Source organism: Desulfosporosinus metallidurans, assembly GCF_001936615.1.
GTDB classification, from domain to species: domain Bacteria; phylum Bacillota; class Desulfitobacteriia; order Desulfitobacteriales; family Desulfitobacteriaceae; genus Desulfosporosinus; species Desulfosporosinus metallidurans.
Genome location: NZ_MLBF01000002.1, coordinates 115,344 through 230,686 on the forward strand (window position 1 = coordinate 115,344; position 115,343 = coordinate 230,686).

A 115,343-nucleotide genomic window follows, 5' to 3' on the forward strand; every position below is an offset into this window, starting at 1 on the left:
CACACTACCCTGCTCATGAGAAATACTCGGAATTGAATATCGTTCGTCTTCATCTTCTTTAAGGGGCTCATCCTCAAGGAAAATCATTGACTCACCCAAAACACCCTCGTCCCCTGTGCGTTCAATATAATGAGCCGTTACGAAGGGCAACCATAACAAATCATCAGAGAATTTGGTTCGAATCCCTTTTCCTTTACCAGCGTGCCACCAATGCTGCACATCCCCTTCTAAAAACTGATGTCCGCAATGTAGAATAATTTGTTCACGAGTGACCTGGGGAGTCGTATAGACAAGGGCCATCACGTCTTGAAGTTGATCCCTAAAACCAAACGCTCCTCCTGACTGATAAAACGCTGAACGGGCCCATAGGCGACAGACAACCGTCTGATAGAGCAGCCAGCGGTTGAGAAGTATATTCATCGAAAGATCAGGCGTGTCAACCTGGATGTTTCCCAGCAATTTATCCCAATACAGCTTAACTTCTTCAAAAACTTCGTTTAACTTTCCGGGCTGACCATAAGCCGATACAATTTGCTCAGCCTCTGCTTGGTTTACTGTTTCGCCGAGTAAGAAAGTAAGGGTCTTCATCTCACCGGGAGATACGGAAACTATGAGTTGCAATGCAGAACAAGGATCAAGCCCTGCCCCAATTGTTCCTGAAAAATGGTCCAGTTTTAACCCCATGGGATCTTCCAAACTTCCGTTCCTTCCAATAAATTCAGAACGATCCCCAGTATAACTTGTCACCTCTGCACCAAAAGCAGCTAAAAACCCAATCCTCCCAGCAAAATCATCTTGATACGTATTGCGAGCAAAAAAAATGTTTTGTTCTTCATTATATTCTGTCACTAGATACGGAGCTGTCTGCTCGCGTGCCACGCCCATCACCCATTCAACATAATAGACTGCACTTAAACGTTGAACATGATTCGTCGTGTTGGTAATCATTAATTCTACAACCTTGACCGACTCCTTTACGGGTACAAAGAGACGCAAAGTTTGCTTAAGTCCATGACTACAATGTTCAAACGTCGAATACCCTTGGCCATGACGGATAGTGTATAAACCCTTTTCGCGTTTAGGACTAACCGTGACAGACCATGCTTCACCAGTTTTTTCATCACGTAAGAAAAGAGCTTCCCCTGTAGGATCGATAATTGGATCATTTGACCATGGGGTAAGCTTGTTCTCCCTACTATTAAGAGACCAAGTATAACCAGCACCCACTTCAGACACTTGAAAACCGAACTTGGAATTGGCTATTACGTTAATCCAGGGTAGGGGAGTATTCATGCCTTCCTGCAGTTGGATGATATATTCGGTGCCATCTTCGCTAAATCCACCGTATCCATTAGCAAACAACAGCTGACCAATTGCTGGATCTGACGCCTCTGAACGAAACTCACTGATTTTTTCCTGAACAATTTGGCTGGGTCGGTCTTGGGCCTTTTCTTGGCTATCTGTCTCATAACGCTCAACATCTGCGAAAATGACCTTTCCTTTTTTGCGAACTTGAACGGAACACGATCCTCCTTCTCCACTAAACGTTATCCGAGCCACGGCACAGAGAAGTGTGACATCCTCCGGATGAACATGGCCTTTTTGAAGCAGAAAGACACCACCAGATTGATTCAATAGATCGCGAGCATGCCCCATTGATATGAAATCACGGAGAGTATCCTGGAAAGCCTGAACATAGCCGCTCTCATCTTCATTGAGTATGATTAGATCAGCATACAACCCTTTTAGCCTCCAGTATTCATGGATCGTTAAGAGTCTTCGCACCAAATCCAAATTTTCCGCATCTTTCACTCGAACAAGGACGATTGGAAGATCTCCTGAAATTGCATAAGGCCAGAGAGAAGACTGCCCTTTGCGATTATGCTTAATACATTCCTCTACATCTCTTCGGCAAGGACTAAGAAAAAGCAAATGGCCTCCAAGACTTAAACTCTCGTTTGCCTGAGCTGCCGTCAAATTCAAATGCCTAAGCTCCATATTACTTTGTGTCCATGCCAGCTCAAAAGCCCTATTGACAGAGAGCGGATCCCGGTATTTTTCCGCCATGCTGATGATCTCTTCACGACTGTCAGCATATCCCATAGAGAAGGAAACCCGAACGGTTTGCCCAGGGTAGATTCTCACCCTCTGTCGCAAGCTCATCATTGGATCCAACACGGCTCCAACGGTATTAGACAAGGGATGATTCGCATCTAAGGCTTGCGGCTTAGCAAGGCTTCTCCCTCGCCCAATAAAACGTGCACGATCTGTCTCATATTGAAGGGATCCCACTTTTTCCCCTTCCGTTGCCACCGTATGCATAAGCCACAACCGAGCCTGATTTTCACTTCGTGGTCTTCGTGACGCCAATAACGACCCATATGCAAATTCAGTTTGAATAAAGAGATTGCCAAACGCTGGATGTGCCAAATCTTCACTTGGCCTGGCCAAAACCACTTCAAAATAACTGGTAACTTCAACTGTTCGGTCATGCTTACTGTGATTTGTTAAGGAAATACGTCGCATCTCTGCTTGGTCTTCAGGAGATACGACAACTTCAGTACGAGTTGTTATGTTGCCATCCTTGCGAGAGAACTCTACTCTGTCCGGTGCAAAAATCACCTTATAGTCCTCGCCAGAATCTCGACATGGTTGATGGGTTGCAGACCATACGTCCCCAGAATTCAAGTTTTGAATATAAAAGTACATACCCCATGCATCCCGCGTTACGTCTTCTCGCCAACGGGAAAGGCTAATCTCTCGAAATCGGCTAAACCCCGCACCAGCATTCGTCATCATGACAGAATACTGTCCATTGGAAATACAGTGTGTGATTGGAATAGAACTCTTTGCCGTGCCCATCAAAATCACCTGATTATTTTCTAGATCGGCAACCTTAGAATTCCGTTCTGTCACAACTTGTTCCCCTTCTGGGTGAGGAATAACAGGGGTAGACATCGGCAGTCGTTCTTGTAACAGAAGCTCTGTTGCTTGGATTAAGGCTTCACTGTGCAAACGATGTTGCATCCGATTGTCGCATAACACATTATTAAGGGCTAATAAACTCATTCCTTGATGATGAGCCATAAAACTCTGGATCAACATGAAGGGGCGTCCAGCAGGAATACGTTCAGGGGTAAAGTCGGCCGCTTCATATAACCCATAACGTCCTCCGAAACCCCTTTGTTCCATTGCAAAAAGATTTAATAATGCCTCACGCGGAGAAACCATTAAGGCCAAGAAACTCGCATAGGGCGCTATGACAAGATCCTGAATTAAACCCCGCTTAAGACCTAAGCCTGGAACTCCGAAGGCCTTATACTGATAATTTAGTTGGGGATCGAAAGCATAAAATCCTGACTCAGATATACCCCAGGGTGCGTTGTGTTCTTGACCATACTTCCTTTGCACCTCCACTACAGAACGATAAGTTTCATCGAGAAGTGTCCCCTCATAATTTCGCATTACCAATAGAGGCATTAAAAATTCGAACATCGTTCCACTCCAAGAGACTAAACTTCGTTTTCCTTTAGTCAAGGTCAAAGAACGCCCTAGCTTGAACCAATGACTGTGGGGCACATCCCCTTTGGCTATGGCAATAAAGCTTGCCTGACGGGCCTCCGAAGCCAGCAAGTCATAATAAGACTTATCCAGCATACTCTCTCCGACACGGTACCCAATAGAAAAGAGTTGACGGGATTCGTCAAAGAGCGGTCTGAACTCTGTAGCCAAGACCATTCCTTCAAGCCGCTGTTGTAACTCCACTGACCTATGAATATTATCCTGAATTTCTTTTAAAGCTCTGCTAATCCCCTCTCTCATCTCGGGAGGTAAACTCCCTTCCTGAAGTACATCTGTATAGCTTTTAGCGAGTTCATTCAAACTGCTTTGAAAGACCTGAGCGTTCAGGAACGTATGAGTTTCTGAGTGTTCAGAATCCATTACCCATGGGTAGACATCTCCCATTTCTTGACGAAAAGATTGAATCATCGTATCCAAACGGCGCGCCCAATACATGTCCTCTTTAGTTAATTCGTGTTTTAGAAACTCATCTGGCCATGATGCCAATAGATTCATCCAGCTCTGTAATGTCCACGTTTCAGCTGAACCAAGTACATGTTCAAGAGCCTGATCAAATTCATTAAGCTCCTCATAAGTATCCTGACCAACCGCTTCAATCAATAAGTTGCAAGTGTCCCTAAGACCACGCGCAAATTGCAGATCAATCAGAGGTTTGTCTAAGATCTCGGCAAGTCCTGATTTTAACGTCATCAAATAAAGCACAAAATTACCGCTATCAACGGTAGACACGTAACGGGGTTCTAAAGGCACCAGACTCTGGGTATCGTACCAATTATACAAATGCCCTTTCCAATGTCCTAGACTATCAAGCGTTTCCAACGTGTGCTCAATTCGCTCATACATCGTTGATAACGAAATGTACCCAAAATCCCGTGCTGACAAATTTGCTAGTAAAGCCAGTCCTATGTTTGTGGGCGACGTCCGATGGGCCACGCCATTAGGTGGATCGATTTGTACATTATCTGGAGGAAGCCAGTGATCCTCGTTGCAGACAAACTCTTCAAAGAACGCCCAAATTTTTCGGGCAAAGCGTCGTAATGCAAGTTGATCTGAAAACGAGAGTGCTTCTTTTTTATGCTGAATGGGCAAACTTACGCGATAAGCAACCCAAAGTGAAGCGACCCACACCATCCCCAACGGAACAAATCGCCCTAACTTCGTTGGAAAAGAAGAGCTAATGGTCAAAACTGCTATCATGACAAAAAGGATCACTGACCACATTGTACTAAGCATCGTTTTCAAACTGACATCTAAGCGTTTCTCGGTATCTGCGGCAGTTTCCCATTCTAATAAATGTCGATGAGAAACAAACTGGCGATAGACGCTTCGCATGATCGCATCGAGCATTATTAAGGCCTGGAACGGTAGGAAAATAAACTGAAGCGCAAACTGAGTAACTAAGGTAGATAGGTCTTGACCAATATCTCCCTGTTCCCCGCCTTCGGCCAAGAGACTATTGATCATATTTAAAGCCATCGGCCAAATCAAACTCACGGAGATTAATCCAACCCATACCAAGGGTTCTCCGGAAAGGACCGTAAACGCTAGAATGAGAAGGAGTAACTGGGCGGGAGCTTCTAAACTTCTTCTTAAGTTATCAAAGATCTTCCACCGTGAAACAAAAGGAATAGGCTTAAATAACCAAGGTAAAAGCTGCCAATCTCCCCGGACCCAGCGGTGTTGTCTGCGCATATAAGCGAGGTAACTGGCAGGATAACCATCGACCAACTCTACATCCGTTACGAGTCCAGCTCTGGCGTATAATCCCTCGATCAAATCATGGCTGAGAATGGTGTTTTCAGGAAAGGCGTTATGGGTTACCTGATGAAAGACATTGACATCGTAAATCCCCTTACCAGTAAAAATTCCTTCGCCAAACAAATCTTGATAAACGTCGGATACTGCCGTTGTATACGGATCAACTCCAACTCTACCAGAAAAAATTCGGGCAAATTTGGTCGCTCCAGCGCTCAAAATTGAGACTCCAACGCGCGGTTGAAGGATCCCGTAGCCCTGCACCACCCTCCCTCCATCCTCACTCAAGCGTGGCGCATGGAGAGGGTGAGCAAGTGTTCCGATTAGCTTTCTGGCCGTACCCTGTGGCAGCTGGGTGTCTGCATCAAGTGTTATGACATAACGAAAGGTTGGAAGAATGGATAAATCGCCAATTTGAACATCATAGCTTGTCGCCCCATCCTGACGTAAGAGACAGTTAAACTCTGCAAGTTTTCCCCGCTTTCTCTCCCATCCCATCCAGACGCCTTCAGGAGCATTATAAATTCGTCTGCGATTAAAGAAATAAAACCTACTTTGGCCATACTTGTGGTTGAGACTCTCGATCGCAGCGCTTGCCGCTGTAATAATCTCCTCATCGCCTTCAACAACTTCTGAAGAGGCATCAGCAAAATCACCCAATAATGCAAAATGCAAATTTTTATCTCGATTGGCAAGATGATATACTTCAATTTGCCCGACAAGTTCCTTAACCCTGTCCACACTCGTTAAAAGAGTGGGCACTGCAACCATCGTCCGTAATTCTTCCGGAATCCCTTCCCTCAACTCTAATTTAGGTAGAAAAGTTGGGTAGAAAACTTTCGATACCACCCAATTAACAAAGGGAATTATCAAACTACTTGCCCAAACGATTAGACCAAAAAATAAAACAATATGGATTAACGAAAGTGAATTCGCTTTAAGAACATACGCTAAAATCAAAAAACATAGACTTCCTGTTCCGATGAGCAAACTACCAAAATAATAGAATACTGGCTTTTCACGTATGGAGCGATGAATCCTATACGCCATGTTCCGAGATGGGGCAAAATCTTGTTTCATTTCTCGTTCAAGTGAATCTCGTCCTGCCCCAATCAAATCATAACCCACATGAGACGATACTGACTCCCCATTTTCATGTGCCTTTTCTGCTCTCGATAACACTTTTCGAGCTACGACTAACTCTGAAACTTTAAAATATCTAGCGATCTTTTCCACCTGATGACGATAAGCGTCTCGTGATTCAAAGTCCATTTCGAGATAGACACGATTTGGATCCTTATTAAATAAACGTTCAACTAAACTTACTTCCTCAAAAAAACGGGGCCAATCCTCAGCTTTGATGAAATGAATGCTTAAAATAGCATGACCCATAGACACTTGATACATAGATTGGTGTTGGCGCTCAAGTTTGGCTAATTCTTCGATCGTTGTGTCTTGTTTTGCGACAACACGGTCGACCCAGTGTAAAAGAGGTGCAACGTCTGCTCCAAGGTCACGAAGGCGTTTGAGGATCTGTTCCGCATAAGCAGAGGAATATTCTCCTTGAGAAGTGAGTGTCTTTAGAATATCTTCCCATTTTTCTGGCCCATACTCTGATTTTAACAAGGGTAAGACCCAATTATCGGCCGCTTCTCTTTCGGCTTGGGTAAACAAAATTTGTTCTGCTATCCTTCGTATGTTTTCCAAAAGGATAATCCGCAACATGATTGGGATCGCCCATAGTTCCCCACTCGACAAGGGCACTTGTACCTGATAAGCATTAATAAACGCTTTGAGAGTATCGCTTTGCAATTGACTATCCGTATGTTCGATGAGTTCAACTAATAACCCGTAAATCCTTGGGTATCCTTGAAAATCTCCATTAGAGTTTCGTGGTAATTGACGTTCAAATTTTAGAGGAAGACTTTTTTCAATCTCCTCTCTTAAATCTTTGAGACTATAAAAATTGTCTAATAACCATTCCGTAGCTGGGACAATATCTTGAGTTCGTGTTGCATAGTCTGTTATTTCACGGTAAGCCTGCTTTAAGAACTTCATATTTTGCTTTACTCTTGGTAATAAGGTTCTCATTGGGTAGCTAGTTCCTTGGTTGGCATTAAATCGAGCAATTTCTTCAGCATGATTAAGCAAATCTTCCCCATTCAAGACAATATCTTTATATGGTTTATCCTTCGTTATTGACCGTGTGTAAAACTTCATTCTTCGTCTCCGTCTATTTTTTTACATCCATTTAAGCATTATTCCCATTTCCCCCCACTTCATTCATCATAAAGAAACACCCTAGCCATTCATCTTGGCTAGGGTGTTTCAAAGTTCATCCAAAACGTTCATTAAATTCATCTAAGGTTAAGAGCACTTGCCGTGGCTTACTCCCTTCATATGCTCCAACAACCCCTTGTTCTTCAAGCATATCCATTAAGCGTGCCGCTCGGGCATATCCTAACTTTAACCGCCGTTGCAGGAAGGATACCGAGGCCATCCCCGTCCTAATAAAAAGTTGTCCTGCTTCAATAAACAAGGCGTCATCCGGTCCGTTACTTTCTTCGTTTTTAAGAGTTGTTTCGGCAAAAAGCCTCTCTGGATCAAGATACTCCGGTTTACCCAGTTGTTTCCAATGCGTAATGACCCGTTGTACTTCTTCATCCGTAACCAAACAACCTTGTACACGCAGTGCTTTATTCACGCCCAAGGGGGAATAAAGCATGTCTCCACGTCCAAGGAGTTTTTCTGCGCCTGTTGCATCGAGAATGGTGCGGGAGTCGATTTGAGACGAAACTGCGAAAGAAATTCGACTGGGTATGTTCGCCTTGATTACTCCAGTAATCACATCAACCGACGGGCGTTGCGTAGCAATCACCAAGTGAATCCCCGCAGCCCGAGCCATTTGGGCTAAGCGACATATGGCTTCTTCCACTTCCCCAGCTGCAACCATCATCAGGTCGGCCAGCTCATCAATGATCACGACAATGAAGGACAAGGCTGGTGTCATTCTCGCTGTTTCATCGGCTTTCAATTTATTATAACGCTCGATATCTCGAACCCCTGCAGCAGCAAAGAGTTCATACCGATTTTCCATTTCTTTGACGATCCATTTCAGAGCACTCGCTGCTTTCTTCGGGTCGACCACAACCGGAGCCAATAAGTGCGGGATGCCGTTATACTGATTGAGTTCCACCATCTTAGGATCGACAAGAAGAAACTTCACTTCATCTGGAGTCGCATTATAAAGAATAGAATTAATAATCGTCGTAATGCAGACACTTTTTCCCGACCCAGTAGCCCCTGCCACAAGAAGATGGGGCATTCTTATCAAATCCGCAATGATGGGTTGATCCGCAATATCTTTCCCCAAGGCAACCTTGAGCTTGGAAGGGTATTGTCCGAAGCTAGCTGTTTCGAGCACTTCGCGAAATGGTACAGATCGTGCCTGCTTATTCGGAACTTCAATCCCGATGGCTGCTTTTCCAGGAATCGGAGCTTCAATACGCACATCCCGAGCAGCAAGTCCTAGTGCAATATCATCCGATAGATTAACAATCTTGCTAATCTTAACTCCTGGAGCTGGGGCTAGCTCATATCGGGTAATGACTGGGCCTCTAGTTACGCGAATGACTTTGGCTTTTACTCCAAAATCCAGCAGCACTTTCTCCAGCAATTTTGACGTTTCCGTATCCTGAATAATGACTCGTTGTGGCATTGGATCCAATAAATTATAATCAGGAACCTTCCAATGATCTACTTTTTCAACGACAAGTTTAACCAACGGAGCCACTTGACCCGCATAATTTAAGGGTAACTCTGAGGCAGCAGCCATAGGAGCTACAAACTCGTGCTTAGTGTGATATGTGCACTCCGTATTCAACAGCTCATCCAAGGATTCAACTTTGGTTTCCTGACCACTTTCCTCTATCCTACCTGTTACGATTTCTGGCAATACTATAGATTTCTTCTCTGTTTCAAGCTCACTGATTGAAACAGAACTCTCAATGGCTAGAGCGATCTTCTCGACTTCATCGATTGTTCGACTACCAGCCCCCAAATCTCCTATAACATCCAGCGTTTCCAAGTCTTGAGGTATTTTGTCTTCCTTAAATTGGGCCAAGAACTCTTCTTGATCCTTTTGAGACTCGAAAATCGGAGAAAATATTGGCTTTCTAATAGGGATTTCAGGTATTACTGGTATATCCTTTGGAATATTGCTCCCTTGCCAAGAGCTCCCTCGGTCAAGTCCTTCCTCATGGTCTACTCCCTCGAAATAATCTTCAAGTCCGTTTAAAGTCGTCATTTTGCGGGGAGTCTTAGGAAAAATCGACTGACCAGTCCCAAAATATGAAGGAAAATCTCTCCCGACTTCCTCCATTTCTTCTGCCATTTGGTTATCTGCATCCTTCATTTCCACCCATTCGGGAGAAGAGAAATAGCGGTTAAATCCCTGTAAATTCACAAGTTTCCCAGGTGGTAGAGATATACCATGAGAGTCAAAGTCAGTTTTAAATTCTGATTCTCTCAATTGGTCAGAATTCTGTTGATTTGACTTCATCTTGCGGCGATTTCCAGACACCTTTGAGAGTCGCGCTGATGAAAATAATGCTGATCGTTTGGACGCTGATGTCGATGAATAAATCCAAAGAAGGAAAGCTATTACCAAACAAAAAATTAGCCCTAACCAGGCCAAACTTCTTCCCATAACCGCAGTAAACAAGGTATAGACCCGCTTTCCCATAAAAAACCCCAAACCACCTAATAGCCCTATCATAGAAAACAATAATAAAACTATGCTGAATAACTTAAGCCAAAGAGAGCCTGGATCTTTTTTCCTTTTTGACAAACCTTTCACCTCTCACTTCATATCCATTATGGTAGATGAGCTAGGAGAATGTCAAAAGGTTTTTTTTGAATCCAAGGAATTTGAATTTTAGTAGCTCAACAACACGCCTGCTTGATTTGGTAAAGGGTGAAATATTTCCTGAGATATTTCTCCATTTTCATTTAAAAACACGTTGCCGGTGTAGAGGAAATCTCCTTTTGTCCAATATCGCAGGTCTAAAAATTCAACGATACATTCTTCAGCATCAGATGAGTGGGCAATCACATGATAGTAAGGCGTGAATTGACTAAATATCTCAGCTAAATTTCCTTCTAGGGCATTGGAAACAGAAGGGTTATTTCTATCGATTTTTGGTAAAACGCGACAGATCGTCGGTGTTTGATTACGAATAATGCCAAAACGCACAAGTCCCCCTTGGTAGAGGATAAAGTTCCACGCAAAAGGATGATACATAGCTGGGAGCACTTTGACTTGATCCCTTTCCCCTAAATGATAGATTTCTTTTAAACGTTCTCTTGTTTTTATTCTCCCTAGGTGACGGTATCCAAGGTATAAGGCACTGATTAGTAAAGCACTCAGCGATGATGCTTGCGCTAAGTTCGGAGTTCTCAGCGAAAGCATAAAAGACACTAAGAATGAGCTTAAAACGACGGGGTCAGTAAGCATAATCATATCTACAGTAATTTTCTTACGTGAAAAAGGCCATAAAAGCTCTGCTCCAAACGAATTTAAAATGTCCATTATGCCATGAGACATTGTACCAATCAGAGTCCAAAAGAAAACGGTCGTCCATGTGGTCGTTGGAAAGACAGCATAAAGTGCAGTACTCAGTCCAATAGCCATACCGGATAGAGCAATCAAAGAATGGCTGGCTCCCCGATGTTTTAATAAATAATTAAAGCGACCTTTGACATGAGCTATGATATCTAGATCAGGGAGCATTGCACCTAATGTGCAGCCCAAAAATACAGGATCATTCAGTTGCATAGTATGACCCGAGAGGGTACTTAAAGCAATTCCGATTAAGCCATGGGTTATCGGATCCATTTTTCGACCCACCTCCATTAACTATGAAATGAATTGTTAGCGTTAAACAATTCTCATTATACCATAAAGCTATAAGAAGAAACTAATGTCTTTTTATGTCCACACTTTCCAATTTTAGTTATCCAATATCTTTCTATATTGCTGTCATTAGTGTATAAAAGCAAAACCTGCAGTATGGAACTGTAGGTTTTTGGCTTTTATACTTAGGAGATTAACGTTTACCCTTTGCTGGAATGTGCAGCTACTTTTATAGAATTATTGACATCGTGAATCTCCGGGATATATTGAATCATTTTTTCAGCAAATTCACGATCTTCTTCTGAATACACTTCACCTGTCAGAAAAGCAATTCCATCTTGAACAAAAGCACGAATTTGTCCAGAATTTAAACGATGTTGGCCAAGTTTAGCGACTAACTGTTCCGTTAACCACAAATCGTCTCCTTGTGAGCGGTGACGGGTAAATACTTCGCTGACCACCGCTTTTACACCTGGTACCTGATAAGCTGTTTCTACAGCCCATTCCATTGTTTCCTGGTTGTCAACCAGTCCAGTTAGGGTAATCAGGCCATTTCGAGCCTCCGTTTTAATCTCGTGAGCATTAACCCACGGGGATGCGACCAATGCGTTTTCCACACGATTGACTAACGTTGCGTCATCCACAGCCTTTTCCAAAAACTGAATCTCACTTCGAATTTCTTTAACTCCACGGACTTGGGATGCTAAGCGTTTCGCTAACCGTTCCGTATTTTGAGTCTCAACGTGCCCAAGTAATGTTGCAATTCCACGGCTTACTCGACAACCCAAGTGCGTAATATCCTCGTAGTTAGACCCCTGAAAACGTTCATTAATACCTTGTTCAACGTCTTTATCCTTAATATTCCCGTCATTAGCCACTGTTAAGGAATTATCCAATTCTCGAACCCCGTCAATTCGACCTACCCGACTACCGAAGAAATCCTTTTCTACCAGACTGTCAACCGTTCCCCAAAGTATGGCTTTGTCCCCTTTAACCTCCACATGAAGTCCTTGGCCACTTTCCCCGAAATGTGTATGAATAAGGTTCTTGATATCCCGGAGGACATCTTGTTCGGAACGTGAATTATGCATAAATCTCCCTCCACAATGAAAAACTGTAATAATTTTCTCACTCTAGAGGGTATTTTATCCCAACACTTCTTCTTTTAATCCCGAGGAATTAGTTTTATCTGCGATCGAAAATTTTGTTATGTTAGCTGCAACCTGTTCCAAGCGATGTAATTGTTCTCTGAGCCCTAAAACGATTAAGAGATCTCCCTGCCAAATCTCTTCTTCTGCACCCGGATTACTAATAACCTGGTTATTGCGCAAAATGGCAAGAATCATTGCACCAGTCTGCTGTTTAATACCGCTCGTTGACAACGTCTTTCCAACTAGGCAGGATCCATCATCGACCCTCAGTTCGACCATTTCCATCTCAATATTGTGATCATGAATCACGGTCTCTAGATACTCCACACTAATCGGTTTCAAAATGGACATTGCCATTCTCCATCCTCCGAGAACAGCAGGAGAGATAACTTTGTCCGCACCAGCGCGTAATAACTTTTTCTCAGACTCCAGCTTATCCATCCGAGCAACCACTTGAATGCCTGGATTAAGCCCTTTAGCTGTTAATGTTACAAACACATTTAAGGAATCCTCCGGCAAAGCAGTGATAAGCCCTTTAGCTTTATCTATACCAGCTTTTTTAAGCGTTTCATCTTGTGTCGCATCACTGTGAATAACTAAGAACCCCTCTTCAATCAATTCAGTTATGAGGTCTTCCTGTTGCTCAATTACAACAAATGTCGCTCCTTCTTTGCGAAGCCGATTAAGAACTTGTCTGCCTACACGTCCTGCTCCGCAAACTATAATATGTTCTTTAAGTTGCTCAATCTTTTTATTCATCTTTCTTCTCCCATATACACCGGCCAACTGACCCTCGACCAGAAAAGCCATCATAAGTCCAGCAAAATAGAGCATTACCCCGACTCCGCCCATCATTAAAAAGACAAGGAACGTATGCCCAGCTTCAGTGTGTACTTCAATATCCCCATAACCCACTGTCGTAATCGTTTGCACAGTTAGATAAAAGGCTTGCGCGAAACTGAAGTGTTCTGTTAGCATTATGCCAGCTGTACCAAGAATCAGGGTTACGAGTAAGGCCAAAAAGGCAAGACCCATACGTTTGTCCAAGAAATCAGCCCTTTCGCTCAGGTGTGGTTTTTGAAATAAATTAATTCAAGTATTTAAGTATCTATATATTTCTGCAACTTACGAACCCCTTCAAGCGGAACGTCCATTTGACCCAGTTGTATCGGTCCAAAAGGCCCATGAAAGTCGCTACCTCCAGTGGCCAAAATCGCGAATTTGTCTGCGATTTCCGAGTAGTAGGAAATTAGCGTTGTTTGTCGTTCCCAATAACCATAGTACACTTCAAGCCCAATCGGTCGATAAGCCAATAAATCAAAAACCATCTTCGGATCATATTGAAGACCTGGATGGGCTACAACCGGAAGCCCGCCGCAAGCAAAAATTAGATCCACTGCGTCTTGAAACGTATGTTTTAGATAGGGTAAATACGCAACCCCGCCTGGCCGAAAATAAGCTGCAATGTCTCGCCAGCTTTTCTGACTGTACCCACTGTTCTGATGATAGATGGCCCTCATAATATGTCCCTTACTAACTGCTCCTTGAGCACCAACTTCCCGCTTGACATCTTGCCAGTCCAAAGAAAGACCCCCATTCTTTAGACATTCAACCATTTCAAAGGCCAAAGCGGTCCTCTGTTCGCGTAGTTCTCTCAAACGAGCTTGTAAGACAGGGTTATTAACATCCTTGAAATACCCTAGGAGATGAACCTCCTGACCTTGAAAACTGGTAAGTAACTCCACACCCGGAATAATTTTAATATTTAAAGGTTTCGCGAGACTTTCAGCCTCAACTATTCCTTGAGTACTCTCATGATCAGTAATCGCTAAAATTCGCACGTTTCTGGCATGGGCAAGGTTTACAACCTCCTCAACCGAAAGCGAACCATCCGATTCTTGAGTATGAACATGTAGATCAACTCTCAAGAACACCCCCCCCATCTACTTTTATAACACGAGTATTCTGGCTTTTCCTCGAAAATCCTGCAAACATCTTTCTATATCCCATTTTTCTAACTTCCTTAAAAAATATCCATTGACACATTTTATTTTTTCAGATATAATTTAATTCGTTGCTGAAATTCTTAGGGGATTAGTTTAATGGTAGAACAGCGGTCTCCAAAACCGCTGATGCGGGTTCGACTCCTGCATCCCCTGCCAGCTTTAACTTTATTATTTTTCCCATTTTGGTGTCTGGACAGATTTAATAAATTATACATGAGAAAGCGTGCGTGAATTAATTCACGCTTTTTTTGCTTTCTAACTCTAATTCTCAAGTCAGCCGCTTGCCTGTCCTAGGATCTTATCCATTTAAACTATACCGTGTTTTTCCATATTCCTCGATTTCATGTTTCTTCGCTTCGTAGCCATTACGTCCCATTAAGGCGTAAGTTCCATTTTTTCCTTCTTCAACTCCCGGTTGATCGAAAGCATTAATGTTCAATAACTCACCCATGTAGGCCGTCTCCCACTCCAGCAAAAGGAGTAATTGTCCTACACTATACGCATCCAAACGGGGAAGTAGAATTTTCTGATGTTGCCGCCCAGCAAGGGTAAGGGCGTATTCAGTTGCTTTTTGTTCCGCCCATAACAACTCGTCTAAGGTCTTTCCACCTAAAAATCGAATGTCCTCGGGCAATTTCATATCTATTGGTATCTCTTGGGTTTCCTTAAACTTCTCAACAACTACAAATGTGATGACCTTATCATCAGGACCCTCCGCATATAACTGAACTTGGGAATGTTGATCCGTTACTCCTAGAGCTTTAACGGGTGTCTGTCCAACATGAACCACTCGCCCCTGTCGATCGTAACGTTTCCCTAAACTTTCCGCCCACAACTGGGCATACCAATCTGCCATTGTTTTTAAACCGTCGGCATAGGGCATGAACACGGAGATGTTCTTACCTTTTTGCCACGACAAAAGTGCCAATGCTGCTCGTAATTGGGCCGGGTTGGAGAAGACACCCTGTGTCTCTCTAATCCATTGATCCATTTCTAATGCACCTTCAAGAAGCCGATGAACGTCAATCCCGCATATGGCAGCCGCCAGCAATCCTACAGGGGTCAGTTCTGAGAAGCGCCCACCAATTCCTGCAGGAATTACAAACCTCTGATATCCTTCAGTGAGTGCAATTGGCAGGAGATTTCCTTTTTCTTTATCTGTGGTCACAACAATATGTTCTGCATAACTATCTCCGCATACCCGACGTAAGGTGTCTCGAACAATTAAAAACTGAGCCATTGTTTCAGAGGTGTTGCCCGATTTTGAAATTACATTAAATAGCGTTTTGCTTGGATCAAGCATCTGCAACAACTCACTAAACCGCACTGGATCTATATTGTCCATGACATAAAAGCGGGGGCGATGACCACGCTTCTCAGGAGGAAGTTCATTATAATAGTAATGATTTAGTGCTTGGTGAACAGCCAGAGGTCCGAGCGCAGATCCACCAATTCCCAAAACCACGAAGTTATCGAATTTAGAAGAGACAGCATTAGCATACTCGCTGATCTCCGAGAGCTGGTTTTTCATGGATACCAGAAGCTTGGAAAAATCAATTTCACCAGCCTTCCAGCGAATTAAGAGAGCAGTTTGAGCTTCATCCAACACTTTCTGAAGGCTCTGCAGTTTCGCCTCTGAAAACCCGTTTTGATTTTGCAAACTTTCCATCATTCCCGTAAAATCGATCGTTATTCTCGCTCGTACTCGGTCTTCCATCACTCAACCTCATCTCTATAATAGATTTATATCTGTTAACTATAACGTTAAATCGAGAGCTCATTCGCCAAATTATAAAGTTCTCTGTTAAAGGGGCGACGTACTCCATAAGCGGCATCGAGAGGGCTAGAGACAACGAGTTGATTGACATAAGCTGTCATCTTATTCGACTCTTTAGCCAAAATGATCTCGATTGCTTTTCCTCCCATGGCCGCACTAATCACAGCGTCCAGAGCACTAGGATTACCACCACGTTGTAAATGTCCTAAAATGGTGATTCGAGTCTCAAACCCAGAACGAGCTCGTAATTCCTCCCCGATTTTATAAGCGCTACCTACACCCTCCGCAACTAAGATAATACTGTGGTTTTTACCACGTTGATGACCACGCTTTAGTTTATCACTGATTTCATCCAAATCGTACGGGATTTCAGGAACCAGTATAGATTCCGCCCCACAGGCTAAGCCGGCTTGAAGAGCTATGTTCCCACAATTTCTTCCCATAACTTCTACAATGAACGTGCGTTCGTGGGAAGATGCTGTATCTCTGATTTTACTCACGGCATCCACGACCGTATTAGTAGCAGTATCGAATCCTATCGTCAAATCGGTCCCAGCAATATCATTGTCGATCGTGCCTGGTATTCCCACAATCTGAACTCCCCGTGCTGCTAAAGTCTGCGCCCCACGAAAAGACCCATCTCCTCCAATTACCACCAAGGCGTCAATTTGCAACTTATGTAACTGCTCAATAGCCTTCTGTTGGCCTTCTTCTGTCCGCATTTCTTCGGAACGTGCCGTCTTCAATATGGTCCCCCCACGAAGCACAATATCTGCAACAGAGCCTATCGTCATTTCTTGGATTTCTCCGTGTATCAGCCCCTCATATCCTCGGCTTATCCCGTAAACCTCCAGTCCATGGTAAATTCCTTTCCTTACCACCGCCCGAAGGGCTGCGTTCATACCTGGAGCATCTCCTCCACTAGTTAGTACCCCAATCCGTTTGATTGTATCTGACAATGGGTCCACCTCTTCTCTTAGTCTTCTTTACCATGTTTCTACTCTCCCAAATCACATTGTTCTTGGGACCGTCATCAGCTTGTCATCGGCTTCTGACCCCTGTCTAGAGCCTATACATTTAAAGCGTTTAATATTACGCAATATTTTTTATATAAATCTTGGTCTTTAACCAGTTTTTCTTGCATTTTTTTATAAGACAATATTATGGTAGGATGTTTACGGTTAAAGTATTTCCCAATCTCAGGAAAGGAGATCTTAGCGAGTGTCCTTATGACGTAGATCGCCAACTGTCTCGCTTCATTGGCCTTGGGCTTGCGCGTGGGTCCCAACAATTCCTCGACGGAAACATCCATGGTTAAAGCCGCTATTCGAATAATATTTATGGGATCAACCACTCTATCTTTTCTTTGATCTTCATGTTCACAATAGGCTTGGAAACACAGAAAGCTTAGTGCATTTTGTTGTGACTCAGCAAAATGAACAAATTGCTCAATGATTTGCACGGCATCTGCTAAATTGTCTTTACGTTCAGAGATAGTCTTCAAGACCAGTTTGTCTACGAATATGTGTTTGAAGTGACAATACTCATCCAGAAAACGCTCCATTTCCTCTACTTGAGGTCGATCAATAGGGATGATCATCCCACTCAAAAAGCGAGAGGCAAGTCGCTCCCCTAGAAATTCGAGCTGTGGTCCATCTCCTTCAAGAGTAATCACCATCTTGCCCCCATTTCCGATGACATATTCGTAGGTATAGTGGAGCTCCTCGATTGTTTTAACTTTCCCCGCAATAAATTGAAGGTCATCGAGCAACAGCAAACGGGTCAAGCGGTATCGTTGTCGAAATATATTCAGCTTATTCTCTTGAGCTGCATAAGCATACTGACGAGCAAACGACAAGGAGTCCGTGAAAATCCCCCCCTCATTCACCCCAGTACTTTGATAGAGATGGCGCAACATGACGGACTTGCCAACTCCTCTTGATCCATAAATCAGGGTCACGCCCGGAGCCTTTTCGATGTCGTAATTTTGGATTAGGCGCCATGCCCGAATATTAAAATCACTTTTAAACCAATTCAAAGGTGCCTCTCCTTTAACTCAACCTAGTCTTCTAAGAGGGTTACCCCAATACAATACCATGATCCCCTCAAAACGTGAAGGAAATACGCTGCGGATGTCGAAATATTCTGATATACTTAACCATTCATCGAAAGGAGCATTATCAATGAGTACCAAGGCAGAGACTAAAACGATATATAATCAGGATAAGCTTACAATCATCGATAAGGACAATGAAGTTAGGGAGTCACTTCAAAAAATCTGTGATGCGCACATTCATCTTTTTCCTGGTCGATTAATGGGGGCTATATTAAACTGGTTTGTTCAACAAGGATGGACAATGCCCTATCAACAACAATCCAATGAGACCCTTTTGAACTATCTGAAAACCATAGGAGTATCGTCGGCTTTTGTTTTAGGGTACGTTCACAAAAAGGATATTTCCGTAGGAATAAATTTATTTCTCAAAAACCTATGCGAGAACTATTCCCAGTTACACCCTTTTGCTGCCCTTCATCAGGATGATCTAGAGCCAGAGAAGATCTTAAGCCAAGCCCTTGATGAATGGGATTTTCCAGGTGTCAAAATCCATACTTTTGTACAAAAAGTTTCCGTTAATGATAAACGTCTGTGGCCTGTGTATCGAATGCTAAGCGAAAGACGAAAGGGACTTATCCTCCATTTGAGCGGGATGCCAGTAGAAAGCCCTTACACACGTGTCGAATTCCTTTTGGATGTACTTAAGTCCTTCCCTGATCTTAAGGTTACAATTGCACATATGGGTCTCCCTAACGATTTCTCTTTGGCTTCAAAATTAGCTGCCTGTTACTCGAATGTTTACCTTGATACTGCCTTCATCTTAGGGAATCCCCGTTTCCCCATGCGCGATGAGTGGCTTAGAGCAATAGACGATAACCCAACTAAGTTTATTTTTGGAACAGACTATCCGGTTATGGACTACTCCCCTCGTGATGCCATTCAAGCCTTAAACCAGCTTCCCCTTTCGAAAGAAGTAAAAACGAACTTATTTTGGGATAATGCCATGAGGTTTCTGAGTAACTAGAAATCGGTAGCATTCATCAGCAATGAGCGTTAGAGGTTTATTCCTACGAGTTAGAAGATAAAACCCCCGTTCTATATAAAGGTCTTTGACGTTCGTCCACACTAACCCTTGTTTCTCACAGAATTCTAAAGCATGTTTTGAGAGAAAGGAATATCCCAGACCAGCACGAACAGCGTTTTTTACTGCTTCTGTACTTCCAACTTCTAACGCAATGTTGAAGTCTTGTAAATCAAGCCCACGTTCCGCGAGCGCCTCCTCGAAGGCTCTCCGATGTCCGGATCCGGTCTCACGAATAATCACTGGATATTCCTTGAGGGTATTGAGGTCAATGTTTTGATTCCAACCTGGGTGGTCGCAAGAGACTACGCACTCGAGTTCATCCTTTAACCAAAATTGAGATGCAAGTTTTTCTGTATCAAAGACTGCTCCTACAACAGCAAAATCCACTTCATGGGCAAGAACTTTTTCCGCCATCTCCAAACTGTCCCCAATGGAGAGTTTAAACATTATTTCCGGATACATCTTCCGGAAAGAGGCTAAGTAAATAGGAAGTAAATACTCGCCGGGAATGTGCGATGCCCCGATATGCACCTTCCCGTTCATTAATCTCTCTGAACCCCCGATTTCTCGCATAAGCTCTGACCATTCTTCAAGTATGTGCTTGGCATGCCGATAGACTACTTCCCCCTCCGAGGTTAGGGCAAATCCCTTTCCCTTGCGATAAAGCAATTTGACCCCGAGTTTTTCTTCAAGTGCCCGCATTTGGTTCGAGACTGCTGGTTGACTAATTCCCAATCGTCGCGCAACCACGGTAAAACTTTGTTCCTCCACAACTTGACCAAATAAACGCATCAAGTCTAACATATCACACCTCCATCTGAAAAATAACCGCCATGGATGGCAAGTTATCACTTCTCAGATACATTTAGAAAAAGAGGGCCAAGCCCTCCTCCCCTAACCCTTGTCAATCTAGAACAATTCAAACGCAAACTAGAGTTGAACTGTAACTTTCTTCATTCTCTGGTCTTCTAGTGGTTTATCTCCGCGATCCCTTTGAACACTGACAATTCGATCAACTTCCTCCATTCCCTCAATTACTTTACCGAAGGAAGCATACTGACCGTCTAAATGGCTTGAAGCTTTAACAACAATATAAAATTGAGAACTTGCCGAATTAGGGGCCGAGGTCCGAGCCATGGATATAATTCCACGATCATGTTTTAAGTCATTTTTAAAGCCGTTCCCCGAGAACTCGCCACGAATCGTTTGTTTGCTGCCACCCATACCTGTCCCATCAGGATCACCGCCTTGAATCATGAATTGAGGTATGACTCTATGGAAGATGAGACCATCATAAAACCCTTGAGAGACGAGCGACACAAAATTCTTAACGGTTTCAGGGGCTACGGATGGGTATAGTTCAAGTTTGATCATGTTGCCATTTTCCATTTCAATAGTTACAATTGGATTTTGCTGAAGTTCTAAGTCCTGTGTACTTTCATTTGTCACCTGAGTGACCTCCTTTATGTTTGGGATTTTATCCTAAGTATTATACCACTTGACGAAGAATTTCCCTAATGTATGGAATGTATTCTATACAAGTTAGCGTAGTTAGTCTACCCATTTGACATTTCCCGTTTACTATACTACACTTTCTTTATTGAAACATTGTATCGATAAGGAGTGTATCTTGATGACCCCTAAACGTTTTCGTCTAGTCAATCTATTGTTGCTTATATCCCTTTTGTTGCTGAATGGTTGCAACTCACCAGCGCCTACTACTTCAGTTCAACAAATGGTCGTGGCAACAAGTATTTCTCCGCTCGCTGATCTTATCCGACAGGTCGGTGGCAATAAAGTCAAGGTGATAAATCTGGTCCCTGCAGGCAGCGATCCGCATGAATACGAACCAAAACCGACTGATGTTCGTGAAGTTGCTTCTTCCAGCCTATTTTTTGCTAATGGAGTTGGAGAAGAATTATATTTGGATAAGGTCATTGCCAATGCAGCCAATCCCAAGTTGCGCACGGTTATTCTTTCAGACGGTCTACCTATTTTGGGCAAAGAACAAGGGAGTCTTGGCAATCCTCACCTCTGGCTTGATGTTCAGAATGCAAAAAACTATGTAGAAAAGATACGTGATGCCCTATCCCAAACTTATCCGGATCAAAAATCTTACTTTTCACAAAATGCTACTTCCTACTTAGCAGAGTTAACACAATTAGACCAATGGATTCAAACGCAAATTTCCACCCTCCCCCCAGCGGATCGCAAAATGGTTGTCTTACACGACGCTTGGGTCTATTATGCCAAACGTTACGGACTTACCTTTGTTCAGCCTTTACTTCATACTGGTGAAGCGGAACCTTCTGCTAAAGACTATGCGGACCTTATTAACCTGGTTCGTCAACAAAAGGTCCGTGCAGTATTTAGTGAAGCCGGGTTTAATCCAAAACTAGCTCAACAACTAGCTACAGAAACCGGCGTTAAATATATTGACTCTTTACATGATGATACTTTAGGGGATACGCCAGACAACAACTCCTACGTCGCGATGATGAAATCCAACACTAACTCCATTGTTTCCGCATTGAAGTGATGAACGAAGAGGTAGGCTAGAACATGACAGAGAATTTCGTAATTGAATTTGATCATTTTTTCCTTAATTACGGTCAACGAAGAGTCTTAAATGATATCCATTTGCGTATCCCAACCGGATCCTGTGTCGGAATTATTGGGCCAAACGGTTCTGGGAAGACTTCGCTGATCCGCAGTATAGTTGGGCTCAACCAAGCGACTCAAGGGTCTGTCCACGTCTTCGGGGAAAGTCCCCACAGAGCTTGGCGGCGTCAGCAGCAAATTGGTTATGTTCCGCAGCTTAAATCCATGGACAAGGACTTTCCCATTTCTGTCTATGAAGTCGTAATGTTGGGACGTGTTGGACGCTTAGGTCCACTACGTTTCCCTAAAAAGGAAGATCATCATATCGTTAAGGAGGCGCTTATTCGCGTTAAAATGATCGATATGGCTGATCGTCCGATCGGTCAGCTTTCTGGTGGGCAACAACAACGTGTCTTTATAGCGCGTGCGCTCGCCCAAGAATCTAAACTCTTATTGCTGGATGAACCAGCAACAGGGCTTGATATCCCTACACAACAAAGCATCTATGAACTTCTCGAACAACTTCACGAGGATGGGATCACCACCTTAACTACCACTCACGATCTCCTAGCCTTGGATTTTCACCATTTTGGTCGTATACTTTGCTTAAATGAACGAGTCATCGCCTTTGGCCCACCGGACAAAGTCCTAACACCCGAAATTCTAACTCAGACATTTTCCGGCCTCCCTTGGCCGCATCGCTTAGTCAAAGAAGATAACGTTGAAGTTATTAAGGAGGATTCTTGTTCATGCACCTGCTCTTAGATCCGCTCCAATATGCCTTTATGCAAAATGCCTTTATTGGTACTGTGGCTATTGGCGTATTATGTGCTGTAATTGGGAGTTTCGTAGTTTTACTGCGACTGGCCTTTATTGGGGAAGGATTAGCTCACGGCTCTCTAGCAGGACTTGCTATCGGATATTTGATGCGCTGGGATCTTTACCTAGCGGCCAATCTCTATACCATCGGGTTGGCTCTTCTCATCGGAATAGTCCATGAAAAGGCCAAAGTCACCTTAGATACGGCCATCGGAATTCTATTTTCTACCTCTATGGCCTTAGGGATTGCTCTAATCAGTAGCATGAAGTTTTATACGACCGATCTTACTGGCTACTTATTTGGCTCAGTCTTAGCTATCACTCCATTCGATCTTAAAATTATTATTGCCGCATCAATACTAATCCTGATTATCTTATTTCTTTTTTACAAAGAATTCGTTTTCTATGCCTTTGACCCTGAAATGGCTGAAGTTGCTGGTTTATCTCGGGCTGGACTTCATTACACTATGCTTATCATGATCGCCATAACCGTCGTTATCGCTTCCCAAACTGTTGGGATTATTCTAGTCACTGCGTTACTTATAATTCCCGCCGCTTCAGCCCAACAGTGGACACGCTCACTTAAACGCCTACTTTTGTTAGCCATTTTCTTTGGGCTAACTAGCGCAGTTATGGGATTATATATTTCATATTATTTTAACATCGCCTCAGGAGCAAGTATTGCCCTGACTGCGGCCACGTTTTTCTTTGTAAGTTTCCTTCTTTCTTCTCATCGTCAGCCCCTGCGTAGAAGTTTTGGTCTTTCTGAGGTAAAAAAATAAAGCGGTTCCAACCGCCCACATACTAGGAGATAGACACTATGAACTATGAAGAGATACTTCAACACATTCATCAACAAGGGTACCGCCTCACTTCGGCCCGTAAACATATTATTCAAGTCCTTTGTAATCACACGGATTACTTGGGAGCATACGATATTCATCATCTATTAGAAAAAAACGGCATCCATGTCGGTATTGTCTCAATTTATCGTGTTTTAGAAATGCTCAATGATTTTGGATTACTCCAAAAGGAAGAGTTCGGCAGCGGAGGGGAACGCTTTCGTCTTATAAGCACGGCCCAACAACATGCCCATCAACTTATATGCACAAAATGCGGTCGGAGTAAAGAGTTGGGCGACTGTCCCATAAGTCATTTTGCCAAAACAATAGAATTACAAAGTGGCTACCGTATTCACAATCACTGGTTACGATTCTTTGGGCTTTGTCCCCTCTGTCAATCTAAAAACGCCTAAGGCAACTATTTGTCTTCTAGGTTAGCTCGTCCTCGTTTTACACTATAAAGATAGATCAAGAACACGACAATGGCCAGCACTATGCCACCCCGAACCAAATAACGATGCAAAACAAGAGTAATTTTTTGCCAATGAACTCCGAGAATTCGCCCAAGAGTAATAAACGTTATAGCCCAAAGAAAAGCACCCATCGCTGCTAACGCTGCATAACGTCCATAATTAAGTCTACTCATCCCGGAAAAATACGCAGTAAAATGACGGAATCCAGGAAAGAAATACCCTATCACGATAAGCCGGTCGCCAAAACGCTGAAACCAATGTTCAGCTCGGGCGATCTTTTTTTCATTGAAATGAAGGTAGGGTGCGACCCTATGTAAAAAGGGAATTCCTAGGCGCCTTCCAATCCAGTAACTTAGGTTCATACCTAGGAAACTGCCAAAAGTGGCAAAAAAAAGGGTTTTCCCAAAGTTCATATGTCCCAATGAGGTTTGGAACCCACAAAACGTCATTAAAAATTCGTCAGGTACCGGTATACCGATCATACCACCAGTGAGTAGTAGTAATATACCCCAATAACGGTAGTGATAGATCAATTCTGTCACATAGTGCTCTAGTCCATGCATGCCCTACCTGCCTGCCTTCCTCTATCCTAATGATACCAAAACCTTGGAGAGATAAAGATCAGCGTCTGCGATGTTTCCACAGTGCAAAAATAAGCACGAAAACAATGGCCCCTCCAACGACGACGTCTGCACGATGAAAATAAGGCTTAAGTGAATCCCAATTTTCCCCCAATTTCTGGCCCACGAAAATCAAAAAAGTGCACCAGAGAAAAGCACCCGTCACAGTGTAGGTTGACATTTTCAGCGGGTTCATTCTTGCAATACCAGCGGGTAGAGAAATAAACGTACGTACGATGGGTAACATTCGGCCTACAAAAACAGTTACTTCCCCATGTTGTTCAAATAACCGCTCAGTCCAAGCCAGTTCTCGTTCATTGATAAAGATGTACCGCCCATACCGCTTAAGGAAAGGTCGTCCTCCCCATACGCCGATATAATACGCAACAAGTCCGCCAAAGAGGTTTCCAAGAGTTGCCGCAATGGTAGCTTGCCAAAATCCAAATTGCCCTGCATAGACCATATACCCTGTAAACGGTAGAATAATCTCACTTGGCAGGGGAATACAAGCACTCTCTATGGCCATGGCGAAGAAAACTCCAACATAGCCAAAGGTTGAAATCATATGTACCACAAATTGTCCTAAATTAGTTAAAATCGCTTCCAAGAGCAACCTCCTCACTTAATCCTATAACTTATTAAGATTATCATTTCCGTTGGTATTTTACCATAGACCTGTTCCCTTTGCCAATTCACTCTACTCAAAAATATTTAAGTACTGCTAAGTAAAACGCGAATCAAAGCAGACGCAATACTGACATCTGCCTTGATTAAGAGCGTATTCTTTATTTTTCGCTATATCCTTATTGCTCAGAATCTCGAGTTACCTGATGACGACTGACTAGCCCATTGAAAGATTCGTAAATTACCTTCTTCGAATCTACTACAGTTTCTAACACGACCGATTTACCCCATAGAGACTGAACAAGAGCAAGAGTCTTCTCGAGATAAACGAGATCGAGATCAACTCCTTCATGGCGATGTTTAAGATAAAGCCCGCCTTTACCCTCATAATCTCCCTCTAAAACGACTATTCGAGGATGCCCTCCATTAACGAGTTGCTGTACTAGATTATCTCTCACTTTCTCCCATTCATTGTCCGTAACCTGCCAGTGAGCACCGACTTTCCGAAAGTTAAACAAATTTAGTTCTTCAACTAATTCACGGCTCAGATGATTACGGATGAATGAAAGATCATTTTCTGTTTCACGTAGTTCAAAAAGTTCATTAAGGGGTTTTACTTTCGCCAAGTCTTCCCATATCTTTACTCCCAAATAATATGGGTTCAGTCCCATACGAGAAGGCTGTACAACTTGACTATGCATCAGCGCGAATTCGAGGGATTCAGCATCTGTAAGATCTAGTTCTCTCATAATTCTGGCATGCCAAAATGTCGCCCATCCTTCGTTAATTATTTTTGTCTCGATTTGGGGATAGAAATAGAGTGATTCTTCACGAACTATACCCACAATATCTCTTTGCCATTCTTCGAGCCCCGGCGCAAATTTAATAATATAGAGCAAAAGGTCTTCATACTCCTGAGAGGGAAGATTTTCAGTTTCATCTTCCAATAAATCTCCCCATAAATCTTCATAGGGTATAGACGCCTTTTTTTTCCGGGTCTTCAATTGGGACCCCTTACGTTGTTCGTTTATCGTTACACAGGATTGACTCCCAGTACATAAACTGCCCTGACACCTGCGCCCTCCGTCTTTAAATGGCACTTTGACCTTTGGGGCATTTTCCATTTTACGACTGGTTCCAACATGGGATCGATAGTCCACATGTTCTTGAATAGCTAGGACCGCATCTAAGGTCTGTTCAACCCATTCTCTGCCATATCTCAATTCATATTCGCGAATTTTCTCGGCATGCGCGGACATACGCTCAACCATGTCTTTAGGGGTGCGTGAAAAATAGTAATTGTTCTTAAAGAAGTCAACATGGGCATAGACATGACCGATTACGAGTTTGTTTTGGGTTTGATGATTTCCTTCTAACAAAAAAGCGTAGGCTGGATTCGTATTAATGACGAGTTCATAGATCCGGCTCAAATTCAAATCATACTGAGTTTTCATTCGGTAAAAAGCTTTTCCGAAGCTCCAGTGAGTAAATCGCACCGGCATTCCATACGCGCCAAACGTATACAATGCTTCAGCTGGAACGATTTCAAAATTTACAGGATAGAAATCAAGCCCCATGCCACGGGCCACTTGAGCAACATCTTGCGCTATGGCGTTTAAGACATGCACCTCATTGTCCATGACTTTCCCCCTACCTATTCCGTTCCTAGTGCCCAGTTAAGACACTCTTGCCGTCGTCTTATGAAAAGACTGTTTTGAGAGCAACGTATACCTCGTTTCGGTCCCTGATCGTCACTAACCGGAGTTTCGGATCAGTAATACGTTTTAACGTAGCCATTAAGGTGCTGGAATAGTGTGTTCTCAAGATCTCACCGTAGCCGACGACCTGACTCACTTCAACCAACTGTTTCATCAAAGACAATGCTCTTGAATTGTCCGTTCCGATATTATCACCATCTGTAAAATGAACTGGATAAATATTAAAATGGGCTGGTGGATATTCGTTTTCAATTAGCTCTAAGGCATACTTATACACTGATGAACAGCGAGTTCCCCCACTCTCCCCGCGCGTAAAGAATTCTTCCTCAGTCACTTCTTTTGCTTCAGTGTGATGTGCTAAAAAACGGATCTCCACATTTTCATACTTTATACGTAGGAAACGAACCATCCAGAAAAAGAATGTTCGAGCAATATATTTTTCAAATTGTCCCATCGAGCCAGAGGTATCCATCATTGCCAAAATTACTGCATTAGTCTCAAAATTCGGACGTGTCTCCCAAGTCTTAAAACGCAAATCTTCCGGAGAAATTCTTAAGCGAGCCTCCTTATTCTTCTTTTGCGAAAAGGCCTGCCTCTTGATACTTTCCAGCAAGGTACGTTTCTTATCTACATTCGCCATTAACCCTTTTTTACGAACATCGTTAAATTCCGGACGATCATGTGCAATAAGCGGTCGTTTTTTATCATCCAGATTGGGTAACTTTAATTCTTCAAAGAGAATATTTGCCAAATCCTCATACGTTACTTCTGCTTCATAGATATCTTCACCAGGTTCTTCACCAGCACCACTCCCTGCAGCACCTTTGCCCTTGGCCTGTTCACGCCCTAAAATTTCGCCCGGAACCATTTTTTTAGTTCCTTGACCGGTATGATTTTTCTTTTTCAAATCATACCGGAAATGGAATTCTTCTAGGGAACGCATGGGAATCTTAGTGCTTTTTTTACCACCAGATAAAATAATGCTTTCATCAACAATTAGATCGCCCAGTTGTTGTTTAATGACTTCTTCAACTTTCTCCTTGTGCCTCGTTTGGTCCAGATACCCTTTCCGATGCAAACTCCAGTCATCACGATTTACTATGATTTCATCTGCCACACTTATCCCCCTTCCTCTCTAACGGTTAAGGAGGGCCCCGACATACTTCACAATCTCATTGGCACAGATCGGGCAATATCCGTGCTTATTGACGAGACGATCCATAACATTGTTGACTCTCAATAATTGGTCTTGATCCGGATGATCGACAGAGGTTGTAATCTTGACAATATCCTTAAGATCAGCAAACAATTTCTTTTCAATGGCTTCTTTCAACCGTTCATGAGATTCATAGTTAAAGACTTTTCCCTTCCGGGCATACATTGAGATCCGAATAAGAATTTCTTCGCGAAAGGTTTTTTTAGCATTTTCTGAAACACCGATTTGTTCTTCAATGCTGCGCATTAATTGTTCATCGGGAGCTAACTCTTCACCGGTGATGGGATCATACAGCTTAGACGAATTGCAATACGCCTCAACATTATCAAGATAATTATTCAAGAGTGATTTCGCAGATTCCTCGTACGCATAAACAAACGCCTTTTGAACTTCTTTCTTGGCCATTTCGTCATATTCACGGCGTGCCACGGCTATTAGGTTTAGAAGGTCTTCTTTTTCATCTTTCGCTATCGAGGTGTGCTGTGAAAGCCCGTCTCTCAAAGCCCTCAAAATATCTAGCGCATTGATACACGCATGCTCATCTCGTATTAAGGCTGTAGAAATTCGGTTGATCACGTAGCGTGGATCTATACCACTCATGCCTTCTCCGAGTTCTTCTCCCTCCATAGTCAACTCTTTAATATCCTTTTGATTAAATCCTTCTACATCTTCCCCGTCATAGATCCTCATCTTCTTCACAAGATCCATCCCTTGTTTTTTCGATGGCTTCAAGCGAGAAAGGACGCTGAAAACAGAGGTTGCCCATAAGCTATGAGGTGCAATATGCACATTTTTGATGTCACTTTGGCTAATTAACTTTTCGTAAATTTTAACTTCATCACTGACACGAAGATTATAGGGAATGTGCATAACAATAATCCTTGATTGCAAGGCTTCGTTTTTCTTATTCGAAATGAACGTTTGATACTCATTTTCGTTAGTATGGGCTATGACAAGCTCATCAGCCGAAATCAAGGCAAAACGTCCGGCTTTAAAATTCCCTTCCTGTGAGAGACTTAGAAGATTCCAAAGGAACTTTTCATCAGATTTTAGCATTTCCTGGAATTCCATCAGACCTCTATTGGCCTTGTTTAGTTCCCCGTCAAAACGATAAGCGCGCGGATCTGATTCTGATCCGTATTCAGTGATCGAAGAAAAATCAATACTTCCCGTCAAGTCAGCAATATCTTGCGACTTAGGATCTGAAGGAGTAAAGGTGCCCACTCCTACCCTTTGCTCTTCCGAGAAAAGAATTCGTTTTACAGGAAAACGTTCAACTTCACCCCCAAATTCTTCATCCAATCTCAACCGACAAACTGGACATAGATTTCCCTCGATACGGATTCCGTACATCTCCTCAAATTGTGGACGTAAAGACACTGGCAACAGATGCAGAGGATCCTCATGCATGGGGCATCCGTCTATAGCATAAACTGCTCCTTCCTCAGTTCTCGTGAATTCTTCGAGCCCACGCTTTAATAAGCTAACGATGGTCGATTTACCGCCACTTACTGGTCCCATTAACAGTAAAATACGTTTACGAACATCCAACCGCTTTGCAGCACTATGGAAATATTCCTCAATTAGGCGTTCTAATGTTTTATCTAACCCAAATAGTTCCTTGTCAAAAAATTTGTATTTTTTCTGATCTCCGATGGTTCCAACCCCGGCTGCTCTGATCATGGCGTAGATTCGAGCATGAGCATGTAGTGCCAAGTTAGGATTTTTCGTAACCATTTGCAAATAATCCGTAAACGTACCACTCCACGCCAGAGCAGCCTCTATCTCGCGATATTCACGCAACCACTTTATGACTTCCATGGTAGCCCTCCCTTCTCCTACATCAACAAGACCTACCGGCATATAATTAAGTATATGCCTTGCATTAGAAGATAAGGCATATACTTAATTTTCTTTTACTGGGAAAAATAAAAGAACACCTCCCTTGAGATGTTCTTATCAATCGGAAAAATATTAGATTTTTTCCAAATCCCAAGGATCGTAAGCGAATTCACCAGGTAAAATATCTAAACGCGCCACGATATAGTCCCCAACCTCATCACGATCAACACGAACAACCGTTCCAAGACAGTTGTTACTTGTAGTAACCCGGTCTCCGACCTGAAATTGTCGTTTGCGGCGATGGGAAGAGCCCGTTTCTGATTCACGATTTCTCGCAAACATTATATAACACCCTCCCTTTTAGAAACTTACTTACTCTAGCTTTATGTAATAGTAACATAGCCCACCCAGAAAATCTATAATGAATTTAGAACATTCACACTTCATATTTTCTATTTATTCTGGGTTGCCTCGTTTATTCCTGTATTTCATTCCTTCATAATCGATAATAGCTATTACCATTGAGATGGAACAAGATTGAAAACAATTAGCAACATAAGAGCCTAGCGACGCTAGGCTCTTAACAACTCAATACATGTGTAAATAACGATCCAGTTCCCACTGTGTGACAGTAACTCGGAAACTATCCCATTCCTCAGATTTCGCCTCAACAAAGCGATGATAGATATGACTGCCCAGTGCCTCTTGAATGACAGGGGCTTTACCGAGTTCATCCAAGGCTTCTTTCAAACTTCCCGGTAGAGAAGTAATCCCCAGTTTTGCACGTTCCTCACTGTTCATAGCGTAAATGTTTAAATCAACTGCAGGCGGTGGTATAAGTTTATTTTTAATCCCGTCTAGCCCCGCTTTAAGTTGGACGGCGATGGCCAAATACGGATTACAGGCTGGATCCGGGCTACGCAGTTCTATGCGGGTTGAAGCGCCTCTTTTGGCTGGTATACGAATGAGTGGACTCCTATTTCGTCCGGACCAGGCAATATAACAAGGTGCTTCATAACCTGGCACAAGTCGTTTATACGAGTTGACTGTTGGGTTGGTGATGGCCGCAAAAGAAGGGGCATGCTTCATGAGGCCTGCAATATATTGGTAAGCAATTTCGGAAAGCTCCATCGAATCACTAGGATCATAAAACGCATTTTTGCCATCTTTAAAAAGCGATTGATTACTATGCATACCAGATCCGTTAATGCCAAAAATAGGCTTCGGCATAAACGTAGCATGTAAGCCATGATGCTGTGCTATAGTGCGTACAACAAAACGAAAGGTAGCAATTTTATCGGCGATATCCAGGGCATCGGAATATTTAAAATCAATCTCATGTTGTCCAGGCGCCACTTCATGGTGAGATGCTTCAATTTCGTAGCCCATTTGTTCTAACGTTAACACCATATCACGACGCGCATTCTCTCCTAAGTCAATAGGCGTTAAGTCAAAATAGCCGGCTTTGTCGTGCGTAATCGTTGTAGGACGCCCTTCAGCATCAGTATGGAAGAGGAAAAACTCCAATTCCGGGCCCACGTTCAAGGTGTACCCCATTTCAGATGCTTCTGCTAAGACTCTTTTCAGCGCACTGCGCGGGCATCCTTCAAATGAGGTTCCATCCGGGTTATAAACATCACAAATAAGTCGAGCGACCCCCCCTTCCTTGGGACGCCAAGGAAAAACGACAAAGGTATTTGGGTCCGGACGCAAATACATATCCGATTCTTCAATACGCGCAAATCCTTCAATCGAAGAACCGTCAAACATCAGTTCCCCATCTAAAGCCTTTTCCAGTTGTTCTATCGTAATTGCTACATTCTTAAGAATCCCAAATATGTCTGTAAACTGTAACCTAATAAACTTAACACCTTTCTCATGGGCTTCCCGCAAAACGTCATCATTGGTCATCATCATTGCACTAGCTCTCCCTTCGATTTTTCAAAAAAGTCCATGCGTCACCCCCATTGGCTCAGCATGGACAACATTGTCCTAAACCTTATAAGGATAGTATATCCATTGTTATTCAAATTTACAATGTACCTTAATACTCAATTCCAAGACGCGCCATTATTCCCTTTTCAAATGGATGCTTTTTTAAAACCATTTCTGTCACTAAATCTGCTTTTTCTATCAATAACTTTGAAGCATTGCGACCTGTTAAAACTAATTCTACGTGGGGTGGCTTCTTATCGATTAATTCTAGGACTTCGCTTTCGGGAATTAGCTCAAACCAAAGCGCGTTAACAATTTCATCTAGAATAACAATATCCCATTCCCCCGAAATAATGATTTCCTGCGCTCTTATGAAGGCCTTGCGTGCTTCAAGAATGTGTTCCTCTTGGAGTTCTCCTTTGCGAACCCAGCCCTGCCCTCCAAAGTGCTCTAGTTGGCATTCTGGCCGCAAGCGTTTCAGACCTTCTAGCTCTCCGTAATCATCCCCCCCCTTCATAAACTGTATAATGTAAACCCGAAAACCATGACCCACTGCACGTATTGCCAAACCAAATGCAGCGGTTGTTTTTCCTTTGCAATCCCCAGTGTATACTTGTACCAAGCCTTGTGAAATATTTGTCATCATTACACCTTCCGTATCCATTTTTCCAGTTGTGGATGTATATAAACAACATTGGGGGAAATTAAGATTTCAGGAAACCTCTCTAGGCTTTGTCGATTGAAGGAAATAGAAAAGAACAACTTGATAGACGACTTCTCATCGGTCGCTCTCAATTCCACCTTATCGGGGTAAAGATAGTAGGAATAATTCCCATCGCGCCATGAAATTTCAACTTCCCCAAGTTTCACACGGATTATTCCGAATTCCTCAACTTTGACGGCTTCTACGCCTGTAAACGATTGTCTAAGATATTCCGCTTCCAATGCAACCTGTCCAACTTTAAACTGGGATTCCAATAGTTGTTCAACGATGAGACGGGCAGGGATAGAGATATCTTCGAAAACCCGGCGTTCACTCCTTAACTCATTTAGGAGTTGCTCAAATTTTTGGACATGGATCGAACGAATTTTTTGAGCCTTCTTTAAAGCTATTTCAAAATTATGATACACGTCTTCCAAACATTCAAGGAGTGCCTCGTCCTCTTCACGCATGTTGGTTTATCCACCTCCTCACCTTTAACCCTTCTTCTTGGAAAGACATTCTATAAGGCTATTCTATCTGAACGATACTCATTAATAAAGTCTACTTTTCATAATATTTCGGTAGTCAACCCGTTTATTTCTTTTCGCGCAGACGTTTTGATACTCTCTGAACTCTCAGCTCAATCCAATTTGTCGTCATCTTAGCCTTTCTTCCGATTTCTAACGCCTTCCAATAACATTCTAAGGCATCCCTAAAACTCCGTCGTTTTTCAAAAACCTCAGCTAATCGAACCAAAGCGTCAAGTTCAGACCCTTCATGGAATTTCGATTTGTCATTTGATTGGAGTGAGTCTTCCTTTCGTTCCTTGATTTCTTTAAGGGCGGACAAAGCCTCAAATACTTCGCCAATTCGCAACTCATCACCAATAGATTCAAAGAGACTTTGTGCTTTTAAATAATATAGTTCTGCCTTAGCCAAATCCATAGATAGAAAGAATAAACCTGCTAAACTTTGATAACGTAAGGCTAAGTCCAAATCCTGTCCAGGATATAAGCTTATAGATAATTCAAGGTAATGTTTCGCTTCCTGATAGTTTTCTAATAACTGCTCAATTTTACTCAGAAAAAAGCAACTTTCACTGAAGGCATTCTGATCGTCAAATTTTAAACAGAGGGCAACCGCCCTTTGTTGACATTCAAACGCTAAATGCATTTCGTTTTGATCGAAGTAAATTAAGGCTAGATATTGAAGCGTATTGGACAGAGCAATCATATCAGCGATATGGGCAAAAATCTGGCATGCATGCTTTAAACTTCTTAACGCTTCTGCTTTTTCCCCTTGTCTAAAGGACAATTCCCCTAACAGTACATCCAACTCTCCTTCCCCTTTCGGGAACCCGTTTAACCGGCAAATTTTTCGTGCCTGTGTGTATGCTTTCTGAGCTCTGCTACCCTCTTCCAGTCTAGCATAAACTTGACCCAAATCTGCATAGAGCATCCCCAGCCTTAGCGGTGGAGATGCGCTCGGATAAACCGATATTGCTTGCTCATAGTCCCTACAAGCTTCCTGAAGCATTCCCTTTTTAACTGAAAGGCTAGCTAGGCCAGCCCACGCTTCAGCCATCCCTTTCGCATTTTGGAGCTCAAGGCAAATACGCAAGGCTTCTTTGAAACCCTGTTCTGCTATGTCCAACTTTTCTAAGCGAACTCTCACTGTCGCCAACAGTCTCAACGTAAATGCAATAATTTCAGGGACGGTTAATTGATATGCTATTAAGAGACCCTTAGAGAAGTAATCTTCTGCATCAAGGTATTCTTCTTCCCCCAGACACTTTGTTCCATCCTCCATTAGGTTCCGCCAAACGGATAATTCACTATCGTACATATTATCGCCTCCGTGTCTGCTCCATAATATGCACGAGTTGATTTATTGGGCATATCGTGTTGTGTAAGTTTGTGGATGACAGTTTTGTTAAGAGACAGAAGAACTTTCTGGACGAACTAGCTTGTAATCTAGACATAAAAGTCGAAATATGATAATCTAATTCTAAGAGGGGGGGTGTTTTGACCTTGAATACTTATCGTCCAACTCAATCTTCAAATTATTGGATGGTTGCACTCAAACTTCTCATACTCATTCTGGGTCTCTATCTCTCTGCCATGGTCTTAGGAAAAGTATTCACGTGGGTGTTTGCCATTGCCTTCTTTTTAATACGATTTATTGTTTTTGTCGGTGTCTCTTTTACAGTCCTTCATGTATTCCTGAAATTTCTATTTAAAATTGATCTTTTCCAGTTTGTAACGGGCAAACGATTCATCCAACGGTAATTTATCTAAGCTTCCAAATTTAATTTTATAGAACATATTTAAAAACGCCTTAATAGGCGTTTTTTTGTATTACTCTCATATCAAGCAATTTGATGAATATCCTTTACTCAAGGAGGAATGCCAAATGCGAATTATAATTTTCAAACGTCCATCATGGCGTAATATTGCCCTCTGGGGAATCCTATTATTCGTCTTGTTTGCTTATCGTGAGAATGTCACATCAGTATTTTCCGGAAAATTAAAACCCATTTACTCTGCCAGCGTCAATACCCAATCTATTGGACTGACCTTTGATATCAGTTGGGGAGAAAAGACAGCAGAGCCAATACTTGATATTCTAAAAAAGGAAGGGATTCATGCCACCTTTTTCCTATCGAGTCCTTGGGCCGACAAACATCAGTCACTTGTTCAGCGAATGGTAGCTGAAGGTCACGAAATCGGATCACATGGAAACCGCCATATTGATCTTAATACCCTAGGGGAGAGCGAAATAGAACATGAGATTATCACTGCCCAACAAGTACTAGAACGGATAACGGGTCAGAATGTCCGATTAATCCGTGCACCCAACGGAGCCTATAATAACAGGGTCATAGCCACCGCCAATAAGCTAGGATACCGAGTAATCCAGTGGAGTGTTGATTCTCTAGATTGGAAGCGACCAGGCCCAAGTGCTGTCGTAAATAATGTGCTTAACGGAATACGCTCAGGAGGCGGGGCAAAAGCAGGAGACATTATTTTATTTCATGCCTCGGACTCGGCTCCAGATACGGTCCAAGCCCTGCCTACCGTCATTCAACATCTCAAAAGCAAGGGGCATACTTTACTCCCAGTCGGGCAATTACTTTCCGAAGCCAATAGTACTTGGCCACCGGAAAGTAATTTAAAGGAAAAACCCCTCACCCCTCCAAAATAAAGAGCTTGATTCTACGTTTTGGCGACAACAGATTGCAAGACTTTATCGGCCTTTTGTCGCTCTGCGACTTGTTCCAACGCTTTTTGTACGTCCGCTTCTACTCCAGCGTCAAGCCCACTTTTCAGTGCGCGTTCGAGTAAATTCTTCCCCTCCTGCAACTGGCCTTTATGTAATGCTTGTATCCCATTTACGTAGTAGATAGTGGCCTCTCCACGAGGAAGCTCTTTGAGAGTGGATAGGGTATCCGTCAACTTCTGCAAATTATCTTCACGTATCGCGAGGACTGCTCTTTTTGTTTCAAATAACGTAGTCTTAGGCCGCCAGGTTTGCGAATCTATTGTGTTACTTAGCTCTAGTGCCTTGGTCCATTGCCCTTCCTCTATGGCTATGTCCATCTCCATAGAAAGGCAGGCTGGATTTTGGGGTTCAAGGCTCTGAGCTACCTGGAACTCAGACTGTGTAGAAGGATGATCCCCTAAGATCATTGATGCTTGAGCCAGTGTCAAATGCCTCAAAGTCTGCTCATGGCGAGATAAGGTTTCCCAGCCAACATCTGTCTTAGTCAACAAACGACGCGACTCCTCTGCATTTCCTTTCACCAAAGACAGTAATCCTCGCCCTAACTCACCCGCTGGTGTATTCCCAAGTTCACCGATAACTTTCTGAGCCTCAGTCATTTTCCCTGCTTGCATATCGAGAAGAAGCAGCCAAAATTGATGCTTTTCGTCGTGATACACTGCCAATTTAGACTCCAAGTCCGTACTCCCGATGTTTAGTTCAAGCCATAGTGTGGCATCTTTTATCAATCCTAGTTTAGTTAAGAATCCCCCATGAACTTCTAACCACTGAAGTTCCGCTTTAACCTTTGGAACGTCGTAAGCATTTTCTGCTTGTCTCAAACGCTCCATTCGCCAAGCAAAAGGCCCAACGATTAGCAATAAAATAATCGAAACCAAAAGCAAAAACGTGGACTGCCGACGTCTTCTTTGACCACGTTTGAGCGGCCGTTTTGTCAATTCTATCCCTCGTTCCCAACCTAGTCTTATAAAGACTTCCCCGAGAAGGTCTCTATCCTAAACTCTATAGTTCCATCTTCAATTTGGTGCATTCTTGAGTACATCAATGTCCTTTCCAAGATGAAAAGCCTTCCCCGACAACTTCCGGCACTTCTGAGATGGCCAGAAACGCCTGTGGATCTTGATCATGAACAATCTCTTTAACTTGAGACAATTCGGTGCGGTTTATAACGCAGTAAACAACCTGTTTAGCCTCACCTGAGAAGGCCCCCGTCGCTTGAAAAAGTGTAACCCCTCGCTCAAGCTTGGCCATGATTTCCTCTGCTATTCTCTGAGGTTGCGTGGTCACCACCATAACCGACTTCGAGTGACTCAAGCCTTCCTGTACCAGATCGACGACATGCGTGGCAATGAACATATAAATCATAGCATACATAGCCATCTCAGGTCTAAACAAAACGGCAACCACAAGGAAGATAACCGCATCAATTCCAAGTAATATTTGCCCCACACTAAAGTTTGTTGTTCTAGCAAAGAGTACCGCTAAAATATCAGTTCCACCAAGTGACCCTCTGGAACGGAAAATAATTCCCATCCCAATTCCTGAAAGCACTCCTCCGGAAATGGCGGCTAGCAACGTATCATGAGTTAATGTCGGAAGATGTGCAGTAAGGGAAAGCGTAACTGAAAGTACTCCTACACCAATGACACTTAAAGCTAAGAATTTTCGCCCCACCAAACGAAGACCCAAAACAAATAGTGGTAAATTAAGCAACAAAACAGTCCAACTGACTGGCCAATGAAATAAGTAATGCAAAATGATGGCAATTCCCGTGACCCCGCCGTCAGCAATTTGATTGGGAATAATCAGTGTATTGATACTGGCACTAACTATCGCGGCCCCCATTAGTATACCTAGAAAATGTTTCAACAATTGCCACGTAAAAATCTTACGCATATGTCTCCAGCGCAATCGAATCCCCCATTCAAAAAATCGTTCTCCACGCAATCGCTCATCCATGTTGAATTATACTGCAGAGTCCATGAAGAGACAACTTATTGACTTTCGAAGGCATTAATAAACCATTCTGCATTAAAACAAGTATAATGGACATCTTATAAGGCTTGACAAACTACTCATTATTGAGTAAAGTAATAAATGTTCTCTTAAGCGCTCGTAGCTCAGTGGATAGAGTGACGGTTTCCGAAGCCGGAGGTCGCAGGTTCAAATCCCGCCGGGCGCACCATAATGTTACTTTAACCACAACGTTGTTGTGGTTTTGTTAATATGTAGTAAATTGCTTTTTTCTTACTAAATTAGGGGGTTGGTAACTAGTATTTACCAACCCCCTTGAACTATTTAATTATTTGACAAAGTGACATGCTACATAATGACCATTTCCGATATCCTTAAATTCAGGCTCCTGTTCCTTGCAAATTCCTAGTGCTTTCGGGCAACGTGTATGAAAACGGCAGCCTGAAGGTGGATTAACCGGGCTTGGAACATCCCCTTTTAGAATAATGCGCTCTTTCTTAACCATTGGATCCGGAAGAGGTATGGCAGACAACAACGCTATCGTATAAGGATGCAACGGATTTCTATAGAGTTCCTCTGAATCGGAGAGTTCTACCGTCTTACCTAGGTACATAACCACGACCCTGTTGCTAATGTGTTTGACTACGGACAAATCATGGGCAATAAATAAATACGTTAAATCAAACTCTTGCTGTAAATCCTCAAGTAAGTTAATGACCTGAGCTTGAATAGACACATCCAAGGCAGAAACCGGTTCATCACAAACAATTAGCTTAGGGTTAACCGATAAAGCCCTAGCGATCCCGATCCGCTGACGTTGTCCACCCGAAAATTCGTGTGGGTAGCGTGCTCCATGATAAGGGCTTAAGCCCACGACATCGAGGAGTTTACGAACCCGTTTCTCACGTTCTATTCGATTGGAAACCCCATGAATCAGAATAGGTTCTCCAATGATATCTCCCACCGTCATCCGAGGGTTCAAAGAGGCATAGGGGTCCTGAAAAATCATCTGCATCTGACTACGCATTTTGCGCATTTCTTCACCAGAAAAATCATTAAGCACTTTTCCCTCAAAGGTCACTTTTCCCCCAGTAGGCTCTAGTAATCTTAAGATCGTTCGTCCAATGGTTGATTTTCCACATCCGCTTTCCCCAACCATACCGAGTGTTTCTCCACGTCGAATGTCGAAGGAAACTCCGTCAACTGCTTTAACATCCCCAACATGTTTTTGAACAACAATTCCTTTTCGAATTGGAAAGTACTTCTGAAGATTCTCTACTTTTAATAACGCCTCTGTCTGCTTTTTAGTTTCAGTCATGCCTCTTCCCCCCTTCTCCATATAAGAAGCAACTGACGAAATGCCCTTGTTCGATTTCTTGCAGAGTTGGTTTTTGTTGCTCGCATATAGGTTTCTTGTGTTTACACCGCGGGGCAAAATTGCAACCCTGTGGTAAACGACGCAAATCAGGTGGTTGTCCTTCTATTGGCTCCAGACGTTGTTTTTCGGACTCATCCAGTTTTGGCAACGATCCTAATAGTCCCCAAGTATAGGGATGCTTCGGAGCTGCAAACAATGCCTCTGCATTTGTGTACTCAACTGTGTTTCCTGCATACATGACTAAAACCTTTTGACACAACTCAGCGACAACCCCTAAATCGTGGGTAATCAGCATAATAGCTGTGCCGAAGTCCTTTTTAAGATTGTTCATCAAATCTAGAATTTGGGCCTGAATCGTCACATCAAGAGCAGTGGTCGGTTCATCGGCTATTAGAAGCTTAGGGTTACACGACAAGGCCATGGCGATCATGACACGTTGGCGCATACCTCCACTAAATTGATGCGGGTAGTTATTCACTCTGCTTTCCGCTTCAGGAATACCCACCTTCTTCAACATCTCAACGGCCCTTTTTTTGGCCTCGGATCGCCCCGTTTTCTGATGAAGAATGATGGCTTCCATGATTTGCTCCCCAACCGTAAGCACGGGATTCAGGGAGGTCATGGGATCCTGGAAAATCATAGCAATTTCATTACCGCGAATTTTCATCATTTCAGATTCGGTTGCTTTGATCAAATCTTTACCACTAAACATTACCTCTCCACTAACAATTTTCCCGGGAGGTACTGGGATAAGACGCATAATAGACATGGCTGTAATACTTTTTCCTGAACCCGATTCCCCCACAACGCCGAGAGTTTCCCCTTTATTGATCTCAAGATCAACTCCATCGACCGCCTTTACGACACCGGCTTCTGTGTAGAAGTGAGTTCTAAGATCCTTCACTTGAAGCAAAAGTTCTTGACCCATTACTACTTCCTCCCTCTATTGTTTCATGCGCGGATCAAGCGCATCGCGCAGTCCGTCACCTAATAAGTTATAACCAAGTACCGTTAAGAAAATGGCTACCCCTGGCCAAATAACCATCCAAGGAGCATTAAAGATAAAATTCGATGCTTCTGAGAGCATTAGTCCCCAACTCGGAGCGGGTGGCTGCACCCCAATCCCTAAGAAGCTCAACCCTGCCTCGGATAAGATGACGCCCCCAACATTCATCGTTGTATAGACAATAATAGGGGCTAAAGTGTTGGGAAGTACATGCTTCCAAATAATTCGAAGGTCTTTTGCCCCCACAGCATGGGCGGCTTCAACATAGTCGCTTTCCTTAACCGAGATAACTTGTCCACGAACAAGGCGGGCATAATTTGTCCATCCTACAATACCCAAGGCAATGAAAACATTAATAAAGCTAGGTCCTAGGAAGGTCATAATAGCTATAGCTAAGAGAAAAAACGGGAAGGCAAAGAATATATCCGTTATCCGCATCATGATGGAATCGATCCATCCGCCATAATAACCGGAAATCGCACCGATAACTACTCCTATAACGAGAGAAATGCTTGTAGCAACCACTCCAATAACCAGTGAGGCCCTCGTTCCATAGATAATTCTACTAAATACGTCCCGGCCAAGGACGTCTGTACCCATGAGGTGAGCGGAGCTCGGTGGTTTTAAAGATTCTTTTAAAGCGATCTGCACAGGGTCATAAGGTGCAATAATTCCTGCTAAAATGGCAATAACAACTAATGAAACGACGAGAAAAAGTCCGAATAAAGCTAACTTATTTCTTTTTAAGCGCACCCACATGTCATGAAGTGGCGAAGACGTTTCATATAATTCATTCGTTTTTACGGCATCAGTATCTGTTGACATTTTCTACCCCCCTGTTATCTATCGTCTGTCCTTAATCATACCGGATCCGGGGATCCAAAACAGCATAGGAAATATCCACAAGCAAGTTTATCACCACAAACACGAGAGCAAGAAAGAGCGTGACCCCTTGCACTACGGGATAATCCCGTCTGGAAATTGCCATGTATAACATTGAACCGATACCAGGGAGCGAAAAGATGGTTTCCGTTAAAATAGCGCCGCCCATTAAGCCGGCAAAATCCATACCTGCTTGAGTTGCTACTGGAATTAGTGCATTTTTCATGGCATGCTTGAAAATCACAACCCGACTAGATAGCCCTTTAGCACGGGCTGTACGAACATAGTCCTGTCGTATGACCTCCAACATGCTAGAACGCGTCAAGCGCACATACATAGCCATCGAGGCATACCCTAAAGCGAATCCAGGTAAAAGATAATTTTGCAGATGAAATCCTTCTCCACCGGTACCACTAACCGGAAGTATATGAAGTATAACTCCAAAGAGCAATTGCAACATCATACCTAACCAAAAAGTTGGAACTGAAACACCTGTCATTGCAAAAAAAGTAGCCAATGTATCCCAAAAACTATATTGCTTTACCGCTGACAAGATTCCGATAAGTACTCCAAATGTAACCGCAATCGCCATTGCAACGACTGTGAGTCGAAACGTCACAGGTATTTTGTCGAGAAGCATCTGGGAGACTGCTTGGTGTTGAATATAGGATCGCCCAAAATCTCCATGAAGTGCATTCCACATGTATTGAAGATACCGTGTCAACATTGGTTGATCTAATCCCAATCCATGCCGCACGTTCTCAACTGTTTGTGGTGAAATATGCTGGCCTAACATCAATACAACCGGATCCCCGGGCACAAGGGTCATCATCAAAAAAGTAACGATAGAAATACCAATGATGACGGGTACCAGTTGAAATATGCGTCGAATAATATAGCGTGTCACAAGTTGTCCTCCTCCTTTAAGTCATTCGTCTCTAGAAATTATACTGTGAAAGCAAGAAATTTGCCAGTAAATTCGAAATGTAAATTTTATGCAAATTGTAGTTTAGGCTTTCACATGAAGCCTATACATTAAATGGAGTTTATGCAGGAAAACCGCATAAACTCCTTTAAAATTGCTTAAATCCTTAAAATAGCCTTAATCTTTAAAGCATATTTTACTTGGATAACCAAACAGTACGCATATCTTTTTGGTCAAGTGCGCTAACTGTAAAATCATGGACATTCTTTCCGAACAATTCAAGGTAGGTCGTGTTAAAGGCCCAAACTGCTGGTTGTTCCGCTACGACTTTTTCTTGAATCGTTTTATAGATCGCCATACGTTTGGCCGTATCCGTTTCTGTCAAACCTTGAGTAAATAAGGCTTCAACCTCTGGGTTCGAATAGAAGGTATCATTATTGGCGCCCCATTGCGATTTGGAATAAAGGATACGCAGGAAATCATCTGGATCAGGGTAATCTGCCCCCCATGCGAGGCGGAACATTTGACTGTCTCCGGACTGTAAGGCTTTAATATAGGAACCCCATTCTAAATTCTTCAACTCAGTCTGAATTCCAACCTCTTTTAACTGTCCTTGGAAGGCTTCCGCAACCTTTTGGTTTAGTTGGGTAAAGTTATAGGAATATTGAATAACCGGAAGTCCTTTACCATCAGGGTATCCTGCTTTGGCCAAATATTCTTTGGCTTTAGCCTTATCATACGTTGGTGCTTTCAGCTCTTTATCATACCCTGGCATTCCGGCAGGTACTGGACCGTTAGCCGGTGTTGAAATACCCTCACGGACAGTGTCAATTACGCTTTGAGTGTCAATTGCATAGGCAATTGCTTTTCTTAGGTTTAGGTTATCCTTAAACGGCGCTTTATTAAGGTTAAATCCGATATACTCTGTCGTTAGAGCAACATTCTTAATGGTTTGACCTGGGAATTCTTTGATAATGGCTTGTTGTTGACCTGGAGGCATTCTGTCCACATAATCTAAGTTTCCTGCACGGAAATCGTTTAGAGCGGTGGATTCCTCTTTGTAAATCTTATAGACAACTTGGTCAACATGTACCTTATTGCCGTAATAATCGTTGAACTTTGTAATAGTTACATCTTGGTCAGCATTCCACTTCACAAATTTGAAGGCACCCGTTCCGATCAAGGTTTCTGGAGTGGAGGCAGGGGTTCCAAAGTCTTTACCCGCTTTAGCTGCACCAGCAATTTTATAAATCCCAACCGCTGGATGACCTAATGAGGTGATGAAGGCAGCATTTGGTTCGCCTAAGGTCACTTCAACTGTATAATCATCAATCTTCTTCAGTCCGGTCATTGTCTTAGCCGCGCCACTGTTCACTTCTTTAAAGCCAACGATGGGTTCGAGTGGGAAAGATACCGGCGAAGCCGTATCTTTGGCCGCTAAACGATTCCAGTCATCCAAAATATCTTGTGCTTTGACTTCAGTTCCGTCATGAAATTTAACACCCTTCCGGATGTGAAAGGTAATTACTTTTTTATCAGCTGAATAATCCCATTTCTCTGCAATAGCAGGTTTAGTTTCTAATGTTTTGGGGTCATATCTTACGAGACCATCGTAAAGCTCTTTACCAATTTCAATTCCGTTATTCTCTTCCAAAAATGCAGGTTCAAGATTGGATGGGCTGGAAATCATCCCAAAACGGAACGTACCGCCATCAACGGGTTTACTAGTGGCTGTTGTGCCCTCCTTCGTGGGCGCAGCAGTCTGTCCACAACCGGATAGGATCAGAGTAGCCGATAACATGGTGGCAATAACTAATGACCAGGTTTTTTTGTGATTACGAAGCATTCTTTCCCCTCCTACGTTTTATGTTCGATGACATTCATGCAGTAAAAAGTGATAACGGTCCTCCTTCCTCTCTCAAATGTTGAGCTCAAGTCCCTTAAAACTTCTTTCTGCCCGTTGCTAGTAATTCGCCTTTGTATACAATATTTCCTGCGAAAAACCATACTTCTTACCAAATAATTTAACCAATCAGACTTACCCCTCTTGATCAATCAACTCTTTTACTAGTTTGTAAATATCTGCATGAATTTCTTCTCTACTTCTGAGTTGTCCTTCACACACACAATTTACTATCGACCAACCATAAGATGCCCCGATTTCACAAGCATTATTATAAGATTGAAGTAAATACTCATAATTTCTTTCATGAATATCCTTATCTTTGTCTCCGAGTTTATTGGGTCTGTCATTGATAAGTTTTTGGCTAAAACGCGGATGCATATTAAGAAAGATTACACAGTCAGGAACCGGAAGTCTAAACTTTACGAATTCCAAATCCCATAACCAATTGAGATAGTCGTTCCTATCTACAGTATCAACTATTTTGGCAGCCTGATGAACCATGTTAGAGGTCGTATAGCGATCAGCCAAAATGATGCCACCGCTTTGATAAAAACCTTCCCATTCTTTTTTGTAGGATGCATACCGATCAACAGTATAAAACGTGGAAGCTATATAGGGATTAACGTCATTTGGGTTGCTTCCAAATTCTCCATTCAAATACATTTTGATAAGAGCAGAAGAATCGCTCTTATAATCAGGAAATTCCACCTTTTCTACCCTGTAATTTTCCGTCTTCAGTCTCTCATACAGCAATTTTGTCTGAGTCTCCTTACCACTGCCATCCCCTGCTTCTATGACTATCAGCTTGCCCTTCAAAAAGTAAACCCCCTTCAACTTATTTCAGTTTGTATGCTGAATCTATAGTTTACTATTCCCTGTCCTTATTTTTCAAGTTATCCAACGATATTCAACGTTTCAAAACAAACCCCTCAGAAACCATAGTTGGTTCTGAGGGGTGTCATCTGACTATTCCGATAGTTCGAGCGACTATCTCATTATATTATATTAAATATTTATGCTGCAATTTTCTTCCCTACCCGTTAAGAAGAAAATGAGTCGTTCTTAATTATTCTTAATTGGGACTGTAAAGATAATTGCTGAAAATTGGGAACTTCTCTGAATAAATTGGATAAAACTCAATTAGGACAAAGATTTTCCTATACATTGTGAGGACTTAGCTGACCTTACTCATTACCCTTAATTTATCAGCAAGAAGTGCTATGAATTCTGAATTGGTAGGTTTTTGGCGTTCAATATTCATAGAATATCCAAAAATTCGTTTAAGCGTATCAGTATGTCCACGTTCCCAGGCTAGTTCTATAGCATGGCGAATTCCGCGTTCTACTCGACTGGGTGCAGTATCAAATTTTTTCGCGATACCTGGGTACAGTTCTTTAGTTACAGCTCCAAGCAAAGAAACATCCTCTACGACCATCAATATTGCGTCTCGAATATATTGATACCCTTTAACATGGGCAGGTATTCCAATTTGATGCATCATCGTGGTCACTTCAACGCACAAGTTAAGACCACTTCCTGTCGTTGTCACGATCGGAGTAGCTGAAGAAAACTGTGTAGGAGCCGGCGAGGGTATATCCTGCGTTAGAGCACGGATACGTTTGCTTAAAATATCCAGATCGAAAGGTTTGAGAATAAAGTAATCAACACCAAGCATCATGGCCTGATGGGTGAGAGATTCCTGTCCAAAAGCCGTTAACATGATAACTTTAGGGCGTACCGCCGTTGCCCGAGCATTAACGCGCTCCAATACGCCTAAACCATCCAAATTTGGCATGACTAAATCTAGAATAATCAAATCTGGCTCCTGAGTTTGAATGAGATCCCAAGCTTCTAAACCATTATTAGCAACCCCGACAATAACCAAATCTTCTTGACCTTGGAGATAGTTTTGTAGCATTTGACATAAGTTACGGTTATCATCCGCGACAATTATTTTTATTTTTTTTCCCATTATACCATCATCCCGCCTTAACTGTATTCCGGTTCACCATTGTTACATTTATAATCGTTTGAATTTTTCCGGTGACCTTATTATACGTTAGGCCCGATGTCGAAATCGTAAATAAAAAGGCAACAATGTGAGGCGATTAGTTTTTGAGAAAAGCTCAGCGGGAAAGGGTTTATGGATAATTTTGGTATTTTATACATACCGCAAAATCCACTAATATTTTCCTGTAGAGAGTAGCACTTTACTAAATACGCGAAATGTCATGAACCTTAGCGAGTTTAATCAAATAATAAGTAGAGCTAATCATAGTTCCCAAATTTAAAACGTCCAAAACTTTTCAAGAAAGTCTATATATGTTAAAATTATGAATAGATCGCTTTTAAAAGGGTAAAATACTTCCCAGATTAGTTAAAGGAGGGTACATAATGTATGCTGAGGTAGACAAAGATACGTGCATCGGGTGTGGAGCTTGCCCAGACATCTGTCCTGAAGTTTTTAAAATGGAGGATGATGGGTTGGCAGCAGCTTATAAAAACCCGGTCCCCAGCGAGTTTGAGGATTCCGCGAAAGAAGCCGCTGATGGCTGTCCAGTTGATGCCATACACATTGATACAGATTAAGTACATACTCAAGAGATAAAAGGCAGTTAAGCGGATGAATACATCGCTTAACTGCCTTTTTAACTTTCTTAAGGCATGGCCTTTTCAGCAAATTCACGAAGCCCATCAATTCCTATGCGATCAATGAGACGCCCTATCCGTTCTTGTGGTTTAGCATTTTCCTTATAGTAGGCAATAACCGCGTCCATAACTGGCACTAGCTGTTCCTTCTGGAGATTTTCCAAAAGGATATTCCCCTGCCTTGGTTTGACCCCGCCGTTTCCCCCGACATAAAGATGATACCCTTTGCTTGTACCCATTAAACCTAAGTCCACCGAGGCTGCATCTGTACATTTATTTGGACATCCGGCAACCCCTATTTTAAATTTCGAGGGCAATTCCATACCATGATAACGTTTATCAATTTCCATACCCAAAGCTAAAGTTTCTTGCAATCCTCGTTTACAGAATGTATCCCCGGGGCAAACTTTCACGCTTCGAACGCATAACCCGACAGCATGGCCTGGATCCATTCCCAAGTCCTTCCAAACATTTGGGACATCTTCAGGGAGTAACCCAACAATAGCAATACGCTGAGCAGAGGTCACTTTAAGTGCTTGAGCATGGTATTTCTCTGAAACGTCTGCGATCTTACGTAAAATTTCCGGGGTCACGACACCTGCCGGTATATGGGGAGCAATTGAATAAGTCTTTTTATCCATTTGTAAAATTGACCCGGCTGGTTGAGCCTTTGCCGCAGCTTCAGCAGAAATTTCCCCTTGTTCTACACTATTAACCTTTTCTAATAAAAGATTCGGATCCAGATTATGCATTTGAGCAGCATTCGCTAACGTTTCATTAACAGAAAAAGCACATCCAAGACAATGTAAACCCAGTTCCTGCATAGCCTCTGCAGTCTTAGGATTGGCGGACATAATATCCTTTAGTTTCATATCTAGTGTAAAGCGCATAGTCATCTCCTAACCATGTATGAGCATTGGCAAACAATGCGTACATACATGTTTTTCTTCACCTTGGTGTACATAGGTCAATATAGGGGTAAGTTCACTAGTCGTTCCACAATGAGCACACTCCAACTCCGGAGCCTCTTTTTTTACGTCTGCCATATAAATGACCTCCTTTATGATTGTCAGTGTATCACGGTAATCCCTTGCTTAGTGTGACTTAACACACAGTTCTGTGTGTATTTCGGCACGCTTTGATCTTCCACAATTCGCTGATGACTAATGCTAAGTGTTAACGCTTCGTCTTGAAACTATACCAAATTTATAAAAATGCAACTATTCTGAACCGAAAAGAAAACACGGTCTTTCAAATTCAGAATAACCGTGCCCAACCGTTTATTAATTTATTCCCAAAGGTACAAGATTAACCCCGCTACTAGGAATACCACACCTATATAGAACCGCAATTTTAAATCAGTCTCCGACCCTCGTGCTTTACCTATGTGTCCATCCATGTTCTGTCCAAAAGAACCTTCCATCATTGTTTCCCCCCTCAAGACGAGAGGTCATTGATCTGCTTTAATCCTTGAATACGCCAACCCTTTTCGTTGTGTACTAAATGAATAGAAAACGTAAAAATCTGAGCTTCTTGAACTGATGATGTCCAAGAAACGCGTACAATAGCCGCTTTCGAAAGGCCCATTTCAGAATTCATAAACTGTACTTTTTGTAATGACAACAATGGATCTTTATTTAACCTAGTTTCCCAAGTCGTGAACTCCTTCTCATCCAAGGATCCCTCCGGCAACACTAATAGTTCACGGGCAAGATCGGTTTGGCGGAGATCCATGAGTTTCCAAAAATGCTGAATTGTCATTTGTGGAGAATTTCCATAATGAGGATCTGCTAGAGCTGTAATTACTGTCTGAGGGGTTTTAAAAGTGAGGATCGTGATTAGACATAAGAGTGATAGACCAAGTAACCATACATAACGACTGTGACGCATAATTTCCCTCCTTGCTTGTCTTTACTAACATTCTAGGAGGGAACAATGCTTTTCATACCACTTTAGCCAAAAACTTTTCTCAAAACATTAAGTACGAACTCCGGTAACCTGACGTAATAAATGCGCATAAATTATCCTTCCTCCTTTACTTCCGCTTGAACCACCACTTAGTGGTAATGTATGCAAATAAAATCCAGATTGCCCTTTTAAATTACTTGGTAATTCTTTACTGCCTCTTCCAATTGACCCACAAGCAAACGTTCCTCCTCTGTGTTGGCAGTAAAGTAAAGGCGACCTATGATACCCGTAATAACTTTGAGAACATCTTCCAATACTAACGATTCCTTCATGGCTAATTGGGCACTGGTTTCAATCAATGCAATCCCAAATTGATGTCCTACCCCATCCTTAATCATGCGCGTACAGCTTTTTCCTAACAAACGCATAACTAAAGAAGCTTCTTGAACATCCAGTTGACGGACAGCATCAATCGTTGTCGTTAACCCTTGAACCATTCGTACTCCGACACTATTCCAACTTACTTGTTGGTTATCCATCTGCACTTCCCCCTTTGAGATCAGTTCCGTGCCATACTATATGCTTCATACGTGCCATAGGTGAAAAAACGAGCAGGGAAGGTAAATTACCTTTCCTGCTCGTCGTTATAAGTAGTTCGAATACGTCTTTTACCGCATATTTCACCCGTTCAAAGCCCGGGACGCAGTGTGACACGAGCGCGACGTTTTTACGTAAGCAGACTAGCAAACTTCCGTTCAAGCGACCGACCCCAGACACGGGGCAGTGCACAAGGTCCCTTCTCGCCATCCTTGGCTACAGGGACACTTGGCCATCCATGGCCTGCGGATGTGCACTGCCGCCAACTGCGCCAAGGTCGCTTCCCGCCATCCTTGGCTCCAGCGACACTAGGCCATCCATGGCCGTCGGATGGCGCATTTGGCACGATAGTCTCCAGTGGAGATTATCGCCGTAGGCGGTTCTTTAAAAGAATACTATCGCCGAAGGATGAACCCCGCTCCCCAAAGCCGGGAGCTTGAACGGTTAGTTTGCTCTGCGTCGTAACACCGAGCGCTGTGTCACACAAGTCCCCCTACTTGCTCAACTTCGGTACCTTAAACGTAGATACCATTAAGAAAGCCAAAATCACCATACTTACGGGATAAATGTACCAAGGCAGCATAGTTCGCAAGAACATTAACAGAGCCATAAAACCGCCCGCAAAAGTAATGGGAACGCCAACAAAATAAGTGGTGATATTGAGCATATTAAAACGAGCCAAACGGACTGCACCACATAATGCGAAAACCACAGCAATACCCAGACCTAAATACTTAACAAACTCGGTTTGATGAGGCTGCAAAATTGCCTGATAGGTAAGAATTGCTGGTGCCACCCCAAAAGAGACTAAATCACTCAGAGAATCGAGTTCTTTACCAAAATCTGAGCTTACAGAAAGCCTTCGAGCCACTTTGCCGTCCAAACTGTCCATGAGCACAGAAAGTAAAATCATCGCCGCTGCTAATGTAAAATTACTTTCTATGACCCAGATCAAGGCAAGAAAACCAAAAAGTAAATTAGCCAAGGTAAAGATGCTCGGGATCATGCGAGCAGGAATCGGACTTCCCCTCATTCAACACTCACTCTCCCTATTATACTTACTCCTCCACGCACCTTATCCCCGGGGCTAACCATGATTTCTACATCAGTTGGTACAAAAATTTCTGTACACGAACCAAATTTAATCAGACCAAATCTCTTTCCTTTGGTCAGTTTATCTCCCTTATTAACCCAACACACGATCCGACGAGCAATAAATCCTGTCACCTGCGTCACTAAAATCTGCAAGTGTTGATTTTGGATTCCAACATAGTTTTTCTCGTTCAGCTCTGATGCATGGCTTTTAAAGGCAGGAATCATCTGTCCCGGTCGATAGGCACGAAAAACAACCTCGCCAGCCATCGGACTGCGATTGACATGAACATTAAATAGACTTAGAAAGATACGAACGCGAATACTTTCTCCGTTTAGAAACTGGTCTTCAAAGACCCTTTCCACATCCATGACCACTCCGTCAGCGGGAGAAACTAGCGATAATTCGTCAGATGGGATAGCTCTGTTAGGATTACGAAAGAAAAATAAAACAAACAAGAACAGAATACCTGGTAAAATAACCAGCCACGGCCAAACCCAGTAGGCCAAAACCATTAGAACTGCTAATATCACCAGATAAAGCCAACCATCACGAGAAATGGGATATTGTTTCACCGAAAAATTAACCTCCTCCTCTTGATTTTCTCTAGTTTACCATTTCTAAGACAATTATTAAAGCTCTCGGTCCAACTCTCCAAGATTCCATTCCTCTATTTTACCAAGCACGAGTGCATTTTCTCCTCGAATATGTGTCCGAATAGGTAAAGAACTCAAGAAATATCTCCCGTAATATTTATCGATCACTCGGTCATCTAGCAAGATGACAATCCCGCGATCCTTTCTTGAACGAATTAGACGCCCAAACCCTTGTTTGAAACGGATAACAGCTTCAGGAAGTAAGAGCTCTTGAAAAGGATCACGTCCTTGAAAACTTATATATTCCGATCGAGCCTCAATCAAGGGTAACGAAGGCGGCCAAAAAGGAAGTTTAACTAAGATGACACAAGATAACGTGTCACCGGGAATATCAATCCCTTCCCAAAAACTATTGGCTCCCAAAAGGACACTCCTTGGGTTTCGTTTAAAGGCCTCTATCATTGTGCTACGTTCCCCGTGCACTCCTTGGGCTAGTGTTTCTATGCCTATTCTGGCCAATTTTTGATGCAATAAGGCATAAGTTTCATTCAGTAATTTATGGGCAGTAAAGAGAACTAACGTCCGTCCATTCATCCTCTCAGCAACTTCTACAATAAATTTCGAAAGCTCCATGGCTTTCTCGTAGTCAGAATTTTGCTGTTTGAAGCCCTTTTTAACCACAAAAAGGCGCATCTGTTGATCATAGTCGAAGGGCGAATCCACCTGTGCCGTTGTTGTTGTTGTTAATGGTAATCCAACATCTTGAAGAAAATACTGGAAAGAATTTGATATACTTAGCGTTGCGGAAGTTAAAATAACAGTATCAAGACGTGAAAATATTTTTTCCTTAAGTATATCACTCACTTCGATTGGGGAAGTCTTTAGATAAAGTCTTGAGTTTTGTTCAAGCCAAGTCACCTGTTGAGGATTATTAACGTTTCGTACGATGACCAGAGTGTCAATAAATCCTTGCAACTCTCTTTGATGACCAGATAATACGTATTTCAACTCTTCGACCTCATCCGCGTCTTCTCCATTAAATGGGCTTATTAAACTTTCGAGGACAGAGGCCACGGCATTAATTCGGCCCACTAGGTTCTCTATCTGAACATTTAACCCTTCCCACCACGTTTTAGTGGAATGACTTGCAACAAAGCGAAACGTGCGCTTTGTTCCTAAAATAGTTGACAATAACTGAAATAACTCTTTAGCCTGTTCCACGACCATCGGACATAGCTCAGGGATATCCTCTAGTTTTTTCTCAAATGTTTCCCAAGGTACAGATGGTACTATTTGAGTCAATGACCCTAAGCGTTGTTTAATCGTGGCATAAAAACATGGCCCTGTCAGTCTATAAATACTGTCAATGCTACGGGTAACACTGTCCAAACTCAAATCAGATCCGAGATGTTGCAGAGCCGTCTGATACATCTGATGGGCCTCATCGATCACCAACTGATGGTATTCTGGCAAGACATTGTAGTCCGTTTTAAGATCGGAAAAGAGCAGCGAATGATTCACGATCAATAGATCCGCCTCTTCTGCTTTCTTGCGTGCTCTCAGTAAAAAGCAAACACCTGCCTTTGAACACCTTCCCGGAATACACATTTCATTGTCAGCGCTGAGGCTAGGCCAACTCTTCAGGAGTCCAGGAACTTTCGAGAGTTCCTGCAAGTCCCCTGTTAGCGTTTCTCTTAACCAAACAAGAATACTTAAAAAAGCAAGCCTATACTCTGTTCTCGGAATTTCTTTCGGATTAGACAAGCATCCCTGCCATTTTTTCAAACAACAGTAGTTGCCTTTCCCTTTCAAAATAGCGACTCGAAACGGAAAGGGTAATACCTTTTCCAAAATTGGGATATCCTTTTTTTGAAGTTGTTCTTGTAGGGGAATCGTGTGGGTCGCAATCACTACTTTTTGTCCTGTTTTTTTAGCCGACCATAGGCACGGAATTAAATAAGCAAACGACTTTCCTGTCCCTGTTCCGGCTTCAACCACGACATGTCGAGAGGAACTAAGCCCGTCAGCAATTAGTTTGGCCATCTTCACCTGACCCGGTCTGCTCTCAAAGCCTGGTAAACTTCGTTCAAGGATTCCTCCCGGAGCAAAACAATCAACAACCCAGTCGATGGAGTTAGGAACGCTAACAGCCGGGGATTGGGTACGTACAAACAACCCCTCAGCACCGGGGGCAAGCACCAGATCCGTTCGAATCTGACGATCAGGAAAACTGCGCGTAATTTCTCTATGCAATTCGTCGATAAAACCTCTCCCATCCCATCCCTCAAGAAGGGGTTTGGCTTGGTCAAAGAAGCTAAGATCAAATTCCAACCCCTTGTTCCAACAGGCCTCGAAAAGTTTCCAAGTTAGCCAGGCATTTGATTCCGATCGATGCTGCATAGATTCGTCTCCTAAAGGCAACGAAAGCTTTTCAGCTAAGAAGGATAACTGGTAATGATGCGCAGTAGGGAAAAAAATTCGAGCCAATTCCAGAGTGTCCCAAAAAGACTGTCGAAAATAAACATTTAATGTCTTTTCTAAGCTAGAGAGGTGAAATGACATTTGATGCCCTACAAGGATTGCATCCTCGAAGAAATCAAGTATCTCCTGACGATGCTCCACCAGTGAAGACGCAACATTAAGCTCTTCTTCCTGGAGACCAGTACTCTCATGACGAACAAGAAAGTGACAAGTCGCTTGAATCAGTCCATTATGGATTCGAAGTGCTTCAAATTCTACAATTTCTTCTTGCCTACCCTCTAAGCCCGTCGATTTCACATCAAAAACTACGATGTCCTTACCCACACTGTTGACCCCTCTCTGCAGCCATTGTACACCATTTTTACGAATGGAATCAACGAAAAGCAGGATTTCCGAGTTTTATAGCGAATAGACTAGTACAGACAGGTTTCACTCTATAATCTTAGTTAGGAAGAAGGATATCCCAATTGTTTAAACGGAAGATGTCAACACTCGGACTAAGTCTTGTAGTATTACTATCGAGTCTATTCCTTAGCGGATGCTCGGAAAAACCTTTTTTAACACAAGATGGTTCGTACGTCATTTTATCTGTTTCACCTTCGGGAATGACCCAATCTGAACTCATCAAATTACCTTGGAATACGAATATAGCCATCATGCAGAAATTACTCACGGAGTCTTCTTTCGTTTTGAGTGATTTGCATACCCCCAGCGAATTGGAATCTTCTAATAAAGACCAACTCAACTCGACTAGCCTTCAAGCCAACTTTCCCGAACCGAAACGCATGACCTTTATTGTCGATCGGCACAATCTAACCCTTGATGTACAGTCACTGCAAATTGAAGTCGAAGGGCCAAATGTTGGGCTAGTTACTGTCAATCAGACCATTGTCTTGCAGGGTATAAAAAACCCCAACCTTCAGCCGGCCTTTGAAGCGTTGACCAATATGTTACATGATACTAAACTTTAAATATTTAGTTGCTTAGAGCAACTTTTCTTTTTGTTAACAGTCTGAAGCCGTCCAAGTTTAAAGGAGAAACACAATGATATTTTTGCTGGACAATCATGATTCTTTCACCTATAACCTCTACCAATACTTCGGCGAACTTGGAGAAGACGTCATTGTCAAGCGCCAAGATGCCTGTACTTTAAACGATATCGCAGCAATTCACCCTGATCTCATTGTAATCTCTCCAGGTCCCTGTACCCCTAACGAAGCCCCATTATCTTTAGCTGTCATCGAACACTTTCAAGGTCTTATCCCCATTTTAGGAGTGTGTCTCGGGCACCAAGCTATTGGACAATTTTTTGGTGGAAAAGTGATCCGGGCGAAACGACCTATTCATGGAAAAACAGTAAGCATTCGTCATGATCAGCAAGGCGTCTTCAGTGACCTTAATAATCCTTTAGAAGTTACCCGCTATCACTCGTTGATCCTAGAGCGTTCTACCCTTCCTGAGGAATTAACAATTACTGCCGAAACAGATGCTGGAGAAATCATGGGAATTCGCCACAAGACCCTTCCTATAGAAGGAATTCAGTTCCATCCGGAAGCCTTTTTAACCCAATCTGGACATCTATTATTAAAAAATGCCCTTCGCGCTGCTAAAACGTGGAATCTTCAGAATTCGCCTTCTCCTTGGGTTGTAAAACCTCTCTCCGTTTCAGTTCCGCCCCATCTCTTAGTTCAAGCTTTTAAAGAAGAGCCTGCTCCCTTCTTTTTAGATAGTGGAAACGACTATAAAGAACTAGGGTGTTATTCTTATATGGGTTCTTCACCATTTTTACAAGCATCCGCTTATTCTGATCGTCTTGAGCTTGATTGGCCGAATAGACTAGAGCTGGAAATTGTAGTTCAAAACCATGACTGTTTGAACTTTCTTAATGTTTCACACAGTAAATACCACGTGCCTCATTCTCCTTTCCCCTTTTCCGGCGGAGCGGTCGGTTTTTTAAGTTATGATCTCAAAAACGAGTTCGAATCCCTTCCGAACCACGCCATAGAGGACTTAACCTTACCACTTTGGCGTTTTGCTTGGTATGATGGAATTGTTATTTTCGATCATATTCATACAAAATACTGGCTCACTGCCTGCGGTATTGACGAGAATGGACTATGTCATGCCGAGCTAGCCCATTCTCGTATCGAACGTTTGGAAAAAATTCTCTACCCATTTATAGAACAACTTTCTAAACGAGAAAACGTTGATTCTATGTCGATCCCTCTCCACTCTACAATCGACCCTAGCGTCTCCCGTGAAAATTATTTAGGCGATTTAAGACGAGTGATTGATTATATTTATGCTGGAGACATTTACCAAGCAAATCTTACTCAACGCTTTTCTCTTGCTTGGGAAGGTGATGTCTGGAATCTTTATTCCGAACTTCACAGACAAAATCCCGCTCCCTTTGCTGCATTTCTCCCCTACCAAGATTTTCAAATACTTTGCAGTTCTCCTGAACGATTTATTCGAATTCAGCCAGATGGGCAAATCGAGACCCGTCCGATTAAAGGAACTCGTCCCCGCGGAAAATCTCCATCGGACGATCAGAAATTGGCAGTTGAACTACAGACCAGTCCCAAGGATCGTGCTGAACTAACTATGATCATCGATTTAGAACGCAACGATCTCGGACGGATTTGCGAATTTGGAACTGTTAAAGTCCCCGATTTAATCAAACTTGAAAAATACCCAACCGTCTGGCACCTTGTCTCGACTATTACCGGAAAACTTTTAAGTGGATTAAGCCCTAGCGATATTATTCGGGCTATTTTTCCCGGCGGATCGATTACGGGTGCCCCCAAAATTAGAGCCATGGAAATCATTGAAGAATTAGAGCCCCATAAAAGGGGGTTATACACCGGAAGCATCGGTTATATGGGCTTTGATGGTGCTTGGGATTTTAACATTGTCATCCGAACGATCTTGTTGAAAGATGGGAAGGCGTTTGTACATGCTGGTGGAGGGATTGTCGCAGATTCAATACCGGAAAGTGAATACAAGGAGACGCTTGACAAGGCAGATGCACTGTTTAGGGTTTTGAAAGGACACTTAGATGATACCGAGTGAAACGTTATTATCCCATGACCGCTTAGCTTTATTTGGGTTTGGCCTTTTCGAAACGCTCCTTGTTACTGAAGATGGGCCGTTATTTGTTGACCTTCATTGGCAGCGCATGAAAAAGGGAGCTGATTTACTCTGTCTAAAGCTACCCGATATCCATGAATGGTTCAAACAAATACAAGAATTCATAGAGCAAACCCCTAACTCATACCCCTTTGCGCTTCGCGTCACTCTAAGTGGCGGTGCACCCATGGCTCATCTTCCTTCGCAGCTCTTAATCCACAAACGATTAATTCCCTATACTCCTGCTCAATTTTCTTTAGGTATACGACTACACCTGTTACACTATCCACGCAATGAACAGTCACCTTTGGTCTCCATTAAATCGACGAATTATCTTGAAAACATTTTAGCCAAAGAAGAGGCTAAACGCAAAGATGCCGAAGAAGGCTTGTGGCTTAACACTCAAGGATACATTTCCGAAGGCACGATGAGCAACCTTTTTTTTGTTAAAGATGAGACACTGTTTACCCCCTGTCTTTCAAGTGGATGTTTGCCTGGAACTCGTCGTCAAATCCTATTGGATTTAGCTCGCTCACTTCAAATTCCAACACACCAGGGTTTATACACTTTGTCAGACCTGTTACATGCCAAGGAAATTTTCATGACAAATGCCCTAATGGGCGTAATGCCAGTTCGTCAACTGGGTGATTTTCTTTTTGAGATCATGCCCCCAGGTTCAGAAAGATCGAGTATGCGCCAACTTGAATTGGCCTATAAAAATTTAATTAATAACCCTTCTTCACCTTTCTACAGTTCCCTTGTCTAAACATAAAGGAGGTGCCGGGAGTTTATAACCCCTGACACCTCTTATCCTCTTATCTAATATTTTTCTTCGAGAACCTCAAACATCTGTGGCGTTGCTGACTTAAACGCCTTGTTTTCACCAACAGTATCTGCCCAACTTTCATAGGCAGTACGATTTTCCCATTTTGAAAAAAGCATGATGTCCGCTGTATTTTCTTGCTTGTTGACCGAAGCAAATTTAAAACCTTCGATCTCCTCAGCGGAATGAATCCCTGTACGAACTTCCCCTAAAATTCGGTCTGCATCTGGACCATTGAACGTATGAATTACTGTCAGCATATAGTATACCCTCCAAGCCATTAATGATTAGTTTTGAAGGTAGTTTACCCGAACTATGTTTCAACATACATTTTATGGAGTGAACTTTCAGCGTCGACTGGCATACTTATAAAGTAAAATAAATCTAAACCAGTAAATGATCACGTTTTATTTAACCATTCATGCTATACTAAGAATACGTCTCGACATGTTTCACAAAGGGGGATTATTAAATGAAGCTTACTTACATACGAACAGATTTCCCTAACGGGCGTACACACATACTGATGCGTGATTCGGAATTTCCCAACCAGGAACTTGTCCATTTTCTTTTGGTTTTAAGTAATAAGGGAACGTTGTGGGTTGATGTTTTTTGGCCATACGATGAAGAATCTGAGCGTTATACACGACGAATTTCAGAACAACAATTTTGGCAGACCTTCCGCGAATGGAGGCTACAAGGTATCCTTCTAGGAGACAACGGGAAAGTGGCAGATATGTTAGCAAGAAAACGCTTAGCAAGGAAAACCCGAGCAAAGGATGCTTTGAACCTTGCTAACACGTAATTAGAGCGGCAACTGCCGCTTTTTTATTTATTGCTTTTCAGTTACTTTCGTTCCCTATAAATTACTATAGAGACCCTCTCTCAAATCCTGCAGTTGTTTAAGGTGATCATGTTCATCAGAGAATATAGGGTCCAAGACCTCTTTTTCAGCGCTACTCAAATAGTGTTCGGAATACTGTACTGCTCGAGCCAGTCCCTTATCCTCTCCGTCATAAAGACGCTCTAAGATTTCCATGGGCACTGCTTCCCCCATATTAGACAAACGGGTTTTCCAATCCGCCATGATACCCACTAACCCTGCTCCTTCTTCCGCTTTTCCTCCATTGGTTTGAATGTAATAGGAGATCCTAGTGGCATGTTCTTTATGATCCGTTAGAATTGCGATAAGATGGTTTCGCAGTGGGCCTTCCGTTAGTTCGTCAATATACGCTTGATACTGCAAGATCGCCATATGTTCGCCTTGAAGGATCTTGTTCAGTACTTCAAATGAATTATTCATTTAAGCCTCCTGTATCGAATTTTTAACCTTAGTTTGCGAAGCTTTCTATAAATTATGTATTTGTGTTAGATTTTGCTGTGTCTAGTCTATAGACAAACGCTAAGATCTCTGCCACTGCACGATAGAGCTGGGGGGGAATTTCCTTTGTCAACTCCACCTGCATCAACGCTTCAACAAGCAGTTCATTTTTTTGAATGGGAATACCTTCTGCTTCGGCGACTTCAATAATAGTTCGAGCCACTTCCCCTACCCCTTTAGCCACGATTCTCGGTGCCCCAGTTTGATCATATACTAAGGCAGCAGCTTTCTCCCTCATCTCTTTCTTTTCCTTCATCTCTGAATATCAACTCCACTTCGGCGAGATCCTTTAAGAAAATTCTGAAATTCTAGGTTTATTTCCAGATCACCAATTTCCACGTTCTCAAGCTTGAAGCCGAGTTTGGAAAATTTCACTCTGGTTTGAGGCATAACCATCTCTAGGAGCTGAGGAAGGACCTGAGTGTACCTAGTTAGGATACGAAAGAAGAGTGAGTCTTGATTAAAATAAGCATCAATGCCAACATCTCCAAGCTGCTGGGTTTCAATCTGAATGGCTATCCTACAATGTTTCTCATTCATTTTTGATCCTTTTCGAGAACTCTCAATCGCTATATGTACGGGTACCAGTTGTTCCTGATTTAATAATGGAAGATGAAGTAACATAAATGCATTATCTAGAGTTCCAGTTTTAAACCAAAGCTGTTGCGCGGTAATTTTCTGGAGCAAATGAGTTGATTGACCATCATGATCGTGAGCCTCTTTATTCTGTAAGGCTTCCAGAAGTTTATATTTATACGTGTCTTTTAAACTATCTTTCTCTGCTTCCTTAGCCTGGGGATCGAGTTTCTGTATTTGAGCTAGTCGGTGTTCATAGTTAATTCCAAGTTTTCGTAAGAACTCCACAAGCTCTTCCGCTCCATTTTCTTCTGACAATCCACCCCACTCAGGAATTGACTTACGCAAGTTGAGCATAAATTCATCGCTCATTGTCTCTTGAATATCCATGGCCCCTGAAGGAAATGTCTTTATCAGGGTTAAAATCTCCTGATTAATCGGTAATCCTCTCTCTGTTAACTGCGGAAACTGTTGAGGGACCAGGTGTACGTCCCCTTGCTTCTCCGGCAACGGCTCACGAATCAACAATAAGCTCTCTTGGCTAGAATTCCCTACTTTAACCCAAAACTTATCTCCCACTTGGGTCGAAGTCTCCAAGAGGGCGAGCAAGTCCTGTCCGTTGATCCGAACAATTCCTTTTCCTTCAGCTGTTTTGTGGACAACTTCCACTAACAAACGTTCGCCGGGACGCCATTGATTAAGTAAAGTTCCATTGATCGTCCCCGGTGCTAATATACCGCCAACTTCCATACGTCAACCTCCAATATGAACGCTTAAGCGATATCAAACAGGAGACAGTTATGGTCGTTTGCCAAACGCTGTCTTTCCTATTTTCTGCAGTTTTTCGGTCTTAGTTTTTGTGTTTTCTAGGGACTTTTTAAGGTGGCTAAGGGCTTTACGAGTGGCATGATCCAATTGATCGGCAATTTTAGGGACATCTCGATCTTCTAGGATCGACTTAGGAATTCCACCATTTGGGCGCTTTTTCGATCGATGTGCGCCTCGATTAGACGTTTTGAGCTCTGATGCAGAACGCGATTTTGGAGTGATATTGGACAAGTTCTTTCTAGAAATTGACTTCGGTTTGCTTTCTGATACGGAATTAACTGGGGAATCTATCGATGACAAATCCGACGGGAATTGATCTCTAATCCACTTCTCAACACAAGCTGGGCTCTTCGTTACCACAAACACTTCCTGGATAGAACCATTACTTTTAAGCAAAAGCTTGCAGCCTGTTTGAGTTTGATACTTATAGACAATCCCACGTTCCGAAGAATGACTCACGTCAATAACGCCGGGAATAATATCTGTCACTTCTGATAGTCGGCTTAAGTTTTCAAGCCAGGGCAAAGCATTTTGAATAATGCCATGTTCTCGTTTTACCTTATTCCGGCGATATTTCATGTATAAACACCGACTTTCAAAAATACAAATGCTTTGCTTCGATCTGCCATTGTTGAATCGTCAATAGGCCGAAGGAATATTGGGGCTCACGCCTTTTGTCCGTCGGAGAACCCGGATTAAACATGAGAATACCATTTTTCCATTCTATAAATGGGATGTGACTGTGTCCAAACACAATTAGGTCAACCATACAGTTCTCAAAGGCGGCATAAGCACGTTCCTGCGTACTTTTCCCCCTTCCAGTATCTCCATGAATTAACCCAATCTTAATGGCTTCACATTCGATAATATCACGATCTGGCAAAGAAATATCCCAACTGTCGCAATTTCCTTTGACCGCTCGAACAGGTGCGATACAGGCCAACTCCTCCAGTAGACCCATATGTGTCAAATCACCCGCATGAAGAATTAGATCAATATTAGTTAGTTGTTCCCATACAAAACTGGGAAGAGACTTGCCCGCTCGTAAGTGGGTATCTGACAAAACCGCGATGCGCATTCAATTCACCTCTTGGTTTCTAACTCCGGGCACACCACTATGGGCGAATAGTTTTTAAAACATGGTAATATGAATCCCGTTCAACAGCATCTAAACCTGTCTCATGAATCATATGGATCAGCTGATGTTCACTCTGCATTTGAGGACTGGTGGCACCGGCCGTATGATAAATTTTCTCTTCACGAACAACTCCATCAAGATCATTGGCACCGAAGTTAAGGGCCATCTGGGCTACTTGAGGAGTGGAAGATATCCAATATGCTTTAATATATCGGAAATTATCAAGAATCAAGCGAGCCACTGCAATCACTTTCAATGTGCGTAGTGCACTAGCTTGGGAAACCTCTTCAAACTTCGTGTTTTTCGGATGAAAGGCGGTGGGAATCAAAGCATAGAAACCTTGCGTTTCATCTTGTAGCTCTCTCAATGCTAGGAGATGATCGATTAGTTCTCCATCCGTTTCAATCAAGCCATACAGCATATTCGCATTAGTTGGAATTCCCAACTGATGAGCAGTTCGATGAATTTCTAACCATCGTTCTCCGCTTAGTTTTCCCGGACATATAATTTCACGGACTCTTTGACTGAAATTCTCTGCACCGCCACCGGTTATAAAGCTGACACCAGCTTCTTTAAATGTCTTCAGAATTTCAAAAATAGGTTTATTCTGAATCTGGGAAAAATAATCATATTCCGCTGCGGTAAAAGCTTTCAAACTTACTTTAGGGGCGCGTTCTTTAATTTTTGTAATCATGTCCAAGTAATACGAAAAGGATAGCTCAGGGTGGATCCCTCCAACAATATGTATTTCTGTTACTCCTTGATCTGCATACTGCCCTGCTTTTTTGACCACCTCTTCAATGGACATTGTGTAAGAACCCTTTTCTCCAGGGTCTTTGGCAAAAGCACAAAGCCCGCACCGTACTTTACATACATTACTATAGTTAATATGGGCATTATTATTAAAAAACACCTGATCTCCGGTCATGGTGCGCCGCTGTTCATTCGCAAGGTAACCTAGACCAAGTATATTGGTTGTCTGCAATAAGTGTAGTCCATCATTTCGATTAAGCCGTTGTTCCGTCTTCATTTTATCATAGACGTCTTCTAATCCACTGATTATTGGATCAAATTCCACTTCTGACCCTTCTTTCCCAAAATTATTAGTTTATATATTATAACATAATTCTCGAAATTCGAGAAAAGATAAGAAACAGTTGGAAAAAAGGGCTGTAAGGCAGTCCCCCACAGTCCTTCATTCAATAATGTTTTAGTGAAAATATTTTATGCCTTGACGTTGGCGTTTAATCGCTTTGCGCACTTCATTAGCGACTCGCCATGTTTCGGGCTGGTGGGGAGTCATAAGCTCCATTTTCCCAGATCGTTTATCAATTAGTATATCCACTGTCGGTTTATGACCTTCGGCTTTTTCTCCGGGATGAAGAATATCAATTCCAATTTTATGTTCATCATATTGAGGCGGAACAAGGTAATTTAACACTTCTTCTGTCGCATCCATTAATTCAACAACTTGTTTTTGGGGATATCCTTCTCTTAATAGAATATCTCGAACTTGAGGCAACGGATGTTCGAGTGTGAGCAGCATCTGGGCGCGTTGTATTAAATTATAATCGATGTCCAAAACGCCACCTCCACTTATTTATCTTTCTTAACTTATTTTCATTTTCCCCTTATACTCTCGATTGAATACTGATAGTTCTTTACGTATATGGTTATTTTTTCTATTCTATTGTTTTATCAACTCAAGGAGGCTTATTATGTCGAAATTACTATCCTTCCCTTTTTTAGTTGCTGCAATATCGGGGATCGCAATGGCCATACAAGGCACTTTGAATTCATCCCTAAGTCAAAAAACGTCGCTTCTTTCTGCAACGCTTGTGGTCCACATCATCGGTACTCTTGTCGCTGTAATTGCTGTGCTTGCATGGCGAATTCCTCTCTTAAAACACCACTGGGTTGCGGTACCGTGGTATTTCTACCTTGGCGGCGTGCTCAGCGTCCTCATTGTCGGACTTGTTGCCATCAGTATTCCTAAGGTTGGCGTGTGCAACGCTACCACAGCAATTATTATCGGTCAGGTTAGTATGGCAGTACTTATCGATCATTTCGGATGGTTTGGTATGAGTCGTCTCCACTGGAATCCATGGCAGATTGTTGGAATCGGATTGTTTGCCGCAGGGGCTAAACTGCTCTTTCGCTAATTCTTGTTTTTTGAGCGATCCCCGATTAAGGACATATTCATAATAATTGTATAAATTTCCTCACTGACAGTAAATTTGCGAATTTGCCCGTTGGCTGCTAATATGACTGTACTTTTGCCAGTAGCACTCTGATCACTTTCGATAATTCGAAGCAGAAAAGCATAAGCTTCACTGCTCACTGCCAACTGCTTAAACTCACCTTCAGCGACAAAGATGATCCAATAACCCGAGGAAACTTCACTGTTTCCATTATTATAGAGAGCATTGGCTACACTCGAGAAGTCTTGTCCTAGCAATGTCTGTGGATTGGTTCCATCCGTGTTAGCACTTATCGAATTATTAAGAGTATAGTTGTCATTTATCGTACTGGTTTGAGTTACTGGTTCAGATAGACGTGAGTATATATCCTTGAAAAAGTTAGGAAATAAGATGTAACCGACAACCCCTATAATGAGAATCCAAAGGGCCAAGGCCTGTAAATCCTGCCATAATTCACTGCGTGGTGGTCGTCCCCAGGTATTAGGCATACCTTCCCCTCCAAATAATAGTCTATCTTCAGATTCATAAATGCTACCCTCTAAATCATATATACGTTTGTTTTTACTCAGATATGTATATGAAACTTGCATCTCGTAATCCCACCCTCTAAAATAAGAACTGAGGTGGGGAAAATGGATCTGCTTCGACAAAAACTGACTTTATTGCCCGAGAAGCCGGGCGTTTATCTGATGAAAGATACACAAGGACAAATAATTTATGTCGGCAAGGCTAAAGTACTAAAAAATCGGGTAAAGTCATATTTTACAGGATCACACGTTGGAAAAACTGAGCGCCTCGTAAGTCAAATCGTTGATTTTGAATATATCGTAACCGATTCAGAAGTAGAGGCTCTTGTTTTAGAGTGTAATCTCATTAAAAAACACAGCCCAAAGTACAATATTCTCTTGCGTGATGATAAAACCTATCCCTATTTAATGATCACAGAGGAGACCCATCCGCGGATTCTTATTACTCGACAACTCAAGAAGGGCAGAGGTAAATACTTCGGGCCTTATCCCAATGCAACTGCCGCCAAAGAAGCTGCTCGTTTACTCAATCGTCTTTTCCCATTTCGGAAATGCCGCCAAATTCCTACTCGACCCTGTCTTTATTATCACTTGGATCAATGCCTTGCTCCTTGTGTCTCAGAAGTCTCACTTGATATTTACGCCGGAATGCGCAAAGAGGTTACAACGTTTCTAAAAGGCGACCAAAGCGGGATACTATCATTATTAGAAGAGAAAATGCAAAGGGCGGCTGATGCACTTCTATTCGAACGGGCTCTAGAATATAGGGACCTAATCCAGGACATAAAACTCCTTAGTGAAAAACAAAACATCACACTCAATGACTTTATTGATCGGGATGTATTAGGGTACGCAATCACGACGGATCAGATGTGTATTCAGATTTTTTATTTACGGCAAGGCAAACTACTGGCACGAGATAGTTTCATTTTTCCTTATTATGAAGAGCCCGAAGATGCTTTCATCTCTTTTGTTGCTCAATTCTATAGCGATCATACGTGGCCTCAGGAGATCTTGCTCCCGCCGATTGAATCTCAAATCTTATCCAGCCTATTTCCTATCACTGTTCCTCAAAAAGGAAAGAAACATGAGCTACTCCAAATGGCAATGTCTAATGCCAAGACCACCCTTCATGATCAAATTACACTAGAAATTCGCCAACAATCCGAGACACAGCTCGCTTTAGCCACACTGGGAGAACTATTAAAGATCCCCGTTCCCGGCCGTATCGAAGCCTTTGACATATCTAATACAGCAGGGACACACACTGTTGCCGGGATGGTTCAATTCATGGAGGGTAAACCCCAGCGCAAAGGGTACCGAAAATATAAAATTCAGCCCATGGAAACCAGTGATGATACGGCTGCCATGGGACAGGTTATTTTGCGTCGGTATACACGAATGATTGCGGAAAACAGCCCTCTTCCAGACTTAATTTTAGTCGATGGAGGCAAAGGACAAATTAATGCAGCCCTCGGTGCACTAAAGGCATTAAACATAACGATCCCCGTCGCCGGAATGGTTAAAAACGACCATCATCAAACCCACGGACTCCTAGATCAATCCGGTAATCAGGTTACCCTACCCAAAAACCACCCCACCTTTTATTTACTCGGCAGGATTCAGAATGAAGTTCATCGTTTCGCTATCACATTTCATCGTCAACAACGGGCAAAAAGTATGACACTCTCTGCTCTAGATAATATCCCAGGAATTGGGCCGAAACGCAAACAACACCTTTTGCATCATTTTTCATCGCTTGAAGACATTAAACAGGCAAGCATTGATGAACTCCAAGCAGCCGGACTACCACACAGTACTGCCTCTGTGATTTACCAATACTTTCAGACACCGTCCTAATGAAGATCAATCTAATAGGAGGTTTCACGCTCATGATTCTAAACTATCGAGTTGAATTATGTCGAAATTGTTATTTTAAACGAACCCACCAATGTTCACTTTCAGATTCCTACATTCAAAATCCGTTATTTTCCTATACAAAACCCAGCGGAGAATGTATTAAACACAAGCCAATTCCCTGGTTACCGCAATAGTGACAGTATAACAAAAGGGTACAGCAGGAACTATTATAGTTCCTGCTGCACCCTTTGACTAAATAATACTAGTTCGCGCGCCGAGCACCAATGTAACGGCTTGCATAATAACTTTCACTTAGGCTTGTAACCTGAACGCCACTATTTGACGCATGAACAAAACGTCCGCCACCGATATAAATTCCAACATGAGATGCTCCTGGAGCATATGTTGTAAAGAATACCAAATCCCCTGATTGGAGTTGATCTCGCTTTACGGAGGATCCCACGTTGAATTGTTCACTAGCGGTCCTCGGTAAGTAAGTACCAGATCCCTTAAATACATATTGTGTATATCCCGAACAATCAAAGCCACTGCGGCTCGCTCCACCAAAGACATAGGGAACGCCAACAAGACTTAAGGCATGATCCGCTAGATCAGAGCTATTGGATCGAGAAACTTGTTGTTTAGACGCTGCTGCCGCGACTTGAACAGGCTTTGAAGTACTTTTAGTGGATGCAACTACAACCGTCGGATTACTTTGGCTGGGTACTGACTGCTTTGACAAGGTATTCGTTCCCATTGGGAGAATCACCGGACTAGAGACCCATTTCAATTGCTTATGCACTGCCTCTGTGTATGTTCCTGTTGGCACATTGGATGTAATCACAAGCATAGGCTTCATCAAAGAATGAATTGTTGCTGCTTGAGTTTGATTTTGAGTCGTAGCCAATGCTGGTAAGCTACTGGCTAGAATTAGGCCCGCCAAAATAGAGCTTCCCAGCCACATCCGTTTAGATGAGGGAATCACCAAGAACTTTTCCACCTTTCTTAGCTTACGAGGTTAGTTGACGGATTCGGGCAGAAGGTGTTTGCCCTACACGCGAAAAGGGTCACGTGATTCACCCCAATATAATCCCCCGTTCCAAGTACATTAAATTTGGATTCAGCTTTTTGAATGTCCTATTAATATTCGTGATAAACTCTTAAAATCCTGCATAATTAGAAAAAATAATTGAAAACAAAATGTTCACACCATACGTTTCCCATAGCCACCATGTCTTATGCACACTCTCCTAAAGCGAAAGCGTCTCGGAAATTCCGACAATAGGGTGTGGATATGGATGGTCTTCCTTAAAAAACAAGCGCCTCTCAATTGAGAGGCGTGCTTTTCTTTAAACGATAGGAAGCAACGAGTCAATATTGAGGCTTAGGTCAAGTAGGTTTTCCCACTGAGTTCCTTCGGTTTCCCGCAAGGCGATTTCTCCTTATCCCCAGCCTGAGGTGTCACCATCACTCAGAACTTGATCACCACTGAGTCCGCACTTCAATCCTCGTTGGTACACGATCTAGAAGTTTCCTTAACACTCCTTGACAATCTAGCCTCTTTTGCAGAAAAGCATTTCCAGCAATCTAGACAGCATCGGCCAACACGGTCCAGACCTATTAAGCTTTCCCAACTTTCCCACCTCAAGGCAGGCTACACTGCACTAAGTTCCTTCCTAATGCAGGTTCTACCCTAAGCCGTAGCCTCTTAGAAGCCACGCACTTAGGCCTCCACGGAAAAGGGTCACGCCCACATGCCATTGCGGATCCCCCTCATCCTTAACCCCCAGCAGCAACCCTCGACTGGGCGTCGAAAGCCACCACCAGGAACTTCATCGGTATGCCCTTAGCGGATTATTAGGCCCGCCTTCGATTGCCAACTCATGCACTAGAATAACGTTCCATAGTTTAAAGAAAATCAATTACTTATCTACGTCCTTTATTGTACCTGATTTTTGCTGATTAGTAAAAATCCTCTTAACCACCTATACGCATGATTTCATAAGCTTAAGTATCCCTTATTCAGCTTAAGTGCCTTTTAGTCCAGCTCAATGTTCAAAATTTGTAGAATCGCGGTTATTTGGTTGATGAAAGGATTCAATTCAAATTTAATTTGAAAGGCTAATTAATGGAGCTGGAATCCGGCCCCCACGGTTAACAAACATTTTTGAAGAAAATGGATGAATGGCCATAACCGGTGCTCCACCCAATAATCCGCCATATTCTACCCGATCACCCGCCTTCTTGCCAGGCGCGGGAATCACTCGTACAGCTGTTGTCTTTTTATTGATCATCCCTATTGCGGCTTCATCCGCAATAATTGCCGAAATTGTTTCAGGGCTGACATCTCCTGGTAGCGCAATCATATCTAAACCGACCGAACAGACGCAGGTCATTGCTTCTAACTTATCGAGGGTTAATGCCCCAACCTCAACAGCTTTTATCATTCCCGCATCCTCCGAGACTGGTATAAATGCACCGCTTAAACCTCCAACGTGAGATGATGCCATTGCGCCACCCTTCTTAACCGCATCATTAAGTAACGCCAAGGCGGCGGTTGTTCCATGCGTCCCGCATCGTTCAAGTCCCATATTTTCCAGGATTTCTGCCACACTATCCCCGATTGCAGGAGTTGGTGCCAAAGAAAGATCTACAATTCCAAAGGGGACATCTAAGACCTTCGATGCTGCCCGTCCAATAAGCTCTCCCATACGAGTAATTTTGAATGCTGTTTGTTTAATTAAATTAGACAATTCGCTGAAATCTGCTTCAGGGTATTCTTTCACTACATTTGCCACAACCCCAGGTCCACTCACACCTACATTGATTACACACTCGGGTTCTCCAACACCATGGAAAGCTCCGGCCATGAACGGATTATCCTCTGGTGCATTGCAAAAGACGACCAATTTTGCTGCCGCTATCCCATCTCTGTCAGCCGTCATTTGAGCAGATTTCAAAATTACATTGCCCATTTTCAGAACTGCATCCATATTAATCCCTGTTTTAGTCGTTCCAATATTCACTGACGAACAAACAAATTCTGTTTCACTAAGTGCTTGTGGTATGGCATCGATGAGCGCTAAATCTCCGCCAGTAAACCCTTTTTGAACCAGGGCAGAAAACCCACCGATAAAATTAACCCCAATCTCTCTCGCAGCACGATCTAATACTTTGGCTATTCGGACCATTTGATCTGAATTTAAATGATTCGCCGCAATCGCTATGGGAGTGACTGATACCCGTTTATTTATAATGGGAATTCCGTAACGTGCCGAGATTTGCTCGCCCACTGCTACTAACTGTCCTGCATTTTTAGCGATCTTATCATAAATTTTTTGTTCCATCCGATTAATATCTTCGGATCCACAATCAAGTAGACTAATTCCCATCGTAATAGTTCGAATATCCAAATTTTCTTCATGAATCATCTTAATAGTTTGTTGAATTTCTTCTCGTGCAAATGTTATTGTCATAACTTTCCTCCACTATCCTAACTTGAGTTCCCCTGAAAGCTCTATTAAATGCGATGCATAAACGTAAAGATATCTTCATGTTGAACCTTTACCTGCAACCCTTTGTTGTCGCCCTCATGTTCCAGTGTGCGTGCTAATTCGACAAGTTCTAAAATGGCTGGTTTCAAGTCTACCACCATGATCATTGTGAAAAATTCATTCACAATGGTTTGACTGATATCCAGTATGTTGACATGATATTCCGCAAGTCTTCCTGAAACCCAAGCGATAATTCCAATTTGGTCACGACCCAAGACAGTAATAATAGCACGGTTAGACTCTTCCCGTGATAATGTCATAGTAGTTCCTCCCTTTATAGACGTTTGTATTCTGATTATGGACATTAGACTAACACATCTAAGGAGTATACTCAAGTACTTTTCGAGGGATAGATTGTTTTTCGAGTACACTCAGCCTTCCAGATCACAAGACCTACTTTCTCACCCATTAAAGTATAAGTAAGAGAGAGCTCATATATGAGCTCTCTCTTTTCCATCTCTTGCCTTAGCAGCTTCCACCGCAGCTATCTCCGCAGCCACCGCCAGAATTAGCTGTACGTATTTCAAATCCTCCGCCGTTTGCGGAGTCAATGTAGTCAATAATTGCTCCTTCTAGATGAACAGAAAGTTTTTTATCCGCGATTAATGACACACCATGCTCAACATCAAGAATATCCTCATCCGTCTTTGACTCATCCAGAGTCATGCCGAAATTCGGCCCACCTCAGCCAACGCCTACAAGATAGAGGCGAAGAAATGCATTTTCTTTGTTTTGATTTTTTAGAACTTCTTTGACTTTCTGGGCAGCGAGTTCTGTAATTCCAACCATTATATCTTCACTCCTTTTTACAAACTTTAATTCTTAATATACCACACTTTTAGCTTTTCACAAAACAATCTTAAAAAACATTGTTAAAATGTTCATAATTCGATTCTTAAACTTCTTTGCCGTCCCCATTCGGCTGGAAATCCTTCCAGAGACGACGAACTTCTACTTCAATACTAGCTGGGAGATCCTGAGTAAATTTTTGCAACTGCCTCATTTCTACCTGAATCTTTTGTGACCAGCTTTGTCCTTCCGGCCACGCAATAAAAATCTTTGGTTGTGGAACGAGAAACGTTCGCAAAAATCCAAGGAAAATAAAAAGAGTCAACAGACGCCAAAGCCAACGCATTTTGAATTCATCCTTTCTGGATAAGCCATGCTAGAACTAGCTTATCCAGAATGAGATAATTTGAGTCGTTCGTCATGTAACTCTCGCCAAAACCCTTCCATGTAAAGGAACAAAGGTTCAAAATAAACTTTAGCAGTTTTCGTGAATAAATGTTCCTGATAGCCACATATTTTTTCTTGATAAAACGTCTCACAGGAATTTTCGCCCACTAATGGCCACCCTTGTACCCCAGCTAAGGTAAACAAACGTCCCAATCCAATAGCACCCACGAAATCCAATTTGTCCGCATCATACAAGATCTTGGCTTCCAACGTATTCGGTTCGTGCCCTCCTTCACGAGAATGGGCCACGATCGCATCTTTGACTCTCTGGACAACGTCTTGAGAATATCCTGTTTTATGTAGAATATTGACTGCAAGACCGGCGCTACTTTCTGCATGCGTTTTTTCCACCGCCCCAGAACGACCGATATCATGAAGAAGTGCTGCCAACTCAACGATCATAACGTCAGCCCCTTCTTCAACTGCCAGCTTTTTGCCCCACTCTCTAACTCTCAAGGCATGTTCCAAATCATGGGCACGGTCTTTTCGCGCGTAAAATCCCTGAGCAGCTAAAATGACCTGTTGTAAGTGATCTTGGGTTACTAAACCCTCCAAATTCCCACCCCCATCCGGTGAATGTGAATCACAACGCCTTAAGTAAACTAGTTCCAAGACTTTAATTTAATCTTACTACCCTAATTCTTGCTTTGTCAAGTTTACTATTTTGGGCTACAGGACCTTAATACTATTAAGTTTCATACCACAAAAAGGTTTTACGTTTTATAGTCTAAAGTACACGAACGATCTTATGAATTATAAGGTTAGATGCTATAATGAACACAGAATTATTCAAACAAATTAGCCCAGTACTTATTTGGTAAAGGAGAGCTTATGTTCAAACGCAATTTATTGGCCTTTGGTTTATTTGCCGGCGTCAGCCTTGTTCTTGTCACTGTAACCGTTTCACAGACTCCAATTAACAATCAGCTTCCCTCCCCTTCTATATCTGGTACTCCTGCTCCTTCCATATCCTCAGCAGAGCCAAGCACGATTCCCCAATCCTCACCGCAGACGACCCCGTCCTCCCCATCCTCACCTCAAAATTCAGTCCATGTTTCTGAGTCTCAAGCACTAGCTCACTATGAGCAAGGGCTCGAACTTTATTATAAACGTCAATTTTCCCACGCCCTTGTGCTTTTTAATCAAGCGTTGGTGATTGACCCTCTATGTTATGAAGCACTCAATGCCAAGGGAGCGACCTTAGCCTTTCAAGGAGAGCATGATCAAGGACTTGCTCTCATTCAGCAAGCCCTCGATCTTAATCCGTCGTTTGTATATGGCAATTTCAACCTAGGACTAGCGAATGAACTGGCCGGACGTTGGGATCCAGCGATTGCAGCTTACCAAAAGGCTTTACAACTCGATCATCGGGATACATGGAGCTATTACGGCATTGCGAGCATATACGGACGTCTCGGGAATATTGACAAAGTCGTGGAATATCTGCAACCAGCGATCGCCCTCGATCCCGATGTCAAAGAAGTGGCCCGGGACGAACAAGACTTCGCCCCCGTTCGTAAAGATTCACGTTTCCAAGCCCTAGTAAAGCCCTAGTCGAAACCCATTAGGCTAAGAGGGTCTCCAAACGTTCGACAAGTCCCGCAAAGACTTGAAGCGCATTCCGTACTGGGATAGGAGTTTCCATGTTCACACCTGCCTTGCGCAATAATTCGATTGGATAATCTGAACTCCCACTGCTCAAAAATTCAATATACCGCGCAACAGCCGGTTCACCTTCATCCAAAATAGCTCTTGCAAAGGCAATGGCCGCCGAGAAACCAGTGGCATATTTGTAAACGTAAAATGCATTGTAAAAATGAGGGATACGTGCCCATTCAAGCGCTATCTCAGGATCAAGGATAACATCCGTTCCATAATAGACTGCATTTAAGTCACGATAGATTTCGGAAAGGTTATCGGCCGTTAATGCCCCGCCTTCTTCCACTACGGAGTGAATCTTCTTCTCAAATTCTGCAAACATCGTTTGCCTGAAAATAGTGCCGCGAAACTGCTCCAGATAATGATTAATTAAATATGCAAGAATCTTAGGATCCTTTGTTTTGTCTAAAAGATCCTCCATTACCAAAGCTTCATTTAATGTTGAAGCAACTTCAGCTACAAAAATTTTGTATCCGGCATAAAGATGGGGTTGCGCACGATTGGAAAAAAAGGTGTGCAATGAGTGCCCCATCTCGTGAGCAAGGGTAAACATGGAATCCAAAGTGTCTTGATGATTAAGTAAGACGTACGGATGCGAACGATAAGTTCCCCACGAATATGCTCCACTCGTCTTTCCTTCATTTTCATAAACATCAATCCATTTCTTATGGAACCCTTCCTCTAGAATTTGGGTGTAGTCCCTACCTAGCGGGCGCAAGCCCTCAAGAACCATATTTTTTGCGTCTTCATAGGTAATGGTCATGGTCGTTTCCGGAATAATTGGGACATAGATATCATACATATGTAATTCATTGAGTCGTAAAGCCTTTTTGCGCAGTTGGACATATCGATGCATCTGAGGCAAAAATTCGTGAACCGTATCCACCAGGGAATCGTAGACCTTTAACGGAACACGGTCATCATCCAAGGAAGCCTCAATCGCCGAAGGATAGTTTCTTGCCTTGGCATAAAAAACATCAGATTTTATACTAGCATTCAAAGTGGCTGCCCACGTATTCCTTTGCTTCTCATAGGTACGATAAAGCGTCTCGAATGCTGCTTGGCGCACACCCTGCTTAGGGCTTTCCATAAACTGAATATAATTACCCTTCGTTAATTCTACCGTTTGGCCCAATTCATTCTCGATACTCGGAAATCTAAGGTCGGCATTATTGGCCATAGAAAAGATTGCTCCGGGAGCCTCTGCCAATTCGCCAACTTGGGCTAACAATTTTTCCTCGGTTGAACTGAGAATATGCTCTTTCTTGCGCATAATATCTTCTAGCGCATGGTTGTAATGTTCTAATTTAGGAGCTGTCGCGCGGAATTCCTCCAAACGTCCTTCCGACATAGCTAACAATTCTGGGACAACAAAGGACGCTGCACTGCTGACCTTCACTGCAAGTGCTCCCGCACGTTCTGTCAAAGCTTGATAGTTTGCCATGCGATTATCTTCATCTCGTCTCATTCGGGCATAAGAATAAATTTCTTCGATGCGCAAACTTAAATCATCCATCCATTCGAAACACGCTATGAGAGTATCCGAATTATCTGCTAAATGTCCCTCAAATTTCCCACCTTCTCCTAAGAGCTTTTCGACGTGGGCAAACTCTTTCTCCCATTGATCATTACTGGAGAAAATATCTTCCAAACGCCACTTGGTGGCCTCCGGAATTTCCGCTCTTGACTTCAGGCGTTGTTGTTCCACAATTTCACTCTCCTAAACAAAGTATCTCCCTTATTATATACATGAAGAGCGAAAATTACCATTTCTCAGTAGGTTTAACGAGATCTCGCAACGTGAAACACAAAATAATCTGAGCGGAAGAACAAGCGCGAATAAAAAATAGGTTGATCAAACTTATCAAAATGAACTTCGTCTAAAAGAAGCAGGGGACTCGCTGCTGAAACTAATAATTTGTCAGCTAGTTCTTTTCCCGCCACAATCGGCCGAATATCTGTCGAAGCGTATGTTATTCGAATTCCCTTAATCTCTTCTAGATACGTGAATATTGATGACTTGAGTTTTTCAAGATCCAGCTCCCCTACGTGTGGGGAAAACATATCAATACAATAAACAACAGGAACGCCATCTGCTGTACGCACTCTTCTCAGCTGATTAACAAGCGCACCCTCGCTCACACCCAGTTTTTCCGCTACCCTAGCATCCGCAGAAGAACTCCTGATTTCGATTTCGCTTGTCCCAGGTATCATGCCAAGCTCTGCTATGGCATCTGTCACCCGAAAAAGAACTTCAAGGCCAGGTTTAACCTTCGGAGAGGATTCCCCACGTACGAAAGTACCCAGTCCTTGTTTTTTCTCGACAACGCCATTCGATTCTAGGACTCGCAACGCCTCACGTAGGGTGTTACGACTAACGCCTAGTTCCTTGGCTAACTGTTCTTCATTAGGAAGCCGACTATCGATCAGATATTTTCCCCGGCGGATTTCATCTAAAAGTTCCAGTCGGACAAGATCCGAGAGGGATTTCCCGTTCTGATGAATCCGTCCCATGTCATTGACCCTCCATTTTATTATTTATTTGGATTGTAAGGAATACCATCCGCAGCGGGTGCGGTGCTTCTTCCGACTAATCCTGTCAAAGCCAAAATCGTCAGTGCATACGGAAGCATTTGAATAATATTCGAGGACACGCCCCCTCCTTGCAAGACCATGCTCAATGCCATGGCAAAACCAAACAGTAAAGCAGCCCCCAGCGAGCCAAACGGAGTCCATTTACCAAAGATCATTGCCGCAAGGGCAATATATCCCCGCCCGCCACTCATATTGACTTCAAAACTATTCAACAGACCTAAAGCCAAATAAACCCCTCCCAAGCTAGAAAGCATGCCACCGATAATAACCCCTAAATAACGAAGACGTCGGACATTAAGCCCTGCTGTGTCTGCTGCCTGTGGATTTTCTCCAACCGCTCTGATCCGCAAACCCAGATTTGTATGAAAGAGAAAATAATGTGACGCAATCACCAAAATCAACATTAAATAGACAACTACATTTTGAGAACCAAGAATTGGTCCTGCAAAAGGAATGTCACTTAATCCGGGAATGATAATGTTGGGAAGAGCTGGTGTCTCACGAGGGGTCCCACCATACCCGAAAATCGTATTCAATAAAAATGCCGTCAGTCCTGCTGCAAATATGTTCACACCCATACCCACGATCACTTGATCCGCTCCCAGATTCACAGTCACGTAGGCAAAGAGCGCCGAGACAAGCGCTCCCATAAATAGAGCACCCAGTAAGCCGAGCCAAGCACTGCTGGTATAATAGGAAAACAAAACCCCAAAGAAGGCCCCAATCAGCATGATTCCCTCCATCGCTATGTTCACAACCCCACTACGCTCAGAAAAAGTTCCTCCAAGCGCTGGGAGAGCAATCGGAGTGGCCATAGCCAGCGTTGCTGCCCACAGATCAGGTCTCGTCAATGCATCCCAAAGCATAACATTAAGCCTCCTTGTCCGACGCTAGAGTTTGACGTTTGCGCCAGCGTTTTTGAACCATCTGCACAATATCTTTTGTTGCGACTAAGAAGATAATGATCCCGGAAATGACATCGGTCAAATGCGCCGGAACTCCAGAGACCAATTGCATTGATTGCCCACCAGTAGACAAAGCCGCAAAGAAGATCGAAGCAAGAATCACACCAAACGGATTATTATTAGCGAGTAAGGCAACCACAATGGCCGTAAATCCATAGCCCGATGAGAAACTATCATAAAGTCGATGCTGGACACCCAGCATTTGGACTGCACCCGCTAAACCAGCTAACATTCCACTAATAAATAGGGCTAAGACCAAATGGAACGGAACATTGATACCTGCATAGTTTGCGGCCCGTGAATTCAGGCCAACCGCCCTTAATCGATAACCCAAAGTTGTCTTATAGAGCAACCAATAAACAATAATACATGCTACCACAGCAATGGCGAGACCCCAGGACAATTGCGTCCGCTCCACAATTTTTCCCAACGTCGCGGACGGAAGAATCACTGGGGATTGTGGGGTAAAACCTTGCTGCATCATTGGCCCATTTTCGAGCATATAGTGGCTCAAGAAGATCGCAATGTAACTCATCATCATAGTCGTGATAACTTCGTGGGCACCCACAAAAGCCTTAGCCAACCCTGGGATAATTCCCGCCCAAAGCCCAGCCGCCAGCATAGCAACAAGAATGGACAATGAGATATGTAGAATTGGGGAAAGCCCCTTCACGGAATAGCCAATCCATACCGCTGCCATGCTGCCAATCCAATATTGACCCTCCGCTCCAATGTTAAACAATCCCGCCTTAAAAGCAATGGCTACCCCTAAGCCCGAAAGGATCAAGGGAATAGCGTTGGCTATTGTGTTCGACAAGTTTACAGTTGAGCCAAACGCTCCAGAAAAGAGAGCCCCATAGGCTGTCAGTGGATTGTGACCAGTCCCAAGCATGACACCTGCACCGATCATGACTGCAATGACGATCGCTACAAAAGGGGTAACCAATCCTTCTATCGTCTTTTGCATGTTTTACCCCTCCTTCTCCAATTCGACACCTGTCATGAGTAAACCGAGCTGTTCACGTGTGACTTGTCCTCCCGGCAGGATCGCCATCAGTCGGCCAGCATGAATAACCCCAATCCGGTCTGACAAAGACATAATCTCCTCTAATTCTAAAGAAACCAAGAGAACAGCCTTCCCCTCGGCACGTAACTCCAAGAGTTTGTTATGAATAAACTGAATCGCACCGACATCTAAACCTCTTGTCGGTTGCGCCGCAATCAATAATTCAGGGTCACGAGAAACTTCGCGGGCCAAAATAACTTTTTGTTGATTTCCACCAGAAAGATTTCGCGCTAGGGCGTGAATCTGGCGTGGCCTAACATCGAAGGCTTCCGACAATCGTGTCGCAAAATCCTCAATAGGCTTTTTCTTCATCTGACCTACGCGAGCAAACGGTGCCTTGAAGAAGTCACGCAGCACGAAGTTTTCCTTTAGCTCAAAATCCATAACAAGGCCATCTAATTGACGGTCTTGAGGAATATAGCCAATCCCTACTTTAGTTCTGTGTCGTACCGTTGAGGACGTAATGTCATTCCCTAAAAAGCGGATCTTTCCACGTTTACAGGGCATAAGTCCCGTAATCGCTTCGATAAGTTCAAATTGTCCGTTCCCATCAATTCCTGCTAGACCAAAGATTTCTCCTCGCTGAACTTGGAAACTTACTCCTTTGACCTTCTCATTTCGACCGGACGAAACGACTAAGTCTTCGACCTCCAAAACCGCTTCACCCGGTGTCTGAGGTGGCTTCGACACATGAAGAACTACTTCGCGACCCACCATCAGATTGGCAAGCTCCTGAGGAGTTGTTGACTTAGTTTCAACGGTATTAACCGTCTTTCCCGCTCGCATAACTGTGACGCGATCGGAAATACGCTTCACCTCGTCAAGCTTATGGCTAATGAAAACAATCGGGATCCCCTGTGACCTTAGTCGTTCCATAACTTGGATTAATTCTTCCACTTCTTGTGGAGTAAGCATGGCCGTCGGTTCATCCAGAATAAGCAACTTAGCCTTGCGATAAAAAACTTTTAAGATTTCAACACGCTGTTGAAGCCCAACCGTGAGATCCCCAACTTTAGCGTTGGGATCAATATCCATATGGTACTGCTTCGCCAGTTGGCAAACGATCTCTACATTTTCCTTACGTTGATAATGAATTCTTCCCGGTTCTCCACCTAGAACGATATTTTCTGCAACCGTTAAAGCGGGTATGAGCATAAAGTGTTGGTGCACCATTCCTATACCCGCTTTAATAGCCTGGCGGGGACTTGTGAAGTTGAGTTCCTGGTCATAGAGCCGAATACTTCCTGAATCCGGTTTATATAATCCATAGATAACTTTCATGAGAGTGGATTTACCCGCACCATTTTCTCCTAAGATCGCATGAATTTCTCCTTCGCGCACATTAAGATTCACGTGATCATTGGCGAGAATTCCCGGAAATGATTTCGTAATATCTCTAACTTCTAAACAGGTACGCATAATGCCCTCCATTAGAAAGGGATTGCCCCATAAGGATTATGAAGCAATCCACTTGTCATTTCGTCCATCTAGCAAGCTATAAGCCCTTATTTGTAACCTTCTGGCATTTTGTTTGACACGGTAATTTTTCCATCTTTGATCTGCTTCATAGCATCGTTAACCTTATCAACAACCTCTTTAGGCACTACCTTAGTTGGAGTTGCAAAACCAACTCCGTCATTACTCAAGTCAAAAAACACGTTTCCGCTTTTGAACTTGTCATCCATGGCACCTTTAATAACATCAAAGGTAGCGACATCCATACCTTTCAGGGCACTGGTAATGACAGTATCTGGAGCCATGTAGTTCTGATCCGCGTCGACACCAATAGCATAGACTTTCTTTTCTTTGGCTGCGTCAATTACGCCCGTACCAGTTCCACCTGCTATGTGAAAAACAATATCCGCACCAGCTGCAATTTGGGAAAGTGCCGTTTGTTTACCAAGAGCAGGATCATCAAACTTACCCGTGTATTTTAAGTTAATATTAATATCCGGATTAACACTCTTGGCACCTTGGATAAATCCTGCGATGTAATCGTTGACTGGGGGAATCGCCATTCCACCTACAAGACCCACGGTGTTTTTACCCAGTGCATTTGGGATTGCTGGAGCTTTCTCCATTAAGCCTGCCATCACACCGACTAAGTAACCGCATTGTTCTGTCTTAAACATTGCGGAAGCTACGTTGGGACGGTCCGTAATGGATGAGTCAATAATCATAAATTTAGTATCTGGATAATCTTTAGCAACCTTCTCCACTGCATCTTGCATTAAAAATCCGACAGCAATAACCAAATTGTATTTATCTTGGGCAAAACGACTGAGGTTTGTTTCGTAATCTGTCATTTGTTTAGACTCTACAACACCCTTTGTCACTCCAAGGTCTTTTACAGCCTTTTCTAACCCTTTGTTCGCGAGAAAGTTAAAGCTATGGTCATTAAGTCCACCCACGTCAGTGACTAAGCCGACTTTGAATTCCTTTTTCGCAGGTTCAGTTGCTTTAGGAGTCGCTGTTGTATTACCACACCCGACAAGAGCTATGGCCAGAATAAGTACAATTGATAAGATACCAATAAAGCGTGATTTTCTCATAATTTCATTTCCCTCCATTAATTTTTGGTATTATCTTCATTTCATAAAGAGTTTATTCTCACCCCCATTTCGGTTGTAGGACCTCGAACAGCTCAGTTGATTCAGTTTATCAAGTATTCAGAAAATGTACAAGATCTTTCTTTCATTCTTTTAGGTGGCAATCTACTTCTTTATATTTGCAATATATTCCTTTTTAGAAAATTAATAACTGTAATATTCTCATTTATACACAAAGCAAAACAGGCAGCGTACGTTCCACTGCCTGTTTCATCCACCTAGTCCACTTACCCCCTGGAAGGTTCCCCAACCTTCCAAAATTAATTTTACTAGATTCCTTCCGTCTTTGCAAGTCTGTCGGTCGCAATTCCAAGTAATAACTTTGTAAAGTTTATGCTCAATATGACACTTGCCGATAACGTCTATCTGTATTATGATAGTAGGAATAATATCTACTAGGAAAGCATTCAATTACTCCATGAGGATGGTACCGTAAGGATCTGACTCATCCCTTAGATTGGATGAGTCAGACCTTTTTATTATACAAAGGAGGAAATATTTAATGAAAAAGATGGGCTATTTGGGACCAAAAGGGAGTTTCTCTGAGGAGGCAATTCACATATTTCTAGCCAATCATTCCGAATTGAACTCAACACCACCTGAGCTTATTCCATTCCCAACAATACCACGCTTACTATTTGCCTGTGATGATAAGGAAATAGACTGGGCCTTTGTCCCATTAGAAAATTCTACAGAAGGGCAAGTGGGCGTGACTATGGATACACTCGGCCAAACTGAGCATCTCTTTATCACCCATGAATTTGTTCATCCCATTGACCAATGCCTCTTAGCACACGAGCCTATGCCGCTGGAACAGATCGAACGGGTTTATTCTCACGAACAATCAATAGGGCAGTGCCGGGATTTCCTGGAGAAACACCTTCCCCATGCTCAACAAGTGACTTGTCTGAGCAACTCTGAGGCTGCCCACAGAATATCCTCTATCCGGGAAAATTGGGCAGCTATCGGCCCGCGTAGAGCTGCTCACCTCTATAACCTTCACATTCTACAAGAACGCATCCAAGATGTCACGTTGAATGCCACGCGCTTTATACTCGTCGGTCATGGCCTAGCGGAAATGTCCGATGGGGAAGATAAAACATCTCTTCTCGTCATCGCAGAAAATACGCCAGGGTCTTTATACCGCATTTTGGGGGAATTTGCTAAACGTCATATTAATTTAAGTCGCATCGAATCACGACCCTCAAAACGAAAACTGGGAGAGTACGTTTTCTTTGTGGACGTGGACGGCTATGTTTTTGCTCCCCCCATTCAAGATGTCCTATGGGCATTAAAGGAAGCAAACATTTCCGTAAAACTGTTGGGTTCCTATCCTAAGGCACTTCCCGATGAAACAATATTTTAAAGCGAGAGGATAAATCCTCTCGCTTTTGCGTTTTATAAAAACATTTTTTGCAATAGTCGAGAAATCCCTTCTGGCTCGCACGACTCAACCGTTTTCGCTAGTTTATTTTCTAACCCTTGTAACCCCGATGGAATTTTCCACCCTGTCAATTGACTAAGATGATCCAGTGCTTCCCATTCGTCCTTCCAGTTCTTCTGTTTCTCTCCCTCAAGTCCCTTTAAAACATTCGTCGCAAATTTAAAAGGGCTTGCGGTTGAAGCGATCACAGTAAAGGTTTGATCGTTTGTCGCAGAGAGATAGTCTTGATAGACTTTCATTCCTACTGCTGTATGAGGGTCAAAGACATACTGATAAGTTTGAAAACTTCGGGAAATTGTCTCAAGGGTTTCTTCTTCATCGGCCCAGCCGGCATAGACTGTATCCTGACATTGTTTCAGGGTAACTGGATCTACTGTAAACGTCCCTTGGTTACTCGAATCGTACCAAGCCTGAATCTTCTTTGCATCCCGCCCACTCATTTCATAAAGAAAACGCTCGAAATTACTCGATATCAAAATATCCATTGAAGGCGAGATCGTTTGAAAAAAGTCTCGCTGACTTTGATATGCACCGGTTGCAAAAAAATCTGCCAGGACATTATTTTTATTTGAGGCACTGATAATACAGTCAATCGGGAGCCCCATGCGCTTAGCATAATAAGCCGCCAGTAAATTCCCAAAATTTCCCGTAGGAACCACCACATTCATCTTGCCCCCTGGAGTGACTTTCCCCTGCTCTACCGCCTGCAAGTAGGCCCAGAAATAATAAACGATTTGAGGTAACAGCCGTCCCCAGTTGATAGAATTTGCCGAAGAAAAAATCAACTTCTTCTCCCGTAGCTCAGCCTTCAAAGCATCTGAAGCAAAAATACGTTTTACCGCGGTTTGACACTGATCAAAATTTCCTTTAACCGCTACAACATAGGTATTCACCCCTTCGGTCGTCGTCATCTGACGCTCTTGAACAGGGCTCACGCCCCCTTCGGGGTAAAAGACAACGATATGCATACCTTTTCTGTTTTTAAACCCTTCCAAGGCGGCCTTTCCAGTATCCCCAGATGTTGCCACGAGAATCAATACTTCCGTGTCAACATCAAGCTGTTTGAGACTAACGTTCAATAAATCAGGCAACAGTTGTAACGCCATATCTTTAAACGCAGCCGTGGGTCCATGCCAAAGTTCTAGCACTCCAAAGCTTCCGACGGAAACTAAGGGTGCTGGGTTAGGCCCATCAAACGTCCCGTCTGCATAAACGTCGGCAATTTCAGAAAGGACGGCTTCAGTAAAATCAGGTAGATATGGCATCATAACACGTTTTGCAACGTCACGATAGGTTAACCCCCGAAGGTCTTGCCAATTTAAAATGGGAAAATTCGAAGGAACAAAAAGTCCCCCGCTTGGCACCATTCCTAATGTAATCGCTTGCGCTGCACTTTGGTTCGAAAGGTTACCCCGTGTGCTTTCGTACAATACGTTTTCCTCCTTGACATTAACTTGATTCATTATTTACAATCTATTCGCTGTATATTCGCCATGATAGACAAATTTCCTCCCTATAGAGACAATTCTATGTCTATGATACATAATACACAGTCTAAATTCTATAGACAACGATTGGAGGAAAGTATGAATATGTTGTAGAATATGTAAATTAGCTTAGAAAACTTGAAAGGTGGACCATACATGTCAGATTATACTATACGAAGATATCGCCAAAGTCTGCTTCTTGGACTTATTGGGGTCGTTAAAAAGCTTTTTCCTGACGAACAACTTAAAATTGCCCATTCTATCCTTGATGGTGTTTATTGTGAGCTTCATGACTCGTTACTTTCTGCAAGGGAAGTGAAGAATGTCGAGGACCATTTACAAAACTGGGTTCACGCTGATCAAGCGATCTTCTCTGAACCTAGAAAAGATCATTTATATCATTGCCTTATAGACGATTACGCTATTAACACAATTTACCCTCCACTAGAGCGTTCGGGAACCTTGGAATATTTTAAATTGATCCATTTTCCACCGGGTTTTATCCTACTCTTTCCAAATGCTAACCACTCCGAAATGATTTCCCCTTTTGTTCCTCCCGAAAAACTTTCCGCAACGTTTTCTGAAACTCAACGGTGGTTAGAAAACTTACATCTTTCCCAAGTTCAAGATGTTAATGCAATTATCGCAGCTAGGAGTTCCCAGGATTTGATCTGTTTAGCAGAAGCCTTACATGAAAAGAAAATATCCTCAATTGCGGACCGGATCTTTGAGCAGAGACGCAATGTCCGTGTTATTCTTATATCTGGGCCATCTTCGTCTGGTAAAACGACCTTTGCCCAACGCCTCTCAACCCAATTACGTGTTAATGGTCTTCGTCCTGTTGCCTTATCTCTCGACAACTATTTTCTTTCCCGCGAAGAAACTCCTCTCGATGCCAACGGACAATATGATTTCGACTCCTTGCAAGCCCTTGATTTACCACTACTCGCTGCTCATTTAAACGCATTGATTAAAGGAGAGGACGTTGAAACGCCAATCTTTGATTTTGTATGCGGTGAGCGGTCCCCCGTTGGTAAACACATGCACCTATGTCCAGATGAAATCCTTGTTGTTGAAGGTATTCATGCCCTCAATCCTTGTTTGGTTCCTTCACTTGATCGAAACCAAATGTTTAAGATTTATGTTAGCGCCCTTTTCCAACTCAATATAGATGACTATAATCGGGTCTCGACCACAGATGTTCGGCTCATCCGTCGAATCGTGAGAGATAATCAATTCCGAGGGACCGACCCTGAACGGACATTAGCACAATGGGAGAGTGTTCGGCGAGGGGAAAATAGTAACATCTTTCCCTATCAAGAAGAAGCCGATGTGATGTTCAACTCTAGCCTCTTGTATGAACTTAATGCACTCCGCCCCTATGCCGAGCATTTATTGATTTCCATTACTCCTGAATGTCCCCACTATAAAGTAGCAGTTCATCTCTTAACCCTGCTATCATTTTTTCATCCTATGGACATTTCAACTCTTCCCTTTAACTCAATTTTAAGAGAATTTTTGGGTGGAAGTACCTATGATGTATAAAGCAAAGCGCGAAGAGGAGTTACTCTTCGCACTTTTTTTTATAGCCATTTCAAGCACACAACTATTTGTCACATTCAAGTTTTCCGGCTTTACCCAAATTTTCCTTCGGCATGTCACGAATGATAACGGTTACATTTTCTGCGGGCGAACCGACAGATTCTACGATAGCTTGCGTAACTTTCTCCACGAGGTCCCTTTTCTGTTCAATGGTACGACCTTCCAATAACTCAACTTGTACGATTGGCATTGTTTTCCCCCCTCTCCAAACATAGTTTGATATAAGCGATTAGGATTTCCGCGCTTTGCCGATTTGTTGCTAACGGAATATTGTGGACATCACAGACACGCAATAAGGCGGCGATATCTGGTTCATGGGCCTGGGCGGTTAGGGGATCACGCAGGAAAATAATCATATCTAACTGTTGTGTAGCGACCAAGCTTCCAATCTGTTGATCTCCCCCTATCGGGCCCGACAAAAGCGCAGTCACTGGCAATCCGGTATGTTGACTAATTAACTTGCCTGTTGTTCCTGTGGCAGTTAATTGGCATTGGGACAATAAATATTTATGGGTTTGGGTGAATTCAATCATTTCAGCCTTTTTCTCATCATGGGCAACCAACGCAATTTTCAGCATATACGATCCTTCCTAATTGATCCTTTATGCCTCAAAGGATCCAATATTTGAATTATTTTTCCCCTTTAATAATTCTTGAGAAACCTCCGAGATCAGAAAGGCTAACTTGCGCCGCTCTGCGAGGCGATAAATATGTCCCGCTTGCTCGATTAATTGATCCTTTTCCCTTCGTGAGCATCTTTTTATAGCATGTTCTAAACGAAGGGCATCGCTCCAAGAAACGACTTCCCATGCTTGTTCCAAAGTCACGGGAAGATGTGAGGCTGTATATTTTGCCCCACGGCCCCCTGAAAACCCACTGTTATGTTCTCGCACTCTCCGTATGAGATCCGTCGTTGCACCCGTATAGATTGTATTATTACCACAACGTGCAACGTACACCCAATATCCCATACTTCACTCCTTAGGCCAATACTCGAGAATAGGGCGATTTGACAACAGCTTCTGCTCAAAACACAAATCTAAATATTTCTTTAAGCCCGATCTCAGGGTGGAATCTAAATCATACTTAAACTGATTAAAATAATCCCTCCAGAAATCCAGCGATCCCCCAAGCATAGTTTGACACGTTTGGAGAAGTTCATCCATGTTGGCTAGAGCTTTAGATTTAGCTTCAAGAAGCAAACGATAGACAATTTTTAGTTCTTCCTCACGCTCAGTAATGAGCTGTTTGGGAAAAGCCCAAACAGCATAAGTCATGGAGCAGCCCGTGTGCTGAAACCATTCTTCGCCCAGATCATAGATGTAGCAATCAGGATGTTGAAGAGCTGCTTGTATGGCAGCATCTGCGATCAGGAGAGCTGCGTCTGCCTTGGTAAACATCCTCTGAAGGTCAGACGGCATGGTCAGATAACGGGGAGCTACTCCGTAGTAATGATGAAGCAAAATCTTTGTCAGATTTACAGAAGTCGCAGAAGTGTCCGTCAAAGCAACTGTCAATCCATTTAAGTCCGTCAGAGGAACCTTCGAAAATAACAGAATCGACCCTACTCGTCCTCTTGTCGAGACAGAAAGGTTTGGTAAGATCGCATAATCTCTCCAATGCTCACCATACGAAAATGCACTGATTGGAGCCATGTCTATCCGTCCGTCCGCTAACATAGCATTATGCCCTGTGGGTTCAGCGGTGACGGACTCCAGTAAAGGATGCTCTCTTGGCAAAAAATAGAACATCGGTAACATATTTGTATTCGGGTTATGTCCAATGCGAATCATGCGTGTACCCCCAAGTATACCGTCCTTTTATTTTAAGGTATTGCGTAATTCTCCAATCGATTGAATCCTAACGATAACCTCATCCCCTAGTTGCATCGGGCCAACCCCTTCTGGCGTGCCCGTCAAAACGACATCCCCAGGATAGAGCGTCATGACTTGAGAGATGAAACTCACTAGTTTGGGAATTGAACTCATAAAATAGCGTGTATTGGAAGACTGTTTAACCTCGCCATTCAGTAATAGTTGAACATCTAACTGGCTCGGATCGATATCGGTTACGATCCATGGGCCAATAGGGCAAAACGTGTCAAATGATTTTCCACGAGTCCATTGACCATCTTTCTTTTGCAAATCTCTCGCCGTTACGTCATTAGCACAAGTATACCCAAAGATTCCCTTTATCGCTTCTTCATCAGATGCATCTTTAATTGTTTTTCCGATAATTACAGCAAGTTCAGCCTCATAATCTACACGCTGACTAATTTTCGGGTAAATAATCTGCGCATCCGGACCTATAACAGAGGTTGTTGGCTTCATGAAAATAACAGGGTCTTCCGGTAACTCATGTTTCATTTCTTGAATGTGCAAGGCATAATTAAGTCCGACGCAAACTACTTTGCTCGGCACTACAGGGGCAAGTAAGATGAGCTCATCCAAGGGCATACAGGTATCAGTTGGTTTGCAGTTCGAATCAAGGAATGTCTTGTCAAGACGATGCACCTTCTCACCTTCGATAAACCCATACCCGATCTCGCCTTCACGGTCGGTAAAACGAACGTATTTCATCAGAAATCAATCCTTTCTATTGTCTGATAGTATCGCCTATTCTATTCTCGCCTACTAAATTCCTTCTCTCGATGGGTAAAAGCTCTTTTAAAATAGATGCTGGCCAAAAGATAAAGTTTTGCATTAGGCGAGCATTTGTTAAAAAACTTACGATACAACAAATCTTCGCATATCGAAATATATCTTAACACGAAAAAGGGGTAAAAAGAAGTCCGTAGGCGAATTAATTACACGTTTGTACTTCGGTGCATATACCTACGAGAGGACATTCCTTACAATTTGGTTTCCGAGCATGGCAAATTCGTCTACCATGAAAGATCAGAAGATGGTGGACTAACGTCCATCGTTCTCGCGGGAAGATCAGCATCAGTTCTTCCTCAACTTTTTCCGGTGTTTTGCAATGAGCCAAACCTAAACGATGAGCGACACGAAAAACATGCGTATCCACCGCTAACGCTGGAATACCAAAAGCATTACTGACGACAACATTGGCAGTTTTTCGCCCTACACCGGGAAGTTTTCTTAATAGATCAACATCTTCGGGTACTTGTCCTGCGAAGTCTTTAATGAGCACCTGGCAAGCCGCGAAGATATTTTTTGCCTTATTGTGGAACAGGCCAAGGGAGCGAATCTGGTTTTCAAGTTCTATTTGCCCTAAAGCAATAATTCCTTCTGGGGTATTTGTTTCAGCAAACAAGGAAGCCGTAACAATATTTACCCTCTCATCCGTGCATTGGGCAGATAATATTGTAGCAATCAAAAGTTCAAACGGGGTGTGAAACTCTAGCTCACAGCGAGCATCTGGAAATGTTTCCAGTAAAGTAGAGAATATCAAGGGTGCATTTGATTCTTGGTTATTGATCTTGGTCATGTTAAATCCTCCGCTGTGGTCAGGCTATAACTTCCTCGATAAAAATAGTTCGTTTTTCCACCATGTCATATTCTTTTACAACATTTGACCCAAATTCTGATTCATCAAATACCCGAACGATTGGCCGAACTGGCATGCTTGGATTTTGATCGACGACCACCCCAATTTCGCCGGTATTTAGGCGCACTGTCACTCCTGTCGGATAGGCCGCAATATTTTTAAGGAATAGACGCACCATTTCTAACGGATAGAGTGTCCCAGCTAGACCCATCAGAATTTCGCATGCTTCATGCGGCATGATTCGCTTGACATCACTATGGTCTGTTGTAAATTTATCATAAAGATCTGCAATGGCTACAATCTGTGCGAAGGGGTGGATTTCCCCTTCTTTGAGGTGCCGAGGATACCCAGTTCCATTCATATGCTCATGGTGCTGAAAAGCAATGTGAGCAATAACCAAACTATACTCTTTTCGTTTTCGAAGATCCTCAAAACCAAGTGTCGTGTGCGTTTTGAGTAGTTCAACTTCTTCTGGGGTTAAATTAGCCGTTTCCCTGGACAGTTTGGAATCCATTTGCATCTTACCAATATCGTGGAGCATCGCGCCTATAGCCAAAGTCTCCAGCTTTTCATGATCAAAGAACATGGCCTTTCCCAAAACTGTTGAAAGAACACAGACGTTGACAGAATGAGCAAACATCTGGTTATCCAGACTACGCATTTCCATCATGCTCATGAGGATATCCTTCTTGAACATTATCTCCTCAACAATTTTATTGATAATCCTTTTTAATTCAAAACCATCAAGATTTTTACCTAACCTTACAGATCGCATACTTTTCTCCAGAATACCCATGGCTTCCCGACGATGTTCTTCACTGATCACATCTTCAACAATAACATCATTAAAACGTTCATCTTCAATATAGAGAATGGAAATTCCCATGTCTTTTAATTTCGCAATGTACAACGGGGTGAGTTTAACCCCTTTGCCCAATAAAACTCTGCCTGAACTGGAAAAGATAGTTTTACCTAGAATATCCCCAATCGTTAACGAATTAACACTTACTTGCCGCACTTAGAGGTTTGCTCCTTCCTATTGAAGCATCTTATTATTCGTCTCCTATGTTTGCTATCCTATACTATTTTCGGCCTTTTTCACAGTCTCCGAACCAAAAGTAATGACGAATACTCTGTTAGGGGGTATACTTTAAAAAGCAAATTGTCATAAGTGAGGTATTAAACAACATGCTCAATCTTTTCATAATCTGTGTTCTAGGTTTTTTGGCTGCGGCGGTCGACGCGATTGCAGGAGGAGGTGGACTCATTAGTCTTCCTGCATTACTGATGGTAGGTGTGCCCCCGCATCTTGCTTTGGGAACCAACAAATTTGCCGCATCCTTGGCCTCCCTCAATAGCTCCATCACATTCGCTCGCTCCGGGAAGGTACATTTTACATTGGTAAAGTGGCAAATACCCTTTACGTTTATCGGCGCAGCACTTGGTGTTTGGGCCGTCCTCAGTGTAAGCTCGGTATTTTTAAACAAAGCGGTTCTGATTTTGATTTTATTAGTTGGAATTTATACTATGGCCCATAAAAGCTTAGGGCTGGAGGATAAATTTCAAGGACTAAATTCTTATAATGTTGTTATCGGTTGTCTTTTTGCCCTAAGTCTAGGATTTTATGACGGATTCTTTGGCCCGGGGACGGGCTCTTTCCTCATCTTCGCTTTTATTACCGTTTTCGGATTTGACTTTGTCGCTGCGTCTGCCAACTCTAAAGTACTGAATTTTACAAGTAATTTTGCCTCACTGCTGCTCTTTGCCTGGAATGGGAAAATCCTCTTCTCCTATGGCATCCCGATGGCCATATTTATGATTTTAGGCTCCTTCGTTGGCACAAGGCTTGCAATTCAACGGGGAGCAAAACTCGTCAAGCCCATCTTTATCACGATGTCCTTACTAGTGGCAGCAAAACTCATTTATCAGTATATATAATATTATAATCGAATTGGTACATCTGCAGTTAATCTTCGGCAAAAAAATTGACTCTCTAACAGGAAACAAAGTAAAACTAAGCTTCCTATTAGAGAGTCTCTTTAAGGCCCCATGCTAAGTTTACCGCTTCATTCTTTAAGGCCACATAGGGACGGAACACTACTTAGGGTCTACATTCCAATCTTCTGGATGTCTCGGGTAACCATCTGGAGTCTGAAGAACTGGATGCTTTTCGTCTGCTGCTCCAAATAGTCGAATCCTGAGCCAGTTTGACCCCGTACGTGCACTGATTAATAGGTATCCTTGCGTGTCATTTCGAAAGCGAAAATCAAGCACACCGTAGGACACGGTCGCATCTTGACCCTTTAATACGTACGAGACTGGTAAAGAATGAGTATGTTTCTCTTCGATGGTTAAGTTCGCCTGACGAACGACTTGATAGAGAGTACTCGAGTCTTGGCAGACCCCACCTCCATCCCCTTTGACCACTGCCTGATCAACAAAAACGAATGCTGGTAAATACCCTGCAGCCTCAGTACGTTCTCCTACCACATCGTTGAACGAAAATACTTGACCCGGCGGAATCAAACGATTATTTAAGGAAATTGCAGCTAAACGCACGTTTTTGGTACGTGGTACATCTTGGGCATTAAAATACGTCGTATAATCGCCTAAAATACTCTGGATTTTCATGATATCAGCAACACCTGGTTGGGCAGGCACCTCTGCTACAACTGCTTCAACCTGTCTCGATTTATGTTCTTGCGAAAGTTTCAGCCAGGTCTCGTCGATATCTAATCTTTCCCCTGATTGGCCATAGGTCCTTTCCAATCGGCCCTCTGAATAAGCAATCGTTGACAAACTCTTCGGTTGATCAATATGACGACTTAATTCTTGTAACTGTGTAATAATTTCTTCTTTATTTAGCCCAATGCTATTTGACGAAGTGGCTACAACAGGACGTGCTAGATTACGAATTGCATCGGAAAACCACGAACCTGACGATATAGGAAATACTTGATCTAGCCACGTATCAATCTCAGCATTTGAACGATTCGTCTTTAAGGGGTAAACATGATCTTTATATGAAACGGCATTCGGAATCATATTCTTTAATTGAGTGGTAACCTGAATTTTACTCAATCCTGAAAAATCTTGGCCCCAGACAATCAAACCTGTCGGAGCTCGGTCACGCTCGGTTCCATAGGCAACAACCGTCCCTAACCCCAGAGTAACTCCTAGTTGTAATATTAGGATCAAGATGAGGAACCATGTTTTCTTCATAACCTTTTAGTCTCAATATTCTTTCTTTAATTTTTCTGCAAATGCGAAGTGACTTCCATCAATGTATTTCTACTTGTAATGAGTGTGACATGGGCAGGGGTAATGATATCCCCAGCTCTTAAAACTTCCCCATTGTCAAGAACAATATCTTTCTCCGCCTTTTTTCCTATGAAATATTGTAATTGACGTTGCTCAAAAAGATTGAAACCTGATTCTGGTTCTGGTTCTGGTTCTTCGGTAGGATCAACGTCTACGGTAACACTCGTGGGTGTATCTATGGCCTCAATAGGATCTTCTTCGTCGCCTTGCATATCCCGAAGATTTGAGGTCGTCGTTTCACTTTCTACAATTAGCAACTCTCTACCCAACGTAATGACTTGATCTGCTCCAATTTCATGCATCTGCCCATCGGACTCAAAAAGACAGGCAGCAATATGACCTGTTTCTTCGTCAATAAGGATTTCTTTCACTTCACCTATAAGTTGGCCTTTTCTCGTCAGAACCTTTGTTCCTATAACACGAGTATCTTGCCTTAATAGATTCTGGGCTTCTTTAGCTTGGGCGACATCCTGAATCACTCCAAGATGCGGAATTGTAATTGCGAACTCACCCATACCTAATATATCTGTGAAGGCAATAACTTTCGCTCCAAAATAATCTGTGGGTTGATCCACGATTATAAAATCTAAAGTCTTTCCTTGTGGGTTTATTACAATGTCCTTAACTGCTCCCACTTGAGTTCCGTCTGAGATACTGATAATTCGCAATCCGACAATATCCTTTGTTGGCTTCATAAGTGAATTTGCCCCCTCATTATTTTAGACTATGGAGATTTTCTTTGGTCATCCAGGCATCGAATTGATGACGAAGATCAGAATTGAACTGAGGTAAATACTTTTGAATATATACCTGCAACTGAGTTTGCGCATAATCGCGCTCCCCTAGATTGTTCCAAAGCCAATAACAATCAATAATTAAATATAAGGCCAAATCAGGTATTGGGTCAAGTGATAATGCCTTAGAAAATAAGTTCACTGCTTGGTCAAGGTTGTCAGAGTATTTTGCATTAAATCCCTGTTCAATTAATTGCTCGATGAGTGTCTCTTCGTCAGGTTCTTCACTTCGTTCTTTAATGACGGTCTCTGTGCTTGTTTCTTCTCTTGGTTCCTCAATGACGGTCTCTGTGCTTGTTTCTTCTCTTGGTTCCTCAATTTGAACTTGCATAATGATCTCTTCTTTGCTGAAATTCTCAGTACAAATAGATATTTGGGATGTACTTGCTTCGTCCTTAGTCTCAGCCATAGCCGCAATCTTAGTCTTTTGTACTTTTGACCAGAACAAACCCGAAAAAACTAGAAAAATTATGGACAATGACCACCAAATTATCCAGCCCGATCTAAGAATCCTGGGGAAGAGCATGACCTCACCACATAAAAAGAGGGTAATTAAGAATGCGCTCCTTCGAGTTAATCCGAAGTCTTGTGCACGCCAAGTCAAGATTGTTACAAATGGGATACTTCCCAAAATCACGGTAATTTCATATGCCAGAATACGGGCCCCCCTTCATCTGTACAATCATTACTTTGAATTCGACAGAAGTCTTCCTTTTCCTTCTTGAGTATTTATTTATCAGCCAATATCATTAAATTAGCTTTTTATGTATAAAGTAATAATTAGCAAAGGATTATATAAATTGAAAGAGAATACTATTATAGAAGTTTGTGCTGACATTACCTCGGAACCGAAAATCGTTAGATTCCGAATTTGTTCATCGATTTAGGAGGCAAAATCATGTCACGAAATCAACAAAAGGATCCTGAAGATCTCTCACAGTTAAGGCAAAGAATTGAGATCTTAGAGAGCCAACTGGAAGAGATTCGCTTACAAACGCATGTCCTTTTGGACATTGCGCGTGCGCTCAACGCATCTCTCGATACGAGAGTTATCGCTACCAATATTATCAGCGCTATTGTTTCTCTTATTGGTATTAATCAAGCAAGCGTCTGCCTTTATAAAGAAAAAACCCAAGACTTTGAGGTTATTGGTGTTTTTGATTCGGGAACACTCTCCCCTCAAATGCCTCCTCATCTCGATTTGTCTTTTCTCTCCCAGGTATTGAGTCAAGGGGTTACCTATTATCGTGCGCCTCAGGGTATTCAGGATTGGCAATGGATCTGTTGCCTGCCACTTCAGAATGCGCAGCACAAAATCGGAACCATCAATATTCATGCCCTTCGCCAACCGGAAATCACATCCGAACAAATGGAGTTTTTAGAGACCGTTGCAGGGCATGCCTCTTCCGCTTTAGAAAATGCTCTTCTCTATACTATTGTTGAGCGAGAATCGATCACTGACGGACTGACTGGAGTGTATAACCATCGTTACTTCCAAAAACGTTTGCGCGAACACATCTCACTTTGTCAACGCCGTAAGCGGTCGGTCACTTTTGGCTTACTTATCCTCGATGTCGATAATTTCAAAATGTTTAATGATCACTACGGTCATCAATTTGGAGATACCGTACTCCAAACGATCGTGAGAGAACTTTATCACAATTTAAGAGAAGGAGACCTAATTGCTCGTTATGGTGGAGAAGAATTTGTGATTCTTGTTCCTGAAGCCACGGAAAAGATCATCCTGCTCATCAGTGAAAAAATACGATATGTCGTCGAAAACACCCGGATACACTACCCTCAAACTAATGAAGACGTTTCCGTAACTGTAAGTATCGGTGCGACTCTTTGGCACCCCCAAGATTCCCCCACATCGTTGATTTCTAGGGCAGACCAAGCGCTTTACAAAGCCAAAAGAACGGGGCGCAATCAAAGTGTCATTAAATGAGAACTAATCCCCTTACATAAAAAAACACCACTCTATCATTGCATAAGTGGTGTTTTTCTACGCACAATAATGTATGGGGTATAGATTGTTATACTTCAATACTCCTAGCCAAAGATCCTCGTTTTTCTGGAATTTGACGTACCAATTTAACCAGTTGATAACAAGAAGTTGTAATGACCACAGCACATGAAACAAGAAATACACCTATCATCAGAACTAATATCCAAGCTAGCATGAACAACTCCTCCTTTACTCATATTGTTTAGTAATAGTGTATTATGTAATTTATTATATCAGATAAAAAAGTAAAACGAAAGTGATTGTATTCACTTTCTCAAAGTCTAACTCTTTATAATTATTAATATTTTCAGAACAACTGTGTTTACTTTGTACTTATCCCAAAACAATCTCCAAGTCTTCATACTTCACTTGTTTTCTAGTAAAATCGTCGATCCACGTTTCAAATAACTCTGCTTCTTGTTTAGGAACATGAACAAAAAGTTGGACAATTTCACGGAAATCTTCGTTTTGGATACCCCAGTTACGTTGATCGAACTGATACTTTAGGAACTCATACCATTCATAAGGAACGTTCAAAGAATATACCTGATAAAGGGTTAATCTTTTTAATTCAGTCTCCAAAATAACTTGTCGAGCGGTTCCTCCATAAGCCCTAACAAGTCCCCCCGTTCCGAGAAGTATTCCGCCAAAATACCTCACAACAACTAATAAAACATTCCAGACATTCCTGTGTTGCAAGAGATCGAGCACAGGGCGTCCACCTGTTCCTTGCGGCTCGCCATCATCGGAAGACTTCTCTATAAAACCATCACGCAATCGATAGGCATAGACGTAATGACGTGCATTTGGATAATCTTCACGAATCTTACCCATAGCCAACTCTATTTCTTCTAGGGTTGTTAAAGGTACAGCAATCCCAATAAAGCGAGATTTATCAATTATTTGTTCTGCAGTAGTTTCGTGAGCTATCGTATAAAAGTCTTCCACGTTTACATCCCCTGTTTCCGTTTCTGAGCCTTAGCAAAAAAAGGTTCGACATCAACAATAAATCGTTCATGTTTTCCCGATCCGACTCTTCCCGCTTCGTCACATACTTCTACTGAGAAAACTAAACGTCGTCGGTCTATTTCAATGAGTTCTGCTGTTGCTGAGACTTTAGCACCTAAGGGAGTCGCTGCACTATGCTCAATATTTAGTGAAACACCAACACTTGATTGCCCAACTGGTAAATTTAGAGCATTTACAGCCGCTTGCTCCATAAGTGCCACCATCGCAGGAGTCGCGAAGACCTCTAAGAGTCCACTGCCCATAGCCTTAGCAGTATTTTGTGAATTAACTATCGTTCCAGCCCGCCCTTGTGTTCCTATTACTAAATTCAAAAATGATCACATCCCTTATTTTGTTGTTAGTTGATATTTATTCTATCACAAAATAGATAATAGCGTTGCGAAATCACAACGCTATTATCTATTCAATATTTTCCCATAAGTTATTACATCCTCGCAATCCAATACCCGATATAACCGACAACAACGATCCCTACAACATGAAGCACCCACCAACCTGTTCGAAACATTCCCCAAGTTCCTAAATCGATCTTGTCACGCAAGTCAGCCATTTATACTCACTCCTTCGCTCTTCAATTTAGGTGGTGTGCTCCCTGTGAAATATCACTGAGAGCATCACCCGCTTCGTTGATATGAATCTTTTCAATGGCCAGGTCACCAAGTGCTAATATTCCGACAAGTTTACCCTGTTCCAAGACCGGTAACCTTCTAATTTGATACTTGGACATTAAATCGGCCGCTTCATGAACATCTTGGTCAGCGGTCGCAGTGATAACATTTGTATTCATGATACCCTTGGCTGAAATGCTATTTACATTTCCACCCACTGCAACAACTTTTAAAACAATATCTCGATCCGTAATGATTCCCATTAATTTATCCCCTTCACATACCGGAACAGAACCGACATCATTTTTTTTCATCAGCTGCGCTATATCAACAACTGAGGTACCCGGGGTAACCCGATCAACCGAACTTGTCATAACATCGCGAATTTTCATACTATTTTTTCCCCCTGTCTTTATTTAGAACTAAACTTTATTTGACAGAGATAGTTTGAGCATTTTTGCAAAAATAATACAGGATCATTTTTAAGATTTCATTAATGCTTATGGCATAAAAAAACCGGTTTTAAAAACCGATTTTTCAACTGGATTAATGGTTAGTGTTTTGAATTAACTTTCAAATCATCCGGATGTGCTTCTTTTAGTATAGGATGATAAGGAACGCTCGTGACAAGAATGCTTTTACGGAAAAGTAACATTAGCTTCATCAATTGACCCGTCTGATTATGGAGGATGTTGTGCCACAATTTTTCAGGGACATATTCTGGAATCGCCACGGTGATTGTGTCAAAATTTCCCTTCTTCTCCACTTTATCAATATAATTTAAGAAATCGTGGACGGTGGCACGATAAGGGGAGTCGACAATTTCCAGAGGAATTTCAATGTGGTGTTCTGCCCAATGTTTTAGCAGCTTTGCTGTGCGATTTGGGTCTGAGGCAACATGAACAGCGGTGACTTGAGGGGTCAAGGCATACGCATATTTTAAGGTTTTTATAACAATTAAGTTCAAGTCGTAAACTGGAACAATTATTTTATTCTTATAGTCTGACAGTTCTATGTTTGCCCTTCGTCGTTTTAATTTCATCACATACCTGTGAAAGGCTTCTGATGCTTCCCGTGTGACCTCGACATCCTGAATCTCACCCTGATAAACATATCGAATGCCCCGGAACATCAAAACGAGAAGTGGCATGATAACAAGAACAATCCAAGCCCCTTGCATAAACTTAGTTGTAATAAAAACGAGGAAAACGAGGAATGAAACAACTCCTCCAAAGCTAAATATGGCAAAATCCGACTTCCATTTCTCCCCTCTCGTTTTCCAAATATGTTTGGCAAGGCCCAAACCTGTGAGAGCAAAAGACAGTAACACGCCAATCGCATAGAGTGGAAGCATCGTATGGGTATCCCCATGGAACACAATAATTAGCAAGCTTGAAACGAAGAACAACGTCCAAATCCCTACACTATAAACCAACCGGTCCCCTAAGTTCTTGAAATACCTCGGAGTATATCCATCTCGAGCCATTAGACTTAACAATATCGGCAACCCGGCAAAAGGTGTACTTGAGGCAATAACCAAAATAGCAGCAGCTGTTCCCATCAAAACAAAATAGGGAATGGTTTTACCAAAGATAATTAAACCTAACTGATTAAGGACTGTATTCCCTCCTGCCGGGACCAAATGGTAGGCACCCGCTAAATAGGTTAAGCCTATTAAGCCAAGAGAAACAACAATGGCCAAAACCATTAAGGTATGAATGGCTCGTTTCTGGGCAGGATTTTTGAACGCCGTAACCCCATTGCTCACTGCTTCAAAACCAGTAAGAGCCGTCGTTCCGCCTGCAAACGCTCGTGCTAAGATAAACCAGGTCATCCCACTTACTGAAGTAGAAGCAATATGCCCTGTTGCTACAGCCATTGGTGTCACTCCGTGAACCAAAATCTCTACCAAACCAGTTCCGATTAATAAGGCTAAAGTCGCAATATAAAGATATACCGGAAACGCAAATAATTTGGCTGACTCTTTCAAACCACGTAAATTTATCCACGCCATAAACAAAATCACCAAACAGTCTGCTAATACTTTGTGTTGAGGTGGGGCCAACCATGGGATAATCCCAGTTAAGTTTTCAATCGCAGAACTAACGCTTACTGCAACTGTCAAAACATAGTCAAGAGTCAAACTCGCCCCAGCAATAAGACCAAAATTTTCGCCAAGATATGCCTTAGCGATGGTGTACGAACCACCACCTTCAGGATATTTTTGTATTGCTTTACGATAAACAAGAAAAATGCTGATCACGAGAAGGACGATGGCAACTGAAATCTTTAAAATATACGCGTAACCCAATGATCCAGCCAGAAGAAGGGCGTACAAAATTTCGTCCGGTGCATAGCCCTCAGAAGAAATGATGTCAGAACCAAAAACTGGAACTCCTCCTGCGACACCAACTTTTGCATCTTCTGCATTTTGCGTTGCTAGTGGATGACCAAAAATAGAGGTGCGAATTCGTAGCCACAATAACTTATTATTATTAGCCATCATCATAGATCCTTCTTTCTCCTAAGCAAGCTTCAATGCTAATGTTTACTCTCATTGCGACAAGAGCATAGTGAATTTTACTCCTCTTTTCTATCCATGTCTAGTGGTTTTTTTTCAGGGCCCATTAAGGATATTTATACTATATTATTTCTATAAAGTATGATTATTATAACAAATAACTCTTCAACTCCTATGGTCCATCTTAACTGGGAATCATTTTTAGTCCTTGGGTTTCGTACCAATTACGACGGCTACAACCCCTCCTGCCAAATTAACATAATTTGTTTCGGTTAAACCACACTCTGCAAAGATTCGGACTAATTCTTGCTGAGATGGAAATTCTCGGGCAGAATCATGTAAGTATTGATATGCACTTGATTTTTTGGCCCAAATTTTACCCATTATAGGGACAAGCTTTTCAAAATATAGCCAATAAACTTGCTTAAACCCCGGGAACGATGGTTTAGCCATATCTAAGGATACAACCTTTCCTCCAGGCTTTACAACACGTACCATTTCTCGTATCCCCTGGCGCAAATCCGGCAAATTTCGCAATCCCCAGCCTACCGTTACCCCGTCAAACGAATGATCCGGGAAGGGAAGTTCCATAGCATTCCCTTGAATGAAATGAATACGATCCCTATTCGGGGAGTGTGCCAATGAATGTTCAGCTACGTCCAACATATTCTGTGAGAAGTCCAACCCAATAATGTTCCCTTCTTCTCCCACCACGTTTCCTAGTTCCATCGAAAGTTGTCCTGTCCCACAGCAAACATCAAGAATCTTCATACCCGGCCTTGCCCCTACACGTTGCACGGCAATATGTCGCCACCGCTTATCCATTCCCAGGCTCATCAAACTATTCATCAAATCATAATGGCCAGCAATAGCATTAAAAGTCTCTTTCACATAAGTCGCTTTATCTTTACCCGCAAAATCCATCATATATCTCCCTATCTTTTGGTTTTTCATGCTTGTAATAGTATTAGACATTCCCATAAATAATACGCGAACATTACCCTATTGTCTAGATACTTTCCATTTTGTGACTATGCTGAAACCAAGAAAGTTAACTTCCCGAAACTTATACTTTCTGACTGGTACAAGATAAAAGGGAAGTAAGGAATCGCTTAAGCAATCCTTACTTCCCTTTAGCTTTCGTCCTAGCCGGAATAAGAGACAATGCCTCTTTGAAGTTACGTCAAATTGTTAATTTTAAAAGCCCCTCGTACTAAGTCAAATACAACATCTTCAGATTCTTCCAAAGAACGTGGTTTCTTCGAAGTCACCCAATCACTGATCATAGCATCCAACGTCCCAAAGAACATCTGTCTAGCTACCTTAATATCCGCTAAAATGATTTCGTCTTTTTTAACTCCCTCTGCAAGAACTTGTTCAATAAGATGGAAATACTCTCTTAAGGGACCAGAAATTGCTTCTCTGATTTCCGGATTCGACTGTCTGAGTTCAATCTGAGTAACTATGGCAAGCGAACGGTTTTCCTGCATATACCTCAAATGGGTTCGAATAATACACAATAATCGTTCTTGGGTTGTCTCATATTTTCCAGTAGCCTGACGAATCTCTTTAATAAATTGACCCATCCGCTCCGTAAAAAGACTGACCAAAATATCTTCCTTATTTTTAAAATAGAGATAAATTGTACCGTCCGCAATTCCTGCTAATTTGGCGATTTTGGATACTTGACAAGAGAAATAGCCATATTCCGCAAAAGCCGTCGTAGCCGCATCTAAAATAGCTTGATATTTTTCCTCACGGGGCTTACTCATTCAGTACACGGGCTCCCTTCCAAACGCCTATATAATTCACCAAGAATTCAAATTTTCCTATTATCATACCATAATATAAGGAAAATTTCTAAAAATAAATGCCTTGGCTATTTTGGCTGCGAACCCACTATTGTTTGTCCCCGCTCCGTAAGTACCCAAAAATTAAACGTCTCGGACGAAGAAAAACCACACCCTTCACAGTGACTGCTTCGATCTGATCCACAGCGCGAACTACACGCTTGGCCGAAAAGTTCGCGACGAATGTAGCCCATATGCTCCATTTGTTCCAACGCACTTTGAATTTCCCTTACTGAATAACCAACTTGGTGGGCCAACTGTGCCATCGAGATCGATTCCTTGCGTGCCAGAATTTTCATAATGCTTGCAAACATAACCGTTCACCTCCAGTAGGACTTTTTAGGCCTAATGAATGCCGATCGCTTGTCCTCCGTGAAAAACAATCCACCCCACAACAAAACTAAGAAGAAGGTTATAAGCGACCCCAAAGCTTGTCCAGGCTAAACTTCCGGATTCCTTATACGTTGTTACGACCGATGCGAGACATGGAATATAAAGCATATAAACAACTAGAAATGTGTAAGCCTCTAAGGAAGTCATGGCCCCCGTCATCGCTTGAGCAATAGACTGCGAAGCATCTGCTGCAACACCGTACAATATGCCGAGGGTTGATAATGTCGTTTCTTTAGCTGTAAACCCAAAAACAATTGCGACCATTATCCGCCAGTCAAATCCTAACGGTTGCCCAATAATAGCCAACAACCCTCCCATTTTACCAGCCCACGTCCTGTCCATAGGAACCCCTTGTGGATAAGAGCTCAAGACCCAGACCACAATTGAAGCTACTAAAATGAACGTCCACGCCCTTTTGAGAAAGGAGTACGTTTTCTGCCAAGTAGGCCACAGGATATTGCGGAACGTGGGGATATGGTACAGAGGGAGTTCCATGACAAAGGCTGATCGTTCGGTTTGTTTGACCACTTTTCTTAAAAAGAGTGCCGAGAACATCACGAGGAGCATACTTAACATCAGAAGACTTAACATAACGACGGCACCTCGAGAACCTGGAAAAAATGCAGCCACAACGGCACTCATAACCCCTAAACGAGGCACGCAGGGAATCAACGGATTGATGAGCATAGTAATCAAACGGTCCTTGGGATCTTCCAGTGTTCTTGTGGCCATAATTCCCGGAACATTACATCCAAAACCGGAAACCAAGGAGAAAAACGACTTTCCATGTAAACCCATGAGTTGCATAAATCGGTCCCCTAAAAACGCTGCCCGCGCCAAATAACCGCTGTCTTGCATAAAGGAAAAGAAGGCAAAGAAAATTGCAATCTGAGGCACAAATGCTAAAACAGCACCTACCCCCGCGAAAATCCCATCTCTTACTAAACTTTGGATAAAGTCAGGAGCATGACCCCATTGTAGCAAACGAGCCATGACATCGCCCGCCCAAGCCATACCTTGGGAAACAGCACTACCCAATGGCGCACTAGAAATAAAGGAAGCCCAAAACACAAATGCTAGGACTGCGAGCATGATGGGATAGCCCCAAATTGGAGATAGAACCCAACGATCTAACAAATCCGTCCGCGTGGGTTTAGTAAGATTTTCCTGAGTCGCAAACTTAGGAAGGATCTGGGAAATATATTGATATTTTGCATCGGCAAAGGCCATCTCAAAATGATCCTTAGTCCATCCTTCTGTCTCATACTTCAGGAGCAATGCCTCACCTGGAAGCGTGATCGATTCTTTAAGCTCGTAATTGACTCCATCTCCAGGATCACAGCAGGAATCCTTGTCCTTATTTTTCCGAGCCTGTGGGGTGATTTTCTTCCACTCTTGCCCGATTTCCGGATCTCTTTCTAGGCGTTTTATGGCTAACCAGCGCAATGGATACCTTTCTGCCCATGGGGTATCAGCCAACAATTCTTCCATTGCCTGAATCCGTTGTTCCAGTTCTTCCGGATATAGGACATTCCCTGGCGTAGGATCATGTTCTAGTTTTCCTAACTTAATAGCCTCCATTAAGAATTCTTCGATCCCTTTTCCTTTAGCCGCAACAATTTCAACCACTGGAACCTTTAAAGCAGAGGCTAAACTAGTAGCCTGAATCGTTATGCCTGCGGATTGTGCCAAATCTAACATATTCAAGCCGATAACAACGCGGGGCGCAAGTTCCATAAGCTGGAGTATTAAGTAAAGATTTCGTTCAATATTTGAGGCATCAACCATCGCCATTACAACATCCGGTTTTTCTCGGAGTATATATTCGCGAGTAACAATCTCTTCTTGGGAGTACGCAGTCAAACTATAAGTTCCAGGAAGATCAATCAGTTCTATGTCCTGACCAGCTCTCTGGATCGTACCCAACTTTCGTTCAACCGTTTTTCCAGCCCAGTTCCCAACTTGTTGGTTGGAACCCGTTAAAGCATTAAATACTGTACTCTTACCGACATTCGGATTACCCATAAGTGCTATTTTCATGGCTAAGCGCCTCCCTTCTTTTAAGCTTGCTAATATGTCCTAGTAAAATCACATTAGGTATAACAAACAAGTTTTAACGACTTGCTAGCGGATGTTCTATGGACCCTTGATGGGTCTCCTTGACAAAAATTTTAGCACATTCTCCTCGGCGCATTGCTAAATAGTACCCTTTCAATCGAATCTGAAGTGGTCCACCCCAAGGAGCACAACGTATAACTTCTAACTCAACCCCAGGGACGATTCCCATATCCATCATCCGACGACGTAACGCTCCCCCACCTTCAATATGCTCAACACATGCCCGTTCTCCAGGTTTTAAATCCCCTAAATAGCGTCCCATCGTTTCATCCCTCCTATATAAACGATAATCATTCTCACTTAAATCCTAAAAAATAACTGAGAACCTATCTCATCTATAGGATACTATCCTTTCCTTACCCTGTCAAGATAAATCATAAAAACAACCGTCGGCCTTCCCTACAACTTACCCATCCATTGGATTTTTAGGACCTGAGAGATTTATTTGGTAAAATACTAGGTTAAGCCACTTACCAAATTTAAAACCAGCTCTTTTAATAGTACCTGAATATTCAAAACCCATCTTTTCATGCATTTTAATGCTGTTTTCATTAAAACCATCTATACCGGCAACTAGTGTTGCATACTCTCTTTTATCAGCAATTCTAATGATTTCTTTCATTAATGCAGTACCAACCCCATGGTTCCTATAGTTTGGATGCACATAGACAGAATGCTCTATCGTATATTTATAGGCTGGCCAAGCTCTAAAAGGGCCAAACGTTGCAAATCCAAGAACTTCATTATTTTCTTCAAAAACAAGAACCGGCAATCCCTCCTCATTCTTCTTCTGAAACCATAACTTTCTATCCTCCAGGGTCTGAATATCATAGGTGTATATTGCCGTAGTGTTTAATATGGCATCGTTATAAATTTCCAAGATTTCGTGCAAATCTTTTTCAACGGCTTGTCTAATCATTTTTGTAACCTCCTTAAATATCATTGGGACAATAACCCATACAATATGGTCTGGGGCTTTATCTTCCAATCACTTTGATGGCACCAATAGGGCAATTCTAAGAGCAAATGGCACACCCGTTGCCCTGTTATAACCTATTATCATATTGTAGGAAAAGCAGCGCTAAAATCACACCCCCGACTGTGAGCAAGGCCGATACTCTGTACATCAATTGTACCTCACCGATACGAATCAGCCACCCTGCACCCACGGTTCCAACAATCGCGCTGATTCCAAAACTGACAGCATTAAAGGCAGACTGAGTGCTCCCTTGAAGATAGGGAGGCAAAAGAAGGTTTAAATACTCCACACCGGCTAAATAAAATAGTGCAAAGCTAAGACTCTGAGTTATCTGTAACAAGACTATTAAATGATAGTCTTGAACAAAACTATACGTTACCCAACGTAGAGCAAAAATAATCCCAGCCATCGCGATCAAGTATTGAGGATGAGACCGCTTCAGCCAAGCACTTCCCTTGCTAAATACAATCATTTCACTCAATGCAGCAATCATCCACCCTAACCCAATCCACCAGCGGCTTGCCCCTAATGCCTGCATGTGCCAGCCAAAAAAAGCAGTGTATGCATTATATGGGGTCATGAAAAGTAAGGTGACTATCAAAAAAACAAGTAACCCCGGAGCATTGAGGACGCTAATAATGGGAAAAGGTATGGTGGAAACCTTTTGCATCGTGTCACGTGGGTTAGGTAACGAGTTCGCCCAGAATAAACTCCCTAATAGAATAATGCCTTCTAGAACCCCGAACCAAGCCAAATCTAAATGAGAGAAAATAAGTCCACCGAGAGCGGCAGTCAGGGCAAACCCTAAGGAACCCCAGCGACGAATTTTTCCATAATCCTTTGGATCATCTAGTGTATTTAACACCAACGCATCCGATAAAGGTGTAATTGGTGAGTTTGTTAGAGCATATAAAAACAACAAAAAAGCAAACGATAAAAAACCTTTGCCAAAAGACAACGTAATGCTGATGAAAGTCGTTAATATCAAAGCCGCGAGTAAATATTCTTTGCGGCGATGATGTCGATCTGCGAGTGTTCCCCAAACCGCTTGAGCGAAAATACCAGCGAGTGGACCGACAGACATTAGAAAACCAATTTGAAGGCTGTTCATATTAGAACGCGTGAGAAATAAAGGTAAAAACGGAAGATAAATTCCCACCGCTGCAAAATAAAAAATATAATATCCAGCCATAACGGAATTGCGTTTCATTTTCGGTTTCTCCTCCCATCATGACAAGGGTATAACGACCGAGCAGGCACAGTAGATTGATCAAGAAATATTCACAGCCCCATTAGAGAGAATCTTTCTCAATTCCTTTTTATCCATACCTTGTCCTAAGGCAATACTTAAAAACAAACGCACCTTTTCCGTCGATAAATCCGCTGAAAACCAAGCCCCAACTCGTTCGAGGTCTGCTCCCCCACCCGGATATCCATAGACAGGAGCCGTACGCCCAAATAAGCATCGTGACGTAATCACGACTGGAACACCCATTGCGATAATCTCAGAAATCTCCTGCATAAGGATTGGCGGTAGATTTCCACGTCCAAAAGCCTCGATCACGAACGCTTCCGTGTCGTCTTGAATCATGGTCCGCAAGATATTCGAAGGCATACCCGTATAAACCTTACAAATCGCGACCTTTGCTAGAGTCTTTTGAATTCCAAGCTTAACGGTTCGTTCAGGTTTACGATGCCAAATGACCTCCCCTGTGTCGATACTTCCCAAGGCTCCTTTATCGCCCGAATTGAAGGCATCGACATGATTCGTATGCAATTTTCGCACATCCCGTGCAGCATGAATTTCTTCATTGAGAGCAATAACAACCCCTCGATCCACAGCCCGAGGATCGAGGGCAATGCGCATAGCATTCGATAGATTGCGCGGTCCATCCGAATCGCTCTCAGAAGCATCTCTTTGAGAAGCGGTCAGAATCACTGGCCGGTGATCATTAATGGCAACATCTAGGAAATAAGCGGTTTCCTCCAGCGTATCCGTACCATGGGTTATGATAATCCCTTTTAGTAAAGGATCGAGAGAAAAGTGCCGCTCAACCTCAAGTGCTAAAGTCCTCATCTGCGTTGGATCCATATTACAACTTGCTACATTGCTAAAATCGCATATTTCCCAATCGGCTTGCTGAGAGAGTTCAGGAAGGCTTTCCAGTAGCTCATGACCGCTAACAGCTGGAACAACCTTTCCTGTTTCATCCTTACGCATGGCAATAGTTCCACCTGTAGCAATAAGTAGTACTTTTTCCATGCTATCCCTCCTTCAATGGATTGATTCCTAAGTCTTTTAAAGCCTGCTGAAGCCTAGCAATATGATACTCCTTCGATATTTCTTCTCCATGCCAATAACAGTCTAAAATATCTGCATCCTTCACAATTTCCTCAAGTGCTGTGCCAATCTGATCCTTCTTAGAATGGTTTATAACCGCTTGAACAATCTGTTCTCTTGTTTCTTCTGTGACGTTCCCTTCCACCAAGAAACGCCGAACTGGCTCCTCACCTTTAGGCGCATGATCATACTGTCGTCCCGATACCCAACGGCCAATATCATGTAAGGCACAAGCTAACGCTGCCTGCTCAGTGTCTACACTTCGCATTTCCGCAAGCATACGACCCATTTGAGCACAGCTTGTGGCATGAATTCTCTCCCATATCATTGGATAATCTCGTTGGATAGTTTGCTCCTCCAAATGATCCATATAACCATAAATCCTTTGCAAATCATTAATAAAATCCCACTTCATCGCAGATCCCTCACTTACCTTATTTTACCATAATAAAAAGGAAAATTTATTCGCTTCCTCCTCATATCTTATCCTAGGGAGTATACAACAAGAGGAGGAAGTCTGTTTGAATTCAAATTGGACACCGACAGCACGACACCTTATAGACAAACGATTATGGGTACTCGGTTATGTTTCCGAAGATTTCCAGGGAGATATGCGCGCCATTGGCTCACTGCGGCAACAAGGCTCCCGCATCGATGCTTATGCTGACTTTGCCTTTCAGCTTCAACCAGATGGTCAGTTCAGCGGTCAAGTTAATAAACTCGCGCTTCAAGAGGCTATAGCACAAGGAACGGCTCCCCTTATTCTCTTTCACAATTTTAACGGAAAAATCTTTGATCCTCTACCCTTACGTTCTGTTTTATCTTCAACTGTTTCGCAACGAAATTGTATACAGCATATGATGAATTTGATCCCACCTACGGCAGCCGGTGTACATGTCGATTTTGAAGGGATAGAAGGCCCTTACCGAATTCCTTTTCTTGCTTTTCTAGAATCCTTGAAGGCAACATTACATGACCGAGGTTTACTTTTAACTATTGCTATCCCTGCAAAGCGTTCGAAATGGGAAGCGCCAGGCTATGACTTTGCTGGCATTGGGCGGTTATGCGATTCAGTGACTCTAATGACCTATGACGAACATTTTTCAGGCGGTTCGCCCGGTCCAATTGCAAGTCTACCTTGGATGACCGAATCGCTCGACTATGCTATCCGCTATGTCCCGCACGAAAAATTATTACTGGGCATACCCGTCTATGGGTATGATTGGTCCCACGAGCAAACTCAGATGGTTCCAATGCGTGATATTCCCGAGTTGGTCGCTCGAACTAATGCACGCATCCTTTGGTCTGATCCCGCAGTCGAACCTAATTTCTATTATTGGCAAGGACGCCTAAGACATACTGTCTGGTATGAAAATGAACTTTCTGCCAAGATTCGCCTCGGCTTTGTCAAAAGTTATCGGTTGAGGGGCATTGCCGTATGGCGCCTTGGTTACGAAACAAGTCGGTTTTGGCAAGGGGTAACCAGTAAACTCAAAAGATAATCTTACTCTTGAGCGTTTATAGGGCATCTTCTTCGGTGAATACTCTTTCTTGTACCAGTCAGGAAGTATAAGTTTTGGGTGGCATAAGTGCAACTAAGGCGACCGCCTTCGCTAAGGCTTGGCGCTAGCCAAGTTTTCTTTAAACCATAAGAGCGTATAGTTAGGCAGAATTGCATTCTTATGTTTCTGCCTAATTATACGCTCTTTGATTAACATGTGCCATCCTTTATAAAACATCTACTTGTTCTTTAATCAATTTACCCTTATTATTGGAATTACTAAAGAAGTACAAAGGAGATGAAACATACCTATGTATGACCTTAAAAATCACACAGAAATTGCAGTCCATCAGGCACTACAAGATTATCTTCGCAAAAACGCAATATCCTGTTCCTGTGAGCGCTGTCAGGCTGATATTATGGCCTTAGCCTTAAATCGTTTACCCCCGCGTTATTATGTTTCTTCGCGTGGCGAAATTATGACGCAATGGGAATCCCAAGCACTTCCAGATCAAGCGCGTGTTATGGCAGATGTTGTCCGTGCGGCCCAACAAGTCAGTGCTACGCCCTCACATTCATTAGACTTACCCTGAACTGATCGGACGCCATTAACTTGCATTTATAACGATGATCACAGTTAAGACTGCTACTACAAATAACACCAACACTCGAAAAGGGGTGTTGATGACCGGTTTTATCTGTACCGGAGTCCATTCAATGTCAACCATTCTCATTAACGATTCCTCCTCGCTCCCTTCTAGTGTATGACCTTACTCGTTACACTGTGAAAACGAGGAGACCTAAAAGGTCTCCTCGTTTATACTATCCGAAACATCCACCAATACGTGTCAAAATAAGTTACTGAAATGAGGTGCAATTCGTGCTTAAGCCCGAGGAACTTCTCCGCTTTGCTCTGTTTTCATCCTTAACTACTGACGATGTCACTCCCCTGCTTCCCCATCTAAATGAGCGTCATTACCGCCGTGGACAGCTCTTGTTTGTTGAGGGAGAGATCGGTTCTTCAGTGTATTTTGTCCTCTCTGGACAAGTAAAACTCAGTAAATCAACACCAGAGGGTGTGGAACAGATTCTCGATTGGTGTGGCCCCTATGATTGTTTCGCCGAACTTCTACTGCTTGAAGCAGGTTCATATCCAGCCACTGCTGAAGTTCTACAAGACAGCACCCTTTTAGTCTTACATAATGAAGTCATGCCCCGTCTTCTCGAGGCTAATCCTGCTCTCTCCATGGCCCTGATTCGGACTTTGAGCAGGCGGTTAAGGCTCGCTCAAGAGTTCATACGGATTTTAACCAACCGTTCAACAGCAGGAGTTCTTGCTGCTCTATTTCTTCGCCTAGCGAAGCCTGCCTCAAACCCAGGCCAACCGATTTTTATAGATGCCTCACTCACACATCGGGATCTAGCCAGTATGATCGGAACCTCACGCGAATGTGTCAATCGTGCCATTAACGGTTGGAAAAAATCAGGGGTTTTGAAACTGGTCGATGATCGGTTGGAAATTATTAAGCCCTATGAATTAGCGGAATGGCCTTAATTAAAACCCATGACATTGGAGCTTTCAGGCTCCAGTTGATTGACTATGTGCCAACATTCTTCCCAACTTATGTTCAACTGACGCCGCCAAAATACCATCGCAGCGCGTGTCTTTTCACAGGCTCGTTCGTTAAATAGGCTTTGGGGCGGCATTTTTCCTCCCCATGCTTTAACCCATTCTTGATAACATTGAATGAGTTCTGTCGATTGACTCTTTAAAAATCGGAACGTATAAACACTTGTTAGCCAGTGGATCACCTCATCTTCCCCTCCCCGAGCATAGACTCGGCCATCTAAGTCTGCTCCAGCGATCAGAAGAAGTAGAAACAGGAAATGAACGCGTATTGCCTGCCGTAAAGACTCAGGGTTTATCTGAACGATTTCTGCAAACCTTCCAATCGGCTTTAGAAAGAGTTTCACGTTAGGATCTCGGTAAGTACAAATTCCGAAAGCTGCTAAGGGGATTGGGAAGACATCCTCTAATCCACTCTCTTGTAATTGACCTACTAAGTCTCGTTCAGCCTGTACCAAACGTTGTTCTCTTATTAAAAGTTGTTCTGTTGTTTCTTTTAAGAAGGATTCCGCTTCTTTGGGACGATCCGGAAGAGAATCAGCCCATTCACGTAACCGAGAGCGCCGAGGCATGAGAATATCAATCAGAGATCCGGTTTCTTGTTGCAGTAGTTTAAATCCCTGACGCACACGCTCAGGGTCACGATATAATCCTCGCATTAACGTTTCAGCTGCACGGGGAACTTCCATGGATTCCTCAAACCGTACGATCGCTTCACCGTTGCGCTCCGGAAACTTGAGTCCCATGGCTTGCTCTATCTCTAATCGCAACGAAGACACCACTGATCCCCCCTTAGCCTTGTCTCTTGTTTCATCATATGGGACCTAGTGATCATTCAGACCATCTACCACACAAAGTTGACCATTATTCAGCGTTTTGTTAAAATAAGTAAAATGACATCAGAAACGAGCTGACCGACATGTCTAAACGCACGTATCACGAATTTACACTTGACCCTTTTCAAGAAGAGGCACTGGATGCCATTGATGCTGGAAAATCTGTGGTTGTGGCTGCACCCACGGGTACAGGCAAGACACTTGTCGCGGATTATTTAATTGAGAAAGCTATGACTGAACACCTAAAGGTGATCTATACAGCACCAATTAAAGCTCTGAGCAATCAAAAATTCAGAGACTTTAAAGCACAGTTTGGTGAAGAGGCAGTAGGGATCATGACAGGGGATGTTGTCCTGAATCCTACCGCCCCCTTACTAATTATGACCACAGAAGTCTTTCGTAATCAAGTTATCACGGAAGATCCTAATCTTGAGTTTGTATCTCACATTGTTTTTGATGAGATTCACTGGCTCAATGACGAGGAACGTGGCACCGTATGGGAAGAATCCATTATTCTCGCACCTTCCAAAATGAAAATTCTTGGTTTAAGTGCAACGATAGCCAATGCCCAACATTTAGTCGATTGGATCAAATCCATTCGACATGAGGATGTTGCACTAATCGAAGAACATAACCGGGTTGTCCCTTTAGACTATTTCTATTATACCAAAGACACTGGCCTGGTTAGTTATGATGAACTCTGGCGTTATTATCGTCGAAAGCTCAAAGACCGTATCAATGACGACAACCCCTTTGGCCCAACGAGCCACTTAGACCTCATTCGAACGATTCAACGTGACCATCTTCCAGCACTTTTCTTTGTTTTCAGTCGAAAACAATGTGCCATAAAAGCCATGGAATTGGCGACCATCGCTAATTATTTAAGATCTCCGGAGCGCCGAATTGTTGAAGAAAAATTCCTTCAGCACTTTGGTCCAGAAATTGAATGGTCGTCTTCAACCCGTCAACTTAAGCGTTTGTGTTCCAAAGGGATCGCCTATCATCATGCCGGATTGCTTCCATCTCAAAAAGTCATTGTCGAAGAACTCTTCTTAGAACGACTGATTCACGTACTCTACTGCACAGAAACCTTTAGCGTAGGAATTAATTATCCCGTCAAAGCAGTTTGTTTTGACTCACTCAATAAATATGATGGACGCAATTTTCGCCCACTTGCCAATCATGAATTTTTTCAAATGTCCGGTCGTGCGGGGCGACGTGGTCTCGATAAAAAAGGCTATTCGTTTGCCATCGTTGACTTGTCCTATATGGAAAAGAGCCCTCCACCAAAGTTCCAGTTAAATCGACTCGAGCCACTCACCAGCCAATTTAGGTTGACCTACAATACAGTTCTGAATCTCACAGCAACGTTGACGCAGGGACAAATAGAAACTTATTTTCAAAAAAGTTTTGCAGCCTATAGCTACCGACTGAGTTCCGATCATCTTCACAACGAATTAGCTCAGATCCAGCAGCAGCTTGAAGCCACTCAACATCATCTCTGCGAAGAGGTTGGATCGTTTATTTGCCCGTTAAAACACCATCCCAAACGAAAGGAATTAGAGAAGCTCCGGAAGGCGTATAAGGCTTTAGGACCTCGCAAGCAAACTAGGGTATATGGCCGAGAAATGGCCCGCAAAATTCACACTTGGGAAAAGGTATTATCCTTAACTCCTAAAACTTGCCCTTCAGAACAGCAGGAAAACTGCAGGGATCAAAGTAAAACCTATTTTACCATCATACAACAACAGCAAGGTCTTCAAACGGCTTTAGATGGCCTTCCCGATGAAAATGCCTTTTTAGATGAATTTGAATACAAGAAAAATCACCTTCGCCAAATAGGGTATTTACGCGAAAATGAACTTTTGCCCCGTGGAACTTGTGCCAGCCGTATTTATGTTCAAGAACTCCTAGTAACTGAACTCATTTACTCAGACGTTTTCCAGCAACTCGATGACGATCAACTCAATGCCTTACTGTCCTGCATCGACTTCGAAGCAAGGAAAAATGATATGTTTCAACGTGCTGCAGTTTTTGATTCAGTACCTGTCAAAGAAATCGCGGAATATATTCAAAGCATTTGTGGACAAGACACAGTTAGATACGACCCACGCGTTGCGGGGATTACTTATGCCTGGAGTCAAGGCACATCATTCGTTGAGGTACAGGCGTTATGTAACCTTGATGAAGGAGATATCATCAGTGTTTTCAGACGAACCATTGATTTGATGCGTCAAATGCGGGAGGCCATAGGCGATTCCGACCTGCGGACCCGCCTAAAAGCATGCATGGAAAAACTTGACCGTGATGAAGCTGCGATAATGGAACTATAGGGAAAAGCTAAAGGGAAAAGCTCAAATTTTGAGCTTTTCCCTTTGCGTTTAGATCATCATTTAAGTAGTTTACGCAACTACCTCGAATTCACTTTTACTCACTCCACAAAGTGGACAAACCCAATCATCTGGGATATCCTCAAAAGCGGTACCCGGGGCAATTCCTGAATCCGGATCTCCAACTTCAGGATCATAAACATAGCCACACGCTGAGCAGACATAACTTTTCATTGAAATACCTCCTTGATTAAATCTAATAAATTTAAATTAGTATTTATTTTAGCATTTATCCTATTGTTTAGCAAATACTTCCGTTCCATCCTGAACACCCTCTATTAATCATAATAAGGACCCCTTATCCAATGAAATACTATAATGTCTGAGAACATAGCTGCGAAAATTTTCTACACATTGGCAAGGTTCGACATGATCGCAAAAACCCACTTCGAGTTTGCCGATTAAATGGTGATGCAATATATGTACATTAACGTGTAAATGATTTACTCGCTCGCTTACTTCTAAATAATGACGCATCACAAAATAGAATAGACCGAGCACTGCCAAACTCATAGTCATCCAGATTCTTGGCAAGAACAAAGGAATAAATAAACTGAATAACCCTAAGCACAAAGCAATCAGCATCCAAAACGTTTCTTGAAGTTTAGCCGTTTTCCACTCGTTATAACGGCCGAGATACTCATAGAATAACTCAGCCATACGCACTGATGGAAACGGTGGGTTTGGGGTCCCTGCCATTTCATTGAGTGCGAATTGGCCCAGTACTCCCACGCTTATACTTCCTTTCAGAAAATTATAAAGTACCTTGACTAATTAATCGAAAGAGATCTTCAAGCTGGCCTGCATAATCTGTTAGCGTCTCAGATTCAGTGATTCCCACCAGAAATGTCTTCATTCCCAATTCTCGACAGATGACATTTTCAGACTGCTCACTGACTAACAAACAGCTTTCCGTTTTTACTCCAAGGCTTTCAGCAACTTCTCGGAAGAACCCGAGATGGGGTTTACAATAATGAAAGTTATCCAAAGCAGGAATGACCTTAAAATGATCTGGGGTAAGTCCAGCCCAGCGAACCTGTTCCTGCATGGCGCCCAAAGGCATCAACGGATCCGATGCAACTGCGGTTAAAAATCCCTGTTGAATAGCGTTTTCGACCACTTTTACTCCTATAGGAATAGCCTGAACTAGGCAGCGCAAAGCGGGGAAATCGGATTCGTAAAACTCCTCGAAAATAGGTCGTAGGGTTTGGAATGACTGACCTGTGGCCTTGCTAAAATCATCGTAGAACGTTTGCATATTGGTTTGCCCCTGCTTTGGATGATTTTTGGTAGTCTCTAGGGCTTTTAGCAGGTGCTTAGAAAATTTATCAGGTGAAAGAAGATGTGCAAAGCGAGGGGCTAAGATTCCAAGGTAATTCCGCATGAAATCTGCCGTATCAACCTTTGTCAATGCACCGACATCAAATAAAATAGCTTGTATCACGTTCGTGTCCTCCTATTGAGGTCTCAAACTCTGAACCTATCCACTGTTTTGTTCTACTATCAGAAAGTATAAGTGCAAGTAGGCAGCCGCCTTCGCCAGAGGGTCCCTTTTCGCCATCCTTGGCTACAGGGACACTTGGCCATCCATGGCCAGCGCTTGGCGCCAGCCAAGTTTTCTTTATATGTTATAATATTCTCGGTCTATACACAAATTCCTCCTGTTTGTTGAGATTGTTCCTTTTTATTATGACCACAACTTGATTTGCGTAAAAAAAGAGCCCCCTGGGAGAATGATCCCATGAGGCTCCCTAAGCTCAGATTATGCAACGGCCCACTCTGCTTTTTACAGAGGCGCAAGCCTGAGCCTTACCTTCCCTCATGTTCTGCAGGCACATTGGGGAAGGCAACTTCACCTTCATTCCTTCAACGCGATTTCGCTCGCTTTCGAGGCAACACATTTGCCTTACTTCATTCCAGAAAAAAGGTGTCTGCTCTTTTGACTTACTTCTATCTAGCTACTGGAAAATCCTTGGTAGTAAAATGTAACTTTTCCACGAATATCGTTGAATTAATTACTTCTTATACTTATTTTGTTTCTTTTTTCGTTTCTCCAAAAGAAGTTCAGCCGTGTGTATAACTTTGATTTTTGGATTTTGCTTATCTAGGCCGCCTGAGATTTGCATTAAACATCCCGGGCAATCTACTACAACAACATCTGCACCCGTTTCTTCAATATTCTTGAGTTTACGGTCCAAGATGGGGCCCGACATCTCAGGAAATTTTATAGAGTATGAGCCAGCGAAGCCACAGCAACGATCTGATTCCTTCATCTCAATGAGTTCTACCCCCGATGTATCCGTTAAAATTTTTCGGGGTTCAGCATAAACTCCCATTGACCGTTTCAGGTGACAGGAATCATGATACGTAATTTTCAGTGGAGCTCCGTCTCCTCCAGGAGGTAATCCACCTAAATCAAATAATAATTTGGAGAAGTCTCTAGACTTACGACTCAGTTCTTCAGCACGAGCTGCTAATGCCGGATCATCTTGGAGGAGCTCTTTATAACTTTCTATCAGTGCATGTGTACAGGTTGGACAAGCGGAGACTACATAATCAACCTTTTCAGCCTCTAAGGCTTCAATATTCATAATCGCACACTTGCGCGCATTTTTGCGGTCACCCATGTACGTTGCCGGAGCACCACAACAAGATTGTCCCTCAGGAAATACGACTTCGAATCCTTTTTCATTTAGTGCGATAATAACCCCTTCAGCGATCTTTGGATAGACAAAGTCAAGCAGGCAGCCTGCATAGAGTGCGATCGTTCCTTTCCGTTTCTTAACATCTTGCTTTATGGTTTTAAACACATCTCGGAAAGGAACCTTAGCAACCGCGGGTAAACTCTTCTTTTCCGTAAGACCAGATAGAAACATAGGTAAATGACGGATAACCGGCTGCCCTTTTGTAAACGGCTTTTGAGCGACGGATGCAATGCGTAACATCGAATGGAACAATCGTCGGTTAGAGACCACATCCAAGGCAAATTTTTGAGTAAAGGGAAGCCCATCTTTTTCTCCCATACGGTTTCGTATTTCCAAAATCATCTGCGGAATATCCAACTTTCCGGGGCATACTTCGGAACACTTCCCACATTGAAGACAAAGATTTTGCGGATTTTTGGCATCTTTCTCTGAGTTCAAGAAATTAGTTAAGATGGTTCCAATCCCGCCTGTATAAATATGTCCATAGACATGTCCGCCTACGAGTTGGAAAGCGGGACAGACATTTAGACAAGAAGCACACCGAATGCACTGAAACGTCTTCTTGAATTTTTCGTCACTGTACATTTTTCGTCGACCATTGTCCATGAGGATGATGTGAAATTCCTTATCCTGAACCGTGCCATCGGGGAGGTAGGCAGGCGTGGCACCCGTTACCATACTTACATAACTAGTAATCTGTTGACCTGTTGCACTTCTCGGAAGTGCCTGGAGGATGT

General features: G+C 42.7%; 114 protein-coding genes, 2 tRNA genes and 1 riboswitch (2 of these 117 cut by a window edge). Of the genes, 25 read left to right on the forward strand and 91 right to left on the reverse strand.

Features of this window, described 5'->3' with window-relative positions; translation table 11 throughout:
- The 6 genes from DSOL_RS01920 to DSOL_RS01945 all read right to left on the reverse strand — a co-directional run.
- Positions 1-7,557: the 5' portion of a GH36-type glycosyl hydrolase domain-containing protein gene (locus DSOL_RS01920; protein ID WP_075363198.1), read on the reverse strand. 1,035 nt of this gene lie to the left of the window's left edge; the window shows 7,557 of its 8,592 coding nt (coding positions 1-7,557); its start codon is at positions 7,555-7,557; the stop codon falls past the left edge of the window.
- 115 nt (positions 7,558-7,672) lie between these two features.
- Positions 7,673-10,081, reverse strand: a complete 2,409-nt coding sequence (locus tag DSOL_RS01925; protein WP_427854368.1) for a DNA translocase FtsK — start codon at positions 10,079-10,081, stop codon at positions 7,673-7,675.
- A gap of 192 nt (positions 10,082-10,273) precedes the next feature.
- Positions 10,274-11,233 carry a metal-dependent hydrolase gene (locus DSOL_RS01930; protein ID WP_083642277.1) on the reverse strand — a complete coding sequence of 320 codons (960 nt, stop codon included), beginning with the start codon at positions 11,231-11,233 and terminating at the stop codon, positions 10,274-10,276.
- Between the two features lie 218 nt (positions 11,234-11,451).
- The gene (locus tag DSOL_RS01935; protein WP_075363200.1) at positions 11,452-12,342 is read right to left on the reverse strand and encodes a BON domain-containing protein; all 891 of its coding nucleotides are present in this window, start codon (positions 12,340-12,342) and stop codon (positions 11,452-11,454) included.
- A 54-nt stretch (positions 12,343-12,396) separates the two neighbouring features.
- Complete coding sequence (locus DSOL_RS01940) at positions 12,397-13,449, reverse strand: potassium channel family protein (protein WP_075363201.1); 1,053 nt, start codon at positions 13,447-13,449, stop codon at positions 12,397-12,399.
- A gap of 53 nt (positions 13,450-13,502) precedes the next feature.
- On the reverse strand, positions 13,503-14,330 hold the full coding sequence (locus DSOL_RS01945; RefSeq protein WP_075363202.1) for a PHP domain-containing protein: 828 nt from the start codon (positions 14,328-14,330) through the stop codon (positions 13,503-13,505).
- Positions 14,331-14,490: 160 nt separating this feature from the next.
- On the opposite strand from DSOL_RS01945, the gene DSOL_RS01950 reads away from it, so the two are divergent.
- Positions 14,491-14,564, forward strand: a tRNA-Trp gene (locus tag DSOL_RS01950).
- A gap of 142 nt (positions 14,565-14,706) precedes the next feature.
- Here the strand turns inward: DSOL_RS01950 and DSOL_RS01955 are convergent.
- From DSOL_RS01955 to DSOL_RS01965, 3 genes are all read right to left on the reverse strand, one after another.
- Positions 14,707-16,125 (reverse strand): glucose-6-phosphate isomerase, encoded by a 1,419-nt coding sequence (locus tag DSOL_RS01955; protein WP_075363203.1) that lies wholly within the window; start codon positions 16,123-16,125, stop codon positions 14,707-14,709.
- Positions 16,126-16,172: 47 nt separating this feature from the next.
- Positions 16,173-17,144 (reverse strand): 6-phosphofructokinase, encoded by a 972-nt coding sequence (gene pfkA, locus DSOL_RS01960; protein ID WP_075363204.1) that lies wholly within the window; start codon positions 17,142-17,144, stop codon positions 16,173-16,175.
- A 110-nt stretch (positions 17,145-17,254) separates the two neighbouring features.
- A complete protein-coding gene (locus tag DSOL_RS01965) occupies positions 17,255-18,223 on the reverse strand; it encodes a DnaA ATPase domain-containing protein (protein WP_075363205.1) in 969 nt (322 codons plus the stop codon).
- A gap of 145 nt (positions 18,224-18,368) precedes the next feature.
- Here DSOL_RS01965 and DSOL_RS01970 point away from each other — a divergent pair, with 145 nt between their 5' ends.
- On the forward strand, positions 18,369-19,265 hold the full coding sequence (locus DSOL_RS01970; RefSeq protein WP_170871418.1) for an amidohydrolase family protein: 897 nt from the start codon (positions 18,369-18,371) through the stop codon (positions 19,263-19,265).
- Here the strand turns inward: DSOL_RS01970 and DSOL_RS01975 are convergent.
- The gene (locus DSOL_RS01975) at positions 19,227-20,129 is read right to left on the reverse strand and encodes a selenium metabolism-associated LysR family transcriptional regulator (RefSeq protein WP_075363206.1); all 903 of its coding nucleotides are present in this window, start codon (positions 20,127-20,129) and stop codon (positions 19,227-19,229) included. The two genes, DSOL_RS01970 and DSOL_RS01975, sit on opposite strands and share 39 nt — an antisense overlap.
- A gap of 126 nt (positions 20,130-20,255) precedes the next feature.
- A complete protein-coding gene (locus tag DSOL_RS01980; RefSeq protein WP_083642279.1) occupies positions 20,256-20,774 on the reverse strand; it encodes a peptidylprolyl isomerase in 519 nt (172 codons plus the stop codon).
- A 184-nt stretch (positions 20,775-20,958) separates the two neighbouring features.
- On the opposite strand from DSOL_RS01980, the gene DSOL_RS01985 reads away from it, so the two are divergent.
- The 4 genes from DSOL_RS01985 to DSOL_RS02000 are packed head-to-tail and all read left to right on the forward strand — an operon-like array spanning position 20,959 to position 24,000.
- Entirely contained in the window at positions 20,959-21,864 is a 906-nt protein-coding gene (locus DSOL_RS01985; protein ID WP_075363207.1) for a metal ABC transporter substrate-binding protein, read from the forward strand.
- 23 nt (positions 21,865-21,887) lie between these two features.
- Entirely contained in the window at positions 21,888-22,691 is an 804-nt protein-coding gene (locus tag DSOL_RS01990) for a metal ABC transporter ATP-binding protein (RefSeq protein WP_075363208.1), read from the forward strand.
- On the forward strand, positions 22,676-23,527 hold the full coding sequence (locus DSOL_RS01995) for a metal ABC transporter permease (RefSeq protein ID WP_075363209.1): 852 nt from the start codon (positions 22,676-22,678) through the stop codon (positions 23,525-23,527). Before DSOL_RS01990 ends, DSOL_RS01995 begins: the two co-directional genes overlap by 16 nt.
- A gap of 38 nt (positions 23,528-23,565) precedes the next feature.
- Positions 23,566-24,000 carry a Fur family transcriptional regulator gene (locus DSOL_RS02000; protein ID WP_075363210.1) on the forward strand — a complete coding sequence of 145 codons (435 nt, stop codon included), beginning with the start codon at positions 23,566-23,568 and terminating at the stop codon, positions 23,998-24,000.
- A 5-nt stretch (positions 24,001-24,005) separates the two neighbouring features.
- Here DSOL_RS02000 and DSOL_RS02005 read toward each other — a convergent pair whose 3' ends face one another.
- The 10 genes from DSOL_RS02005 to DSOL_RS02050 form a co-directional block, all read right to left on the reverse strand.
- Complete coding sequence (locus tag DSOL_RS02005; protein ID WP_075363211.1) at positions 24,006-24,623, reverse strand: DedA family protein; 618 nt, start codon at positions 24,621-24,623, stop codon at positions 24,006-24,008.
- A gap of 58 nt (positions 24,624-24,681) precedes the next feature.
- Entirely contained in the window at positions 24,682-25,287 is a 606-nt protein-coding gene (locus DSOL_RS02010) for a DedA family protein (protein WP_235838667.1), read from the reverse strand.
- Between the two features lie 196 nt (positions 25,288-25,483).
- Positions 25,484-26,944: a SpoVR family protein gene (locus DSOL_RS02015; RefSeq protein ID WP_075363212.1), complete on the reverse strand. Its 1,461-nt coding sequence runs from the start codon at positions 26,942-26,944 to the stop codon at positions 25,484-25,486.
- Positions 26,945-27,002: 58 nt separating this feature from the next.
- Positions 27,003-28,139: a sporulation protein YhbH gene (gene yhbH / locus DSOL_RS02020; protein WP_075363213.1), complete on the reverse strand. Its 1,137-nt coding sequence runs from the start codon at positions 28,137-28,139 to the stop codon at positions 27,003-27,005.
- Positions 28,140-28,157: 18 nt separating this feature from the next.
- Entirely contained in the window at positions 28,158-30,059 is a 1,902-nt protein-coding gene (locus DSOL_RS02025) for a PrkA family serine protein kinase (protein ID WP_075363214.1), read from the reverse strand.
- Positions 30,060-30,212: 153 nt separating this feature from the next.
- The gene (locus DSOL_RS02030; RefSeq protein ID WP_075363215.1) at positions 30,213-30,422 is read right to left on the reverse strand and encodes a hypothetical protein; all 210 of its coding nucleotides are present in this window, start codon (positions 30,420-30,422) and stop codon (positions 30,213-30,215) included.
- A 246-nt stretch (positions 30,423-30,668) separates the two neighbouring features.
- Positions 30,669-31,997, reverse strand: coding sequence for a type I glutamate--ammonia ligase (gene glnA / locus DSOL_RS02035; RefSeq protein WP_075363216.1), 1,329 nt, complete (start codon positions 31,995-31,997; stop codon positions 30,669-30,671).
- A gap of 127 nt (positions 31,998-32,124) precedes the next feature.
- Positions 32,125-32,658, reverse strand: a complete 534-nt coding sequence (gene cobO / locus DSOL_RS02040) for a cob(I)yrinic acid a,c-diamide adenosyltransferase (protein WP_075363217.1) — start codon at positions 32,656-32,658, stop codon at positions 32,125-32,127.
- Between the two features lie 2 nt (positions 32,659-32,660).
- The gene (locus DSOL_RS02045) at positions 32,661-33,188 is read right to left on the reverse strand and encodes a hypothetical protein (protein ID WP_075363218.1); all 528 of its coding nucleotides are present in this window, start codon (positions 33,186-33,188) and stop codon (positions 32,661-32,663) included.
- A gap of 124 nt (positions 33,189-33,312) precedes the next feature.
- Positions 33,313-34,563 (reverse strand): tetratricopeptide repeat protein, encoded by a 1,251-nt coding sequence (locus DSOL_RS02050; RefSeq protein ID WP_075363219.1) that lies wholly within the window; start codon positions 34,561-34,563, stop codon positions 33,313-33,315.
- Between the two features lie 179 nt (positions 34,564-34,742).
- On the opposite strand from DSOL_RS02050, the gene DSOL_RS02055 reads away from it, so the two are divergent.
- Complete coding sequence (locus DSOL_RS02055; protein WP_427854369.1) at positions 34,743-35,006, forward strand: hypothetical protein; 264 nt, start codon at positions 34,743-34,745, stop codon at positions 35,004-35,006.
- A 124-nt stretch (positions 35,007-35,130) separates the two neighbouring features.
- On the forward strand, positions 35,131-35,922 hold the full coding sequence (locus DSOL_RS02060) for a polysaccharide deacetylase family protein (protein ID WP_075363220.1): 792 nt from the start codon (positions 35,131-35,133) through the stop codon (positions 35,920-35,922).
- Positions 35,923-35,933: 11 nt separating this feature from the next.
- Here DSOL_RS02060 and DSOL_RS02065 read toward each other — a convergent pair whose 3' ends face one another.
- Positions 35,934-36,938, reverse strand: coding sequence for a tetratricopeptide repeat protein (locus DSOL_RS02065; protein ID WP_235838668.1), 1,005 nt, complete (start codon positions 36,936-36,938; stop codon positions 35,934-35,936).
- Positions 36,939-37,041: 103 nt separating this feature from the next.
- Positions 37,042-37,896 carry a YitT family protein gene (locus tag DSOL_RS02070; RefSeq protein ID WP_075363343.1) on the reverse strand — a complete coding sequence of 285 codons (855 nt, stop codon included), beginning with the start codon at positions 37,894-37,896 and terminating at the stop codon, positions 37,042-37,044.
- 213 nt (positions 37,897-38,109) lie between these two features.
- Here DSOL_RS02070 and DSOL_RS02075 point away from each other — a divergent pair.
- A tRNA-Arg gene (locus tag DSOL_RS02075) sits at positions 38,110-38,185 on the forward strand.
- A gap of 117 nt (positions 38,186-38,302) precedes the next feature.
- Here the strand turns inward: DSOL_RS02075 and DSOL_RS02080 are convergent.
- The 7 genes from DSOL_RS02080 to spo0A all read right to left on the reverse strand — a co-directional run bounded on the left by DSOL_RS02080 (position 38,303) and on the right by spo0A (position 46,043).
- Positions 38,303-39,292 (reverse strand): ABC transporter ATP-binding protein, encoded by a 990-nt coding sequence (locus tag DSOL_RS02080; protein WP_075363221.1) that lies wholly within the window; start codon positions 39,290-39,292, stop codon positions 38,303-38,305.
- Positions 39,285-40,280: an ABC transporter ATP-binding protein gene (locus DSOL_RS02085; protein ID WP_075363222.1), complete on the reverse strand. Its 996-nt coding sequence runs from the start codon at positions 40,278-40,280 to the stop codon at positions 39,285-39,287. The genes DSOL_RS02080 and DSOL_RS02085 overlap by 8 nt, the downstream gene beginning before the upstream one ends.
- A 15-nt stretch (positions 40,281-40,295) precedes the next feature.
- Positions 40,296-41,183 carry a nickel transporter permease gene (nikC, locus tag DSOL_RS02090; RefSeq protein WP_075363223.1) on the reverse strand — a complete coding sequence of 296 codons (888 nt, stop codon included), beginning with the start codon at positions 41,181-41,183 and terminating at the stop codon, positions 40,296-40,298.
- 31 nt (positions 41,184-41,214) lie between these two features.
- On the reverse strand, positions 41,215-42,147 hold the full coding sequence (locus tag DSOL_RS02095) for an ABC transporter permease (RefSeq protein WP_075363224.1): 933 nt from the start codon (positions 42,145-42,147) through the stop codon (positions 41,215-41,217).
- 214 nt (positions 42,148-42,361) lie between these two features.
- A complete protein-coding gene (locus DSOL_RS02100; RefSeq protein WP_075363225.1) occupies positions 42,362-44,011 on the reverse strand; it encodes an ABC transporter substrate-binding protein in 1,650 nt (549 codons plus the stop codon).
- A 192-nt stretch (positions 44,012-44,203) separates the two neighbouring features.
- A complete protein-coding gene (locus tag DSOL_RS02105; RefSeq protein ID WP_075363226.1) occupies positions 44,204-44,887 on the reverse strand; it encodes a dTMP kinase in 684 nt (227 codons plus the stop codon).
- A gap of 358 nt (positions 44,888-45,245) precedes the next feature.
- Complete coding sequence (gene spo0A, locus DSOL_RS02110; protein ID WP_075363227.1) at positions 45,246-46,043, reverse strand: sporulation transcription factor Spo0A; 798 nt, start codon at positions 46,041-46,043, stop codon at positions 45,246-45,248.
- A 422-nt stretch (positions 46,044-46,465) separates the two neighbouring features.
- Here spo0A and DSOL_RS02115 point away from each other — a divergent pair, with 422 nt between their 5' ends.
- A complete protein-coding gene (locus tag DSOL_RS02115; protein ID WP_075363228.1) occupies positions 46,466-46,660 on the forward strand; it encodes a ferredoxin in 195 nt (64 codons plus the stop codon).
- 68 nt (positions 46,661-46,728) lie between these two features.
- Here the strand turns inward: DSOL_RS02115 and DSOL_RS02120 are convergent, their stop codons facing one another.
- The 8 genes from DSOL_RS02120 to DSOL_RS02150 all read right to left on the reverse strand — a co-directional run bounded on the left by DSOL_RS02120 (position 46,729) and on the right by DSOL_RS02150 (position 53,719).
- A complete protein-coding gene (locus tag DSOL_RS02120) occupies positions 46,729-47,610 on the reverse strand; it encodes a DUF1858 domain-containing protein (RefSeq protein WP_075363229.1) in 882 nt (293 codons plus the stop codon).
- Between the two features lie 9 nt (positions 47,611-47,619).
- Complete coding sequence (locus tag DSOL_RS27800) at positions 47,620-47,766, reverse strand: hypothetical protein (protein WP_170871419.1); 147 nt, start codon at positions 47,764-47,766, stop codon at positions 47,620-47,622.
- 391 nt (positions 47,767-48,157) lie between these two features.
- Positions 48,158-48,610 carry a hypothetical protein gene (locus tag DSOL_RS02125; RefSeq protein ID WP_075363230.1) on the reverse strand — a complete coding sequence of 151 codons (453 nt, stop codon included), beginning with the start codon at positions 48,608-48,610 and terminating at the stop codon, positions 48,158-48,160.
- Between the two features lie 206 nt (positions 48,611-48,816).
- Entirely contained in the window at positions 48,817-49,167 is a 351-nt protein-coding gene (locus DSOL_RS02130) for a recombinase (RefSeq protein ID WP_075363231.1), read from the reverse strand.
- Positions 49,168-49,355: 188 nt separating this feature from the next.
- Positions 49,356-49,571 (reverse strand): hypothetical protein, encoded by a 216-nt coding sequence (locus tag DSOL_RS27070; protein ID WP_139314359.1) that lies wholly within the window; start codon positions 49,569-49,571, stop codon positions 49,356-49,358.
- Between the two features lie 147 nt (positions 49,572-49,718).
- Complete coding sequence (pssA, locus tag DSOL_RS02140) at positions 49,719-50,258, reverse strand: CDP-diacylglycerol--serine O-phosphatidyltransferase (RefSeq protein ID WP_075363233.1); 540 nt, start codon at positions 50,256-50,258, stop codon at positions 49,719-49,721.
- Positions 50,255-50,893 carry a phosphatidylserine decarboxylase family protein gene (locus tag DSOL_RS02145; protein WP_075363234.1) on the reverse strand — a complete coding sequence of 213 codons (639 nt, stop codon included), beginning with the start codon at positions 50,891-50,893 and terminating at the stop codon, positions 50,255-50,257. Before DSOL_RS02145 ends, pssA begins: the two co-directional genes overlap by 4 nt.
- 57 nt (positions 50,894-50,950) lie before the next feature.
- Complete coding sequence (locus DSOL_RS02150; RefSeq protein ID WP_075363235.1) at positions 50,951-53,719, reverse strand: helicase C-terminal domain-containing protein; 2,769 nt, start codon at positions 53,717-53,719, stop codon at positions 50,951-50,953.
- A 143-nt stretch (positions 53,720-53,862) separates the two neighbouring features.
- Between DSOL_RS02150 and DSOL_RS02155 the strand changes: the two genes are divergently transcribed.
- The 3 genes from DSOL_RS02155 (at position 53,863) to DSOL_RS02165 (ending at position 57,290) form a co-directional block, all read left to right on the forward strand.
- Complete coding sequence (locus tag DSOL_RS02155; protein WP_075363236.1) at positions 53,863-54,366, forward strand: hypothetical protein; 504 nt, start codon at positions 53,863-53,865, stop codon at positions 54,364-54,366.
- A gap of 73 nt (positions 54,367-54,439) precedes the next feature.
- Positions 54,440-56,467 carry an aminodeoxychorismate synthase component I gene (pabB, locus tag DSOL_RS02160; RefSeq protein ID WP_075363237.1) on the forward strand — a complete coding sequence of 676 codons (2,028 nt, stop codon included), beginning with the start codon at positions 54,440-54,442 and terminating at the stop codon, positions 56,465-56,467.
- A complete protein-coding gene (locus DSOL_RS02165) occupies positions 56,454-57,290 on the forward strand; it encodes an aminotransferase class IV (protein ID WP_075363238.1) in 837 nt (278 codons plus the stop codon). Before pabB ends, DSOL_RS02165 begins: the two co-directional genes overlap by 14 nt.
- Before the next feature lie 53 nt (positions 57,291-57,343).
- On the opposite strand, the gene DSOL_RS02170 is transcribed toward DSOL_RS02165, so the two are convergent.
- On the reverse strand, positions 57,344-57,607 hold the full coding sequence (locus DSOL_RS02170; protein ID WP_075363239.1) for an antibiotic biosynthesis monooxygenase: 264 nt from the start codon (positions 57,605-57,607) through the stop codon (positions 57,344-57,346).
- Between the two features lie 212 nt (positions 57,608-57,819).
- Between DSOL_RS02170 and DSOL_RS02175 the strand changes: the two genes are divergently transcribed.
- Positions 57,820-58,152 carry a hypothetical protein gene (locus DSOL_RS02175; RefSeq protein WP_075363240.1) on the forward strand — a complete coding sequence of 111 codons (333 nt, stop codon included), beginning with the start codon at positions 57,820-57,822 and terminating at the stop codon, positions 58,150-58,152.
- 54 nt (positions 58,153-58,206) lie between these two features.
- Here DSOL_RS02175 and DSOL_RS02180 read toward each other — a convergent pair whose 3' ends face one another.
- The 7 genes from DSOL_RS02180 to DSOL_RS02210 form a co-directional block, all read right to left on the reverse strand.
- The gene (locus tag DSOL_RS02180; protein ID WP_075363241.1) at positions 58,207-58,650 is read right to left on the reverse strand and encodes a DUF2383 domain-containing protein; all 444 of its coding nucleotides are present in this window, start codon (positions 58,648-58,650) and stop codon (positions 58,207-58,209) included.
- Positions 58,651-58,702: 52 nt separating this feature from the next.
- A complete protein-coding gene (locus DSOL_RS02185; RefSeq protein ID WP_075363344.1) occupies positions 58,703-58,966 on the reverse strand; it encodes an EscU/YscU/HrcU family type III secretion system export apparatus switch protein in 264 nt (87 codons plus the stop codon).
- Between the two features lie 14 nt (positions 58,967-58,980).
- A complete protein-coding gene (locus DSOL_RS02190; protein ID WP_075363242.1) occupies positions 58,981-60,054 on the reverse strand; it encodes a hypothetical protein in 1,074 nt (357 codons plus the stop codon).
- Positions 60,055-60,102: 48 nt separating this feature from the next.
- Positions 60,103-60,711: a DUF2103 domain-containing protein gene (locus DSOL_RS02195; protein ID WP_075363243.1), complete on the reverse strand. Its 609-nt coding sequence runs from the start codon at positions 60,709-60,711 to the stop codon at positions 60,103-60,105.
- Between the two features lie 16 nt (positions 60,712-60,727).
- Positions 60,728-61,210 (reverse strand): metallophosphoesterase family protein, encoded by a 483-nt coding sequence (locus DSOL_RS02200; RefSeq protein WP_075363244.1) that lies wholly within the window; start codon positions 61,208-61,210, stop codon positions 60,728-60,730.
- Between the two features lie 37 nt (positions 61,211-61,247).
- Positions 61,248-62,348, reverse strand: a complete 1,101-nt coding sequence (mqnE, locus tag DSOL_RS02205; RefSeq protein ID WP_075363245.1) for an aminofutalosine synthase MqnE — start codon at positions 62,346-62,348, stop codon at positions 61,248-61,250.
- A gap of 132 nt (positions 62,349-62,480) precedes the next feature.
- Positions 62,481-62,852 (reverse strand): hypothetical protein, encoded by a 372-nt coding sequence (locus DSOL_RS02210; RefSeq protein WP_075363246.1) that lies wholly within the window; start codon positions 62,850-62,852, stop codon positions 62,481-62,483.
- 136 nt (positions 62,853-62,988) lie between these two features.
- Here DSOL_RS02210 and DSOL_RS02215 point away from each other — a divergent pair, with 136 nt between their 5' ends.
- Positions 62,989-63,432, forward strand: a complete 444-nt coding sequence (locus tag DSOL_RS02215; protein ID WP_075363247.1) for a DMT family transporter — start codon at positions 62,989-62,991, stop codon at positions 63,430-63,432.
- Here the strand turns inward: DSOL_RS02215 and DSOL_RS02220 are convergent.
- Entirely contained in the window at positions 63,429-63,959 is a 531-nt protein-coding gene (locus tag DSOL_RS02220) for a hypothetical protein (RefSeq protein WP_075363345.1), read from the reverse strand. The two genes, DSOL_RS02215 and DSOL_RS02220, sit on opposite strands and share 4 nt — an antisense overlap.
- Before the next feature lie 96 nt (positions 63,960-64,055).
- Between DSOL_RS02220 and uvrC the strand changes: the two genes are divergently transcribed.
- Complete coding sequence (gene uvrC, locus DSOL_RS02225; protein ID WP_427854370.1) at positions 64,056-65,858, forward strand: excinuclease ABC subunit UvrC; 1,803 nt, start codon at positions 64,056-64,058, stop codon at positions 65,856-65,858.
- 262 nt (positions 65,859-66,120) lie between these two features.
- Here the strand turns inward: uvrC and DSOL_RS02230 are convergent, their stop codons facing one another.
- The 6 genes from DSOL_RS02230 to DSOL_RS02255 form a co-directional block, all read right to left on the reverse strand.
- On the reverse strand, positions 66,121-66,843 hold the full coding sequence (locus DSOL_RS02230; RefSeq protein ID WP_235838672.1) for a C40 family peptidase: 723 nt from the start codon (positions 66,841-66,843) through the stop codon (positions 66,121-66,123).
- Positions 66,844-66,850: 7 nt separating this feature from the next.
- Positions 66,851-66,994, reverse strand: a riboswitch (cyclic di-AMP (ydaO/yuaA leader).
- 972 nt (positions 66,995-67,966) lie between these two features.
- Positions 67,967-69,334, reverse strand: coding sequence for a PFL family protein (locus DSOL_RS02235; RefSeq protein WP_075363249.1), 1,368 nt, complete (start codon positions 69,332-69,334; stop codon positions 67,967-67,969).
- A 44-nt stretch (positions 69,335-69,378) separates the two neighbouring features.
- Positions 69,379-69,672 (reverse strand): ACT domain-containing protein, encoded by a 294-nt coding sequence (locus DSOL_RS02240; protein ID WP_075363250.1) that lies wholly within the window; start codon positions 69,670-69,672, stop codon positions 69,379-69,381.
- Positions 69,673-69,877: 205 nt separating this feature from the next.
- On the reverse strand, positions 69,878-70,201 hold the full coding sequence (locus DSOL_RS02245) for a HesB/IscA family protein (RefSeq protein WP_083642281.1): 324 nt from the start codon (positions 70,199-70,201) through the stop codon (positions 69,878-69,880).
- A gap of 106 nt (positions 70,202-70,307) precedes the next feature.
- Positions 70,308-70,547, reverse strand: coding sequence for a hypothetical protein (locus DSOL_RS02250; RefSeq protein ID WP_075363251.1), 240 nt, complete (start codon positions 70,545-70,547; stop codon positions 70,308-70,310).
- Between the two features lie 41 nt (positions 70,548-70,588).
- Positions 70,589-71,203: an HD domain-containing protein gene (locus DSOL_RS02255; protein WP_075363252.1), complete on the reverse strand. Its 615-nt coding sequence runs from the start codon at positions 71,201-71,203 to the stop codon at positions 70,589-70,591.
- A 276-nt stretch (positions 71,204-71,479) separates the two neighbouring features.
- On the opposite strand from DSOL_RS02255, the gene DSOL_RS02260 reads away from it, so the two are divergent.
- Complete coding sequence (locus DSOL_RS02260; protein ID WP_083642282.1) at positions 71,480-72,202, forward strand: tetratricopeptide repeat protein; 723 nt, start codon at positions 71,480-71,482, stop codon at positions 72,200-72,202.
- A 10-nt stretch (positions 72,203-72,212) separates the two neighbouring features.
- On the opposite strand, the gene pepF is transcribed toward DSOL_RS02260, so the two are convergent.
- The 6 genes from pepF to DSOL_RS02290 form a co-directional block, all read right to left on the reverse strand.
- Positions 72,213-74,015, reverse strand: a complete 1,803-nt coding sequence (gene pepF, locus DSOL_RS02265; protein ID WP_075363253.1) for an oligoendopeptidase F — start codon at positions 74,013-74,015, stop codon at positions 72,213-72,215.
- Positions 74,016-74,089: 74 nt separating this feature from the next.
- Positions 74,090-74,821, reverse strand: coding sequence for a GntR family transcriptional regulator (locus DSOL_RS02270; protein ID WP_075363254.1), 732 nt, complete (start codon positions 74,819-74,821; stop codon positions 74,090-74,092).
- A gap of 20 nt (positions 74,822-74,841) precedes the next feature.
- Positions 74,842-75,768, reverse strand: coding sequence for an ABC transporter permease (locus DSOL_RS02275; protein WP_075363255.1), 927 nt, complete (start codon positions 75,766-75,768; stop codon positions 74,842-74,844).
- A gap of 4 nt (positions 75,769-75,772) precedes the next feature.
- Entirely contained in the window at positions 75,773-76,834 is a 1,062-nt protein-coding gene (locus tag DSOL_RS02280; RefSeq protein WP_075363256.1) for an ABC transporter permease, read from the reverse strand.
- A 3-nt stretch (positions 76,835-76,837) separates the two neighbouring features.
- Positions 76,838-78,352 (reverse strand): ABC transporter ATP-binding protein, encoded by a 1,515-nt coding sequence (locus DSOL_RS02285; RefSeq protein WP_075363257.1) that lies wholly within the window; start codon positions 78,350-78,352, stop codon positions 76,838-76,840.
- 86 nt (positions 78,353-78,438) lie between these two features.
- Positions 78,439-79,485: a BMP family lipoprotein gene (locus tag DSOL_RS02290; protein WP_075363258.1), complete on the reverse strand. Its 1,047-nt coding sequence runs from the start codon at positions 79,483-79,485 to the stop codon at positions 78,439-78,441.
- A 559-nt stretch (positions 79,486-80,044) separates the two neighbouring features.
- On the opposite strand from DSOL_RS02290, the gene pheA reads away from it, so the two are divergent.
- Positions 80,045-80,908, forward strand: coding sequence for a prephenate dehydratase (pheA, locus tag DSOL_RS02295; protein WP_075363259.1), 864 nt, complete (start codon positions 80,045-80,047; stop codon positions 80,906-80,908).
- Positions 80,909-80,940: 32 nt separating this feature from the next.
- On the opposite strand, the gene thrC is transcribed toward pheA, so the two are convergent.
- Complete coding sequence (gene thrC, locus DSOL_RS02300) at positions 80,941-82,416, reverse strand: threonine synthase (protein ID WP_075363260.1); 1,476 nt, start codon at positions 82,414-82,416, stop codon at positions 80,941-80,943.
- Between the two features lie 213 nt (positions 82,417-82,629).
- On the opposite strand from thrC, the gene DSOL_RS02305 reads away from it, so the two are divergent.
- Positions 82,630-84,018, forward strand: a complete 1,389-nt coding sequence (locus tag DSOL_RS02305; protein ID WP_075363261.1) for a uridine kinase family protein — start codon at positions 82,630-82,632, stop codon at positions 84,016-84,018.
- A gap of 61 nt (positions 84,019-84,079) precedes the next feature.
- Here DSOL_RS02305 and DSOL_RS02310 read toward each other — a convergent pair whose 3' ends face one another.
- The 7 genes from DSOL_RS02310 to DSOL_RS02340 form a co-directional block, all read right to left on the reverse strand.
- A complete protein-coding gene (locus DSOL_RS02310; RefSeq protein WP_075363262.1) occupies positions 84,080-84,265 on the reverse strand; it encodes a 4-oxalocrotonate tautomerase in 186 nt (61 codons plus the stop codon).
- Positions 84,246-84,650, reverse strand: coding sequence for a methylglyoxal synthase (locus DSOL_RS02315; protein WP_139314365.1), 405 nt, complete (start codon positions 84,648-84,650; stop codon positions 84,246-84,248). The genes DSOL_RS02310 and DSOL_RS02315 overlap by 20 nt, the downstream gene beginning before the upstream one ends.
- A 27-nt stretch (positions 84,651-84,677) precedes the next feature.
- A complete protein-coding gene (locus tag DSOL_RS02320) occupies positions 84,678-85,046 on the reverse strand; it encodes a GIY-YIG nuclease family protein (protein WP_075363264.1) in 369 nt (122 codons plus the stop codon).
- A 3-nt stretch (positions 85,047-85,049) separates the two neighbouring features.
- The gene (locus tag DSOL_RS02325; RefSeq protein ID WP_075363265.1) at positions 85,050-85,868 is read right to left on the reverse strand and encodes a menaquinone biosynthetic enzyme MqnA/MqnD family protein; all 819 of its coding nucleotides are present in this window, start codon (positions 85,866-85,868) and stop codon (positions 85,050-85,052) included.
- Between the two features lie 27 nt (positions 85,869-85,895).
- Positions 85,896-86,654: a fumarylacetoacetate hydrolase family protein gene (locus DSOL_RS02330; RefSeq protein WP_075363266.1), complete on the reverse strand. Its 759-nt coding sequence runs from the start codon at positions 86,652-86,654 to the stop codon at positions 85,896-85,898.
- A 223-nt stretch (positions 86,655-86,877) separates the two neighbouring features.
- Complete coding sequence (gene nth, locus DSOL_RS02335; RefSeq protein ID WP_075363267.1) at positions 86,878-87,525, reverse strand: endonuclease III; 648 nt, start codon at positions 87,523-87,525, stop codon at positions 86,878-86,880.
- A 19-nt stretch (positions 87,526-87,544) separates the two neighbouring features.
- Positions 87,545-88,603, reverse strand: coding sequence for an HD-GYP domain-containing protein (locus DSOL_RS02340; protein WP_075363268.1), 1,059 nt, complete (start codon positions 88,601-88,603; stop codon positions 87,545-87,547).
- 170 nt (positions 88,604-88,773) lie between these two features.
- On the opposite strand from DSOL_RS02340, the gene DSOL_RS02345 reads away from it, so the two are divergent.
- Complete coding sequence (locus DSOL_RS02345; RefSeq protein ID WP_075363269.1) at positions 88,774-89,523, forward strand: TSUP family transporter; 750 nt, start codon at positions 88,774-88,776, stop codon at positions 89,521-89,523.
- Between the two features lie 159 nt (positions 89,524-89,682).
- Here the strand turns inward: DSOL_RS02345 and DSOL_RS02350 are convergent, their stop codons facing one another.
- The 3 genes from DSOL_RS02350 to DSOL_RS02360 are packed head-to-tail and all read right to left on the reverse strand — an operon-like array spanning position 89,683 to position 92,109.
- Positions 89,683-90,807 (reverse strand): VanW family protein, encoded by a 1,125-nt coding sequence (locus tag DSOL_RS02350; RefSeq protein ID WP_075363270.1) that lies wholly within the window; start codon positions 90,805-90,807, stop codon positions 89,683-89,685.
- A 26-nt stretch (positions 90,808-90,833) separates the two neighbouring features.
- Positions 90,834-91,601: a PRC-barrel domain-containing protein gene (locus DSOL_RS02355; RefSeq protein WP_075363271.1), complete on the reverse strand. Its 768-nt coding sequence runs from the start codon at positions 91,599-91,601 to the stop codon at positions 90,834-90,836.
- A gap of 19 nt (positions 91,602-91,620) precedes the next feature.
- Positions 91,621-92,109: a hypothetical protein gene (locus tag DSOL_RS02360; protein WP_139314360.1), complete on the reverse strand. Its 489-nt coding sequence runs from the start codon at positions 92,107-92,109 to the stop codon at positions 91,621-91,623.
- A gap of 489 nt (positions 92,110-92,598) precedes the next feature.
- On the opposite strand from DSOL_RS02360, the gene DSOL_RS02365 reads away from it, so the two are divergent.
- Positions 92,599-93,648 (forward strand): GGDEF domain-containing protein, encoded by a 1,050-nt coding sequence (locus tag DSOL_RS02365; protein ID WP_075363273.1) that lies wholly within the window; start codon positions 92,599-92,601, stop codon positions 93,646-93,648.
- Between the two features lie 88 nt (positions 93,649-93,736).
- On the opposite strand, the gene DSOL_RS27805 is transcribed toward DSOL_RS02365, so the two are convergent.
- The 15 genes from DSOL_RS27805 to DSOL_RS02430 form a co-directional block, all read right to left on the reverse strand.
- The gene (locus DSOL_RS27805) at positions 93,737-93,883 is read right to left on the reverse strand and encodes a hypothetical protein (RefSeq protein ID WP_170871420.1); all 147 of its coding nucleotides are present in this window, start codon (positions 93,881-93,883) and stop codon (positions 93,737-93,739) included.
- Positions 93,884-94,041: 158 nt separating this feature from the next.
- Positions 94,042-94,656 carry a YigZ family protein gene (locus DSOL_RS02370; protein WP_075363274.1) on the reverse strand — a complete coding sequence of 205 codons (615 nt, stop codon included), beginning with the start codon at positions 94,654-94,656 and terminating at the stop codon, positions 94,042-94,044.
- Positions 94,657-94,658: 2 nt separating this feature from the next.
- Positions 94,659-95,048, reverse strand: coding sequence for a thioesterase family protein (locus DSOL_RS02375; protein ID WP_075363275.1), 390 nt, complete (start codon positions 95,046-95,048; stop codon positions 94,659-94,661).
- A gap of 113 nt (positions 95,049-95,161) precedes the next feature.
- Positions 95,162-95,287 (reverse strand): hypothetical protein, encoded by a 126-nt coding sequence (locus tag DSOL_RS29425; RefSeq protein WP_282433519.1) that lies wholly within the window; start codon positions 95,285-95,287, stop codon positions 95,162-95,164.
- A 21-nt stretch (positions 95,288-95,308) separates the two neighbouring features.
- Entirely contained in the window at positions 95,309-95,737 is a 429-nt protein-coding gene (locus DSOL_RS02380; RefSeq protein WP_075363276.1) for a CBS domain-containing protein, read from the reverse strand.
- 161 nt (positions 95,738-95,898) lie between these two features.
- Positions 95,899-97,851: an APC family permease gene (locus DSOL_RS02385; protein WP_075363348.1), complete on the reverse strand. Its 1,953-nt coding sequence runs from the start codon at positions 97,849-97,851 to the stop codon at positions 95,899-95,901.
- Between the two features lie 216 nt (positions 97,852-98,067).
- A complete protein-coding gene (locus DSOL_RS02390; RefSeq protein ID WP_170871422.1) occupies positions 98,068-98,790 on the reverse strand; it encodes a demethylmenaquinone methyltransferase in 723 nt (240 codons plus the stop codon).
- 254 nt (positions 98,791-99,044) lie between these two features.
- Positions 99,045-99,638 carry a fatty acid metabolism transcriptional regulator FadR gene (gene fadR, locus DSOL_RS02395; RefSeq protein ID WP_075363278.1) on the reverse strand — a complete coding sequence of 198 codons (594 nt, stop codon included), beginning with the start codon at positions 99,636-99,638 and terminating at the stop codon, positions 99,045-99,047.
- A 107-nt stretch (positions 99,639-99,745) separates the two neighbouring features.
- Entirely contained in the window at positions 99,746-100,030 is a 285-nt protein-coding gene (locus tag DSOL_RS02400; protein WP_075363279.1) for a winged helix-turn-helix domain-containing protein, read from the reverse strand.
- A 31-nt stretch (positions 100,031-100,061) separates the two neighbouring features.
- The gene (feoB, locus tag DSOL_RS02405; protein WP_075363280.1) at positions 100,062-102,149 is read right to left on the reverse strand and encodes a ferrous iron transport protein B; all 2,088 of its coding nucleotides are present in this window, start codon (positions 102,147-102,149) and stop codon (positions 100,062-100,064) included.
- A gap of 73 nt (positions 102,150-102,222) precedes the next feature.
- Positions 102,223-102,489, reverse strand: coding sequence for a FeoA family protein (locus DSOL_RS02410; RefSeq protein ID WP_075363281.1), 267 nt, complete (start codon positions 102,487-102,489; stop codon positions 102,223-102,225).
- Positions 102,490-102,633: 144 nt separating this feature from the next.
- Entirely contained in the window at positions 102,634-103,146 is a 513-nt protein-coding gene (locus DSOL_RS02415; protein ID WP_075363282.1) for a GNAT family N-acetyltransferase, read from the reverse strand.
- Positions 103,147-103,273: 127 nt separating this feature from the next.
- Positions 103,274-104,416, reverse strand: a complete 1,143-nt coding sequence (locus tag DSOL_RS02420) for an MFS transporter (RefSeq protein ID WP_075363283.1) — start codon at positions 104,414-104,416, stop codon at positions 103,274-103,276.
- A gap of 60 nt (positions 104,417-104,476) precedes the next feature.
- A complete protein-coding gene (locus tag DSOL_RS02425) occupies positions 104,477-105,469 on the reverse strand; it encodes an asparaginase (RefSeq protein WP_075363284.1) in 993 nt (330 codons plus the stop codon).
- 1 nt (position 105,470) lies between these two features.
- Positions 105,471-105,962, reverse strand: a complete 492-nt coding sequence (locus DSOL_RS02430) for an HD domain-containing protein (protein ID WP_075363285.1) — start codon at positions 105,960-105,962, stop codon at positions 105,471-105,473.
- Positions 105,963-106,068: 106 nt separating this feature from the next.
- Between DSOL_RS02430 and DSOL_RS02435 the strand changes: the two genes are divergently transcribed.
- Both DSOL_RS02435 and DSOL_RS02440 read left to right on the forward strand, forming a co-directional pair.
- Positions 106,069-107,049 carry a glycosyl hydrolase family 18 protein gene (locus DSOL_RS02435; protein ID WP_075363286.1) on the forward strand — a complete coding sequence of 327 codons (981 nt, stop codon included), beginning with the start codon at positions 106,069-106,071 and terminating at the stop codon, positions 107,047-107,049.
- A gap of 310 nt (positions 107,050-107,359) precedes the next feature.
- On the forward strand, positions 107,360-107,641 hold the full coding sequence (locus tag DSOL_RS02440; RefSeq protein ID WP_075363287.1) for a late competence development ComFB family protein: 282 nt from the start codon (positions 107,360-107,362) through the stop codon (positions 107,639-107,641).
- 15 nt (positions 107,642-107,656) lie between these two features.
- Here the strand turns inward: DSOL_RS02440 and DSOL_RS29430 are convergent, their stop codons facing one another.
- Positions 107,657-107,782, reverse strand: coding sequence for a hypothetical protein (locus DSOL_RS29430; RefSeq protein ID WP_282433520.1), 126 nt, complete (start codon positions 107,780-107,782; stop codon positions 107,657-107,659).
- 146 nt (positions 107,783-107,928) lie between these two features.
- Here DSOL_RS29430 and DSOL_RS02445 point away from each other — a divergent pair, with 146 nt between their 5' ends.
- A complete protein-coding gene (locus tag DSOL_RS02445) occupies positions 107,929-108,603 on the forward strand; it encodes a Crp/Fnr family transcriptional regulator (protein ID WP_075363288.1) in 675 nt (224 codons plus the stop codon).
- Here DSOL_RS02445 and DSOL_RS02450 read toward each other — a convergent pair.
- Entirely contained in the window at positions 108,600-109,454 is an 855-nt protein-coding gene (locus DSOL_RS02450) for a hypothetical protein (protein ID WP_139314361.1), read from the reverse strand. The genes DSOL_RS02445 and DSOL_RS02450 overlap by 4 nt on opposite strands.
- 140 nt (positions 109,455-109,594) lie before the next feature.
- Between DSOL_RS02450 and DSOL_RS02455 the strand changes: the two genes are divergently transcribed.
- The gene (locus DSOL_RS02455; protein ID WP_075363289.1) at positions 109,595-111,844 is read left to right on the forward strand and encodes a DEAD/DEAH box helicase; all 2,250 of its coding nucleotides are present in this window, start codon (positions 109,595-109,597) and stop codon (positions 111,842-111,844) included.
- A 69-nt stretch (positions 111,845-111,913) separates the two neighbouring features.
- On the opposite strand, the gene rd is transcribed toward DSOL_RS02455, so the two are convergent.
- From rd to ldhH, 4 genes are all read right to left on the reverse strand, one after another.
- Positions 111,914-112,075: a rubredoxin gene (gene rd / locus DSOL_RS02460; RefSeq protein ID WP_075363290.1), complete on the reverse strand. Its 162-nt coding sequence runs from the start codon at positions 112,073-112,075 to the stop codon at positions 111,914-111,916.
- A 108-nt stretch (positions 112,076-112,183) separates the two neighbouring features.
- Complete coding sequence (locus DSOL_RS02465) at positions 112,184-112,633, reverse strand: hypothetical protein (protein ID WP_075363291.1); 450 nt, start codon at positions 112,631-112,633, stop codon at positions 112,184-112,186.
- A gap of 22 nt (positions 112,634-112,655) precedes the next feature.
- Complete coding sequence (locus DSOL_RS02470) at positions 112,656-113,345, reverse strand: HAD family hydrolase (RefSeq protein ID WP_075363292.1); 690 nt, start codon at positions 113,343-113,345, stop codon at positions 112,656-112,658.
- A gap of 571 nt (positions 113,346-113,916) precedes the next feature.
- Positions 113,917-115,343 carry the 3' portion of an L-lactate dehydrogenase (quinone) large subunit LdhH gene (gene ldhH, locus DSOL_RS02475; RefSeq protein WP_075363293.1) on the reverse strand. Its footprint extends 742 nt past the window's final position, so the window shows 1,427 of its 2,169 coding nt (coding positions 743-2,169); its start codon lies off the right edge, out of view — the gene reads right to left on this strand; its stop codon occupies positions 113,917-113,919.

Coding starts and splice junctions, on each gene's coding strand:
- DSOL_RS01925 (WP_427854368.1), bottom strand. CDS start 10,081: ATGGGAAAGCGGGTCTATACCTTGTTTACTGCGGTTATGGGAAGAAGT.
- DSOL_RS01930 (WP_083642277.1), bottom strand. CDS start 11,233: ATGGATCCGATAACCCATGGCTTAATCGGAATTGCTTTAAGTACCCTC.
- DSOL_RS01935 (WP_075363200.1), bottom strand. CDS start 12,342: ATGCATAATTCACGTTCCGAACAAGATGTCCTCCGGGATATCAAGAAC.
- DSOL_RS01955 (WP_075363203.1), bottom strand. CDS start 16,125: ATGGAAGACCGAGTACGAGCGAGAATAACGATCGATTTTACGGGAATG.
- DSOL_RS01970 (WP_170871418.1), top strand. CDS start 18,369: ATGAGTACCAAGGCAGAGACTAAAACGATATATAATCAGGATAAGCTT.
- DSOL_RS01975 (WP_075363206.1), bottom strand. CDS start 20,129: ATGTTAGACTTGATGCGTTTATTTGGTCAAGTTGTGGAGGAACAAAGT.
- DSOL_RS01985 (WP_075363207.1), top strand. CDS start 20,959: ATGACCCCTAAACGTTTTCGTCTAGTCAATCTATTGTTGCTTATATCC.
- DSOL_RS01990 (WP_075363208.1), top strand. CDS start 21,888: ATGACAGAGAATTTCGTAATTGAATTTGATCATTTTTTCCTTAATTAC.
- DSOL_RS01995 (WP_075363209.1), top strand. CDS start 22,676: ATGCACCTGCTCTTAGATCCGCTCCAATATGCCTTTATGCAAAATGCC.
- DSOL_RS02000 (WP_075363210.1), top strand. CDS start 23,566: ATGAACTATGAAGAGATACTTCAACACATTCATCAACAAGGGTACCGC.
- DSOL_RS02005 (WP_075363211.1), bottom strand. CDS start 24,623: ATGCATGGACTAGAGCACTATGTGACAGAATTGATCTATCACTACCGT.
- DSOL_RS02015 (WP_075363212.1), bottom strand. CDS start 26,944: ATGGACAATGAGGTGCATGTCTTAAACGCCATAGCGCAAGATGTTGCT.
- DSOL_RS02025 (WP_075363214.1), bottom strand. CDS start 30,059: ATGGAAGTCATAAAGTGGTTGCGTGAATATCGCGAGATAGAGGCTGCT.
- DSOL_RS02030 (WP_075363215.1), bottom strand. CDS start 30,422: ATGTTTGCGAGAAATCGTGAATCAGAAACGGGCTCTTCCCATCGCCGC.
- glnA (WP_075363216.1), bottom strand. CDS start 31,997: ATGATGATGACCAATGATGACGTTTTGCGGGAAGCCCATGAGAAAGGT.
- cobO (WP_075363217.1), bottom strand. CDS start 32,658: ATGACAAATATTTCACAAGGCTTGGTACAAGTATACACTGGGGATTGC.
- DSOL_RS02045 (WP_075363218.1), bottom strand. CDS start 33,188: ATGCGTGAAGAGGACGAGGCACTCCTTGAATGTTTGGAAGACGTGTAT.
- DSOL_RS02050 (WP_075363219.1), bottom strand. CDS start 34,563: ATGTACGATAGTGAATTATCCGTTTGGCGGAACCTAATGGAGGATGGA.
- DSOL_RS02060 (WP_075363220.1), top strand. CDS start 35,131: ATGCGAATTATAATTTTCAAACGTCCATCATGGCGTAATATTGCCCTC.
- DSOL_RS02070 (WP_075363343.1), bottom strand. CDS start 37,896: ATGCGTAAGATTTTTACGTGGCAATTGTTGAAACATTTTCTAGGTATA.
- DSOL_RS02080 (WP_075363221.1), bottom strand. CDS start 39,292: ATGACTGAAACTAAAAAGCAGACAGAGGCGTTATTAAAAGTAGAGAAT.
- DSOL_RS02085 (WP_075363222.1), bottom strand. CDS start 40,280: ATGGGTCAAGAACTTTTGCTTCAAGTGAAGGATCTTAGAACTCACTTC.
- nikC (WP_075363223.1), bottom strand. CDS start 41,183: ATGTCAACAGATACTGATGCCGTAAAAACGAATGAATTATATGAAACG.
- DSOL_RS02100 (WP_075363225.1), bottom strand. CDS start 44,011: ATGCTTCGTAATCACAAAAAAACCTGGTCATTAGTTATTGCCACCATG.
- spo0A (WP_075363227.1), bottom strand. CDS start 46,043: ATGGGAAAAAAAATAAAAATAATTGTCGCGGATGATAACCGTAACTTA.
- DSOL_RS02115 (WP_075363228.1), top strand. CDS start 46,466: ATGTATGCTGAGGTAGACAAAGATACGTGCATCGGGTGTGGAGCTTGC.
- DSOL_RS02120 (WP_075363229.1), bottom strand. CDS start 47,610: ATGCGCTTTACACTAGATATGAAACTAAAGGATATTATGTCCGCCAAT.
- DSOL_RS27800 (WP_170871419.1), bottom strand. CDS start 47,766: ATGGCAGACGTAAAAAAAGAGGCTCCGGAGTTGGAGTGTGCTCATTGT.
- DSOL_RS02125 (WP_075363230.1), bottom strand. CDS start 48,610: ATGCGTCACAGTCGTTATGTATGGTTACTTGGTCTATCACTCTTATGT.
- DSOL_RS02130 (WP_075363231.1), bottom strand. CDS start 49,167: ATGGATAACCAACAAGTAAGTTGGAATAGTGTCGGAGTACGAATGGTT.
- pssA (WP_075363233.1), bottom strand. CDS start 50,258: ATGAGGGGAAGTCCGATTCCTGCTCGCATGATCCCGAGCATCTTTACC.
- pabB (WP_075363237.1), top strand. CDS start 54,440: ATGATATTTTTGCTGGACAATCATGATTCTTTCACCTATAACCTCTAC.
- DSOL_RS02165 (WP_075363238.1), top strand. CDS start 56,454: ATGATACCGAGTGAAACGTTATTATCCCATGACCGCTTAGCTTTATTT.
- DSOL_RS02170 (WP_075363239.1), bottom strand. CDS start 57,607: ATGCTGACAGTAATTCATACGTTCAATGGTCCAGATGCAGACCGAATT.
- DSOL_RS02175 (WP_075363240.1), top strand. CDS start 57,820: ATGAAGCTTACTTACATACGAACAGATTTCCCTAACGGGCGTACACAC.
- DSOL_RS02180 (WP_075363241.1), bottom strand. CDS start 58,650: ATGAATAATTCATTTGAAGTACTGAACAAGATCCTTCAAGGCGAACAT.
- DSOL_RS02185 (WP_075363344.1), bottom strand. CDS start 58,966: ATGAGGGAGAAAGCTGCTGCCTTAGTATATGATCAAACTGGGGCACCG.
- DSOL_RS02190 (WP_075363242.1), bottom strand. CDS start 60,054: ATGGAAGTTGGCGGTATATTAGCACCGGGGACGATCAATGGAACTTTA.
- DSOL_RS02195 (WP_075363243.1), bottom strand. CDS start 60,711: ATGAAATATCGCCGGAATAAGGTAAAACGAGAACATGGCATTATTCAA.
- DSOL_RS02200 (WP_075363244.1), bottom strand. CDS start 61,210: ATGCGCATCGCGGTTTTGTCAGATACCCACTTACGAGCGGGCAAGTCT.
- DSOL_RS02215 (WP_075363247.1), top strand. CDS start 62,989: ATGTCGAAATTACTATCCTTCCCTTTTTTAGTTGCTGCAATATCGGGG.
- DSOL_RS02220 (WP_075363345.1), bottom strand. CDS start 63,959: ATGCCTAATACCTGGGGACGACCACCACGCAGTGAATTATGGCAGGAT.
- DSOL_RS02235 (WP_075363249.1), bottom strand. CDS start 69,334: ATGACAATAACATTTGCACGAGAAGAAATTCAACAAACTATTAAGATG.
- DSOL_RS02240 (WP_075363250.1), bottom strand. CDS start 69,672: ATGACATTATCACGGGAAGAGTCTAACCGTGCTATTATTACTGTCTTG.
- DSOL_RS02250 (WP_075363251.1), bottom strand. CDS start 70,547: ATGCGTTGGCTTTGGCGTCTGTTGACTCTTTTTATTTTCCTTGGATTT.
- DSOL_RS02260 (WP_083642282.1), top strand. CDS start 71,480: ATGTTCAAACGCAATTTATTGGCCTTTGGTTTATTTGCCGGCGTCAGC.
- DSOL_RS02270 (WP_075363254.1), bottom strand. CDS start 74,821: ATGGGACGGATTCATCAGAACGGGAAATCCCTCTCGGATCTTGTCCGA.
- DSOL_RS02275 (WP_075363255.1), bottom strand. CDS start 75,768: ATGCTTTGGGATGCATTGACGAGACCTGATCTGTGGGCAGCAACGCTG.
- DSOL_RS02280 (WP_075363256.1), bottom strand. CDS start 76,834: ATGCAAAAGACGATAGAAGGATTGGTTACCCCTTTTGTAGCGATCGTC.
- DSOL_RS02285 (WP_075363257.1), bottom strand. CDS start 78,352: ATGCGTACCTGTTTAGAAGTTAGAGATATTACGAAATCATTTCCGGGA.
- DSOL_RS02290 (WP_075363258.1), bottom strand. CDS start 79,485: ATGAGAAAATCACGCTTTATTGGTATCTTATCAATTGTACTTATTCTG.
- pheA (WP_075363259.1), top strand. CDS start 80,045: ATGAAAAAGATGGGCTATTTGGGACCAAAAGGGAGTTTCTCTGAGGAG.
- DSOL_RS02305 (WP_075363261.1), top strand. CDS start 82,630: ATGTCAGATTATACTATACGAAGATATCGCCAAAGTCTGCTTCTTGGA.
- DSOL_RS02310 (WP_075363262.1), bottom strand. CDS start 84,265: ATGCCAATCGTACAAGTTGAGTTATTGGAAGGTCGTACCATTGAACAG.
- DSOL_RS02320 (WP_075363264.1), bottom strand. CDS start 85,046: ATGGGATATTGGGTGTACGTTGCACGTTGTGGTAATAATACAATCTAT.
- DSOL_RS02325 (WP_075363265.1), bottom strand. CDS start 85,868: ATGATTCGCATTGGACATAACCCGAATACAAATATGTTACCGATGTTC.
- DSOL_RS02330 (WP_075363266.1), bottom strand. CDS start 86,654: ATGAAATACGTTCGTTTTACCGACCGTGAAGGCGAGATCGGGTATGGG.
- nth (WP_075363267.1), bottom strand. CDS start 87,525: ATGACCAAGATCAATAACCAAGAATCAAATGCACCCTTGATATTCTCT.
- DSOL_RS02345 (WP_075363269.1), top strand. CDS start 88,774: ATGCTCAATCTTTTCATAATCTGTGTTCTAGGTTTTTTGGCTGCGGCG.
- DSOL_RS02350 (WP_075363270.1), bottom strand. CDS start 90,807: ATGAAGAAAACATGGTTCCTCATCTTGATCCTAATATTACAACTAGGA.
- DSOL_RS02355 (WP_075363271.1), bottom strand. CDS start 91,601: ATGAAGCCAACAAAGGATATTGTCGGATTGCGAATTATCAGTATCTCA.
- DSOL_RS02360 (WP_139314360.1), bottom strand. CDS start 92,109: ATGGCTGAGACTAAGGACGAAGCAAGTACATCCCAAATATCTATTTGT.
- DSOL_RS02365 (WP_075363273.1), top strand. CDS start 92,599: ATGTCACGAAATCAACAAAAGGATCCTGAAGATCTCTCACAGTTAAGG.
- DSOL_RS27805 (WP_170871420.1), bottom strand. CDS start 93,883: ATGCTAGCTTGGATATTAGTTCTGATGATAGGTGTATTTCTTGTTTCA.
- DSOL_RS29425 (WP_282433519.1), bottom strand. CDS start 95,287: ATGGCTGACTTGCGTGACAAGATCGATTTAGGAACTTGGGGAATGTTT.
- DSOL_RS02380 (WP_075363276.1), bottom strand. CDS start 95,737: ATGAAAATTCGCGATGTTATGACAAGTTCGGTTGATCGGGTTACCCCG.
- DSOL_RS02385 (WP_075363348.1), bottom strand. CDS start 97,851: ATGATGGCTAATAATAATAAGTTATTGTGGCTACGAATTCGCACCTCT.
- DSOL_RS02390 (WP_170871422.1), bottom strand. CDS start 98,790: ATGGATTTTGCGGGTAAAGATAAAGCGACTTATGTGAAAGAGACTTTT.
- fadR (WP_075363278.1), bottom strand. CDS start 99,638: ATGAGTAAGCCCCGTGAGGAAAAATATCAAGCTATTTTAGATGCGGCT.
- DSOL_RS02400 (WP_075363279.1), bottom strand. CDS start 100,030: ATGTTTGCAAGCATTATGAAAATTCTGGCACGCAAGGAATCGATCTCG.
- feoB (WP_075363280.1), bottom strand. CDS start 102,149: ATGAAAATAGCACTTATGGGTAATCCGAATGTCGGTAAGAGTACAGTA.
- DSOL_RS02410 (WP_075363281.1), bottom strand. CDS start 102,489: ATGGGACGCTATTTAGGGGATTTAAAACCTGGAGAACGGGCATGTGTT.
- DSOL_RS02415 (WP_075363282.1), bottom strand. CDS start 103,146: ATGATTAGACAAGCCGTTGAAAAAGATTTGCACGAAATCTTGGAAATT.
- DSOL_RS02420 (WP_075363283.1), bottom strand. CDS start 104,416: ATGAAACGCAATTCCGTTATGGCTGGATATTATATTTTTTATTTTGCA.
- DSOL_RS02425 (WP_075363284.1), bottom strand. CDS start 105,469: ATGGAAAAAGTACTACTTATTGCTACAGGTGGAACTATTGCCATGCGT.
- DSOL_RS02430 (WP_075363285.1), bottom strand. CDS start 105,962: ATGAAGTGGGATTTTATTAATGATTTGCAAAGGATTTATGGTTATATG.
- DSOL_RS02440 (WP_075363287.1), top strand. CDS start 107,360: ATGTATGACCTTAAAAATCACACAGAAATTGCAGTCCATCAGGCACTA.
- DSOL_RS29430 (WP_282433520.1), bottom strand. CDS start 107,782: ATGAGAATGGTTGACATTGAATGGACTCCGGTACAGATAAAACCGGTC.
- DSOL_RS02455 (WP_075363289.1), top strand. CDS start 109,595: ATGTCTAAACGCACGTATCACGAATTTACACTTGACCCTTTTCAAGAA.
- rd (WP_075363290.1), bottom strand. CDS start 112,075: ATGAAAAGTTATGTCTGCTCAGCGTGTGGCTATGTTTATGATCCTGAA.